The organism is Natrinema sp. SYSU A 869 (genome assembly GCF_019879105.1).
In the GTDB taxonomy this organism is placed as follows: domain Archaea; phylum Halobacteriota; class Halobacteria; order Halobacteriales; family Natrialbaceae; genus Natrinema.
In genome coordinates this window covers 730,560-844,116 of record NZ_CP082249.1, presented here as the reverse complement: position 1 = coordinate 844,116, position 113,557 = coordinate 730,560, and the positions used below count along the sequence as shown (strand labels likewise).

General features: G+C 62.9%; 97 protein-coding genes, 1 tRNA gene and 15 pseudogenes (2 of these 113 only partly in view). 57 read left to right on the top strand and 56 right to left on the bottom strand.

Annotated features, from left to right (window positions below; all coding sequences use genetic code 11):
* Window positions 1-58, bottom strand: partial view of an FKBP-type peptidyl-prolyl cis-trans isomerase gene (locus K6I40_RS12365; protein WP_222919306.1) — the start only. 902 nt of this gene lie to the left of the window's left edge; the window shows 58 of its 960 coding nt (coding positions 1-58); it begins with the start codon at window positions 56-58; the stop codon falls past the left edge of the window.
* 88 nt (window positions 59-146) lie between these two features.
* Here K6I40_RS12365 and cyaB point away from each other — a divergent pair, with 88 nt between their 5' ends.
* The 5 genes from cyaB (at window position 147) to K6I40_RS12340 (ending at window position 5,553) form a co-directional block, all read left to right on the top strand.
* The gene (gene cyaB, locus K6I40_RS12360; protein WP_222919304.1) at window positions 147-689 is read left to right on the top strand and encodes a class IV adenylate cyclase; all 543 of its coding nucleotides are present in this window, start codon (window positions 147-149) and stop codon (window positions 687-689) included.
* A gap of 95 nt (window positions 690-784) precedes the next feature.
* Window positions 785-1,990 carry a methionine adenosyltransferase gene (locus K6I40_RS12355; RefSeq protein ID WP_222919302.1) on the top strand — a complete coding sequence of 402 codons (1,206 nt, stop codon included), beginning with the start codon at window positions 785-787 and terminating at the stop codon, window positions 1,988-1,990.
* A gap of 136 nt (window positions 1,991-2,126) precedes the next feature.
* Entirely contained in the window at window positions 2,127-3,386 is a 1,260-nt protein-coding gene (locus K6I40_RS12350) for an MFS transporter (protein ID WP_222919300.1), read from the top strand.
* 72 nt (window positions 3,387-3,458) lie between these two features.
* Entirely contained in the window at window positions 3,459-4,637 is a 1,179-nt protein-coding gene (locus tag K6I40_RS12345) for a tRNA sulfurtransferase (protein ID WP_222919298.1), read from the top strand.
* A gap of 283 nt (window positions 4,638-4,920) precedes the next feature.
* Window positions 4,921-5,553: a DUF5804 family protein gene (locus K6I40_RS12340; protein WP_222919296.1), complete on the top strand. Its 633-nt coding sequence runs from the start codon at window positions 4,921-4,923 to the stop codon at window positions 5,551-5,553.
* A gap of 234 nt (window positions 5,554-5,787) precedes the next feature.
* On the opposite strand, the gene K6I40_RS12335 is transcribed toward K6I40_RS12340, so the two are convergent.
* Window positions 5,788-6,321, bottom strand: coding sequence for a hypothetical protein (locus K6I40_RS12335; protein WP_255681997.1), 534 nt, complete (start codon window positions 6,319-6,321; stop codon window positions 5,788-5,790).
* Between the two features lie 134 nt (window positions 6,322-6,455).
* Window positions 6,456-7,439 (bottom strand): PLP-dependent cysteine synthase family protein, encoded by a 984-nt coding sequence (locus tag K6I40_RS12330; RefSeq protein WP_222919294.1) that lies wholly within the window; start codon window positions 7,437-7,439, stop codon window positions 6,456-6,458.
* Between the two features lie 344 nt (window positions 7,440-7,783).
* On the opposite strand from K6I40_RS12330, the gene K6I40_RS12325 reads away from it, so the two are divergent.
* Window positions 7,784-8,158: a thioredoxin family protein gene (locus tag K6I40_RS12325; protein ID WP_222919292.1), complete on the top strand. Its 375-nt coding sequence runs from the start codon at window positions 7,784-7,786 to the stop codon at window positions 8,156-8,158.
* 99 nt (window positions 8,159-8,257) lie between these two features.
* On the opposite strand, the gene K6I40_RS12320 is transcribed toward K6I40_RS12325, so the two are convergent.
* From K6I40_RS12320 to K6I40_RS12290, 7 genes are all read right to left on the bottom strand, one after another.
* Complete coding sequence (locus K6I40_RS12320) at window positions 8,258-10,456, bottom strand: thioredoxin domain-containing protein (protein ID WP_222919290.1); 2,199 nt, start codon at window positions 10,454-10,456, stop codon at window positions 8,258-8,260.
* Window positions 10,457-10,531: 75 nt separating this feature from the next.
* Window positions 10,532-10,864, bottom strand: a complete 333-nt coding sequence (locus K6I40_RS12315) for a hypothetical protein (protein ID WP_222919288.1) — start codon at window positions 10,862-10,864, stop codon at window positions 10,532-10,534.
* Window positions 10,865-11,164: 300 nt separating this feature from the next.
* Window positions 11,165-11,488, bottom strand: coding sequence for a hypothetical protein (locus tag K6I40_RS12310; protein ID WP_222919287.1), 324 nt, complete (start codon window positions 11,486-11,488; stop codon window positions 11,165-11,167).
* A 2-nt stretch (window positions 11,489-11,490) separates the two neighbouring features.
* Entirely contained in the window at window positions 11,491-12,042 is a 552-nt protein-coding gene (locus K6I40_RS12305) for a twin-arginine translocation signal domain-containing protein (RefSeq protein WP_255681994.1), read from the bottom strand.
* Window positions 12,043-13,179: 1,137 nt separating this feature from the next.
* The gene (locus K6I40_RS12300) at window positions 13,180-13,749 is read right to left on the bottom strand and encodes a dihydrofolate reductase (protein WP_222919285.1); all 570 of its coding nucleotides are present in this window, start codon (window positions 13,747-13,749) and stop codon (window positions 13,180-13,182) included.
* Complete coding sequence (gene thyA / locus K6I40_RS12295; protein WP_222919283.1) at window positions 13,746-14,762, bottom strand: thymidylate synthase; 1,017 nt, start codon at window positions 14,760-14,762, stop codon at window positions 13,746-13,748. The genes K6I40_RS12300 and thyA overlap by 4 nt, the downstream gene beginning before the upstream one ends.
* A 77-nt stretch (window positions 14,763-14,839) precedes the next feature.
* A complete protein-coding gene (locus tag K6I40_RS12290) occupies window positions 14,840-15,673 on the bottom strand; it encodes a hypothetical protein (protein ID WP_222919281.1) in 834 nt (277 codons plus the stop codon).
* 188 nt (window positions 15,674-15,861) lie between these two features.
* Here K6I40_RS12290 and purD point away from each other — a divergent pair, with 188 nt between their 5' ends.
* Entirely contained in the window at window positions 15,862-17,154 is a 1,293-nt protein-coding gene (purD, locus tag K6I40_RS12285) for a phosphoribosylamine--glycine ligase (protein WP_222919279.1), read from the top strand.
* 314 nt (window positions 17,155-17,468) lie between these two features.
* Entirely contained in the window at window positions 17,469-19,733 is a 2,265-nt protein-coding gene (locus K6I40_RS12280; RefSeq protein WP_222919277.1) for a cation:proton antiporter, read from the top strand.
* Window positions 19,734-19,839: 106 nt separating this feature from the next.
* Here K6I40_RS12280 and K6I40_RS12275 read toward each other — a convergent pair whose 3' ends face one another.
* The 5 genes from K6I40_RS12275 to K6I40_RS12255 all read right to left on the bottom strand — a co-directional run bounded on the left by K6I40_RS12275 (window position 19,840) and on the right by K6I40_RS12255 (window position 24,572).
* On the bottom strand, window positions 19,840-21,195 hold the full coding sequence (locus K6I40_RS12275; RefSeq protein WP_222919275.1) for an aminotransferase class III-fold pyridoxal phosphate-dependent enzyme: 1,356 nt from the start codon (window positions 21,193-21,195) through the stop codon (window positions 19,840-19,842).
* 39 nt (window positions 21,196-21,234) lie between these two features.
* Window positions 21,235-22,533: an MgtC/SapB family protein gene (locus tag K6I40_RS12270; protein ID WP_222919273.1), complete on the bottom strand. Its 1,299-nt coding sequence runs from the start codon at window positions 22,531-22,533 to the stop codon at window positions 21,235-21,237.
* Between the two features lie 119 nt (window positions 22,534-22,652).
* Window positions 22,653-22,928, bottom strand: a complete 276-nt coding sequence (locus K6I40_RS12265) for a PadR family transcriptional regulator (RefSeq protein WP_006429947.1) — start codon at window positions 22,926-22,928, stop codon at window positions 22,653-22,655.
* A 460-nt stretch (window positions 22,929-23,388) separates the two neighbouring features.
* Window positions 23,389-23,535, bottom strand: coding sequence for a hypothetical protein (locus K6I40_RS12260; protein ID WP_007142875.1), 147 nt, complete (start codon window positions 23,533-23,535; stop codon window positions 23,389-23,391).
* 389 nt (window positions 23,536-23,924) lie between these two features.
* Window positions 23,925-24,572: a hypothetical protein gene (locus K6I40_RS12255; RefSeq protein ID WP_222919271.1), complete on the bottom strand. Its 648-nt coding sequence runs from the start codon at window positions 24,570-24,572 to the stop codon at window positions 23,925-23,927.
* Window positions 24,573-24,791: 219 nt separating this feature from the next.
* Between K6I40_RS12255 and K6I40_RS12250 the strand changes: the two genes are divergently transcribed.
* The gene (locus K6I40_RS12250) at window positions 24,792-25,562 is read left to right on the top strand and encodes an endonuclease Q family protein (RefSeq protein ID WP_222919269.1); all 771 of its coding nucleotides are present in this window, start codon (window positions 24,792-24,794) and stop codon (window positions 25,560-25,562) included.
* Window positions 25,563-25,647: 85 nt separating this feature from the next.
* Here the strand turns inward: K6I40_RS12250 and K6I40_RS12245 are convergent, their stop codons facing one another.
* The 4 genes from K6I40_RS12245 to glyA all read right to left on the bottom strand — a co-directional run bounded on the left by K6I40_RS12245 (window position 25,648) and on the right by glyA (window position 30,289).
* On the bottom strand, window positions 25,648-26,541 hold the full coding sequence (locus tag K6I40_RS12245) for a bifunctional methylenetetrahydrofolate dehydrogenase/methenyltetrahydrofolate cyclohydrolase (protein ID WP_222919267.1): 894 nt from the start codon (window positions 26,539-26,541) through the stop codon (window positions 25,648-25,650).
* A gap of 98 nt (window positions 26,542-26,639) precedes the next feature.
* Window positions 26,640-27,452, bottom strand: a complete 813-nt coding sequence (locus K6I40_RS12240; RefSeq protein ID WP_222919265.1) for an alpha/beta hydrolase — start codon at window positions 27,450-27,452, stop codon at window positions 26,640-26,642.
* 238 nt (window positions 27,453-27,690) lie between these two features.
* Complete coding sequence (locus tag K6I40_RS12235) at window positions 27,691-28,647, bottom strand: hypothetical protein (RefSeq protein ID WP_222919263.1); 957 nt, start codon at window positions 28,645-28,647, stop codon at window positions 27,691-27,693.
* A gap of 394 nt (window positions 28,648-29,041) precedes the next feature.
* The gene (glyA, locus tag K6I40_RS12230; protein WP_222919261.1) at window positions 29,042-30,289 is read right to left on the bottom strand and encodes a serine hydroxymethyltransferase; all 1,248 of its coding nucleotides are present in this window, start codon (window positions 30,287-30,289) and stop codon (window positions 29,042-29,044) included.
* Between the two features lie 273 nt (window positions 30,290-30,562).
* On the opposite strand from glyA, the gene K6I40_RS12225 reads away from it, so the two are divergent.
* From K6I40_RS12225 to K6I40_RS12195, 7 genes and pseudogenes are all read left to right on the top strand, one after another.
* On the top strand, window positions 30,563-32,743 hold the full coding sequence (locus K6I40_RS12225; protein WP_222919259.1) for a hypothetical protein: 2,181 nt from the start codon (window positions 30,563-30,565) through the stop codon (window positions 32,741-32,743).
* A 407-nt stretch (window positions 32,744-33,150) separates the two neighbouring features.
* Entirely contained in the window at window positions 33,151-33,969 is an 819-nt protein-coding gene (locus K6I40_RS12220; protein ID WP_222919257.1) for a DUF5821 family protein, read from the top strand.
* A 738-nt stretch (window positions 33,970-34,707) separates the two neighbouring features.
* Entirely contained in the window at window positions 34,708-35,412 is a 705-nt protein-coding gene (locus K6I40_RS12215; protein WP_222919255.1) for an RNase P subunit p30 family protein, read from the top strand.
* Window positions 35,396-36,024: pseudogene (locus K6I40_RS12210) on the top strand (class I SAM-dependent methyltransferase). Before K6I40_RS12215 ends, K6I40_RS12210 begins: the two are co-directional and overlap by 17 nt.
* Window positions 36,021-36,505, top strand: a pseudogene (locus K6I40_RS12205) (Rpp14/Pop5 family protein). Before K6I40_RS12210 ends, K6I40_RS12205 begins: the two co-directional pseudogenes overlap by 4 nt.
* A 4-nt stretch (window positions 36,506-36,509) precedes the next feature.
* A complete protein-coding gene (gene psmA, locus K6I40_RS12200; protein ID WP_222919254.1) occupies window positions 36,510-37,280 on the top strand; it encodes an archaeal proteasome endopeptidase complex subunit alpha in 771 nt (256 codons plus the stop codon).
* A 213-nt stretch (window positions 37,281-37,493) separates the two neighbouring features.
* Window positions 37,494-38,219, top strand: coding sequence for a ribosome assembly factor SBDS (locus tag K6I40_RS12195; protein ID WP_222919252.1), 726 nt, complete (start codon window positions 37,494-37,496; stop codon window positions 38,217-38,219).
* A gap of 35 nt (window positions 38,220-38,254) precedes the next feature.
* On the opposite strand, the gene K6I40_RS12190 is transcribed toward K6I40_RS12195, so the two are convergent.
* On the bottom strand, window positions 38,255-38,572 hold the full coding sequence (locus tag K6I40_RS12190) for an FUN14 domain-containing protein (protein ID WP_222919250.1): 318 nt from the start codon (window positions 38,570-38,572) through the stop codon (window positions 38,255-38,257).
* A gap of 389 nt (window positions 38,573-38,961) precedes the next feature.
* Between K6I40_RS12190 and hflX the strand changes: the two genes are divergently transcribed.
* The 5 genes from hflX to K6I40_RS12165 all read left to right on the top strand — a co-directional run bounded on the left by hflX (window position 38,962) and on the right by K6I40_RS12165 (window position 43,720).
* The gene (gene hflX / locus K6I40_RS12185) at window positions 38,962-40,266 is read left to right on the top strand and encodes a GTPase HflX (protein ID WP_222919248.1); all 1,305 of its coding nucleotides are present in this window, start codon (window positions 38,962-38,964) and stop codon (window positions 40,264-40,266) included.
* 123 nt (window positions 40,267-40,389) lie between these two features.
* Entirely contained in the window at window positions 40,390-41,547 is a 1,158-nt protein-coding gene (locus K6I40_RS12180) for a thiolase family protein (protein WP_222919243.1), read from the top strand.
* On the top strand, window positions 41,544-41,903 hold the full coding sequence (locus tag K6I40_RS12175) for a nucleic acid-binding protein (protein ID WP_222919241.1): 360 nt from the start codon (window positions 41,544-41,546) through the stop codon (window positions 41,901-41,903). Before K6I40_RS12180 ends, K6I40_RS12175 begins: the two co-directional genes overlap by 4 nt.
* Window positions 41,904-42,158: 255 nt before the next feature.
* Window positions 42,159-43,319: a thiolase family protein gene (locus K6I40_RS12170; RefSeq protein WP_222919240.1), complete on the top strand. Its 1,161-nt coding sequence runs from the start codon at window positions 42,159-42,161 to the stop codon at window positions 43,317-43,319.
* Window positions 43,316-43,720 carry a nucleic acid-binding protein gene (locus K6I40_RS12165; protein WP_222919238.1) on the top strand — a complete coding sequence of 135 codons (405 nt, stop codon included), beginning with the start codon at window positions 43,316-43,318 and terminating at the stop codon, window positions 43,718-43,720. The genes K6I40_RS12170 and K6I40_RS12165 overlap by 4 nt, the downstream gene beginning before the upstream one ends.
* 36 nt (window positions 43,721-43,756) lie before the next feature.
* Here K6I40_RS12165 and K6I40_RS12160 read toward each other — a convergent pair whose 3' ends face one another.
* Window positions 43,757-44,533: a hypothetical protein gene (locus K6I40_RS12160; RefSeq protein ID WP_222919237.1), complete on the bottom strand. Its 777-nt coding sequence runs from the start codon at window positions 44,531-44,533 to the stop codon at window positions 43,757-43,759.
* Between the two features lie 137 nt (window positions 44,534-44,670).
* Between K6I40_RS12160 and K6I40_RS12155 the strand changes: the two genes are divergently transcribed.
* The 3 genes from K6I40_RS12155 (at window position 44,671) to K6I40_RS12145 (ending at window position 46,638) form a co-directional block, all read left to right on the top strand.
* Window positions 44,671-45,330 carry a hypothetical protein gene (locus tag K6I40_RS12155; protein ID WP_222919236.1) on the top strand — a complete coding sequence of 220 codons (660 nt, stop codon included), beginning with the start codon at window positions 44,671-44,673 and terminating at the stop codon, window positions 45,328-45,330.
* Between the two features lie 77 nt (window positions 45,331-45,407).
* Window positions 45,408-46,160, top strand: a complete 753-nt coding sequence (locus tag K6I40_RS12150; RefSeq protein ID WP_222919235.1) for a ribonuclease H-like domain-containing protein — start codon at window positions 45,408-45,410, stop codon at window positions 46,158-46,160.
* An 82-nt stretch (window positions 46,161-46,242) separates the two neighbouring features.
* The gene (locus tag K6I40_RS12145) at window positions 46,243-46,638 is read left to right on the top strand and encodes a thioesterase family protein (RefSeq protein WP_222919234.1); all 396 of its coding nucleotides are present in this window, start codon (window positions 46,243-46,245) and stop codon (window positions 46,636-46,638) included.
* Between the two features lie 20 nt (window positions 46,639-46,658).
* On the opposite strand, the pseudogene K6I40_RS12140 reads toward K6I40_RS12145, so the two are convergent.
* Window positions 46,659-46,951: pseudogene (locus tag K6I40_RS12140) on the bottom strand (HalOD1 output domain-containing protein).
* 249 nt (window positions 46,952-47,200) lie between these two features.
* Between K6I40_RS12140 and K6I40_RS12135 the strand changes: the two are divergent.
* Together K6I40_RS12135 and K6I40_RS12130 are read left to right on the top strand one after the other, a co-directional pair.
* Window positions 47,201-47,785: pseudogene (locus K6I40_RS12135) on the top strand (hypothetical protein).
* A 343-nt stretch (window positions 47,786-48,128) separates the two neighbouring features.
* Window positions 48,129-50,482, top strand: a pseudogene (locus K6I40_RS12130) (catalase).
* Between the two features lie 46 nt (window positions 50,483-50,528).
* Here the strand turns inward: K6I40_RS12130 and K6I40_RS12125 are convergent.
* Window positions 50,529-51,790, bottom strand: a pseudogene (locus K6I40_RS12125) (cation:proton antiporter).
* A gap of 95 nt (window positions 51,791-51,885) precedes the next feature.
* On the opposite strand from K6I40_RS12125, the gene K6I40_RS12120 reads away from it, so the two are divergent.
* The 3 genes and pseudogenes from K6I40_RS12120 (at window position 51,886) to K6I40_RS28405 (ending at window position 53,159) form a co-directional block, all read left to right on the top strand.
* The gene (locus K6I40_RS12120; RefSeq protein ID WP_222919233.1) at window positions 51,886-52,488 is read left to right on the top strand and encodes a hypothetical protein; all 603 of its coding nucleotides are present in this window, start codon (window positions 51,886-51,888) and stop codon (window positions 52,486-52,488) included.
* Window positions 52,489-52,657: 169 nt separating this feature from the next.
* Window positions 52,658-52,928 (top strand): annotated as a pseudogene (locus K6I40_RS12115) (CGCGG family rSAM-modified RiPP protein); the annotation flags it as partial.
* 99 nt (window positions 52,929-53,027) lie between these two features.
* On the top strand, window positions 53,028-53,159 hold the full coding sequence (locus K6I40_RS28405; RefSeq protein WP_255681992.1) for a hypothetical protein: 132 nt from the start codon (window positions 53,028-53,030) through the stop codon (window positions 53,157-53,159).
* 67 nt (window positions 53,160-53,226) lie between these two features.
* Here the strand turns inward: K6I40_RS28405 and K6I40_RS12110 are convergent.
* Window positions 53,227-53,558 (bottom strand): annotated as a pseudogene (locus K6I40_RS12110) (SPASM domain-containing protein); the annotation flags it as partial.
* Window positions 53,559-53,952: 394 nt separating this feature from the next.
* Window positions 53,953-55,797: an acetyl-CoA carboxylase biotin carboxylase subunit gene (locus K6I40_RS12105; RefSeq protein WP_222919232.1), complete on the bottom strand. Its 1,845-nt coding sequence runs from the start codon at window positions 55,795-55,797 to the stop codon at window positions 53,953-53,955.
* Between the two features lie 235 nt (window positions 55,798-56,032).
* Here K6I40_RS12105 and K6I40_RS12100 point away from each other — a divergent pair, with 235 nt between their 5' ends.
* A complete protein-coding gene (locus tag K6I40_RS12100; protein WP_222919231.1) occupies window positions 56,033-57,205 on the top strand; it encodes an SPFH domain-containing protein in 1,173 nt (390 codons plus the stop codon).
* 628 nt (window positions 57,206-57,833) lie between these two features.
* Here the strand turns inward: K6I40_RS12100 and K6I40_RS12095 are convergent.
* Window positions 57,834-58,196: a hypothetical protein gene (locus K6I40_RS12095; protein ID WP_305082493.1), complete on the bottom strand. Its 363-nt coding sequence runs from the start codon at window positions 58,194-58,196 to the stop codon at window positions 57,834-57,836.
* Window position 58,197: 1 nt separating this feature from the next.
* Window positions 58,198-59,740 (bottom strand): annotated as a pseudogene (locus tag K6I40_RS12090) (acyl-CoA carboxylase subunit beta).
* 278 nt (window positions 59,741-60,018) lie between these two features.
* Between K6I40_RS12090 and K6I40_RS12085 the strand changes: the two are divergent.
* Window positions 60,019-61,367, top strand: a pseudogene (locus K6I40_RS12085) (sodium-dependent transporter).
* Between the two features lie 27 nt (window positions 61,368-61,394).
* On the opposite strand, the gene K6I40_RS12080 reads toward K6I40_RS12085, so the two are convergent.
* Together K6I40_RS12080 and K6I40_RS12075 are read right to left on the bottom strand one after the other, a co-directional pair.
* Complete coding sequence (locus K6I40_RS12080) at window positions 61,395-62,129, bottom strand: SDR family oxidoreductase (protein ID WP_222919230.1); 735 nt, start codon at window positions 62,127-62,129, stop codon at window positions 61,395-61,397.
* Window positions 62,130-62,205: 76 nt separating this feature from the next.
* Window positions 62,206-62,651: pseudogene (locus K6I40_RS12075) on the bottom strand (response regulator).
* A gap of 174 nt (window positions 62,652-62,825) precedes the next feature.
* Between K6I40_RS12075 and K6I40_RS12070 the strand changes: the two are divergent.
* Window positions 62,826-63,491: a glycerophosphodiester phosphodiesterase gene (locus K6I40_RS12070; RefSeq protein WP_222919229.1), complete on the top strand. Its 666-nt coding sequence runs from the start codon at window positions 62,826-62,828 to the stop codon at window positions 63,489-63,491.
* A 333-nt stretch (window positions 63,492-63,824) separates the two neighbouring features.
* Here K6I40_RS12070 and K6I40_RS12065 read toward each other — a convergent pair.
* From K6I40_RS12065 to K6I40_RS12035, 7 genes and pseudogenes are all read right to left on the bottom strand, one after another.
* Window positions 63,825-64,104: pseudogene (locus K6I40_RS12065) on the bottom strand (YjbQ family protein).
* Between the two features lie 51 nt (window positions 64,105-64,155).
* A pseudogene (locus K6I40_RS12060) lies at window positions 64,156-65,188 on the bottom strand (HEAT repeat domain-containing protein).
* Window positions 65,189-65,288: 100 nt separating this feature from the next.
* Window positions 65,289-67,319, bottom strand: a complete 2,031-nt coding sequence (locus K6I40_RS12055; RefSeq protein ID WP_222919228.1) for a SpoVR family protein — start codon at window positions 67,317-67,319, stop codon at window positions 65,289-65,291.
* A gap of 47 nt (window positions 67,320-67,366) precedes the next feature.
* On the bottom strand, window positions 67,367-68,692 hold the full coding sequence (locus K6I40_RS12050) for a YeaH/YhbH family protein (RefSeq protein ID WP_222919227.1): 1,326 nt from the start codon (window positions 68,690-68,692) through the stop codon (window positions 67,367-67,369).
* Window positions 68,683-70,968 (bottom strand): kinase anchor protein, encoded by a 2,286-nt coding sequence (locus tag K6I40_RS12045; RefSeq protein WP_222919226.1) that lies wholly within the window; start codon window positions 70,966-70,968, stop codon window positions 68,683-68,685. Before K6I40_RS12045 ends, K6I40_RS12050 begins: the two co-directional genes overlap by 10 nt.
* Window positions 70,969-70,994: 26 nt before the next feature.
* Window positions 70,995-73,067: a serine protein kinase PrkA gene (locus tag K6I40_RS12040; RefSeq protein ID WP_222919225.1), complete on the bottom strand. Its 2,073-nt coding sequence runs from the start codon at window positions 73,065-73,067 to the stop codon at window positions 70,995-70,997.
* Window positions 73,064-73,294: a hypothetical protein gene (locus K6I40_RS12035; RefSeq protein WP_222920492.1), complete on the bottom strand. Its 231-nt coding sequence runs from the start codon at window positions 73,292-73,294 to the stop codon at window positions 73,064-73,066. Before K6I40_RS12035 ends, K6I40_RS12040 begins: the two co-directional genes overlap by 4 nt.
* Before the next feature lie 388 nt (window positions 73,295-73,682).
* Here K6I40_RS12035 and K6I40_RS12030 point away from each other — a divergent pair, with 388 nt between their 5' ends.
* Window positions 73,683-74,114 (top strand): DUF5820 family protein, encoded by a 432-nt coding sequence (locus tag K6I40_RS12030; RefSeq protein ID WP_222919224.1) that lies wholly within the window; start codon window positions 73,683-73,685, stop codon window positions 74,112-74,114.
* Window positions 74,115-74,222: 108 nt separating this feature from the next.
* Window positions 74,223-74,669: a UPF0179 family protein gene (locus tag K6I40_RS12025; protein WP_222919223.1), complete on the top strand. Its 447-nt coding sequence runs from the start codon at window positions 74,223-74,225 to the stop codon at window positions 74,667-74,669.
* A gap of 68 nt (window positions 74,670-74,737) precedes the next feature.
* On the opposite strand, the gene K6I40_RS12020 is transcribed toward K6I40_RS12025, so the two are convergent.
* Window positions 74,738-76,024, bottom strand: coding sequence for an MFS transporter (locus tag K6I40_RS12020; protein ID WP_222919222.1), 1,287 nt, complete (start codon window positions 76,022-76,024; stop codon window positions 74,738-74,740).
* A gap of 62 nt (window positions 76,025-76,086) precedes the next feature.
* Here K6I40_RS12020 and K6I40_RS12015 point away from each other — a divergent pair, with 62 nt between their 5' ends.
* Entirely contained in the window at window positions 76,087-77,529 is a 1,443-nt protein-coding gene (locus K6I40_RS12015) for a TIGR00366 family protein (protein ID WP_222919221.1), read from the top strand.
* A 142-nt stretch (window positions 77,530-77,671) separates the two neighbouring features.
* The gene (locus K6I40_RS12010; RefSeq protein WP_222913026.1) at window positions 77,672-78,502 is read left to right on the top strand and encodes an IS5 family transposase; all 831 of its coding nucleotides are present in this window, start codon (window positions 77,672-77,674) and stop codon (window positions 78,500-78,502) included.
* A gap of 70 nt (window positions 78,503-78,572) precedes the next feature.
* On the opposite strand, the gene K6I40_RS12005 is transcribed toward K6I40_RS12010, so the two are convergent.
* Entirely contained in the window at window positions 78,573-78,926 is a 354-nt protein-coding gene (locus tag K6I40_RS12005) for a helix-turn-helix domain-containing protein (RefSeq protein WP_222919220.1), read from the bottom strand.
* Window positions 78,927-79,061: 135 nt separating this feature from the next.
* Between K6I40_RS12005 and K6I40_RS12000 the strand changes: the two genes are divergently transcribed.
* From K6I40_RS12000 to K6I40_RS11990, 3 genes are all read left to right on the top strand, one after another.
* Entirely contained in the window at window positions 79,062-79,691 is a 630-nt protein-coding gene (locus K6I40_RS12000) for a flavin reductase family protein (RefSeq protein WP_222919219.1), read from the top strand.
* A 603-nt stretch (window positions 79,692-80,294) separates the two neighbouring features.
* Window positions 80,295-80,870 (top strand): plastocyanin/azurin family copper-binding protein, encoded by a 576-nt coding sequence (locus K6I40_RS11995; protein ID WP_222919218.1) that lies wholly within the window; start codon window positions 80,295-80,297, stop codon window positions 80,868-80,870.
* 84 nt (window positions 80,871-80,954) lie between these two features.
* A complete protein-coding gene (locus K6I40_RS11990) occupies window positions 80,955-81,374 on the top strand; it encodes a plastocyanin/azurin family copper-binding protein (RefSeq protein ID WP_222919217.1) in 420 nt (139 codons plus the stop codon).
* 32 nt (window positions 81,375-81,406) lie between these two features.
* On the opposite strand, the gene K6I40_RS11985 is transcribed toward K6I40_RS11990, so the two are convergent.
* The gene (locus tag K6I40_RS11985; protein WP_222919216.1) at window positions 81,407-81,829 is read right to left on the bottom strand and encodes an SRPBCC family protein; all 423 of its coding nucleotides are present in this window, start codon (window positions 81,827-81,829) and stop codon (window positions 81,407-81,409) included.
* Between the two features lie 90 nt (window positions 81,830-81,919).
* Here K6I40_RS11985 and K6I40_RS11980 point away from each other — a divergent pair.
* The 5 genes and pseudogenes from K6I40_RS11980 to K6I40_RS11960 form a co-directional block, all read left to right on the top strand.
* Window positions 81,920-82,198: pseudogene (locus K6I40_RS11980) on the top strand (hypothetical protein); the annotation flags it as partial.
* Window positions 82,199-82,294: 96 nt separating this feature from the next.
* The gene (locus tag K6I40_RS11975) at window positions 82,295-84,166 is read left to right on the top strand and encodes a formate/nitrite transporter family protein (protein ID WP_222919215.1); all 1,872 of its coding nucleotides are present in this window, start codon (window positions 82,295-82,297) and stop codon (window positions 84,164-84,166) included.
* Window positions 84,167-84,371: 205 nt separating this feature from the next.
* Entirely contained in the window at window positions 84,372-85,346 is a 975-nt protein-coding gene (locus K6I40_RS11970) for an aldo/keto reductase (RefSeq protein WP_222919214.1), read from the top strand.
* A gap of 35 nt (window positions 85,347-85,381) precedes the next feature.
* A complete protein-coding gene (locus K6I40_RS11965; RefSeq protein WP_222919213.1) occupies window positions 85,382-85,753 on the top strand; it encodes a hypothetical protein in 372 nt (123 codons plus the stop codon).
* Entirely contained in the window at window positions 85,740-87,470 is a 1,731-nt protein-coding gene (locus tag K6I40_RS11960; RefSeq protein WP_222919212.1) for a hypothetical protein, read from the top strand. The genes K6I40_RS11965 and K6I40_RS11960 overlap by 14 nt, the downstream gene beginning before the upstream one ends.
* 100 nt (window positions 87,471-87,570) lie before the next feature.
* On the opposite strand, the gene K6I40_RS11955 is transcribed toward K6I40_RS11960, so the two are convergent.
* On the bottom strand, window positions 87,571-87,795 hold the full coding sequence (locus K6I40_RS11955) for a DUF2892 domain-containing protein (protein WP_222919211.1): 225 nt from the start codon (window positions 87,793-87,795) through the stop codon (window positions 87,571-87,573).
* A gap of 137 nt (window positions 87,796-87,932) precedes the next feature.
* Between K6I40_RS11955 and K6I40_RS11950 the strand changes: the two genes are divergently transcribed.
* Window positions 87,933-88,589: a helix-turn-helix domain-containing protein gene (locus K6I40_RS11950; RefSeq protein ID WP_222919209.1), complete on the top strand. Its 657-nt coding sequence runs from the start codon at window positions 87,933-87,935 to the stop codon at window positions 88,587-88,589.
* A gap of 31 nt (window positions 88,590-88,620) precedes the next feature.
* On the opposite strand, the gene K6I40_RS11945 is transcribed toward K6I40_RS11950, so the two are convergent.
* The gene (locus K6I40_RS11945; RefSeq protein ID WP_222919207.1) at window positions 88,621-89,169 is read right to left on the bottom strand and encodes a hypothetical protein; all 549 of its coding nucleotides are present in this window, start codon (window positions 89,167-89,169) and stop codon (window positions 88,621-88,623) included.
* A 140-nt stretch (window positions 89,170-89,309) separates the two neighbouring features.
* Here K6I40_RS11945 and K6I40_RS11940 point away from each other — a divergent pair, with 140 nt between their 5' ends.
* Entirely contained in the window at window positions 89,310-89,723 is a 414-nt protein-coding gene (locus tag K6I40_RS11940) for a MarR family winged helix-turn-helix transcriptional regulator (RefSeq protein WP_222919206.1), read from the top strand.
* Window positions 89,724-89,789: 66 nt separating this feature from the next.
* Here K6I40_RS11940 and tenA read toward each other — a convergent pair whose 3' ends face one another.
* The 3 genes from tenA to K6I40_RS11925 form a co-directional block, all read right to left on the bottom strand.
* A complete protein-coding gene (gene tenA / locus K6I40_RS11935; protein ID WP_222919205.1) occupies window positions 89,790-90,467 on the bottom strand; it encodes a thiaminase II in 678 nt (225 codons plus the stop codon).
* Window positions 90,468-90,585: 118 nt separating this feature from the next.
* Window positions 90,586-91,125 (bottom strand): CBS domain-containing protein, encoded by a 540-nt coding sequence (locus tag K6I40_RS11930; protein WP_222919204.1) that lies wholly within the window; start codon window positions 91,123-91,125, stop codon window positions 90,586-90,588.
* Between the two features lie 194 nt (window positions 91,126-91,319).
* A complete protein-coding gene (locus tag K6I40_RS11925) occupies window positions 91,320-91,676 on the bottom strand; it encodes a DUF555 domain-containing protein (RefSeq protein ID WP_222919201.1) in 357 nt (118 codons plus the stop codon).
* Window positions 91,677-91,982: 306 nt separating this feature from the next.
* Between K6I40_RS11925 and K6I40_RS11920 the strand changes: the two genes are divergently transcribed.
* The 3 genes from K6I40_RS11920 to K6I40_RS11910 all read left to right on the top strand — a co-directional run bounded on the left by K6I40_RS11920 (window position 91,983) and on the right by K6I40_RS11910 (window position 93,913).
* Window positions 91,983-92,153 carry a hypothetical protein gene (locus K6I40_RS11920; protein ID WP_222919200.1) on the top strand — a complete coding sequence of 57 codons (171 nt, stop codon included), beginning with the start codon at window positions 91,983-91,985 and terminating at the stop codon, window positions 92,151-92,153.
* A 170-nt stretch (window positions 92,154-92,323) separates the two neighbouring features.
* Window positions 92,324-93,055 (top strand): archaeal proteasome endopeptidase complex subunit beta, encoded by a 732-nt coding sequence (psmB, locus tag K6I40_RS11915; protein ID WP_222919199.1) that lies wholly within the window; start codon window positions 92,324-92,326, stop codon window positions 93,053-93,055.
* A 120-nt stretch (window positions 93,056-93,175) separates the two neighbouring features.
* Window positions 93,176-93,913 (top strand): DUF4013 domain-containing protein, encoded by a 738-nt coding sequence (locus K6I40_RS11910; RefSeq protein WP_222919198.1) that lies wholly within the window; start codon window positions 93,176-93,178, stop codon window positions 93,911-93,913.
* An 84-nt stretch (window positions 93,914-93,997) separates the two neighbouring features.
* Here K6I40_RS11910 and ugpC read toward each other — a convergent pair whose 3' ends face one another.
* From ugpC to K6I40_RS11885, 5 genes are all read right to left on the bottom strand, one after another.
* Window positions 93,998-95,137, bottom strand: coding sequence for a sn-glycerol-3-phosphate ABC transporter ATP-binding protein UgpC (gene ugpC, locus K6I40_RS11905; RefSeq protein WP_222919197.1), 1,140 nt, complete (start codon window positions 95,135-95,137; stop codon window positions 93,998-94,000).
* 65 nt (window positions 95,138-95,202) lie between these two features.
* Window positions 95,203-96,072, bottom strand: coding sequence for a carbohydrate ABC transporter permease (locus tag K6I40_RS11900; protein WP_222919196.1), 870 nt, complete (start codon window positions 96,070-96,072; stop codon window positions 95,203-95,205).
* Window positions 96,073-96,136: 64 nt separating this feature from the next.
* A complete protein-coding gene (locus K6I40_RS11895; RefSeq protein WP_222919195.1) occupies window positions 96,137-97,117 on the bottom strand; it encodes a sugar ABC transporter permease in 981 nt (326 codons plus the stop codon).
* Window positions 97,118-97,140: 23 nt separating this feature from the next.
* Window positions 97,141-98,469 (bottom strand): ABC transporter substrate-binding protein, encoded by a 1,329-nt coding sequence (locus K6I40_RS11890; protein ID WP_255681991.1) that lies wholly within the window; start codon window positions 98,467-98,469, stop codon window positions 97,141-97,143.
* Window positions 98,470-98,775: 306 nt separating this feature from the next.
* A complete protein-coding gene (locus K6I40_RS11885) occupies window positions 98,776-99,885 on the bottom strand; it encodes a Gfo/Idh/MocA family oxidoreductase (RefSeq protein WP_222919194.1) in 1,110 nt (369 codons plus the stop codon).
* A gap of 354 nt (window positions 99,886-100,239) precedes the next feature.
* Between K6I40_RS11885 and K6I40_RS11880 the strand changes: the two are divergent.
* A pseudogene (locus K6I40_RS11880) lies at window positions 100,240-100,934 on the top strand (ThuA domain-containing protein).
* Window positions 100,935-100,947: 13 nt separating this feature from the next.
* Here K6I40_RS11880 and K6I40_RS11875 read toward each other — a convergent pair.
* The 3 genes from K6I40_RS11875 to K6I40_RS11865 form a co-directional block, all read right to left on the bottom strand.
* The gene (locus K6I40_RS11875) at window positions 100,948-102,240 is read right to left on the bottom strand and encodes a TIGR00341 family protein (RefSeq protein ID WP_222919193.1); all 1,293 of its coding nucleotides are present in this window, start codon (window positions 102,238-102,240) and stop codon (window positions 100,948-100,950) included.
* A gap of 132 nt (window positions 102,241-102,372) precedes the next feature.
* A complete protein-coding gene (locus K6I40_RS11870; protein WP_222919192.1) occupies window positions 102,373-103,224 on the bottom strand; it encodes a translation initiation factor eIF-2B in 852 nt (283 codons plus the stop codon).
* Window positions 103,225-103,305: 81 nt separating this feature from the next.
* Complete coding sequence (locus K6I40_RS11865) at window positions 103,306-103,629, bottom strand: DUF5783 family protein (RefSeq protein ID WP_222919191.1); 324 nt, start codon at window positions 103,627-103,629, stop codon at window positions 103,306-103,308.
* A 236-nt stretch (window positions 103,630-103,865) separates the two neighbouring features.
* On the opposite strand from K6I40_RS11865, the gene K6I40_RS11860 reads away from it, so the two are divergent.
* Entirely contained in the window at window positions 103,866-104,186 is a 321-nt protein-coding gene (locus K6I40_RS11860) for a hypothetical protein (protein ID WP_222920353.1), read from the top strand.
* 80 nt (window positions 104,187-104,266) lie between these two features.
* On the opposite strand, the gene K6I40_RS11855 is transcribed toward K6I40_RS11860, so the two are convergent.
* Window positions 104,267-105,316: a phosphatase PAP2 family protein gene (locus K6I40_RS11855; protein ID WP_222919190.1), complete on the bottom strand. Its 1,050-nt coding sequence runs from the start codon at window positions 105,314-105,316 to the stop codon at window positions 104,267-104,269.
* A gap of 184 nt (window positions 105,317-105,500) precedes the next feature.
* Here K6I40_RS11855 and K6I40_RS11850 point away from each other — a divergent pair, with 184 nt between their 5' ends.
* The 4 genes from K6I40_RS11850 (at window position 105,501) to K6I40_RS11835 (ending at window position 108,895) form a co-directional block, all read left to right on the top strand.
* On the top strand, window positions 105,501-106,577 hold the full coding sequence (locus K6I40_RS11850; protein ID WP_222919189.1) for an Mrp/NBP35 family ATP-binding protein: 1,077 nt from the start codon (window positions 105,501-105,503) through the stop codon (window positions 106,575-106,577).
* Complete coding sequence (locus tag K6I40_RS11845; protein WP_222919188.1) at window positions 106,574-106,858, top strand: hypothetical protein; 285 nt, start codon at window positions 106,574-106,576, stop codon at window positions 106,856-106,858. Before K6I40_RS11850 ends, K6I40_RS11845 begins: the two co-directional genes overlap by 4 nt.
* 225 nt (window positions 106,859-107,083) lie before the next feature.
* Window positions 107,084-108,091: a helix-hairpin-helix domain-containing protein gene (locus K6I40_RS11840; RefSeq protein ID WP_222919187.1), complete on the top strand. Its 1,008-nt coding sequence runs from the start codon at window positions 107,084-107,086 to the stop codon at window positions 108,089-108,091.
* A 201-nt stretch (window positions 108,092-108,292) separates the two neighbouring features.
* Window positions 108,293-108,895, top strand: coding sequence for a uracil-DNA glycosylase (locus K6I40_RS11835; RefSeq protein ID WP_222920352.1), 603 nt, complete (start codon window positions 108,293-108,295; stop codon window positions 108,893-108,895).
* Between the two features lie 24 nt (window positions 108,896-108,919).
* Here the strand turns inward: K6I40_RS11835 and K6I40_RS11830 are convergent, their stop codons facing one another.
* Entirely contained in the window at window positions 108,920-109,138 is a 219-nt protein-coding gene (locus K6I40_RS11830) for a hypothetical protein (protein WP_222919186.1), read from the bottom strand.
* A 111-nt stretch (window positions 109,139-109,249) separates the two neighbouring features.
* On the opposite strand from K6I40_RS11830, the gene K6I40_RS11825 reads away from it, so the two are divergent.
* Window positions 109,250-109,990 carry a hypothetical protein gene (locus tag K6I40_RS11825; protein ID WP_222919185.1) on the top strand — a complete coding sequence of 247 codons (741 nt, stop codon included), beginning with the start codon at window positions 109,250-109,252 and terminating at the stop codon, window positions 109,988-109,990.
* Between the two features lie 41 nt (window positions 109,991-110,031).
* A tRNA-Ser gene (locus K6I40_RS11820) sits at window positions 110,032-110,115 on the top strand.
* Window positions 110,116-110,682: 567 nt separating this feature from the next.
* Here the strand turns inward: K6I40_RS11820 and K6I40_RS11815 are convergent.
* Together K6I40_RS11815 and citE are read right to left on the bottom strand one after the other, a co-directional pair.
* Complete coding sequence (locus K6I40_RS11815; protein WP_222919184.1) at window positions 110,683-112,125, bottom strand: SLC13 family permease; 1,443 nt, start codon at window positions 112,123-112,125, stop codon at window positions 110,683-110,685.
* Window positions 112,126-112,519: 394 nt separating this feature from the next.
* Window positions 112,520-113,557, bottom strand: partial view of an L-malyl-CoA/beta-methylmalyl-CoA lyase gene (gene citE / locus K6I40_RS11810; RefSeq protein ID WP_222919183.1) — the 3' portion only. Its footprint extends 6 nt past the window's final position; the window shows 1,038 of its 1,044 coding nt (coding positions 7-1,044); its start codon lies beyond the right edge, outside the window; the stop codon is at window positions 112,520-112,522.

Sequence of the window (113,557 nt, the reverse complement as noted above, 5' to 3'; positions counted from 1 at the left end):
CTTCTTCGTCGACGTCATCGGCCTGCTCCTCGAGCTCGGCCTCTTGATCCTCAGTCATACGTTGTACGTCCCGCCGTCGACATTTAAGTACGACGTTTTCGAGCGAGAGCGACCGATACTTACGACCGCCGTCCGTTCCCCCGGGCATGTACGAGGTCGAAGTGAAGGTCCCTGCCGATCTCGCGGCCGTCCGCGAACGCCTCAAAGCCCTCGAGGCGCGGCCCCAAGGAGCCGTCGTGCAGGTCGACACCTACTACGACGCCCCCCACCGCGAGTTCGCCGAGACCGACGAGGCGTTGCGGATCCGCTCGGAGCGCCCCGAAAGCGGATCCGAGGAAACCCGCGTCACCTACAAGGGGCCGCTCGTCGACGACGAGTCCAAGACCCGCGAGGAGGTCGAGACTGCCGTCGCGGATCACGAGAAGACGGATGCGATCCTGACGAACCTCGGCTTCGAGGCCGCCGCGACGGTCCGCAAGGAACGCGAGCGGTTCACGCTTGAGGGGTACACCATCACCCTCGATTCGGTCGACGACGTCGGCGAGTACGTCGAAGTCGAGACTGACATCGCGGACGAGTCGGATCTCGAGGCGGCTCGAGAGGGGGCCTACGACGTGCTTGAGCGACTGAATCTCGATCCGAACGATCAGCTCAGGACCTCGTATCTCGGCTTGCTACTCGAGTCCTGATCGCCCGGCCTCGGCTGATTGCATAACCCACGGGCATTTTCTGACCCGTGTCTGTTTCCGCAAGTTATACGAACTCGCTCCGACAAGTTCCGCCAATGAGCGAGCGGAACATCCGGATCGAGTCTATCGACCGGCAAGCGGTCGAGGATCAGGAAGTCGAAATCGTCGAACGAAAGGGAATCGGACATCCCGACTCCATCTGTGACGGGATCGCCGAGAGCGTCGCCGGGGCGCTCGCACGCGAGTACTTGGACCGCGTCGGCGAGGTACTGCACTTCAACACCGACGAGACGCAACTCGTCGCCGGCGAGGCGGCACCCGCATTCGGCGGCGGCGAAGTCGTTGACCCCATCTATCTGCTGATCGTCGGCCGCGCGACCAAACACTACGAGGGCCAGACCATCCCCGCCGAGACCATCGCACTGCGGGCCGCCCGCGAATACCTCGAGGAAAACATCCCGCAGCTAACCGTCGGCGAGGATATCGTCGTCGACGTCAAGCTTGGCGAGGGCAGCGGCGACCTCCAGGAGGTCTTCGGCGAGGACGAAGTCAGCGTTCCGATGGCTAACGACACGAGCTTCGGCGTCGGCCACGCGCCGCTGACTGAGACCGAACAGATCGTTCTCGAGGCCGAGCGACGACTGAACGGGGAGTACGCGGCCGAGAATCCGGCACTCGGTCCGGACGTGAAGATCATGGGCAAGCGCGAGGGTGACGAGATCGACGTCACCGTCGCGGCAGCGATGGTCGATGAGTACATTCCGAATCTGGACGGCTACATCGAGGCTGTCGAGTCCGTCCGGGAGTTCGTCGACGGTGTCGCGCGCGAGCATACCGACCGCGCAGTTAGCGTCCACGTCAATACGGCCGACGACTACGAGGAGGGTTCGATCTACCTCACGGTGACGGGGACCTCCGCCGAGCAGGGCGACGACGGCTCCGTCGGCCGCGGGAACCGCGCGAACGGGCTCATCACGCCCAATCGCTCGATGTCGATGGAAGCGACGAGCGGCAAGAACCCGGTCAACCACATCGGAAAGATCTACAACCTGCTCTCGACGGAGATCGCCGAAGAAGTCGTCAGTGAGGTCAACGGCATCCGCGACCTGCGCGTGCGCCTCCTTTCCCAGATCGGCCGGCCGATCGATCAGCCCCACGTCGCCGACGTGCAGGTCGTCACCGACGACAGCATCGCGGTCTCGGATGTCGCCGACGACGTCGAAGTGATCGTCAACCGGGAGCTCGCGGACGTGACCGAAATCACGCGTAGTGTGATCGAGGGCGAACTCTCGACGTTCTGAGCGGCCACCGAATTTTCTCGCGCCAGATGAGCTGCCCGTAGCGACGAGCCGAAACCGGCATCCGCGTCTGCCGTCGGAATAGTCAAGGACCGGCCCAGTGTACGGCGTTACGAATCGAAACACGTAGTGACTTCCCATGTCCGACTCGAGCGAGCAATCGAACTCACGTGCCGTTGTCTACGCCGTTGTCGCGAGTACCTTCTTCGTCGGCTTCGGCGGCGGGGTCGTCTTCCCAATCCTGCCGAACCTCGGCGAGGTACTGGGGATTTCGGCGTTCATGGTCGGCGTCATCCTCTCGGCGAACCGCTGGACGCGACTGGTGGCGAACGGGCCGGCGGGCGTGCTCGTCGACCGAATCGGCACCCGAAAACCGTTCGTCGTCGGGCTAGCGATCGAGGGCCTCGCGACATTCGGCTACGTAATCGCAATCAGGGCCGCGATGCCGGAGGTCTGGTTCATTCTCGCGCGGATCACGTGGGGGATCGGCAGCGCGCTCGTGTTCGCGACGGCGTACACGATCACCGCCGACGTCAGCGAGGCCAGCTCGCGGGGGACGAGCATGGGCATCGTCCGCGCCGGGATCACGTTCGGCTTCCCCGCCGGCATGGTACTGGGCGGGATCGTCAGCGAAGTGTATAGCAACGCGACGGCGTTCGTTCTCGCGGCCTCCTTCGCCGGCCTCGCGAGCATCATCGCTTTCTTCATCGTTCCCGAGACCCACGTCGACACCCCCGGTTCGTCGATCAAACCGTGGGACCTCGAGACGACCCTGCCTGCGCTTACCGTCGGCCTGGTCAACTTCGGGCTTTACTTCGCCTATATTGGCGTCCTCTTCTCGACACTCGTCCTCTACCTCGAGGTCGAGTCACTGACGCTCTCGCTCGAGGTCGCGGGCTACGGCATCGACTACGGCGAACAGGGGACGTCCGGGCTGTTGATGGCAGTGTCGGCTCTCTCGGGAGCGGTCTTTACTATCTCGGGCGGCAAGATCAGCGATTCCGTCGGCGCTCGCATGCCCGTCCTAATCGGATTTCTGGTGATCAGCTGTACCGGATTCGTCGTGCTCACGGTCGCCCCCTCGTTCGGGGCCGTCGTCTTCGCCTGTGCGCTGATCGGCGCGGGACAGGGCGGCGTCGGCGGCCCGCTGACGGCCCTCCTTGCGGACCTCACGCCCGAGGATCGGATGGGCAGGGCGATGGGGACCAACAACATCTTCGGTGACGTCGGCGGCGGTCTCGGTCCGCTGCTATCGTTGCCCTTCGCCAACGCGGTCGGCTACGACGTGCTGTACGCACTCAGCGCGATCATTCCGCTGATAGCCGGGGCCGTTCTCGTTGCCGGCATCTACTCCTACACCGGGAGGCTGAGTCCGACGGTCGAGGAATCGGTCGTCTGAGGCGCTTTCGAATCGCTCGGCCTGATCCTGACCTCGTAACCCCCTTATAGCCACAACCGTCTATCACAGCCCATGCACCCTCCGGGAGCCGACACCGTCCTCGTCCGTCACGGGGACCTCAACACAAAGAGCAACACGGTCAAGCGGTACATGGAGGGCCTCCTCGCGGAGAATATAGAGGCCCTCCTCGCGGACCGGTCGATTCCCGGCGAGGTCGAGCGCCGGTGGAACCGGCCGCTGATTCACACGAGCGAAGACGCCGTCGAGGCCGCGACTGACACCGCGACGGATACCTTCGGCGTCGTCTCCGCGAGTCCCGCTCTGACCGTCAGCACGGAGAAAGCGCGCATTCTCGAGGCCGTCACGGAAACGGCCCGCAAGCACTACGACGGCGGGACCTTCGCGGTCGACGCTCGCCGGTCGGACAAGAGTCTGCCCTACGACAGCGAGGACCTGGCTCGCGAGGCCGGCACGGCGATCTGGGAGGCCGTCGAAGACGAGTTCGAGCCCGAAGTCGATCTCGACGATCCGGATCTCACGTTCGGCGTCGAGGTGCGCGAGGACGTCGCGTTCGTCTACCTCGAGCAGGTCGACGGGCCGGGCGGGCTTCCGCTCGGCTCTCAGGAGCCGGTTATCGCGCTGGTCAGCGGCGGAATCGACTCGCCGGTCGCGACCTACGAGATGATGAAACGCGGCAGCCCGGTCGTGCCGGCCTACGTCGACCTCGGCGACTACGGCGGGATCGACCACGAGGCCCGCGCGATGGAGACGGTGCGGCTGCTCTCCGAATACGCGCCGAACTTCGACATGCAGGTCTACCGGATTCCGGGCGGTGAGGCCGTCGATCTCCTCGTCCGGGAAATGGAACAGGGCCGTATGCTCTCCCTGCGGCGGTTCTTCTACCGCGCCGCCGAAATCTTGGCCGAACGCGTCGATGCGAACGGCATCGTCACCGGCGAGGCTGCCGGTCAGAAGTCCAGCCAGACGATCCGAAACCTCGGCGTCACCAGCCGCGCCACGCAACTGCCGATCCACCGCCCGCTGTTGACCCGGGACAAACAGTACATCGTCGCCCAGGCCCGCGAAATCGGCACCTTCACCGACTCGACGATGGACGCCGGCTGCAACCGCGTCACCCCCGATCAAGTCGAGACCAACGCCCGACTGAAACCGCTGCTGAAAGCGGAGCCCGACGACCTGCTCGAGCGGGCCGAAGAGGCGGCAAAGCGGGCGGAACTCGTCGAGCCCTAACAACTTCGACTCACCATCTTCCCGTTTGCTCGTAGCTGACGCAGCTAGCCACCGCCGGGTGGGACTGAAAGGGGTTGATCCGTTCGCCGAAGACGGGCGATGCAAGCACTGGAGAGGTGAACGTAGTGATCCTCGAAGCGCGCAGCGAGCCCCTCGAGTTGAACGGATCAGGGGCTTTCAACGCTGTCGTCGCAGAGGAATTCGCGTTTTGAGTGTGGAAGCTCTCACGGAACTCGTCTAGAAGCCGAAACCGACATTACACCGTCGCTCCCACCACAATATAGTGACCCGCGTCTGTCTTATCGGCGAGGCCGGGACCAACCTCCAGTACGAGCTACTCTCCCGCGAAACGGCTCGCGAAGCGCTAGCGACCTACGACTTGGAGCGGCCCTTCGAGAACTCACTCGCCGTCCGGACGGTCAGCGTCGGCGCTGCCGTCTCGCTGCTGAACGACCTGAACTGGTATCTCACCCGGTTCGTCGACGAGGTGCTAGTCCAGGAGCCGAGCATCAGTGACGAGGAGTGGCTCTCGCGGCCGCTGGCCAAACAGCTCCGAAACGGCGACCTCGAGCCCGACGCCACCGCCGAATTCTGCAAGATCTACGGCCTCGAGCGAGTGGATTCGGATCCCGAATCGGCTCCTGACAACCCCGCCGGGGCCGCCGACTCGAGACCGGACGCTGACGGCGACTCGAAGACGCCTCCCGGCTCCGGGAGCGAGGGAGAGACCGAGAGCGAAACGGATACAGAGACGGGCGACTCGAGCGGGGCCGAGCGGCCAGGCGTCGCCGAGCCGACGTATCGACTCGTCGAACCGTTGTACGTTCGCCGGGTCGACGGTGACTTGCCTGAATACGATCTCCGAGACGTCGAAGAGACCCTCGTCGTCCGGCTGACCGAAGCCGAATACTCGTAAGTCGACTCTCGATGCCGATATCGACGGTCGTCCCGACGATTTTCTCAGCGAACTGACGAACCTACTCGTCGTCAGTCTCCTCGTCCTGCTGGCTACTCGACTGCTCGGCGCTCGCACTGCCGGACTCGCTCTCGCTCGCCATCGCCATCGAGTATTTGTCTCCGTTTCGGTCCACAATGCTCGCCGAGATGTCCGTCAGGGGCTCTCCATCAAACGTCGCCCGAACGAGACGTCCTACCGTCGCTTCTTGGGTGGCACAGAACTCGCCATCGTCGCTCGTCTCGCGTACCGCCCCTCGAGAACGAGCCGGTCGTCCTCGGCGGCGATCGATTCGAGCGCCATCTCGTGACAGGGATTGGGAGCGCCGGCCTCGAGTCGAACGAGGGTCGATGTCTCGAAATCGGTCTCGTCGACGAGGTCGGCGACCGTCTCGGGTAGCGATTCGTGGTCGTCGAGCCACCGCTCCGCGCGGTCGCGATCGAACAGCCTCGCCACGTCGGGTGATGTCGATCGCGTCGAGTACTGATACGTCCGGGATTCGGAGTCAGCCAACCCGTTAGACTGATCGTCGCCGTCATCACCGTCGTCGTCGGTCTCGCCGTCGCCGCCATCGTCACCGCTCGACGGGGTTCCGGGATTGCCGCTATCATCATCGTTCTCGGTATCGTTCGATGGCGTGGTATCACCGCCGTCGGCGATACAACCGGCGGAGAGCGCGACCGCAGAAGCAGTTCCAGAAAGCAGGGCGCGTCTCGAGGTGCGTATCATCGTACCCGAACGTACGCAAGGGTGACTAAAGGTGGTTCGGCTAGCTGAAAGAGTCCTTTTTGTTACGCCGATCGCGTTTCGATCGGTCAGCCGGCGGCAAGAGCGCCGCCAATGGACCGAGCGGAACGAGTGCGTCAGTCGAAGAGGCCGGTCGAGAGGTACCGTTCGCCGCTGTCCCAGAAGACAGTGACGATAAGCGGGCAGTCGTCGACTGCCTGCCCGCCATCGGTTTCGGGCGAGGCCGGCTGTTGTCCCTCGTCGAACGCCGTCGGCACCTCCGGACACTCAAGGTCCGGCTCGGCGATTTCGCGTGCGACGCGCTGGGAGACGAGGCTCGTCGCGCCGCTGGATTGACCGACGAGGACGCCTTCCTCGCGAGCGAGCCGACGGCACTCTTCCTCGGCGTCCTCGAGCTTCACGGTTTCCACGCGGTCGAGCAGGTCGAGGTCGAGGTTGTCGCTGACGAAGCCGGGCCCCATTCCCTGAAAGTCATCTTTGCCGGCTTCGCCGGTCGAGAGGACGGCGTTTGTGGCCGGTTCGACGGCGACGATCTCGACATCGGGGAACTCCTCACGGAGTCGGCGACCGATTCCCGAGATGGTGCCACCGGTGCCGACGCCGGCGACGAGGGCATCGACCTCGCGGTCGCCGACCTGCTCGATGATCTCCTCGCCGGTCGTCTGATAGTGTGCGTCGGGGTTCGCGGGGTTCTGGAACTGGCCAAGCTGGATCGCGCCCTGCTCCTCGAGTTCCTCGGCTCGAGCGCGAGCGTCGGCCATTTCGCCGTCGACGAGTTCGAGGTCGGCCCCGTAGGCGGCCATGATCTGCTGGCGTTCCTTGGACTTGTCCGACGGCATGACGATCGTCAGGTCGTAGTCACGGGCGGCCGCGACGAGCGCGAGGCCGATACCAGTGTTGCCGCTGGTGGGTTCGACGAGCCAGTCACCGGGCTCGATCAGCCCGTCGCGTTCGGCGGCCCGAATCATCTCGCGGGCCGGCCGGTCCTTGGCCGAGCCGCCGGGGTTGAACGATTCGATCTTGGCCGCGACCGTTGCGCCCTCCGGCGAGTCGACCTGGACCAGCGGCGAGCCGATCGTGTCCAGGATGCTCCCTTTCATTGGCCTGCAATAGGTATTCGAGACGTAAACCCGTGCTGGACTCAGGCAGGACGTGCCGGCTAGTGGGTAACCGGGAGAGAGACGACAATAGCGGACAGCAGACCGCAAACACGTAGAAGTCCCTGAGTTGGTCGACTCGAGGGACTCGTTGCGCGCCTCCCTCCGCTCGCGATGTGTACTCCGGTCAGTGCTTCCGTCGTCCGTCTTCGTCGACCGAGTCAGCCCCTTTCAGTCCCACCCAGCGGTGGTTGGCTGATCAGTTACGAGAAACGGCAGACGACTCTCGAGCGAACCCCCGTTCCGGAAACATCGCGGTTAAGCCCACCGACCGACAAGTCGTGCGTATGAGTCTCGAGACCATGCAGCCGAACCCGACGTGGGACGCGGCGTCCTACGAGGAGTCGGTCGAGGCGCTCGAAGCGCACACTGACGAACTAGTGTACAAGATCTGGGCCGGCGACTGGTGTAAGGACTGTCGCGCTCTCCTGCCCGACTTCGGCGCAGCGCTCGAGGCAGCCGAGGTCCCAGACGAGCGTATCGAGGAAGTCAACGTCGATCAGGACAAGGAAGGGCCGGGCGTCGAGGAGTACGGCATCGAGTACATCCCGACGATCGTGGTGGAGAACGACGCGGGTGAGGAGATCACCCGGTTCGTCGAGGAAGAGGACGTGCCGCCGGCGGTCTGGCTCGCTGAAGAGATCGAGACGAAACTGGCGTAACCCCTCGATTTGCGGCCTCGACGCGTGGTATCTATTGCGTCTCCGAATTGCTATAGTGAACTGTCCTGTCCGGAACCGAACAACGGCTGAGCGAGGGCGCTAAAACGGACTCTCTGACTCGTCCAGCGTCGTCTCAGTCATATCGAGGGCATCGGCGTTATCTCCCAACCACTCGAGTGCCTCGTCCACGTCGTGGGTCGGCGGTGAACACGTCCGATCGCGACAGACGTACAGCGTCGGTTCCTCGTCGCGCGCTTCGCGTCCCGCCCAGATTGCGGGTGCGTCCTCGAGTCCGAGCGTCTCGAGCCACTCTTCGAGTCCCTCCTCGGTCGGCGGTCGCAGCGCGAAGAGCCGATCGGGGAGATACCGCGAGGTGAACCGGTCGCGCCACTGGGTCGGCAGGTCGTCGGCTGCGATGGTCACCTCGAGCGCGCCGGTCGCGAGCCGGTCGGCGGTAAGACAGAGCGTCGCGTGCTCGAGCGCGCTCGCCTCGAGCGTGTTGGCGTGGGTCTCGAGGACGGTCGCGGCGATTCCCTCGAAGTCCTCGTCGGCGAATGCGTCGAGCGCGAGCAGGGTCTCGACCGCCACGCCGGTCGCGGAGGGCGTCGACTGGTCGCCTAGTTCCTGCGGTCGGGTTACCAGCGATTCGCCGCTCTCGGGCGTGAAGTAGAGCGTGCCGCGCTCGGCATCCCAGAATTCGATCTCGATGACGCGGGCCAGCTCGAGCGCGAACGCGAGGTGGTCGACCTCGCCGGTAGCCTGGTAGCAGTCGAGTGCGCCCCGCGCGAGGAAGGCGTAGTCCTCGAGATAGCCGTCGACCTTGACGTTCCCATCTTTGTAGCGCCGTGAGAGCCGTTTGTCGTCTTCGTCCCAGAGCCGGTCGCGGACGAACTCGAGGGCATCGACGGCGGTCTCGGCGTAGTCGTTCTCGCCGAGCGTCAGCGCCGCCTCGGCGTAGGTCGAGATCATCAGCCCGTTCCAGCCGGCGAGGACCTTCTCGTCCCGATTCGGTCGCGGTCGCTCCTCGCGGGCCTCGAACAGCCGCTTTCGGGCCGAATCGAGTCGTTTCAGGATCTCGTGCTCCGCGAGATCGAACTGGCTGGCGAGTTCCGACACCTTGGCCACCCGATTCGGCTGGTTCCGCCCCTCGAAGTTACCCGACTCCGTGATGTCGTAGCGCGCACAGAAGAGGGCGGCGTCGGTCTCGTCCTCGAGGACGTCGTGTACTTCCTCGGGCGTCCAGACGTAGAACGCCCCCTCCTCGCGCTCGCCGGTCGCGGGGGACTCGCTCTGGGCGTCGAGGGTGCTGAAGAAGCCGCCCTCGTCGTGGGTCAGTTCCCGATCGACGAACGTCAGCGTGTCCGCGACGATCTCGGCGTAGCGGTCCTCGCCGGTCAGCTGGTAGCCCGTGAGGAACGCCCGCGGGATTTCGGCGTTATCATAGAGCATCTTCTCGAAGTGGGGGACCGTCCAGTCCCGGTCGACGCAGTAGCGGTGGAAGCCGCCGCCAACGTGGTCGTAGAGCCCGCCCGCGGCCATCGCGTCCAGCGTCTCCGCGAAGACCTCGCGGTACTCCTCCTGACCGGTTCGATCGTACGCCCGGGCGAGGACGCGCAGTCGCGACGGCTGGGGGAACTTCGGTCCGCTCGAGCCGAAGCCGCCGTGCTGGCGGTCGGCGCTCCGGAGCACTGCGTCGGCGGCCGTCTCCAGTACGTCGCTCGAGGGCGGCTCCGCGGCAGCGCCGGCCTCGACTCCCGCCCCATCCGGCGTCTCCTCGAGTTGATCCGTCGCGGCGTCGGTCCACTGCTCGGCCCGATTCTCCATCTCGGCGCGGTCCTCCTCGCTCTCCCAGGAGTCGCTGATGCGTTCACAGAGATCGCGAAAGCCGGGCTGGCCGCGCTGGCCCTCTTTCGGGAAGTACGTCCCAATGAAGAAGGGCTTGCCCTCGGGGGTGAGCCACGCCGACAGCGGCCAGCCGCCCTGCCCGGAAACGAGCTGGCAGACGGTCATGTAGATGCTGTCGACGTCCGGGCGCTCCTCGCGGTCGACCTTGATCGGGACGAAGTTCTCGTTCAGAACGTTGGCAACCTCCTCGTCGGCGAAGCTCTCGTCCGCCATCACGTGACACCAGTGACACGCCGAGTAGCCGATCGAGAGGAAGATCGGCACGTCGCGTTCTTTCGCGGCCTCGAGAGCCTGGTCGTCCCAGGGCTGCCAGTTGACGGGGTTGTCCGCGTGCTGGCGCAGATAGGGGCTCTCCTCCTCGTCGAGCCGATTGCGCGCGGTCGAGGAATCCATGTCGGAACCTACGTCTGCGGTCGGTAAAAGACACGGGCTCCCGGAACGCGACTCGGCCGATCGATCGCCGCCGTGTTACTCGTCGTCGGTCGTTTCGGACGACGAACCGGCCGAGCCGATGCGAATGGCCGTCGTCCGCAAGAGGGACAGCTGTGTACTGAACACCTGCGCGCCGGCTTCGAACGCGTAGCACACACCGCTCTCCAGCGATTCGCGTGTAAATACGATCATCGTCGTCCAGACCTGCGTCCCACTGGGTTCGGAGCGGACGACGTAGCCGGTGTACTCGTCGGGCTCAGTCAGAACCGGAACGGTTTCACCGTTCGGAAGCGCGAGGAGTTCGACGACGATCGGCGCTGGTAACCGATCGACGACGCGGGCAGTCATCCCCGGACGATACTCGTTCATCGGCACTAGTACCAACTGTTCCGACCCGTCTCCGTCGTCCGACGGACACCCCTCGAACGAATCTCGACCTGCTGTGTCGGTATTATCAGATTCATCACCAGCCGTAACAGTTACTGGAACGTCCGGCTCGCTCGAGCCGCTCCGCTCTCGGTTTGAGTTCATGTATCGGTGTGCGCTTTCGCTGACGGTCGCCACTCCGCTCGCCCCCGCTCGTTCTCGAGTCGCCGCCGGTGTGGCGTTCGGGCCATCGTCAACCGTGGAAAAGTCATCGAAACCCGTGGATAAAAATTGAGGTCGGCCCTAGTCTAACGTGGTTTCGATGAGGTTCAGTTGAGAGCTGAACATCTGTGCCTCTTCGCCGAGCGTCGCGCTATCACCAGTTTCAAGGGTTTCGTCGCGGGTGAACAGGAAGACCGTTGGTCCCCGCGGCCCGTCGTCGACCTGGTATCGGATGATGTACCCGTTGTATTCGTCCGGCTGAGAGATCTCAGGGACGGTCTCCAGATCGGCGGTGACGAGGGCTCTCACCGTCGTGTCCGCCTCAAGCTCTGAGACGACGTCGAAACTCTCGTTGGCTTCGAAGTGGTACGTGTACAGGATGACATCTCCTCCGTCTTGAACCATAGTTATTCACCTCCGTTCTCGGTTACGTTGCCGCCTTCGGTCACGGTCACGTTGGTTTCGGACACTCCGTCTTCTTCGTCGTCTTCAACAATATCTTCTTCGTCGTCTTCAACAATATCACCATTACCGCCATTACCGCTAACTGTCGTGCTCATGAGGTTCAGTTCTTCGGCCAGCACCGACGCCTCTTCGCCGATCGAACCGCTGTCATCAGTGCTCAGCCGCCCACCGCGCACGAACAGGAACGTCGTGTATCCCGAATCCTGTCCGATATCGTATCGGATGATGTGCCCGTTCCACTCGTCGGGCTGGGAGATCGTCTGCAAGGTTTCCCCTTCCGCCTGTAACAGATCGACTGTCGTGCTCGTCGGGAGCTCGGCGATCACGTCGAAGTCCACCCCTGGAAGGAGGGCCGACGCGAAGACCGCTGCTTCTTCAGCCTGTGCACTGACCGTGCCTGTCCCGAGCGTTCCAAGCGCTACTGCGCCCGTCGCGAGCGCGCTTTTCGCCATGAACGACCGTCTCGAGTCGCCTGTCGTATCTTGTTCGCTCATTTGTCTCTCTCACCCCAAACGGGGTGGACAGACATTTGCCGAGTTATCGAATAAACGCCATCGACTGTTTCTTTCCGTATCAATTAATTTAATCAGTCTGGGAGTATCCTCGAGTGGTAGCCTTCTGAAGAGGTTCATCACACCTGTTTCGCTGGTTTGGAGGAGAGAGGAGTACTGACAGTTTCGTCCTCGAAAAACCGGATTCGCGGTGGCCTATCACGGCCCCTGTAGTATCAGAAACAGGTGCAGTATAGTTCTCCAGAAGGAGGGCCGAATTATGTCGTTTGTACTGTGGAAGAATGGCTGCGGCAACCAACCTTCGTATATCGGCGGAATCCGGGCCTCTATTCCGTCGGAATCGGAGTAGAAGACGAATACGAACATCGAACTGATTCGTAAAAGTCGTAAAAGACCTGTAGTCGTGAACGATCGGCCGGCGCGATCTGGTCCGACTTCGCCGCACCTATCGATCGACGAATAGGTATGGGTAACACGTCGTGACCGATCTCTATAATTGCCACATTCCGGGCGAACGGACCGAACGTGATAGCGCTGGAGAGAACCACGACCGGAACGCGCATTTCTGCGACAGTCAAGCAGTATGAGAGACGAAAATCGAACTCGTGTGGTGGCAATCGTTCCCCGGGCGACGCCAACCGACGGAATTCGGCCACGTTTTCCTGTGAACGTCGTGTTTCGTATCAACGTCCCTTCAGGCGGGCGATTCTAGCGAATCCGACAGTTGCCGATTCCGATCCCGGAACTCGACGCGGTGTCTGCTGGCCGAGGAAAGTCGATCTTTGAAACGGTAATCGACGGCATATCGAGCGGCGCCCGGAACAAACAGTGTGATACGTTGCGAACGGTAGCGAACTCTATCGTTTATCGCTGTCAATCACCCCTCCCCCTCTCTGGTAATCGATGGCAATGCGGGGCTGCCTCTCGATCGAGGAATCCGTCGTCGACAGATCGCCTTGCCAGCGGTGGCCGGAGCCACTGGCGGCGTCGAATCGACCTCCATTCAGGTACTGAACGACCCGCAGCTATCGGCACCGAACCGGACTGCGGTTCGAACGGCCGACTGGGCGCACCGAGAGGCGGAACGGTCCGCGACGAGTAGCGGAGCGCGAATCCGCGCTACTCGACCGTCGATCCCGCGCTGACATACTCGACGAACGCAAAGCCGTCGCGGTCGTCCCGCTCGAGTTCGCGCCACTCCTCGCGATCCCAGTCGGGGAAGGTGGTATCGCCGTCGGGTTCCTCGTGGACTTCGGTGACGATCAACCGATCGAGTGCTGGCAGGAACTGCTCGTAGACGGTCGCCCCACCCGCGACGAAGATCCGATCGGCGTCACCGTGGCGCTCCTGTGCGGCCGTTGACGCCTTCTCGAGTGCGGTCTCGAGGTCGTGTGCGACCACGGCGCCGTCGGGCGTCTCGAGGTCCCGGTTCGTCAGTACGACCGTCGTTCGCCCGGGCAGCGGTTCGCCGAGGGTCTCGAGGATTCCCTCGTAGGTCACCCGGCCCATGATGACCGGGTGATCCATTGTCGTCTCCTTGAAGTGCTGGAGATCCGCGGGGATGTGCCAGGGCATGTCGCCGTCCTTCCCGATGACGCCGTTGTCGGCGACCGCGACGATACCGACGAGTTCGCGGTCAGCCTCGAGCGCGGGCGTCGCGTCCCCCGGCGCGTTCCGATCCTCGCTCATTCGGCCACCGAAAACTCGAGGCCCTCGTGGGACTCATAGTCCCGGAGTTCGACGTCCTCGTACGATAGCTCGTCGATCGAGACGTCCGCAACCTCGAGCGACGGCCGCTCGAGGGGCTCTCGAGACAGTTGCTCGAGCAGGCCGGGGATGTGATCGAGGCGCTCGTCGCCGTTGGCCTCGGCCGGCGCTTCGGACTCGAGCCACGCCTTGATATCCAGATAGTCCGCGCGCTCGTCAGCGTTGGCCAGTCGGGACTGGAGTGCCTCGAGGTTGTCGGCGTACCAGTCACCGCGGTCACCGCGGCCGCAGTAGACGTGGGTGTCGACGACGGTGTGGGCGAACGTGCCCGGTTCGAAGCCGGTCTGCTGGGCGATGACCTTCGTCAGGAGCGCGTAGGCCGCGATATTGAACGGGATGCCGAGCGCGGTGTCGCCAGACCGCTGCGTGAGGTGGCAGTTCAGCCGGTCGCCCTGCACGTTGAAGACGAACGAGTAGTGGCAGGGCGGCAGCGTCGAGACGGCCGCGTTGGCGGGATGCCACGCGTTGACCACCAGTCGCCGGGAGTTCGGTGAATCCGAGAGGGTGTCGATCACGTACTGCAACTGATCGAACGTCCGCCGGCCGTCAGCTTCCTCAGTGACCCACTGGTGGCTCTCGTCGGGCCAGGACTCGCCCTCGAGTCGCGCGTCCCCATCCGGAACTGGGAACCGACGCCAGAAGCGGCCATACGCCGTGTCCAGTTTCCCGTCGTCGTCGGCCCAGGCGTCCCAGATCTTGGTTTCCTCGCGGAGATCGCGGATGTGTTCCTCGCCGGAGAGATACCAGCAAACTTCGTGGAGCATCGAGTTCCAGCGGTAGCCGTCCATATCCTTGGTCGTGAGCAGCGGATACCCCTCCTGTAGATCCACCTCGTAGTGCTCGCTGAACGACGAAATGGTGTCGACGCCGGTCCGATTGGGTTTGTGAGTCCCCGTCGAGAGGACCGTGTCGACGAGCTCGAGGTACTGTTGCATTATCGCGTCATTCGAAGTCCCCAACTAAAACATTACCACTCAGCCGTCGAACTGCTAAGCGAGTCGACTGGTAGCCGTTATTCTGCATCCGAACCGACGCCGCTACAGACGGTTGCCGACTCCCGTCCCTTGGGAGCGGTCGGTTCGCCTTCCAGACGGTACGTGAAGCCGTAGGAAGCGTTCAGGCCAGAGCCGTGAACGAGCGCGGTCGTCCCGGTTCGTTCGTCGCCGAGACAGCCCTCCGCGTCCGCGCCGTCCCGATACGCGAACGGTGCGTATAGTGTCTCGAACGGTCTCGTCTCCTCGGGGGGCACGACGAGATCCGTTCTCGAGGGTGAGAGTGGGCGATTGGCGCCGACCCCGACGATGCCAGGTCCGAGGTCGAACGACGAGCGGTCGAACGAGTCGTGCTGCGGGTCGATCGTGGGATTCGGAACGTGACCGTAGATCGCGACGAACCTGGCGAGAATGGGTGCAGGAGTCTGATTCTCGATATCGAACCGAGCGCGGCCGTCTGCAAGTGGTTCGACGCTTCTCACGGCGCCGTGGACTGGTTCCCAGACCGACTGTCGGGCCCACCCATTTGCCGTCTCGGCTTTGACGCGAAGTGCCGGCCGGTGAGTGAGGTACGTTTCTAGCCGATCCGGGAAAACCACGGAAAACCGAACCGTGTTTCCGGGTCGCTCGATCGTCTCGTACTCGACATCTGTGTCAGAGTTGAACAGGACAGCCTGCTTGACGTCGACATCGTCACGGAACCGAACGGCGAGTTCGGTCTCTTCGTACCAGTAGTCCTCGAACACGTCGGACGTTTCCGGACTATCACCGGCAAACGGGAGCGATTCAATACAGCCGGCCAAGGCAAGTACGCCACCGGTTGCGAGAGTCTGGAGGAGCGGGCGGCGGTTCATGTCCTGCAGTATTCCTCTCGTGACAAATACATTCCTCATTCGTTCGACACTGTTGCACGTCACTTCGACGAACGGAGAGCAATGGTTGAGTGTTCGTCTCCGTCCAGTTCGCGTCATACCCACGTAGATGCATATTTCCGCTCGAGGAAAGAGCAACGCTTACAGGTTCGTGCGTTCCGCTTTCGACCATGCGAGAGAACGTGCTGCTGATCGGGGGCGGCGGCCGCGAGCACGCCATCGCCCGCGCGCTCGAGGACAGTGAGGCCGACCTGTACGCTTGTGCTGGCAACCGAAACCCCGGTATCGCCCGCATCGCGGCCGGGTTCGAGACGCTCGAGACGACGAACCCCAAGGCCGTCGTCGAGTACGCCGAAGAGATCGACGCGACGATCGCCGTCATTGGTCCGGAAGCGCCCCTCGAGGCCGGCGTCGCGGACGAACTCGAGGCCACGGGCATCTACGCCTTCGGCCCGAAGGAAGAAGACGCTCGTATCGAGACGGACAAGGCATTTCAGCGCCGCTTCATGCAGGAGAACGACGTTCCGGGCTGTCCGGATTTCGAGACGTTCGACGACATGGACGCGGCCTGCGATTTCATCGACGACTACGACGGCGACCTCGCGATCAAGCCTGCCGGGCTGACCGGCGGCAAAGGCGTCAAGGTCATCGGCGATCAGGTAACGGCGGAAGAGGGCAAGGAATACATTCGTGACTCCGACTACGACCGGATCGTCCTCGAGGAACGACTGATCGGCGAGGAGTTCACCGTCCAAGCGTTCGTCGCCAACGGCGAGTTCCGAACCGCACCCGCAGTCCAGGACCACAAGCGCGCCTACGAGGGCGACGAGGGACCGAACACGGGGGGCATGGGCAGCTACTCCGACGCAACGGACGAACTGCCATTCATGACCGAGTCAGACTACGAGGAGGCCGTCTCGATTATCGAAGCCACCGTTGACGCCCTCGACGACTATCGGGGCATCCTCTACGGCCAGTTCATGCTGACCACTACCGGCCCTCGCGTCGTCGAATTCAACGCCCGCTTCGGTGACCCCGAGGCGATGAACTCCCTCCCTGTCCTCGAGACCGACTTCCTCGAGATCCTGATCGCTGCGCGCGACGGCGAAGCCCTGCCCGAACTCAGCTTCGCCGACCAGGCGACGGTCTGCAAGTACGCCGTACCGGACGGCTACCCGACAGAGCCCGAGGCCGGGGCGAAGGTACAGGTCGACGAGGAAAGTGCTGGGGACGCCTTACTGTACTACGCCAGTGTGGACGAGCGCGACGACGGCATCTACACGACTACCTCGCGGTCGTTTGCGCTGGTCGGTGTCGCCGACTCAATCAGTGAGGCCGAGGAAATCGCCGAGGAGGCGCTCGGGGTCGCCGGCGAGGAGGGACTGCGCGTGCGCCACGACATCGGTAAATCCGCTCTCATCCAGCGCCGAATCGACCACATGAACGAGCTTCGCGGCGAGTAACGGCATCAACGAGCCTCGCGGCGAACAAATCAAGACGCACAGGCGCTCATGCATCACGCTGTTTCCCGGTGATTTCCAGGTATCTCGGAGACGTCTCTCCGTTCCGGTTGCACCTCGCACAGCCCGACGAATCTCTCTATTGTCGCCGCTCCGCCCCGTCGTCACGCGATCGGTGCGTCGGACGTCCGGTGTGTTGACTGTCCAGCGGCGATAAATTTCACATCTCCGTCAAGCACCGTGGAACGAAGTCCCTGGGAGTCTCACGGTTCGACGGAGACGACCATCCGAGGGTACACCCATTTGAGTGTCTTCCGATGGCAATTATCGAACCGCTTGGGCACCACGAACTGTTTCTCGTCATCGTCCAGCTCACGCTGTTGCTCTTCGTCGCACGGGCAGTCGGCGAGGCGTTCAGTCGGATCGGCCAGCCGACGGTCGTCGGCGAATTGCTCGCAGGTGTTCTACTCGGTCCCTCGGTGCTCGGCCTCATCGCACCAGGTGTCTACGAGTCGCTGTTCGCGGTCTCGGAAAACCAGTTCCACCTGCTCGAGATCGTCTCGTGGCTCGGCCTCATCATGTTGTTGATCGTCACCGGTCTCGAGACGGACGTCGATCTCATCGTCAGCAAGGGGCGAACGGCGGCCATCCTTTCGCTCGGCGGGATCATCGTGCCCTTTACGACCGGATTTGCGCTGGGATGGGTGCTCCCCGTCATGTTCATCGCTTCGCCCGACCAGCGGCTCGTATTCAGCCTCTTCATCGGGACGGCCATGAGCATCTCCGCGATCCCCGTCATCGCGAAAGTACTCATTGAACTCGATGTCATCCGTCGCGACATCGGGCAACTGATCCTCGCTGCGGGGATGATCGACGACACGATCGGGTGGATCCTGTTGGCCACCGTCGCCGGACTCGCTCGAACCGGCATCGTCGATATCGGATCGGTCGCGACGACTATTTTCTCGGTGATCGTCTTTCTCGGACTCTCGTTTACCATCGGTCGTCGGTTCGTCGCGGCACTCGTTCGCTGGGTCGGGAACGTCCTCGGCAGTGACGTTGCGCTGGTCTCGACGGTGATGGTGCTCGCGCTCGCAGCGGGCGCGCTCACCCAGTACATGGGGCTCGAGGCGATACTTGGTGCGTTCGTCGTCGGGGTTCTGGTCGGTCAGGTCAAGCGCTTCACCTACGATCTTCGGCACATCCTCGAAGTGATCACGCTCGGCGTCTTCGCGCCGCTGTTCTTCGCGATCGCCGGGCTCCGAATGGACGTCGCTGCCCTGTTCGACGTGACGGTGTTCACCGTAGGACTCGTCGTCTTCGGGATAGCATGTTTCGGGAAGTTCGCCGGGATCATGGGCGCGTCCCGGCTGGCCGGCCTCTCGAGGTGGGAGGGAATCACAATCGGCGGTGGCATGAACGCTCGCGGAGCGATGGAAATCATCGTCGCGACTATCGGACTCGGTGCCGGCATCTTGACGACGGATATGTACAGCATCATCGTCGCGATTGCCATCGCGACCTCGTTGATCGCACCGGCGATCATGCGGTGGTCGATCCCCAAGATCGAGATCGGCGAGGAAGAGCGCGAGCGCATCGATCGCGAGGAGTTCCTTCGGGAGAGCTTTGTTAACAATCTTACTAGAATCCTGTTGCCGACCCGCGGCGGTGTGGACAGCCAGTACGCTGCCCGCCTCCTCGATCCGCTCGTTCGCAATCGCGAGATCGACCTGGACGTAATGTACGTGAGCGACGCTCCCGACGACCCGAACGGAAGGCACAACGGGCTCCTCGAGAGACCCCGAAACAGCCGCTTCGCACTGGGACGAGCGGAGCGCGGATCCGGGGAGGCTCCCGCCGTCACGTCGGCCGAGGCTGACCGCCTTTTCGAACCGATCGAACGCCGATTACGCGAACGGGATCAGCCGTCGAGAACGTTCGTTCGCGAGACTCGAGAGACCATCTCCGAGACGATTCTCAACGAGTTGAACGCAGGCTACGATCTCGCCGTCTTCGCCGAGTCGGTCGCCAATGACCATTCCAACGACTCCCTGTTTAGCGTGACGGTCGACCGTCTCATCCAGGAGGCAACCTGCCCGAAGATGGTCGTCAGCACACCGTTCGATCCGGATTCGTCGACCGACCGGATCGATGACCCCATCGACCGAATCCTCCTCCCGACGGTCGGGACAATGTCCAATCGCCACGCCGCCGAGATAGCGTTCACCATCGCCGCAGCGGAAAACGCGCTCGTCGAGATCGTTCACGTCGTTGACGAGCCCCAATTTAACGATCGGTTCGCCACCCGCCCGGACCTCTCGGAGCAGGTTCGGATCGGCGAACAGATCGTTGATCGGGAGGCGAAATTCGGCAGGCAACTCGGCGCAACGGTGCTGACGAGGGTGATGCTCTCGGAGACTCCCGAAACAGAGATCGTCGACCTCGCCGACCGGACCGACGCCGACGTGATCGTTCTGGCGTCGAACATACGCCCGATCTCTCGGCGAGCGTTTCTCGGCCATCGCGTCGAGTACGTCGTTCGGAACGCTCCGTGTCCGGTCGCGGTGCTCAGTTCGCTCTAAGTGCGCCACGACATATCCGAGACAGAACACTGCTGTGGCCCGATCGTGAACTGTTCGTCTCGCGTACTGATCGATTCCGAGGCGATTCGTCCGCGACGTTCAACCCTTACGAACGTACCTCCGCAACCCGCTCGATCGATTCGAAGAGCAAGCGCGCCCCTAGCTCGATCTCCCGTTCGGTGACATCGAGCGGTGGCAGCAATCGCAGCGTCTTGTAACCACAGCCGAGTGTCAACAGGCCCTGTCGGAACGCGTGTTCGAGGACCGCGTCGCGACGGTCGTTCGTATCGAACTCCACGGCGAGCATGAGCCCGCGGCCACGGACGTCGATCATGCCGGGCGCGTCGCCATCCGTGATGGCGTCCTCGAGGATCGTCCGGAACTGATCGCCTCGCTCGCGGACGTTCGCGAGCAGGTTCTCCTCGTGGATGGTGTCGATCGTGAGGACGCCCTGCATCGCAGCAACGAGGTCGCCCGCGCCCCACGTCGAGGAGAGGCGGCCCGTTTCTTGGGGGAACACGTCCGAGCGCGAGATCGTCGCGCCGACGCGGAGCCCCTTCCCGCTCGTGATGACGTCCGGCGTGAGATCCAGGTGGTCGACGGCCCACAGTTCGCCGGTCCGACCCAGTCCGGACTGGATCTCGTCCGCGATGATCCTGAGACCGTACCGATCGCGAAGCGCCTCGAGGTCGCGAGCGAACTCGGGGTGAGGGACCCGATAGCCGCCCTCGCCCTGAATCGGCTCGAGGATGAGATAGGCGACTTCCGACGGATCGATGACGCCGCGCTCGGGGTGGAGCGCGTCGGCGACGACGTTGCCGCCGGGACCGTCGGTTCGCCAGCGGGTTTCGTATTCCTCGTCGGTCGCGGGATAGGGAACGCTGACGACGCCCGGAATCTCGGGGAAGCCGCTCCGGTGGACGGTCTTCGAGCGGTTGAGCGAGAGCGCGCCCAGCGTGCGGCCGTGGAACGCACCGTCGAACGTGAACGCGCGGTGGCCGCCTGCAGCGTAGCAGATCTTAATCGCGTTCTCGACGGCCTCCGCACCGGAGTTCGAGAGGAAGACCCGATCCATATCGTAGTGGTCGGTCATCGCGATCAGCCGGTCCATCAGCTGTGTCGGACCGGGAAAGTCAGGATCGTCCGGCCGGCCACCACCGCTGACGTAGAAGTCTTGACCCGCGATCTTCAGGGGATCGACGAGGTCGAATGCCTCGAGTTTTTCGCGGATCGCTGGGTTGTTGTACCCCAGCGGCGCGGCCGCGACGTGACTCGTAAAGTCCAGCAGGACGTTGCTGTCGACGTCGGTACAGAAGGGCCCGACAGCCTCGGCGGTCGTATCCCAGACGAACTCATAGACGTACGTACTTGGAGCGGCGAACTCGTGGTGATAGTCGACCCACTCGCTGGCCCGTTCGCCTGGAATCGCGTCTACCTGCGGTTCGACCGTTGCGCGGTCCATACACTCTCTTCGCTCGCCAGTGGGTAAAGTACTGGAGGTCTAGAGGACGAGAAATACCGATGCGAGCGCACCACCCAGCAGCAAAATCGTGCTGTAGGCCGCGACCCGGTTTCGGAAGCCGTCGTCCGTCGACGTGGCCGCCAGCAGGGCCTTGACCACGATGCTCGAGACCGTCGCAAGCAAGATGGCGATCGTCGCTTCCGCCGGTCCCAGTTGGCCGCCGCGGTAGAGGACGACCGCCGAGGTGGTCGCACCGGCGCTCGAGACGAAGCCGCTCGCGACCGCCGTCGCGTAGAAGCCAAGCGTCCCGAACCACGTCTCGGCCAGCGAACCGAACACGAGCACAACGAGGAAGACGGCCCCGAACGCGAGGGCGTTTTTCAGCGAGAACGGGCTCTTGAGATTTATCGGCCCGGATTCGCTCCAGTCGGCGGTGAGCGCGGCGACGGCGAAGGCCAGCAGGATGACGGCACCCAGCGGGACGATCGCCTCGATGAGGATATCGGTGTCGCCGCCCGCCGTGAATCCGACCGCGATCGCTAGATTGCGAGCAGCCATGGCTGCGTTCGCAAGCAAGATCGCGGCGACGGCGTAAGAGGACGCCTCAGGCCGCTGATTGACGTGATCGAGCATCGTCCCGACGACGGCCGTCGAGGAAGCAAGGCCGCCGAAGAAGCCGGTGATCGCGATACCGCGACCGCCGTAGGTCGAGACGATCGCGTAGTTGGCGATACCGATTCCCGCGACTGCGACGACCATTAGCCAGATCACCTTCGGCTCAAGCGGGATCGTGATTCCCGCGATTTCGGGCTCGTATGTGGCCGGAAGCACCGGATAGATAACGAACGCGAGGATAGCGAACTCCGTTGTCGAGCGCATTTCCTCGCGAGAGAGGCCCCAGGCAAACTCGTGGAGCTCTCGCTTTAACACCAGCAGCAGCGATGAGAGGACGGCGACGGTAACACCTTCGAGGATGAATCCGGCGGCCACCAGGACACCGATGCCGTAGGCGACGAGCATCGAAACTGAGGTCGTCAGCGACAGTCCCGTCTCCTCGGGATCGTCCTCCATGAGTCCCTGGACCGCGAGCAAAACTCCTTGGACGATTACTAGGAACCCGCCGAGCGGGAGCAGACTCTCGCCGACCCCTCCCTCGCGCACGAGCACAGTAAAGACCGCACCGAGCAGACTGATCAGCGAGAAGGTCCGAATGCCGGCCGACTTCTGGGACCACTCGCGCTCGAGTCCGAGAAACATCCCTAGCGCGCCCGCGAGAGCCATCCGGACGACCGTCTCCTCGAGGGGCGCATCGGCGACCTGCAGCGCGACCTCGTTCACTGCTGATCGTTCGCCACGATCACATATAAGCGACGCGCCGAGGGCGGACAGAGCAACGAGAGTTGTAATTCATGACGGCTTCGGCGATATCGATGGAAGCGAACGACTTCCGGATCGTGTTACAGGTCGACGTACTGGGTCTCCCACTCGCGGCGTGCCTCAAGTTCGCGGCGGCCACGACGGGTGAGCGTGTAGAAGTTCGTTCGACGGTCTCGACGGCCCTTTTCGACGAGACCCTTGTCGACGAGCGTGTCGAGGTTGGGATAGAGTCGGCCGTGGTGGATCTCTTTTTCGTAGTACTGTTCGAGTTCCTCCTTGATCGCCAGTCCGTGGGGCTCGTCCTCGCCAGCGATGACGTAGAGCAGGTCACGCTGGAATCCTGTCAGGTCGTACATTGGGAAAGTACCAACTGTACTTACTGTCGAATTTTAATAAGGCTATCGGGTTGTTTCGATCGAAAGGGGGCTATTACCAGTGAGGACTCGCGTTTTCAGCGCGATCGAACCATAACACCCGTGACGAATCGGATGCAGAACCACACATAACGTGCAGTTCATGTTTACAGTTCAGGAGTTACGTTTCGGTACAATTATATTGAATGGACATTTTCTTGGATAGCATTATTTATCGATAATAACCGTCGGCACCGCTACTGGGTAAGTATAAGATCGAAACAGGAAAGCAGATCGCGTGACGGAAAAATGTCACGCGATCGCTTGCCGCCCTGAATTGGTCCCCGCTGACGCTTCGGCCCTCCAAGCGAAGCGTCACGTGAAAAGTTCCGCCGGATGTACTTAAATGTAACGACACAGAGCAGGGTGGCCGACGGTACCACCCCGGTGCACGCGGTCGCACTCAGATGTGCTCTTCCTCGAGCACCCAACCGATCGCGCGTTTATAGTACGTAAACATCTCCTCGACGCCGTCGTGGCGCATCTCGTCGCTCTCGAGGTGCTCTTTGAGGAACTCGTACTGCTCGCGGATTTCTTCTTCGTCACGCATACCCGTGACTATCGACCGAAAGGGGAAAAAAGCCGCTACGCCGAGCGGATGCAGTGCCATTCCTTCGGTCCGGGAATCTCACTCGACCGGACAGCGGCCTGCTGACCGATCACACGTGCGCGAACGAGAGTGACTCGATAACGAGAGTTGACTGCCGCTGTCGACCAGCTCCGCACTATCTGTCAAGCGTCGTTGTTTCAGATCAGAAGGGAGGGGTTTCCGCCGTGAAACGATCTCGAGCGGTCGTTTCCATCGTGAACAGCAACTGCTCGATACGCGATGTCCGTCCGCTCGCCGTTCGCGTCAAAAAAGGTCGCGCGCTTTGATTCTCGAGGCCGATACGATCGAAATCGATGGGACACGGCCCTGACTGGGCCCGGTGGAACCGATTACGAACTGTTCTCGTCTTCGCTCTCGTTGGTCTCGTTTCCGCTTTCCGTCTCGTTACCGCCGGTTCCGCCCTCGCCGAACGTCAGCGTGACGTCCTCGTCGCCGCCATCGATTTCGACGTCGTCTTCGGTTTGTTCGCCCTCGGATTCGGCGCTGACAGTGTATTCTCCGTCCTCGAGTTCCTCGAACTCGACCTCGCCGTCCTGATCGGTCTCGTCTTCCATGGGGAAGCTCTGACCGCCGATATCGGACGTGGTCTCGTTATCGGACTCGTTGCCCGATTCGTTGTCGGACTCATTGTCCGTCTCGTTTTCCGTCATGTTGCCCATCCCATCGTCGTCGACCGTCGTCTCCTCGGACGCGTTCTCGGACTCGTTGTCCGTTCCATCGTCGGTCATACCACCCATGCCCGCTTCCTCGAGGGTGACGGTCGCGCCTTCGACCGGTCCCTCATCGTCTTCGACCGTAACGGTCAGCGTGTACGTCTCGCTCCCTCCGTCTTCGGTCTCGTTTTCGTCACCGGTTGTATTGTTCTCGTCTTCCGTCTCGTTACCGCCGGGGCCGCTGTCGGCACAGCCGGCGAGCGCGAGTGCACTTGCTGTTCCTGCCGCGGTCACGAACGTCCGCCGGTTCAGTCTCCGGGACATATATTCGGGTTGGACGTTCCAGCTGGTTTCGATGTCGCCTGCACCTGCCGCCCGTTAATCACCTATTGAACGACGTCCCGTAACCGGTGACCATCATCGCCTTCACACCGTCAACGGGCCCGAATTATCACGAGAAGCGATACTCAGCGGGGATCGAAAGTACCCGATGATGATTTCAACCGGCGGTTCGAACCGAACGGTGGTCAACACCACCTGACCGTGGCGGGTCGATGGGACTTTTGGTGTCCCGACCGTAGCTTCGTCCATGAAATCCGGGGTGAGCGCGAGTGCAAGGAGTGTGGGACCCGCTGGTCGTACTACGAGACCGGCAGCGTCGGCTGTCCGGCCTGTGGAAGCCTGCGAAGCGTTGGCGTCGACGAACGCACCGAACACACGGACCTGCAGGTCGCGTTCGATCTCACCCCCGTTCGGAACGCGATTGATGAGGCCGGTCCAGACGAACTCGCCGAACGGGCCGGCGACCGCTGTCGCGAGTACGTTCGCCGGCGCGGGTTCGTCAACGCCGGCACCCTCCGGGAACTCGACGACACCTATCTCGCTGCAATCGAACTGCTCCACGTCGCCGACATCGTCACCCGTGAGATCCGACTCGAGGACCGCGAAGAGCTGTACTTTCTCTCGCTGCTCCGCGATGCCGATCAGGGCGAGCGGCCGCCCGCCGACGAAGTCCCGCGCTCGCTTCGGGCAGCCCGCGGGCTCGCGTACGCGAATGCAGTCCGCGAGTATCGACGCGACGTTCGGACCTGGACCGACAACCGCGACCTGACCGCGAGCGAACGGAGCGCCCTCGAGACGCTCGGCGAGCACGTCAAACGGATCCGAATGCTCGACGGCGACGTCGAGCCGGGGACCGCCGAACGGCTCGTCGAGGCGACCCGCAATCTGGCCAACGGTCTGCGCGGCGATGAGGTCGCGTTCTCGCAGGCCCAAGAGCGACTGGACGCTCTCGAGTTCGATTCGATCGACTGACGGGCAAGACGATGAGTGACCGAAGCGGGAGTCAGCGAACGCGACGATAAGCGGGAGAAGCGAAATTAAGCCCCGAGTCAGCGACTCAGGGGAGGTCGACGTTGATGTCCTCCTGCAGGCTCGCGGCCTTGACCGTGTTGTAGAGGAGCATTGCGCGGGTCATCGGACCGACGCCGCCGGGGACGGGTGTAATCGCGCTCGCTTTCTCCTTTGCGCTCTCGAACTCAACGTCGCCGACGAGTTCGTACCCCTTGTCGTTGTCAGCGTCGACCCGGTTGACGCCGACATCGATGACGACCGTTCCGTCCTCGAGCATCGAGCCGTCGATAAGTTCGGGGACGCCGACCGCTGCGACGACGATGTCCGCGCTGCGAGTCTTTGCAGCGAGGTCGTCGGTTCGAGAGTGACAGACCGTTACCGTCGCGTTGCCGTCATCGGCCTTCTGGATCAGTAGGTTCGCGAGTGGCTTGCCGACGATGTCCGAGCGGCCGACGATCGTCACATCCTTGCCCTCGGTCTCGATGTCGGCGGACTCGAGGAGCTTCTGGACGCCGTGGGGGGTACAGGGACGGAAGCGAGCGTCGCCGGCGACGAGTCGGCCGACGTTCTCCGGGTGGAAGCCGTCGACGTCCTTGATCGGGTCGACGCGGCGGATCACGTCGCGGTAGTCGACGTGGTCGGGAACCGGTGCCTGCACGATGTAGCCGTGAACGTCGTCGGTGTCGTTGAGATCGGCGATCTCATCGTACAGCGTCTCGGGCGAGGCGTCGCCGTCGACGTCGACATGGTAACTCTCGATGCCGACCTCCTCACAGTCGCGCTGTTTCATGTTGACGTAGGTCTGGCTCGCGGGGTCGTCGCCCATGAGCACGGTCGCCAGTCCCGGCCGCGAACCCGCGTCGGCGAGTGTCTCGATCGCGTCCGTCAGGTCGTCTCGAATCTCGCTCGCGACGGCGTTCCCATCGATGATCTCAGTCATTACCTGAGTGGGCGGCCGCGAGGCTCATTAATCCCCGGATTCGTGCGCAGAACAGCGTCATATTCGTCCCAAATAGACACGTACGTGAATAGAATCACTCAGAACCGCTCGTCGAGGAATGATCGGATCGCGTCGTTAGCCGGCTCCGGCCGCTCGAGGTTCGAGGTGTGACCCGCCGCTGGTATGAGCTCTATCTCGGCGTCAGACAGTTCCTCGAGCATCGGCTCGGCCCGCGACGGCGGGAGCGATGGGTCTTCCTCGCCGTGGACGATCAGCACCGGGACGTCGATCTCCGAGAGGCGGTCGGTGACGTCCGGGCGGCCGAGCCACGAGTTGAGTTCGTGGTAGACTGCTTTCCCGGGATAGGTCTCCCAGCGATTGATCCACGTCTCGACGAGTTCGGGGGTCTCCTCGCGGGTCGTCTCGCCAAACAGCTCGGCCGCTGACCCCTCGGCGATCTCTCGTGGCATCGGCTCGAGCACGTCCTCGTAGGGCTCGACGAGGTCGCTGAACGCCGCCCGTTCCTCCTCGGGATGGGGTGCGGCCATTGAGTCGATCAGGACGAGGCCGTCGACGCGCTCCGGATACGCGAGCGCGAAGCGAAGCGCCATGAACCCGCCCAGCGACATGCCGGCGATGACAGCGCTGTCCTCGCTGATCCCGTCGAGTACCGCCGCACAGTCGTCGGCCAGATCCCACAGGTCGTAACCTGGCGCGTACCGGTCCGTTCGCGCCCGCAGGTCGTAGGCGATGGCCCGGTACTCATCGTGCAGGGCCTCGAGTTGCGGCGCGAACATCGTCCGATCCATCAGTGTCCCGTGGGCGAAGACGACGGGCTGTCCCTCGCCGACGTCGGTCGTCAGCGCGTCGGTCCGCGATCGATACATCTCCGTTGCAGAGTCATCCATCATGTGAACTAATTCACGTGAATTGGCCGGAAAAAGATATGGTATGCGGAACCACACGACACGCTCAGTCTGTTTCGGACCGGCCAGAACCGACGAGTATGCCGGCGGAATCACGGGTCGGCCCGCTGAGGAAGAAGGCGAGCGAGAATCCACCGACCGAACTCATCGTGGGACGGGTAAAGCGACTCGCTCAGACGCCCTCTCCGATCGACTTGGCACGAGAGCACAAGTCGTGTGCCGGTCAGTTCGTGCCGCTTCGATCGGCGGTCCCCGATTCCGAAACCTCCCACTCGGCGGTGTCGCGTGCGTCGGTCACGAGCAAGGCGTACTCGTCTTCGAGGCCCTGATAGTCGGTCGTCCCGGCCGCATCGATCAACGCTCGAGCCTGTCGCTCGTGGACCGTCCGAGCGACCGCCAGCACGTCCGGACCGACGTCTACGTCCTCGGCCTCGAGGTCGGGTCCGATCCGGTCCGTCCAGACGCCATCCTCGAGCAGGCAGACAGCCCGGTTATCGGCCGAGAGCGGCGGGACACCGGCGACGTGGTCGCCCATCCCGGCGAGACCGAGACGTTCGATCGCCTCGAGGATTCCGATCACGTCGGTTTCGGAGACATCGTGCTCGGTCTCAGCAAGGGTTGATTCGAGCACATCGGGATCGATCGGCGCGCTCATCGTCTCGGGACGGGGTGTCGGATCCCCGCGGCCCTCGTGTTCGATGACCCCCTCTGCGACGGGGTCGCTGTCGTCTGCGACGCCCGGCAACGGGTCGGCACGAAAGGCTCCTCCATCGTCGAACCGGACCGGAACGAGTCCGATCGTCTCGCCGGTCGTAATGGCGTCGAACAGCAATGGATCGTCTGCGTCGTAGGTCTCGAGGTCGAGGCCCAGCCCCTCGGGCGGCTCGGCCCGTACCAGTGGGTCGGGGACGGGCGCGACGATCTCGCCGTTTTCCTCCCTAAGTTGGCGCGGATAGGGCGCATCGGCGGTAGCCGCCTCGTCGATCCCGCTGTACACGAGCATTGGCTGATCCTCGTACTCGTCGACGTCCCAGTCGATGTGCTCGCCGCTCGTGGCACCCATGCGATCGGCCACAGGCGTTACCTCGACTGCTAACGCCGAGGCCGCCGTCTCGTCGGTCTCCCGAAGCGCGAGCAACCTGTCGTCGTCCAGGATGGTTCCGGTCGGACGTGTGGACATTGGCGGCGGTACGGCGAGCCGGCGGAAAAGCCGCGTGCCGGCGAGTGACAGGCGACGTTGCACGTGGTCAAAGAGCGAATCGAGAACTGAGTTGAAGCGTACGTTCTTCTCATCTGCGCTCTATGAGACACCCATGGCTTCGAGTTCGACGACATGCGATTCGGTGAGCTCTCTCTCGCCGGTCGTCGGTTTCAGTCTCACCGTGGCACTGACGCTGGTCGCGGCGATCGCTGTCGGTTTACTTGCAGTCGTGTTAGTCGGCTAGGAAGTACCCCGTGATACTCGAGGACGTGACGCGATTGAACGTTCCACACGGCCGCCAATCGCGACCGATACAAACGAACGGGTTGGTGATCGGATCCGATAGAATGCGTCGGGCCGACCGCCCACTTTCCTACTCGTACAGCGGGTTCTCGTCGCACAGCGTCGCGACTTCTTCGCGAACCGCCTCGATGACGGCTTCGTCCTCCGGAGCGTCGACGACACGGGAAATCAGGTCGCCGACGGTCCGGCAGTCGTCCTCGTCGAAGCCGCGGGTGGTCAGCGCCGGCGTCCCAGCACGAATACCGCTCGGGTTGAACGGCGAGCGCGTCTCGCCGGGCACCGTGTTTCCGTTGAGGACGATGCCGGCGTCCTCTAAGGCCTCCTCGGCGTCGCCGCCGGAGGTGTCGGGGTGGCTCTCGCGGAGGTCGACGAGCACGAGGTGGTTGTCAGTACCCTCGGAGACCAGCGAGAAGCCGTTCTCAGAGAGCGACTCACCCAGTGCCTTTGCGTTCGCGACCGTCTGTTCGGCGTAGTCCTCGAACGCGGGCTCGAGGGCTTCCTTGAAGCCGACGGCCTTGCCGGCGATGTTGTGCATAAGGGGGCCGCCCTGCCCGCCGGGGAAGACGGCGGCGTCGATGTCGTCGGCGTACTCCTCGTCGCACATGACGATGCCGCCGCGACCGGCGCGGATCGTCTTGTGGGTCGACCCGGTGACGAAGTCCGCGATGCCGACCGGCGATGGGTGAGCGTCCGCCGCGACGAGCCCGGTGATGTGGGCGATGTCCGCGAGGTGGAGCGCGTCGACGTTATCGGCAGCGTCCTGAATGCGCTCCCACTCGATCTCGCGCGGGTACGCGGAGTACCCCGAGACGATGATGTCCGGGTCGAACTCGGCGGCGTGGTCGGCGAGGTCGTCGTAGTCGATGTAGCCCGTTTCGGGGTCGACCTCGTACTGTTCGACCTCGTAGAGCTGGCCCGTGAAGTTCGCCGGGTGGCCGTGGCTGAGGTGGCCGCCGTGGTTCAGATCCAGTGATAGGATCTTGTCGCCGGGCTCGAGCATCGCGAAGTAGACCGACTGGTTCGCCTGGGTGCCCGAGTGGGGCTGGACGTTGACGTGCTCGGCACCGAACAGCTCCGTCGCGCGGTCGATCGCGAGCTGTTCGACCTCATCGGCGTACTCGCAGCCGCCGTAGTAGCGCTCGCCGGGGTAGCCCTCGGCGTACTTGTTCGTCAGCGCACTGCCCTGTGCGTCGATGACGGCCTCGCTGGCGTGGTTCTCGCTGGCGATCATCTGTAACGTCTCTCGCTGGCGGTCTACCTCGCCCTCGAGCGCGTCGGCGACGGCGGGATCGACGTCCCGAACCTGATCGTGGTTCATATCCGAACTGCAGTCTGGCGGCTGCATAAGTGTACCCTTCCCCGGCAAGTGAGGCCACTAGACTTGCTTGAACGATCAGTGACCGCACGCTCACCGTCTGGCGCTCACCGCGAACGCAACGGCCTGTTCGATAGCGAACGGTTCGTCACTACCTGTATTCTATCCACTATTACTGGTCAATATCGCATCCGAGTAGAGTGTTCCATGATGCCATTTGCCACATCCTCACAGCCCGATACAACTAACTTGTCGCAGTGACATTCTGCCAACCGAATGATCGAGTGGGCGGTAGACGGCGACACCCTCCACGTCACCGACGCGGACAACGCCGAGTTAGCGGTCAACGGTGACGAACTCGACGTCAACAGTTCCGACGCCGACGTTTCGCGCCCGGTTGACGAGACGGTCGCCCTGACGACGGACGAGCTCCGATTCCCCCACGCGGTCGTCTACGCGTTCTCCCTCGGACTCGAGGAGCAGTACGAACTTGACCCCAGCGGAGAGCCGCTCACGCTATCGCCCGGCGAGTACATCGTCGACATCGATACGGAGATCAAGGCCTACCTCCGGTTCGCCGGTGTGGCGACGATCGAAAAGACCGACGACTACGAGGAGATCATCGTTTCTTTTCCGGAGCGAACGCGCGTCATCCTCGGGGTCCGCTGTCGCCACGAGTTCCCCGCCGGCACGATCACTGTGCCGGACTCCCCGTCGGCAATCGCCGAAGCCATTACTCACATGGCCGCCTCGCACAAGACCGACCGCTCGGACCGGTCGTACCCCACCCTCCGCGGCCACCCGTCGCTGATCGAACGCGGCGACGAACTCGAGATTTCCGACTGTATTCGGTCCGATACTCCCGATCACGGGATCGAACTGATCGTCCCGCCGGAGTTCGAATCGCTGTTCGTGACCGCGCCGCTGGCGTACTACCTGCAGGCAACCGTCCGTACGACGGACGAGGCACTCGGAAACCGACCCGGGGCGGCCCTCGAGCGACCGCGGCTCCGGCTCCGCGATCACGCCATCGAGGAGGAACTCTCGCCGATGCCAAACTTAGAGCGCGACGTCGAGCAACTGCTTCGGAAGACGTTCTTCCTCGATTGCCTCGTCCGGAACGCCGGTCCCCACGGAACGACCCTCTCGGAGCACAGCCTGCTCGCGGCGCTCGGTCTCGACGCTGACGTGCTGTATCACGCGTCGCCACAGGACCGACTGGCGACCTACCTCGACGTCCCCTACGCAGCAATCAAACACCGCCTCCCGGAGTGGCACCTCTCGACGTACGTCACTCCGACCTACGACAGCGTCGAAACGCTCCCCTTCTTGCTCGACCGGCTGAGCATGATTTACACGCCCCGAACCTCCGAGCTCGAGGGCCAGGAGTTAGTCGAACGCTCGCTCGAGGACTTCTATCGGGGCGACGGTTCCGGACCCGCTGAACTAGCCTCCGGAATCGAAGCCGGACACGGGGCCGGAGTCGGCGGCGACCCCGGACCCAGTCGGGCCACTACCGGTCAGGTCGCCTCGGTCGACATCGTCAAACCCGACCTCCGGAGCGGCCGCACCCACGGCTGGCTCGCGGACGGTGTCCCGATCGACGTCTTCAAATCGACGCCCACGGCCTACCACAACCGGCTGGACTTCCTCGAGCGGACGAGCGACTCGACCTCGATCTGTGTCGTCCTCAACGATCCGGAGATGGCCGGCGAGCACGACGACGTCGCCGAGATCTATCGTCAGCGCTCCGAGGAACTCACGATGGATCTCACCGTCGCGGAGTCGCTCGAGACGGCCGACCTCGCCCGCGTCTTGGAGGACGACCACGATTTCGTCCACTACATCGGCCACTGCGAAACCGGCGGACTGTGCTGTCCCGACGGGACGCTCGCGACCTCAAGCCTCGATCGCTGTAACGCACAGACGTTTTTCCTGAACGCCTGTGGCTCCTTCTACGAGGGCATGAACCTAATCGAAAAGGGGAGCGTCGCCGGTGCCGTCACGTTCACCAAGGTGTTGAACGACCACGCCGTCAAGGTCGGATCGACGTTCGCCAAACTACTGGTTCACGGCTTCAGCATCGAACGCGCGATGGCGCTCGCTCGCAGACGGATCATGATGGGCAAAGACTACGCCGTCGTCGGCGACGGCACCCACTCACTTACCCAGGGCGAAAACCGCAATCCGACGACCGCGCGACTCGAGGAACTCGAGACAGGCGAGAGCGACCAGCAGTACCTATTGACGCTCGATTGCTATTCGACGCGGGTGACCGGGTCATACTACTTCCCGCACACCGAGACTAATGAGTACGCCCACCTCTGTGGGAACGAGTCGAGTTTTACGCTGGCGGAGCCGGAACTGGCGACCATGCTCGAAGAGACGGAAGCGTCGGTAATCTATGACGGCGACATCTACTGGTCGAAAGAATTGAGTAAGCGGTTCGATCAGTGACCGACTACGGTCCACCGTACGTACTGACTCGCTTCGCCCGCGCCGTGAACCGTCGCGACGCTCGGTCGGTTTCTATCCCGTTTGCTGCGCTCTCGACCAACTCCTGTACGGCCCGCCACAGTCGGTTGCGTCGAACACCCATACGATATCGTAATAACACGTTTCCGGTATATAGTTATCGTTGGCACGCAGACAGATCCCCGCTCGCCACTGGGTATCTGGGTCACCCTCCTCCCGAAGAGGGGTGGGGTTTTCGTCTCGGGCCCGCTAGAAGTGATATCCATTTTTCATCGGCGAACTAACGAATCATCGGACAAAATTACCGGTACAGACCCTAGGGGAGAAGTTCTGGTGTGCAAACGGCCACCAAAATTAAGTACGGTGCTCTCGATTACTTCTGTATAGGCATGACCTCGAATTTACTTAACCACCAGATTGACGATATCCTCGAATCCGTGCTCGAGGACACGAGCGGTGATATCTACATGGTCAACCCATCGCGGGACGCCATCGAAGAGTTCGTTTCCGTTGCGACAGCGTTCGACGGCGAGCTGCCGTCGGTCCACATGCTCGCCGACGAACGAACCCTGAAAGACGTCATGGACGACTTCATCGTCGCCTCGAACGCTGCCGACCTCATCAGCGAGGGCGCACTGTCGCTCCGAACGCTCGAGGAGGCACCCGAGAACTCGCTGCTGGCCAGCGAGGACCGCGTTGTTGCGCTGGTCCACGCCGGCGACCGCGTCGGCGGGCTCACCACGGACGACGAGAGCTTCGTCGAAGACACCTACGACACCTACGCGGGTCGCTGGGAGGACGCCACCGACTTCAACCTCCGGACCCCGCCGATCACGGATGTCCGCGAAACGCTGTCCGACGAGATCAGTCCCGAGGCCGAGGCCGACTTCACCGCCATCCTCAACTCCCTCGAGACCGCTCGCGGCGACGGCGACGGCCTCGACGAGGTCACCATCTCCTTGCTCGTGGCAGCCAAGAACGAAGCGCTGCTCTACGACATCAGCAAGTGGGGCGAGGACGTCGGGATCGCCTCGAAGGCGACGTTCTCCCGAACGAAGACCAAACTCGAGGACATGGGTCTGATCGACACCGAGAAGGTCCCGATCGACGTCGGTCGGCCGCGCCTACGTCTTAAGATCGGCGACGACCGCCTCAGCGAGGCCGACAACGGCCAGCTTGCAACGGTGGCTCAGTCCATACTCAACTGAACCGAAATTTCACTCTGTCGTTCGAAAGACGCGAAGCGTCTTTCGTGACTGAGCGGAACGAAGTTCCGCGAGGTCAGCGAAACCGTCGGTTTCGCTTGATCACGAGACGGCTTCGCCGTCTCGAACGACGGTCTATCGCGGTCGCAAACCACCACGACCGCGATGTCCCTCGGTAAAATCTTCAAAAGAGCGCGAAGCGCTCTTTTGGACTGGGCGATTCCGGAGGAATCGCTTGCAGTCGGGCGGCGCTGCCGCCCGACGACCTCGCGGGATCTTCGATCCCGCTCAGTTTCGATCAAAAGTACCGGAAGACGCTTTGCGTCTTCCGAACTCTCGTTCACTTCGTTCACGAGAACACTCCTCCTTCCCCGTCAGCCGTGCCAAACGCGGCTTCTGGGCCAGTCGTCGGCCCGCTCGCTCACCCTTCGGGTCCGCTCGCGGTCGGAATCTGGTAACCGCCTGCCCTCTCCCGTTGAGCGGAAACTTCGTTTCCGCGAGGCTGTCGGCGTGGCCCGAAAATCTCCGATTTTCGGCATCACGAACGATCTTCGATCGTTCGAACGACTTCGCGCCGACTGCTCGAGGGACTGCTGGTCCCTCGCTGCTCGGAAGAGTTTGCTCTTCCATTGGATCGCGCAGCCCTCACTGTCGTTCGAGCCGCGCTCCCGGCCACGACAGCTGCGTTTGTTCGATCTGCATGACGCAAACCCCAAGTCGTCGCCGTGAGACGATTCGCATATGTACGAGGCCGTCCACGCCCATCCCGACGGACAGAGCACGGTCGCCAGATTCGCGAAGACGGCGGCCGACTACGGCTACGAGGGCGTGGTCGTGCGCAATCACGGCGACGCTCGAGCCGACTACGATCCCAAAGAGATTCGCGAGGAGTACGGGATCGATGTCGTCGAGGGTGTCGAGATTCGAGCCGACGACCCACAGCAGGCGAGCGGGTCGGTAGGGAATTACCGGACGTCGGAGACGATCGTCGGCATCCACGGCGGCACGAACGGTCTGAACCGATTCGCCGTCGAACAGCCGAAGGTCGACGTGCTCGCCCATCCGATGACCGGGGGCGGTGACGTGAACCACGTTTTAGCGAAAGCTGCCGTCGAGAACGGCGTTCGGATCGAGTTCAACCTCTCCGAAGTCCTGCGAGAGAGCGGCGGCCACCGCGTCCGGGTCGTGCAGTCGCTGCGAAAGCTCCGGGAGATCGTCGACCACTACGACGCCCCCTTCGTCGTCAGCGCGGATCCGCGTTCGCACCTCGAGATGCGGGCACCCCGCGAACTGAAAGCCCTCGGCGAGCAGATCGGCTTTGCGCCCGAAGTTATCGAGGACGGCCTCGCGGAGTGGGGCCGACTGGCCGAGCATAATCGCCACGTCCACTCCGAGTCGTTCATTGAGCCGGGGGTCGAACGAGGCAGATATGAAGAAGAGTCTTGAGGAGCACGCCGCACGGTTCGACGAAAAGGCCGGCGAATACGACGAGTCGAAGTCCGAAGAGTATCACGCCTGTGCGAACCTCGTTGTCGAGCACGCCGCTCCCGCGGCCGACGATGTTGTCCTCGATCTGGCGACCGGCACGGGTGCGATCGCGCTCGCGCTCGCCCCCGATGCGAAGCAGGTCGTCGGCCGCGACATCAGCGAGGAGATGATGGCCCAAGCCGAGGAAAAGGCCGATGACGAAGGCCTCGAGAACCTCGCGTTCGACCTCGGAACCTTTCGGGAACCGAACTACGACGGCCCGGTCGACATGATTACCTCGAACTTCGCCCTGCACCACCTCTCGGATGAGGAAAGCGTGAGGCGATCGCAGTCATTGCCGACCTTGAGCCGCGCAAATTCGTCCTCGGGGACGTGATGTTCTTCGGTGAGCCGGATTCGGACGCGCCCTTTTATTCGCCCGAGGTCGACGATCCGGCGACCGTCGGCGTGCTCGCGGACGCCTTCACCGATGCCGGCTTCTCGCTGACGGCCGTCGAGCGCGTCCACGATCAGGTGGGCGTGCTGGTCGCCGAACGGAGCCCGACGGACGTCGACGCGGCCGAGGAATGAAACACCTTCCCAAACACCTCCGACCGCGGTGGCGGTATCTCGCCGTCGAACTCGAGACGTGGCCCGACGAGCGGATCGACCGACGGTCGTTCCAGCGGGAGCTGTGGTACGCGGGCCAGAATCTGCTGGGCGATCCGGGCAGCGCCGACGCCGATCTGGCGGTTGTCAGGTTCGAGTTCGCCGACGGAACGGGTGAAGCGGTCGTTAAAGTTCGACGAGGCGAGACCGACCCCGCCCGGGCGGCACTGGCCTGTATCGACGAAATCGACGGTGCTCCCGTCGGTGTTCGGGTCCGCGGTATCAGTGGTACGATCCGTGCCGCTGAAGAAACTATTTAGGACGCGGCGGGCAAGATTCTGGAGAGAGAAACGTCGTGTTCGGGAACGAAGAGCGAGTCGCTGTCCTGCGGGACGGCGTTGGGGACGTGCGACTCGATGAAGCGTTCGTGGGCGCGACAGACCTCGATTACCATTTAGTGTGATACTATGCAGGGACAACAACAACAGCAGGCGTACGACCGTGGCATCACGATTTTCTCGCCCGACGGCCGACTCTATCAGGTCGAGTACGCTCGTGAGGCGGTCAAACGAGGCACGGCGAGTATCGGTGTCCGAACGAACGACGGCGTCGTCCTTGCGGTCGACAAACGAGTTCCCTCCCCGCTGCTTGAGGACTCGAGCGTCGAGAAGATTCACAAGGCTGACGACCACGTCGGCATCGCCAGCGCAGGCCACGTGGCCGACGCCCGCCAGCTGATCGACTTCGCGCGCCGCCAGACGCAGGTCAACCAGCTGCGCTACGGCGAGCCTATCGGCGTCGAGACGCTGACCAAGGAAGTCACCGACCACATCCAGCAGTACACCCAGGTCGGCGGTGCCCGACCGTTCGGCGTCGCGCTGATCGTCGGCGGCATCGACAACGGCGAGCCGCGCCTGTTCGAGACTGACCCCTCGGGGACGCCCTACGAGTGGAAGGCTCTGGCCGTCGGCTCCGACCGCGGCGAACTCCAGACGTACCTCGAGGAGAACTACGACGACGAGGCCGACCTTGACGGCGGCATTCAGCTCGCACTCGACGCGCTCGCGTCAGTCAACGACGGTTCCCTGCTCCCCAGCGAAGTGGGGCTGGCGACCATCGACGTCGAAACCGAGTCCTTCGAACAGTTCGACCAGGATCGAATTGCAGACCACCTCGAGGAGAACGACCTCCTCGATACGGGCGAGGACGAGGACGCAGACGACGAACCTGCCGAGTAATCGAGACGCCAATTGCGGTTTCCGACGCCGTTTTCTGCAGTCACTGCTCGAGGAGCGTCCCGCTCGAGATTTGTAACCGACGAAGGGTTCGATCAGGGTTCGATTGCATCGAGACGGCGACCGCGCTGACCCGACACGGCCTGGTACGTTTTGACCGCGATTACTGGATCAGTTCGGGAAACACTCTTTTCATTGGCGGGGGAACCGTCAGGTATGATTTCGCTTGACGAGGCAGTGACGGCGCGACTCGAGTCACACGGGGCGCGCTTCGAAGTGTTAGTCGATCCGGACGCGGCGCTCGAAATCAAACGCGACGAGTTTGAGGGAGATCTCGAAGACGTGATCGCCGCAGAGGACGTCTTCGAGGACGCCTCCCGCGGCGACCGGCCGGCTGAGGCCGACCTCGAGAAGGTCTTCGATACCACGGAGTCACTCGAGATCATCCCCGAGGTCATCAAGCAAGGGGAGATCCAGATCACGGCCGATCAGCGCCGTGAGATGCAAGAACAGAAGCGCAAGCAGTTGATCGACACGATCACGCGCAACGCGGTCAACCCGCAGATGGACAACGCGCCCCATCCGCCCGAACGGATCGAGAACGCCTTAGAGGAGGCCGGCTTTACCATCGATCCGATGGAGCCGGTTCAGGAGCAGGTCGACGACGCTCTCGACGCACTGCGTCCGATCATCCCGATCCGGTTCGAGGAGGTTACTGTCGCCGTGCAGGTGCCAGCCGACCACGCGGGTAGCGCACAGGCGAAGATCCGTCAGTTCGGCGATCTCGAGAGCGAGGAGTGGCAGGGTGACGGCTCGTGGATCGGCGTGTTGACGTTCCCGGCCGGACTGCAAAACGAGTTCTACGACACCGTCAACGAACATACCAGCGGCCAAGCCGAGACGGAGATCGTCAAGGACAAGGACGATCTGCGAACGCGATAGGGACGGCGCGAGCCGAATTCGCGTTCGACGCCGCGTTATCCGCGCCGAAAGCCGACCAGAAAGCCGCCGGTAAAGCCCGCACCGATCGAGAGCGTCGAGATCATGGACTGAACCCAGTGAATGTCCGCCGCGTCTCCCGCACGCTCCTGTGTTTTCAGAATGCCGGCCGAGAGCCGGCTCCAGTCGACGATGATAATTCCTTGAGATTCGAGGTAGCGAAAGGCCATTAGCTGGACGCCGACGATGATCGCGAGGAGTTTCGCGATCTTCTTCGCGGCGAATCCGATGACGCCGCCGATGACCGCGCCACCCCCGAACTCGAGACCGAGCGCCGTCGGATCGAGATCTAGCATTATGCACCTCAATTCGAGTCGGTTCCTATGACTGTTATGGTCGGCTCCGTTCGGTTGGCCGGTGCGACCGGATCGATAGCCGATTGCCTGCCACCGCGACGACCGAGCAGCCGTTAATGGACTCCGCGATCTCGAGAGCTGATCAACGAGCGAATCGGATGCTTGCAGCGGGCACGGGATTCAAGACGGTTCGCCGCGTACGGACGGGTATGACTCACGTGCGTCCAACGGAGGTGTGCGACCGGCATCGTTAGCGTCTCCGGGTCCACGCGGCAGTGCCCGCACCGTCGACGCGGCCGGCGCGTGCGAGCGACGGATCGCAGGAGCGTCGAGCCACGGCGCTCGAGTGAGCACGACCGACCACGCCCGGCAGACACACAGCCACCCGTATGAATACGATCATCGTCAAACGCGTCGATTCCGGCACGGCCGACACGAGCGAGATTCGCGACTTGGCCCGCGCGGCGGGGTATACCGTCGTCGGCGAGGTCACGCAGTCCCGACGGGCTGATCCGGCCCTCCAGATCGGTGAAGGGAAAGCCGAGGAGTTGGCCGAACTGGCCGCCGAGACTGACGCGACGACCGTCATCTTCGACAATCGGCTCGGCCCCTATCAGACGTACAACCTCGGGCAGCTCCTACCGGAGGGCGTCGAGGTCATCGACCGGTTCACGCTGATACTCGAGATCTTCGGCCAGCGCGCCCAGACACGGAAGGCACAGCTCCAAGTCGAACTGGCCGAACTCCGATACGAACTGCCCCGTGCCGAGGCGAAGACGAGCCTCGCCAAGCGCGATGAACACCCCGGCTTCATGGGCCTCGGTGAGTACGACGAGAGCCGCGAACGGGACATTAAGGCCCAGATCAGCCGGATCAAGGACGAACTCGAGCGGATCGAGCAGACCGAACAGCAACGCCGAGAGCGCCGTCGCGATTCCGGGTTCGATCTGGTCGCGCTCGCGGGCTACACCAACGCGGGCAAGTCGACCCTGCTGCGCCAGCTCGCGACCGATCTCGAGGTCGAGGAAAACGAGGAGCTCCATCCCGATCTGGACCCGACGGCCGAATCCCAGGACAAGCTGTTCACGACGCTGGGGACGACAACTCGCCGCGCGGCGATCGACCGCCGGGACGTGCTGGTGACCGACACCGTCGGATTTATCAGCGATCTGCCCCACTGGCTGGTCGAGTCGTTCAAGTCGACACTGGACTCGGTCTACCGGGCGGACCTAGTCTTGCTCGTCGTCGACGTCAGCGAGCCGATCGACGAGATCCACGAGAAGCTGGTCACCTCCCACGATACCCTCTACGAGCGCAACGAGGCCCCGATCGTGACCGTGCTGAACAAGATCGATCAGGTGAGCGACGAGGAACTCGCGGAAAAGCGCGAGGCGCTCTCATCGCTTGCGCCGAACCCGGCCACCGTCAGCGCCAAGGAGGGGCTCAACGTCGAGAGCCTGCTCGAGCGGATCGACCGCGAACTGCCCGATTGGCAAGAAGAGCGCCTCATATTGCCGATGACCGACGACACGATGAGCGTCGTCTCGTGGATCCACGACAACGCGAACGTCGACGACGTCACCTACGGTGACGAGGACGTCATCGTCTCCTTCGAGGCCCGACCTGCGGTAATCTCGCAGGCGCGATCGCGTGCGAGCGAGTTGCGGACGACGGCGGCGGAATCGGCGTCGTAACGATATCAGTCGCCGATTCGCGCTCTTCGAGACACAACACAGCGGTACTATCCGTCTCTCTCGGTGAGCGTGACCGCTATCACGACCCTCACTTATAAATCAATACCTCGAGTCTGAGACGTTATGGAACGTGTTGCAATCATCGGAGCTTCCATGACCCAATTCGGGCAACGGGAGGGGGAGTGGATCCAGGATCTGCTCGCAGAGGCCGGCATCGAGTGTCTCGAGGACGCGGGTGTCGAGGCCGACGCGGTCGAGCACCTGTACGTCTCGAACATGGCCAGCGGCGAGTTCGAGGGGCAGACGGGCGTCCCAAACGCCTTGGCCCACGATCTCGACGCGATGCCGGCGTACACGCAGCGCGTCGATCAGACGAGTTCCAGTGGCGGTGCGGGGATCTTCGCCGCTTGGCAGTCGGTCGCCAGCGGGGCCAGCGATATGACGCTGCTCGTCGGTGGCGAGAAGATGACGCACAAGACGACCGGGGAGGCCACCGACGTCATCGCGTCGCTGACCCACCCAGTCGAGTACAAGACGGGCGTCACCCTACCGTCGTTCGCCGGCCTCACCGCGCGTCACTATCTCGAGCGGTTCGACGCGCCCCGCGAGAGTCTCGGGAAGGTCGCCGTCAAGAACCACAAGAACGGTGTCGACAATCCTCACGCCCAGTTCCAAAAGGAGGTCGACCTCGAGACAGTCCTCGAGTCGCCGATCGTGGCCGACCCGTTGCGGCTGTACGACTTCTGTCCGATCACGGACGGTTCGGCCGCACTCATGCTCTGTCCGGAGTCAGTCGCTGAAGAATATGCCGACGACTACGTCGTCATCTCGGGGATCGATGGGGCCACCGACACTCACGTCGTCCACGAGCGCGAGGACCCGACCGTGATGGGCGGTGTCGTCGAGAGCGGGAAGGGGGCCTACGAGATGAGCGGACTCGGGCCCGAGGATATCGACGTGGCCGAACTCCACGACATGTTCACGATCCTCGAGTTCCTGCAGATGGAGGGGCTGGGCTTCGCCGAGCAGGGCGAAGCCTGGAAACTCGTCGAGGACGGCGACACGGAGCGCGACGGCGAGTTACCGATCAATACCTCGGGCGGACTCAAGTCGAAGGGACACCCGCTGGGCGCCAGCGGCGTGGCCCAGGGCGTCGAGATCTACGAACAACTCGTCGGCGAGGCCGGCCCACGACAGGTCGATGCGGACGTGGGGCTGTGCTGTAACGTCGGCGGCTTCGGCAACTGCGTGATTACGACCATCATGGAGGCTGCACAATGACTATGGAAGCGACGCGCTACGACGACGGCTCGATCACCTACCCCGGTCATCCGCGCGGTCCGGGCGGTTCGGAGCCGGTTGAGACGATCGATCTCAGCGAGTACACGGCAGACGTCGTGACCTGGACGACCAGTACCGCGACGCCGCCGGGCGTTCGCGAGCCCAATCATCTCGCAATCATCGAATTCGATGTCGATGGCGAGTCGGTCCGTGCGATCGGCCAGTTGACCACCGGCGATGTCGAGACGGGCGACGAGGTTCGGCCGGTCTCCGTCGACGAACTCCGCGAACCCGGTGCGGGCATTAGAGAACCGGAGAGTCAGGCGTGGGATGGCTACCGGTTCGAGCCGGTGTAAGCCGTCGACGATGGGCTGAGTTCGGGTTCCTCGAGTCCGAGGATACAGGGCCGCTAACCGGTGGGGAAACCGGTTTCAAGCCATCGCCGACTGCCGTGCGCTCTCCTCTGATTGTCGCCGAAAGCCGTTCGTGCCAATTACCGAGATACACAGTGAGGAGAGCTGTCGTTCGGTGTGCCAAATTCATTGAGTGGGTTTCGACCGTAGTTTTAACCCACCATTCGTGGTCAGCAACCGGCAGAGGACTCACCATACATGGAACGTGTTGCGATCATCGGCGCTTCGATGACTCAGTTCGGGCAACGGGAGGGAGAGTGGATTCAGGACCTCCTCGCGGAGGCCGGAACCGAGTGTCTCGAGGACGCGGATGTCGACGCGAGCGAGGTTGAGCACCTGTACGTCTCGAACATGACAAGCGGCGAGTTCGAAGGACAGACGGGCGTAATGAACGCGCTGGTACACGATATCGGGGCTATCCCGGCGTACACCCAGCGCGTCGACCAGACGAGTGCAAGCGGCGGTGCGGGAATCTACGCTGCCTGGCAGTCGATCAAAAGCGGGGCCAGCGACATGACGCTGCTCGTCGGCGGCGAGAAAATGACCCACCGATCGACACCCGAGACGACCGACATCATCGCCTCGGTGACACACCCGGTCGAGTACAAAGCCGGCGTCACGCTCCCGTCATTCGCCGGCCTCACCGCGCGCCACTACCTCGAGCGCTTCGATGCACCGCGCGAGAGCCTCGGGAAGGTCGCGGTCAAGAATCACAAGAACGGCGTCGACAACCCGCATGCGCAGTTCCAGCGGGAAGTCGACCTCGATACGATCCTCGAGTCGCCGATCGTCGCGGACCCGCTGCGGCTGTATGACTTCTGTCCGATCACGGATGGGTCGGCGGCACTCATGCTCTGTCCGGAATCCGTCGCACAGGAGTATACCGACGACTACGCCGTCGTCACGGGCGTCGACGGCGCGACGGACACGCAGGTCGTCCACGAACGCGAGGACCCGACCGTGATGGACGGTGTCGTCGAGAGCGGGAAGGGGGCCTACGAGATGAGCGGACTCGGGCCCGAGGACATCGATGTGGCTGAACTCCACGACATGTTCACGATCCTTGAGTTTCTGCAGATGGAGGGACTGGGCTTCGCCGAGCAGGGCGAGGCCTGGAAACTCGTCGAGGAGGGGTATACCGAGCGAGATACCGGCGAGTTGCCGACCAACACCTCAGGCGGGCTCAAATCGAAGGGACATCCGCTCGGTGCGAGCGGCGTGGCACAGGGCGTCGAGATCTACGAACAACTCGTGGGCGAAGCCGGCCCGCGACAGGTCGATGCGGATGCGGGCCTGTGCTGTAACGTCGGCGGCTTCGGTAACTGCGTGATCACGACCATCATGGAGGCCGCACGATGACCATGGAAGCGACGCGCTACGACGACGGCTCGATTAGCTACCCCGGTCACCCGCGCGGGCCGGGTGGATCGGAACCGGTCGAGACAATCGATCTCAGCAAGTACACCGCCGAAATCGTGACCTGGACGACCAGTACCGCGACGCCGCCCGGCGTCCGCGAACCGAACCACCTCGCGATCGTCGAGTTTGACGTGAGCGAGGCCCAGAGGGCCTTGGAGGGGCAGACGGAGTCCGACGGTGAAAGGGAACCAGTCCGCGCGATCGGCCAGCTGACCACTGGTGACGTCGAAACCGGTGACGAAGTTCGGCCGGTCTCCGTCGACGAACTCCGTGAACCCGGTGCAGGCATCAGAGAGCCCGAGAGTCAAGAGTGGGACGGCTACCGGCTCGAGCCGGTCTGAGCCGTTTCGACGGGACGACGCGCCCGTCAAGCGGGTTCAGGTTTCGTCGCTACCGTGTTCCGTGCCATCAGCCCCAGCACCGTCATCGGAGTCGTCCCCGTCCGATCTGTCGGCGTCGCCCTCACTCGAATCGCCGCCATCGTCGTCCTCGTCGTCGACGTACTGGTCTCGCAGCGTCTCGAGTTCGGCGTCGACGTCGACGGCGGAGTCGCGGTTGCCCTCATCGTCAGCGCGATCCGTCTCCGTCTCGGCGTCAGTCACTGGACCGTCCTCGATATCGATTGTCACACCGCTTTCGGACGCCGTTCGATCGGGTTCGGAGTCGGTCGTCTCGATTCGTGACTCCCGTTGGGCGGCGTCCCGAAGGCGACTGTCGACGTCGTCGCGGAGTTCTCGAGCCTCCGCGAGGAGGTCGCGGGCCTCCTCGTCAGCGGGGAGTCCGCCCTCAGAGGCGGCTCGCTGGAGTTCCGAGAGCACGCTATCGAGTTGGGAGAGCGTCGTGCGTCGGAGTTCGTTCGCCCGCTCGCTCGTCGCCTCGGTGGCCGCCTCCGTTCGGTCCCGAGCCTCTTGCCCGGTTCGAACGACTTTCAGGCTCCGCTGGAACGCTTCGAGCGTGCGGACGCTGGTCTCGAGGACGGTCAGGACGGCGGGAAGGGCGACCTCATCAGTGAATCGCAGAAGTTCGCGCGGCGTCGGCGGGCGCAGCGGTGGCCGGCGGCGCGAGCGCGGGCCCTCGAGTTCGTCTCGGAGCGCGTCGATCGTCCGCGTGAGTTCGCGAACCGCGTCGGCGAGTTCGTCGTCGGGGTCGACCATATGCCACCTACGGGGGCCGGTGTAAAAAACCGGCCGATCAGTGTGGTCAATCGGATGGAAATCACCAGCCGCGGACGCTTTTCGGTGTCAAAATCAGCCACAATTTTATCTCGATACCGTTTGACTGATCGAATGGAATGGAAGATGAGCGAGGGGGAGCCGTGCCAGACCGTGCGACGTTCGCGCGGACGCTCGGAGCGCTCAAGCGGGAGGGAAGCAACATCTTACTGGTCGGTGCGGCGGCGAGTACACACGAGACGGTCTGCCAGCAATTGCTCGGTGCAGCACAACGGGACTCTCGGTACCGACTGTTCGTCACGAACGCAGATGACCACGTTACGTGCCAACGAATAACGAACGGCGAGACTGATCGAATCCATACGATCGATTATTCGAAATCGGCACTCGAGACGGGTCCGGAATCGGCCGGCGAAAGCGGCCAGCCGTCGCTGGGAACGCTCGGAATAGAAATCATCGAGACGATCGACGAATTCGACGACGTCGCCGACGGGTTCGATCCGTCGGAGCTTCGCGTCTGCGTCGATTCGCTCGTGCCGTTGCTCCGAGAGTACGACACGGAAACGGTGTTCCGACTGCTACATATGACGACCTCGCGGGTCGATCAGGCACAAGGCATGGGCCACTATCACTTGCCGTTCGCGCCGGACCACGACGCCGTCAATCTCCTCGAGCCGATGTTCGATGCGGTCGTTACGGTTCGCTCTCGAGACGGGATCGACGAACAGCAGTGGTACCTCCGCAAGGAGGATGCGACCACTGACTGGCTCGAGTTGTAATCAGAACCGGCCGAGAACTGGACGCCACTCTACGACTGATCCAAGCGTTTTTACCTACCCCGTGCCCTGCAACTGGTGTGCGAATCGAGAACAGTTTCATCCCCGTCCGCGGCGTCGGGGAGACGACCGAACGACGACTCTGGGAGAACGGCGTTACCCACTGGGACGAGTTCGACGGCAGCGTCGTCGGCTCGACCCTGACCGATCGGATCGAGACGTTCATTGACGAGGGGCGGACTCACTTAGAACGCGGTGACGTCTCCGTCTTCGCGGAGGCGCTGCCGGCGTCGAGTCGCTGGCGGTGTTACGAGAACGTCAGCGACGAAACGTGCTTTCTGGACATCGAAACGACCGGACTCGACGCGTCGTGTAACGACGTGACGACCGTCAGCCTCCATCGGGGCGGCGAGACGAAGACCTTCGTCAAGGACCGCGATCTCACGACCGACCGCCTCGAGCGGGAACTCGACGACTCGGCGCTGCTGGTCACGTTCAACGGCCAGCGCTTCGACGTGCCCTTCCTCGAGACGTGTTTCGACGTCGACATCGACGTACCTCACGTCGACCTCATGTATCCCTGCAAGAAGCTAGGACTGGACGGCGGGCTGAAAGCGATCGAGAAGGATCTCGGGATCGACCGAGACATGCCTGACATCAGCGGCCGCGACGCTGTCCGACTTTGGCACGAGTACGAAGGCGGCGACGAGCGCTCCCTCGAGACGCTCGTCGAGTACAACCGGGCTGACACCCGCAACATGGAGCCACTGATTGAGATCGTCGCAGATCGCCTCCACGAGACTGTCTTTGAGGCGGCGATGGCCGGCGACTGACCGGGCCCGGCTGTTCCGTTGCGTAACGCGGCGACAGGAGACGAGTAATCAGCTATACGGCGGCAACAACTGTACACGACGTATGGCCGATTACAGCTACGAGACCACCGTCGACGTCCGACTCCGGGATATCGATTTCATGGGGCACGTCAACAATGCGACCTACGCCACGTACCTCGAGCAGGCCCGCGAGGCCTACTTTCGAGACGTGCTCGACGTCTCGTTGACCGAGACGAATACCGTTCTCGTGAGCCTCGAACTCGAGTACGCGAGCCCGATCGAGGCCGACGATGCCGTCACCGTTGCGCTCCGCGTCCCGGAACTCGGCGACTCGAGCCTGCCGATGGAGTACGAAATCCGCGCGAACGGTGAGCGAGCGGCGATGGCACGCACCGTTCAGGTTCTCGCCGATCCGGACTCTGACGGCTCACAACCGCTTCCGTCCGAGTGGCGGAGACGGATCGAGCGACGGAAGTAGCCGGTCACCGGCGACCAATCTCACTCGAGCGACCGCTCGGGATCGGATACCTCGACATCGCCGTCGCTCATGACGGTGACCTGATACCCACAGAAGGGAAATTCGATGCGGCCAGTCGGTCGCGTATGACCGTTCTCTCGAGTCGCAAAGAGCGCATCGAGGGCTTCGGGATTGATAACATCGTAGAGCGCCTCATATTCGGGGGCTCGAGGTCTACGGGATCGATGTCTTCCTGCTCGGCGACGGCGGCAATAACGTTGAAACTGAGAGATTGCCCGGCTGTCGCGTCCGACCGATCGACTGAGAGTAGCATTGGGCGGACTCTTTCTTCGATCAGGTATAAATCCTCTGGCCCCAAGCCGAGGTTGGACACCAGATCCGGGCATAAATCAGCATATCTGAACATCGTTGTTCTAATTTGCCATTAGATAGTTACTAATTTTATTTCATTCATACTTTCTAAAATTCTTCAGGAAGTGATAGTCACCGGACAATCACTGATTATCGACTGATCCGCCGTGGAATTCACGAAAACTGCGGAGCGTTCTGCGAACGGCGTCACATGTTCGGGAAGAGCTACTGGACGACCCGGGCCGTAGCCGAAATTACAATGAATCCCTTTTCGAGCGGGCGATCAACGGATGGGGCCGACGGCGAGGGCAGCTTCGACGACCCGGGGACATTCGTCTCCGACCACGTCCCGGAGCCGGGGGACTTCCTCGAGGGCCATGACGTCCTCGAGGGCGAGGACCACGTTGCCTTCCACGACATCACTCGCGAACTGTTCGAGGAGCGGGGCGTCTACGACGCTACCTTCGGCTACAACCTGGCGCGGCTCAACCTCGACAGACGACATCCCGAAGCGGGCTACCGGTACACAGTCGACACTGACGACCCGACCGCTCAGTCCGAGCGGAGTTCAGCCCCACGACGAAGTTCTGTCCGCAGGCTGATGGCTCGTCAAGGGCTCGTTCCGCGCCTGGAACGGCCCCAGTCCGAGTCGCTCAACGAGACGTTGGAGCCCCTCGAATTGCAGTACCGCGAGTTAGGCGACGTACCAACCGATTTAGACGGACAGGGGTCGAGTACTGGTCTGACTGACCGAGGACAGGGGGAGGACGATTCGGCGGTCCGGTCACCCTTCTAACCGGCGATAGCGAGGGGCCGGGCCGCATCCGGCCCTTGCGATGGACGGGGCGACGCTTACGTCGCTTATTCTGGTCGATGACGTACGCCGGTTTCGTGCTATCGTCGATGGATATCGAGACGAGACGGACGTCGCAACGCGAAACTGACGGTGAGTAGCGCCGTGTGAGCGATCCGCTGGAGTCGTGCTCCCTCTCCTCGTCGATCGCTGAAGGGCGCTACCGGTGGCGAAAAGCGATGTGTCCTGTCAGCTCGAGGACTCCAGCGACGGACCGGCAGATCACGCAGTCGCGGCGCGGGTCATCGGACCCGCAGTCAGCGATCGACTAACCGGAGTTCGAACTATGGCAGACGACGAATCAAACCCCGACGGACGAGACGACGAACGGCCGGACACGACCGATGGCGGATCGGAGCGATCCGGTGATAGAGATGATGAATCGAAACGCGATGAGACGATGACCGACGACTCGGAGCACCGGGAGATGACGAACGGCGGCTCCGACGGCGAAGCGCAATCGGAATCCGAATCGAGTCGGACCGGCAGCAGCGACGATCACGACGGCGCTGTCGACGAGAACAGCAAACAGGAGCAACTCGACGACGTCCGCGAAAACCCGGACGGGCAGGAGCTGACGACCGATCACGGCGTCGCGATCAGTGACACCGACAACTCGCTAAAAGCGACCGAGCGTGGTCCGACCCTGATGGAGGACTTCCACTTCCGGGAGAAGATGACCCAGTTCGATCACGAGTCGATCCCGGAACGGGTCGTCCACGCTCGGGGACGGGCGCACACGGTTACTTCCAACCCTACGAAGATCCCGACCTCGAGGAGTACGACGATATCTCGGAGCTGACGAAAGCGAAGGTGCTGACCGATTCCGACCAGAAGATGCCGGTCTTCACCCGGTTCTCGACGGTCGTCGGCTCGAGGGGATCGGCCGACACGGTCCGAGACGTTCGCGGGTTCGCGACCAAGTTCTACACCGAGGAGGGGAACTGGGACCTCGTCGGGAACAACATCCCTGTCTTCTTCATTCAGGACGCGATGGAGTTCCCCGACTTGGTTCACGCGATCAAGCCGGAGCCCGACGACGGGACGCCCCAGGCCTCATCGGCCCACGACACGTTCTGGGACTTCGCCTCCCTGAAGCCCGAGATCACGCACATGGTCATGTGGCTTCTCTCGGATCGCGCGTTACCCCGCGCCTATCGGATGATGCAGGGCTTCGGCGTCCACACCTTCCGCCTGGTCAACGAGGCAGGCGATTCGAAGTTCGTCAAGTTCCACTGGACGCCGACGCTCGACACGAGTCAGCTGGTGTGGGACGAGACCCAGAAGATCGCCGGGAAGAACCCCGACTTCAATCGGACGGGCCTCTACGACGTCATCGAGGCGGGGTACGAGCCTGAGTGGGAGCTGGGCGTCCAGATCTTCGACAAGGAGGACGCCGCCGAGTTCGACTTCGACGTGCTCGATCCGACGAAGATCGTCCCCGAGACGGAGGTCCCAGTTCAGCCGATCGGGAAGATGGTACTCAACGAGACGCCGGACAACTTCTTCGCGGAGGTCGAGCAGGTCGCGTTCCACCCCGGCAACGTCGTTCCCGGCATCGACTTCTCGAACGACCCGCTGTTGCAGGGACGGCTGTTCTCCTACCAGGACACCCAGCTCAACCGTTTCGGCAGCGCCAACTGGGACGAGATCCCGATCAATCGGCCGGTCGCCGAGCGCCACAACAACCAGCGGGCCGGCTTCATGCGCCAGGAGATCAACGAGGGCAAGGCCTCGTACAAACCGAACTCGATTGGCGGTGACGACCCACAGGAGGTCTCTGAAGCGGAAGGCGGCTACGAGCACTTCGCGGAAAAGATCGACGGGAAGAAGATCCGGAACCGCAGCGAAAGCTTCCAGACTCACTTCGATCAGGCGCGGCTGTTCTGGAACAGCATGACCGAACCCGAGAAAGGGAACATCGTCGACGCTGCTCGCTTCGAACTCGGGAAGGTCGACCGGATGGAGATCCGCGAGCGGATTGTCTACGACCTCTTCAACAACGTCGACCACGAGTTCGCCAAACGGGTTGCGGAGGGCATCGACGTCGACCCGCCGGAGGAGCCCGGCGACGAGATGCCGACCCACGACGCCGAGGACCCGCGACTGAGTATGAACGAACGCCGCGACGCCGACTCCATCGAGACCCGCAAGATCGCCGTTCTCGTCGACGACGGCTACGACGGCGAGGCCCTCGAGGCCATCACAGACACGCTCCGGGATGAGGGCGCTCGTGTGAATATCGTCTCGAAGACACTCGGCGACAAGGAATCCGAGAGCGGCGACTCGGTCGCGGCCGACGAGAGTCACGCGACCGCCGAGTCGGTGCTGTTCGACGCCGTCTTCGTCCCCGGGGGCGAGGACAGCGCCGACGCGCTCCTCGAGCAGGGCGACGCCAAGCACTTCGTCGCGGAGACGTTCAAACACAAGAAACCAATCGCCGCCCTCGACGAGGGGACCGAACTACTCGAGACGGTCGAACTACCGGACGTGGAGATTGCCGACGACGGCGAAACGGTCTCATCGGACGGCGTGGTGACGGGGCAGGGCGACGACCTCGAGGAGTTCGCCGAGGCGTTCGTCGACGCGATCGCCGAGCACCGTCACTGGGAGCGGAGTCCGAAGGAAGTGCCCGCCTAAGCGGGACAGCCGTTTCTTCGAGCGCGTGAGAGCGGCCGAATCGGCGCTACTCCGCTCGCGCCTCGAGCCAGCGGACCGCGGGGGTGGCGGTGATCCCGTGGACGACGATGGAGATGAGGACGACGGCCCCGACGACGGCCCACAGGACGTCGGCATCGGGGAACGCGGCCTCGTTCAACCCGTGTGCGAGGTAGTAAAACGAGCCGATCCCTCGCACACCGAAGAACGCGATCGTCGCCCGCTCGGCAGGATCGCGGTCGAACCCGAGGAACCCGATCAACCCGGCAAGCGGGCGGACGAGGAACACGATTGCGACCGCCGCGACGATCGCCTCGAGCGTGAGCGGCTCGAGAAGGCCGCCGACGATTGCGCCGCCGAAGAAGAGCATAATGAGTGCCATCATCACCTGCTCGGCGAACTCGCTGACCTCGTGGAGCGATCGGTTGTAGTCGTGGGATCGCTCGTAGTGGCGAACCATCAGCGCGGCGACGAAGACCGCGATGAAGCCGTAGCCGCCTGCGAGCTCGGTCGCGCCGTAGACCAGTAGCGTGCCGGCGATCGCCTCGAGCCCCTGGACCGACTCCGCAACGGGAGTGTCGGGTTCCGTCGCGAAGACGAGGCGAGCGGTCAGATAGCCGAGGACGACGCCAACGATCACGCCGACGACGATTCGGTAGCCGACGTCGACGAGGAGCCACTCGCCGAGCCAGTTACCGGGTGCGATCCCGACGAGGGCGATCGCGATCGCCAGATTCGTAAACGGGAACGCGAGCCCGTCGTTCAGTCCCGCCTCGGAGGTGAGCGCGAATCGAACCTCGTCTTCCTTTCCGGCCGCCTCCTCGAGGGCTTCCTCTTCGCTTCCCATGCCCGGCCCGCCGACCTGGACTTCCGACGCCAGTACGGGGTCGGTCGGGGCGATACAGGCCCCCAACAGGACCGCGGTCGGAATCACGAGACCGAGCCACCGGCCCAGCAGCGCCGCGCCGGCGATCGACAGCGGCATCGTGATCGCGAGCAACCGCCAAGTCGACGCCCACGCGCGCAGCCCGGGGACGCGGTCGATCTTCAACCCGACGCCCATCAGGGCGACGATGACACCCAGTTCCGCGAGGTGCTCCGTCGTCGTCCCCTGCTCGAGGGGTCCGGCGCGGGGAGCCCGATCGGCAGTCCGAAGACGAGCATGCCGAAGGCGACGAAGAAGATCGGCAGCGAGATCGCGCGGTCGGAGACGAACCGCGGGAGGACGGCGACGCCGAACAGTCCGATACCGATCACGACCAAGCCGACGTTGTACAGCTCGAGGACCATCTGGGCGGTGCTCCCTACGAGAAACCGGTCCTTGATCCCCATGCCGGCGTTTGCAGAACGAACCCATTTGCGGCGAGGTGACGTTGGCCACGGATATGAATCGGAACGCGCCGGGGAGCGGGAGCGAGCGGCCGACGCGACGGCGGTTCCTGCAGGCAGGGGCGGTCGCCGCGACGATCGGACTCGCCGGCTGTATCGAGGAAATGGGAACGGAGTTCCCCCAGAACACGGAGTGGCCGGTCTCGTCATACGTCCCCGACCTCCCCGTTGAGGAGCGAAGCGCGATCTTCGAGGAGCGGGTTCCGGAACTCGCGGCTGCCGATGTCACCGACCCCGAGGGGCTCGTGTCGACGCTCGAGGAGTATGATATGGCCGTCGAGTCGGTCGAACGCAAACGGGATGTGCTGACCCTCGAATACGTCAACACCGATCGATACGATGAGGGAAACGTTCACGACGTCGCCCTGATCGCGGGCGGCTACGCATCGCTGATCGACACGGGCTACGATGCCGTCGCACTGGGTGCGACGATTCTCGACGACGCGCCCGCGTCGTACGGGTCAGCGACAGTCGAGACGGTACACACGGAGGACTACAACGCAGGCGCGCTGACGGCCGCCGAGTACGGCGAACTGGTCGTCTCGACGATCGAATCACAGCGGTACGAACCGGGGGTCGACGTTTCGCCAGAGGAATAGACTCGAACCGTTCTCTCCGACGATCGTTTCGTCTCGGTTACCGATCGGGCGACGCGTCCACATCAGGTTCTCTACCCCTGCTGCAGGGGAGTCCTCGCCCGACTCGAGCGCGCATCGGAGACCGCTCGACCGTCGTGTTCGCCAGTAACCGGGCGACGACGACCGCGAACGCGGCGAGTCCGACGCGACGTGGTCGGCGAACCTCGAGGGCCTCGAATACGCCGCGGATCGGGCTCTGATCGTGGAGCAGTCGAAAGAGGCGATCGAAGAGACGGCCGCCGGCTACCACGTTAACCTCGTCACCCACGGCGAGCACGGCCACCCCGAGACGTATCTCTGGGACGAGATCGAGGCGGGCGTTCGATGATATTCGGCTCAAGTACGCCGATCAGTGCGGCTGTGGCGGGCACGTGACTCGCATCCATGTGGGCGACGACTGAGCCCGGCGACCGCACGCACCGAGCGAATCGGGGGACAGCGCTCGATTCCTTGCACTCGTCAGGCTGAGGGCTATTTGTTCCCGGTCGGTAGCACTGACGATGAGTTCCCGAACGCAGACGTTCGACGAGCCGGTCACCTGCCGCGTGTGTGGGACGGAGAACGAACACAGCTACACCTACTGCCGTCACTGTCTCGGACAGCTTCCCGCGAGACCCGACTCCCGTCGCTGAGCGAATCGCTCCGGTCGAAAACCGACGCTGATCGAGTCATCCGCTCGAGACCGCCGGAGATCCTTGGTCAGTTCACAGCACCGCCGGCGACCGGTCTCCCGGTTTCTCGCCGCGCACCTCGTCGTCGCTGAGGTAACACCGCGGGTCCGGAGCGAACAGGTCGCCCGTCGTGGCGAGCGCCCGCAGCCGTGAGGCACCGCGACAGATCGACCGATACTGGCAGTCCGCGCACTTGCCGCTCAGGTGCTCCTCGCGGTTCCGGAGCGCCGCGAGCAGCGGGTTCGACTCGTCGTCCCAGATCTCGCCAAAGGGGCGGTCGCGGACGTTGCCGAGACTGTACCCCTGCCAGAACTGCGTCGGATGGACGTTGGCCTGATAATCCACGTCGGCGATCCGCTCTGTCCGTTCATTCCCGAGGGGTACGACGGACCGCTCCCCTGGGGCGGCACCGACGACGAGACGCGCAGCGTCTCGACCGGTGACTGAGAGACGGGCAGGTGGCGCTTGTGGCTGCAAATCGAGAGAAGTGAGTCAGTGTGACGGATGGCTCGGTGAAGCCGCCGGATCGGCACACCGATCGTCTCGACCAGCTGTGACCGAGTGCACGCGACACTCGAGTCAGGGATGGATGGTGGACCGGCGGGAAGCATGCCAGACGCCGACATCCCGTCGATCACCGCAGGGTCTCGGATCGGTGACGCGTGCATCTATTCGATGCGCGAGCACCTCCTTCGAAACTCCGGCGAACACGTTCGCGGACGGCCGTGTCCGCTCCTAACCGTGCGACCCGGAGTTACTCGAGGACGACTAACGTGTTGCCCATATCGACGCTCTCGCCTTCCTCGACGGCGATCTGCGTGACGGTGCCGCCCCGCGAGGCGACGATGTCGTTTTCCATCTTCATCGCTTCGAGGACGACCAGCACGTCGCCGGCCGCGACCTCATCGCCCTCCTCGACCTCGATGTCGAGGATCGTCCCCTGCATCTCGGCGTCGACGGTCTCTCCGTCGCCCTCGAGTTCGGCACCACCGTCGCTACTCGAGCCGCCCGCTGGCTCCGGCCGGCTTGCCTGACCGCTGCCGGCTTCGACATCCCCGGTCGGGATGGCTGGTGCGCCGCGTTCCTCGAGTTCGACCTCGAAGCGCTTGCCGTTGACTTCGACGGTGAACTCGCGCTCGACGGCCTCGTCCTCGTCGTCGCTCGCGCCGCCGTCGCCGGTGTCGCCGCCCCACTGTTCCTGGGCCTCCTCGATACGGCTCTCGTCTAACTCTTCGTCGAGATACTTCGTCGTGTGCGTGCTCTGGACGAACTCCTCGTCGGTGAGCATCAGCCGGTGGAACGGGATGATCGTCGGGATGCCCGCGATCTCGTACTCCCGGAGGGCCCGCAGCGAGCGCTCGATACACTCGTCGCGGTCCTCGCCCCAGACGATCAGCTTCGCGATCATCGAGTCGTAGTCAGTGACGAGGTCGTCTCCCTGACGCAGGGCGTCGTCGAGTCGGACGCCGATCCCGCCCGGCGGGTCGTACGTTTCTAGCTGTCCGCCGGTCGCGGGCGCAAAGTCGTTTGCGGCGTTCTCGGCGTTGATGCGGAATTCCATCGCGTGACCGTCGATATCGACATCGTCCTGTTCGAAGTCGACTTCCTCGCCGGCGGCCACTTTGATCTGGCGCTTGACGATGTCGTAGCCCGTGATCTCCTCGGTGACGGTGTGCTCGACCTGAATGCGGGTGTTGACCTCGAGGAAGAAGAAGTTCGCGTCGGGGCCGAGCAGTTCGCCCGCCTCGCGGTCCTCCTCCTCGACGAGGAACTCGACGGTCCCGGCGTTGGTGTACTCCGCGGCGGCGACGCCGCGACGAGCAGCCTCGCCGATCTTCTCGCGAAGTTCGTCCGTCAGGGCCGCGGAGGGTCCCTCCTCGATAACTTTCTGGTGGCGGCGCTGGAGCGAGCAGTCGCGCTCGCCCAGATGGCGAACGTTGCCGTGTTCGTCGGCCAGAATCTGGACCTCGATGTGACGGGGCTGTTCGAGGTAGCGCTCGAGGTAGACCGAGTCGTTATCGAAGTAGGCCTCGCCCTCGCGTTTGGCGCTCTCGAGTTGGTCTTCGACCTCGCTCTCGTCCCAGACGACCTTCATCCCGCGGCCGCCGCCGCCACCCTCCGCCTTGATCGCGATCGGGTAGCCGTGCGTCTCGCCGAATTCTTTGACCTCCTCGGGCTCGGTGACCGGGTCAGTGGTCCCGGGGACGATCGGCACGTCGGCCTCGCTCATGATCTTCCGAGCCTTGGTCTTCTCACCGAGGGACTCCATCGCGTCACTGGACGGGCCGATCCAGGTGATGCCCTCGACGTCCTCGACCTTGCCCGCGAACTCGGCGTTCTCCGCGAGGAAGCCGTAGCCGGGATGGATGGCGTCAGCGTCGGCCTTCCGTGCGGCCTCGATGACGCCCTCGTGATCGAGATAGGAGTCGGCCGCACGCGCCGGCCCCACGTTGTACGCTTCGTCGGCGTAGCGGACGTGTCCCGAGTCCTTGTCTGCCTCGGAGTAGACTGCAACGGTTCCGATGTTCAACTCCTCACACGCTCGCATGACGCGAACGGCGATCTCCCCGCGGTTCGCCACGAGAACCTTCCTGAACATTCCTGTGGGAACCGTCGTGAGGGCCCTACCTTACTTTTTCGCAACCGGTTCGACAACATGACAGGTATCGTCAGTTGACGAACCCGGGTACCGTCGATTACTATCGGCGTCAGTTGCTCCCCGACTCGAGGACAAAACGCGACGAGCGAGAGCGAAACGACCGCGAGTCGAAAGAGGCCGCGTCCCATGCTAGTTATGGGCAAGCGTTATCCGATCTGAGTCCCTGATACACACGATGTACGAGTTCGTACTCAGCCCGCTGCAGACGCAATCGGTGCTCGAGGACCCGCTCTTGCTCGTCGGCCTGATCGGACTCTTCCTCGTCGTGGTCACGGTCTGGCAGATGGTCGAGATCGTCGACGCCTACGACAGGGCCGCGCTGACCGTCTTCGGCGAGTATCGGAAACTGCTAGAGCCGGGTCTCAACATCGTCCCGCCGTTCGTCTCGCGGATCTATACGTTCGACATGCGAACGCAGACGCTGGACGTTCCCCAGCAGGAAGCGATCACTCGCGACAACTCGCCGGTGACCGCCGACGCAGTCGTCTACATTCGGGTCATGAACGCCAAGCGCGCGTTTCTCGAGGTCGACGACTATCAGCGCGCGGTCTCGAACCTGGCCCAGACGACGCTGCGCGCCGTGATCGGCGACATGGAACTCGACGATACGCTCAGCCGCCGTGAGATGATCAACGAGCGGATCCGACAGGAACTCGACGAACCAACCGACGAGTGGGGTATTCGCGTGGAGTCCGTCGAGGTCCGCGAGGTGACTCCCTCGGCGGGCGTCAAGGGCGCGATGGAGGAACAGACCTCCGCCGAGCGCCGTCGTCGCGCGATGATCCTTGAGGCGCAGGGTGAACGCCGCAGCGCCGTCGAGAAAGCGGAGGGTGACAAGCAGTCGAACATCATCCGCGCCCAAGGGGAGAAACAGAGCCAGATCCTCGAGTCCCAGGGTGACTCGATTTCGACCGTGCTGCGCGCGCGCTCCGCCGAATCGATGGGCGAGCGCGCGGTCATCGACAAGGGGATGGAGACGCTCGCCGATATCGGTCAGGGCGAGTCGACGACGTTCGTCATGCCCCAGGAACTCACCTCGCTGGTCGGCCGCTACGGCAAGCACCTCTCGGGCAGCGACGTCGAGGGGAACGGGACCGACCTCGAGAGCCTCGAGTTCGACGAGGAGACCCGCGAACTGATCGGCCTCGACGACATCGCGGACATCATCGGCGAGATCGACGAACAGGCGGAGATGGACGTCGAGGCGATGGAACAGGAAGCGCAGGCGATCAAGGAAGGCCAGGATATGGGAACGGATATCGGGGCGGAGCCCGACGAGCCGATCACCACGTCGGAGACCGAAGACGAAGCCGAACCGGAACCCGAACTGGGATCCGATTCGGAGTAGCGCCGCCGTACCATTGGTGTGTTCTGGAGGATTGGGTAGGGCGAAGCGTCCTGCTATCGTGGCAACAGGGAATCGCCACGCCCTCCCCAGCCGATTTCTGCTCACGGGCGCTGCGGGACGGTTTCACCGTCCCGACAGTCGCGGCGCAACGCGCCGCGCACTGCCCGTCTGCTCACGGGCTGACGGCCCGTTCGCATGGTATGCGAGACCTTTGGTCTCGCACTATTCGCATGGTTCGCGGGACCGACGGTCCCGCGCTAACGCTCGGTCATACTTCCCTCACTCATCCCTCGCACAATGTCATCGGCCGCCCTCACTAGCGATCGGTCGGCCTGCTCACGGCTCGCTTCGCTCTCCGTTCGCTTCCGAGGCGCTCCCTTAGGTCGCGCCTCGCAGACAGCGCGCGCCACCGCACGTCGGTTGGCCGGTCCGGAGTAAAACGTTGCGACCCAGTAGTGAGCCCGTATCTTATGGCAAAACGCATCTGAAGAAGAATATTTCAACAGAGCCCCTCGTTTCTCTCGCTTGAGTCCACGGATCTCTCAGCTCGAGTGCTCGCCCGCTCGTGATCACTCGGACGCCGTCGTCACGGAGGGGCCCGATCCGAAAACTAGGGGATCGAGCGCGTTCAGAACTGTTTCGTTCGCCCCGCGGCCGACCACGCATCGGTCGGGGCCTCGCGCGGAACGCGAGCGGTCCGGTGTTGCTGTGCGCGAACGCGTCCGGCGAAGGCCCAGCGCTTGCCGTCCCACGTCTCTTCGCCCTTGGCAGCCGCTGCGGCGGCCGCCCGCGCCTGATCGTGGAGATGGGCACCGATGGCGGCCGCGATGGCCGCGGCCTCCTCGTCGTCCGCGTCGTCGGGCAGGTCGAGGTCGACGTCTCCGGGAACGGCAGCCTCGATCCCGGCCGATTCGCCGTCGGTCCTAGCAGCCTCGTCCACCGCTGTCGGCGTGGTCGCGCCGTCGGCGGTGGTCTGTTGCTGTGAGGTCATGCTACAGCGGGATGTTGCCGTGTTTCTTGTCCGGGTTCTGTTCGCGCTTGGTCTCGAGCATCTCGAGGTCGCGGATCAGCCGCGGCCGCGTTTCGGTCGGCACGATGACATCGTCGAGGAAGCCCTTGTCCGTCGCGGTGTAGGGGTTGGCGAACTCCTCGCGGTACTCATCGATGAGTTCATCCCGGAGCTCATCGGGGTTTCGGCCTCTGCAAGCTCCTCGCGGTAGAGGATGTTGACCGCACCCTGTGGACCCATGACGGCGATCTCGGCGGTCGGCCAAGCGTAGTTGACGTCCGCGCCGAGGTTCTTCGAGGCCATGACGCAGTAGGCACCGCCGTAGGCCTTGCGCGTGATGACTGTGAGGAGGGAACGGTCGCCTCGGCGTAGGCGTAGAGCAGTTTCGCGCCGTGGCGGATGATCCCGCGGTGTTCCTGGTCGGTCCCGGGCATGTAGCCGGGGACGTCGACGAAGGTGGTGATCGGGATGTTAAAGGAGTCACAGAAGCGGACGAACCGCGAGGCCTTCATCGAGGCGTCGACGGTCAGCGTTCCGGCGTTGACGCGGGGCTGGTTGGCGACGAGGCCGACCGAGCGCCCGTCGAGGCGGCCGAAGCCGACGACGATATTCTGGGCGAAGTTGTCCGCGACCTCGAAAAAGGAACCCTCGTCGACAACCGAATCGATGACGTCGGTCATGTCGTAGGGCTTCTGCGGGCTCGGCGGGACGATACTCTTGAGTTCCTCGTCACGGCGGTCGGGGTCGTCCCACGGTTCGACGCGAGGCGGATCCTCGACGTTGTTCTGGGGCAAATAGGAAAGGAGCCGCTGGATGTCGTCTAGGGCCTGCTCTTCGCTCTCGCAGGCGAACTGGGCGACGCCGGTTTTATCGGCGTGAGTCATCGCGCCGCCGAGTTCCTCGTGGGTGACGTCCTCACCGGTGACGGTCTTGGTAACGCCGGGGCCGGTGATGTACATGTGGCTCGTGTCTTTCACCATGAAAATGAAGTCGGTGATCGACGGGGAGTAGACCGCACCGCCGGCACACGGGCCCATGATTCCCGATATCTGGGGGACGACGCCGCTTGCTTCCTGGTTTCGCCGGAAGATTTCGGTGAAGCCGGCGAGGCTCTTCACCCCCTCCTGAATCCGAGCGCCGGCGGAGTCGTTGAGTCCGATGACGGGCGCGCCGACCTCCATCGCCATGTCCATGACCTTGCAGACCTTCTCGGCGAAGACTTCGCCGAGTGAGCCGCCGAAGACGGTGAAGTCGTGGGCGAAGACGAAGACCTTCCGCCCGTTGACCTCGCCGTAGCCCGTGACGACGCCGTCGCCAGGAATCTTCTTCTCCTCCATGCCGAACTGGCTCGTCTGGTGGGTCCGAAGCTGGTCGAACTCCGTGAAGGTGCCGTCGTCGAGGAAGTAATCGATCCGCTCGCGGGCGGTCATCTTCCCCTTGTCGTGTTGCTTCTCGATTCGGGCCTCGCCGCCGCCCTGACGCGCTTCTTCGCGACGTTCCTCGAGTTCGTCGATACGGTCTTCCATCGTCATGCTCGGTACACCCCTCGCTGTATCATACGACCTTCTGTGATGACCAACAGGAAAAGGATTCCGTAATACCATCACGATTTATCACTGTCCGAAAGAACCAAAGACTCGAGATCGGTCACTGCAACCGTTTTTCCGAAAGTAATACATTTTTACAATATATTGCCATCTCGACATCGACTCAAAACGGCGGTTTCAAACGGTATCCAGCCCCCAGACGTCCTCTAGAGAAATCACGAAAAGTTATATGTGGCCGCTCTATCAATCCAATCGATATGGCTCAGCGCGAAACATGGGCAACAAGAACAGGCTTCATTCTTGCCGCAGTCGGCAGTGCGGTGGGGTTAGGTAACGTCTGGCGATTTCCGTATCAAGTGGGCGAATACGGTGGGGCGGCGTTCCTCGTCGTCTACCTCACGTTAATTGCACTCATCGGGTTTCCAGTCATACTGGTCGAGTTCACCGTCGGCCGATACACGGAACGGAACCCCGTCGGTGCACTCAAACAGATCGGTACGGGGTCCTGGAAGCGGATCGGAGGGGTGTTCGTTGTCGCAGGATTCGTCATCCTATCGTACTACAGCGTCGTCGCTGGCTGGGTCTTGCAGTACACCGTCTATGGACTACAGGGGGCTATGCCGCGGACGGTGCAGCGCAGTTCGGGGCGACGACGGGCGGGATGATGCCTGTACTCACGCACGCGATCTTCATGGCATCCGTCATCGCTGTCGTCGGGTTCGGTATCCGTCGGGGGATCGAGTTCTCGGTTAAACTGATGGTCCCCGCAATTATCGCTCTCCTGATCGGTCTAGCGGTCTACGCCGGAACGCTTCCGAATGCTGGGGAAGCCTACGCGTACTACCTGTCACCGGATCTGGGTACCATCACTGCGAATTGGACCGAAATCTTACCTGCGGCCGCCGCACAGGCGTTCTTCACGCTCTCTCTCGGGATGGGTGTGATGATTACGTACGCATCCTACCTCAGTGAGGATCGTAACCTCGCCAAGGACGCCGTCATCATCGTCGGTCTGGACACAGCAATCGCGTTTACCGTCGGCCTCGTTGCGTTCCCGGTCCTCTTCTCCGGTGAACTCACTGTCGCCGACATCGTGGAAATCGGTGACGGTCCGGGCTTCATCTTCATCGCGCTCTCGCAAGCGTTTAGCAACATTCCATTCGGTAGTGTTCTCGGGGCAATCTTCTTCGGCACCGTTACCATCGCGGCGCTCTCGAGCGCGATCAGCATCATGGAGGTCGTCGTTTCATACCTGATCGACGAACACGGCATCGACCGCGTTCCGGCGACCCTCGCCATCGGGACCGCGATCTTCCTCTTCGGCGTTCCCGTCGCGTACGACGGAAGTCTGGCGTGGCTTACGGTCTACGACGAACTCGCCAACAACATCCTGCTCATTCTCGGGGCACTGTTGCTATCCATCTACATCGGCTGGGTCGGGACCGACACCGGCCTCGAGGAACTCGGCAAAGGGATTCGAAACCTCGGTTCGTGGGGAACCTACTGGATCTGGGCCCTTCGGATCCCCGTCATCGTCACGCTTGTCGTGATCCTCGGACTGAACGCGGTCGGTGCGTACGAGGCCCTCAGCGGTATCCTCGGCTGACTGACGGGGTTCGTTATTTTTTGCCGATCAAGCCTCGCCGTACACCGGCACGGCAGCACCGCTCGTCACCGCGGCCCCGTCGCTACAGAGGAAGGCCATCACGTCCGCAATCTCGAGCGGATCGACCCACTCGTCATGATCAGCGTCGGGCATCATCTCCCGGTTCATCGGCGTATCGATCACGCTCGGCATGACGCAGTTCGCACGGACGGTCCCGCGATTTTCCTCGGCCAGCGTCTCCGTCAGCAGCCGGATACCGGCCTTCGTGATCCGGTAGGGGCCGTCGCCCTCGCCGCCCTCGAGCGAGGACCGCGCGCTAATGCTGACGATCGATCCGTCCGTCTCCTGTAGGTGGGGTAGGGCGTGTTTTGACGCGAGAAAGGCCGTCTTCAGGTTCACGTCGACGAGCATCTCGAACTCCTCGAGGTCGGTGTCCTCGATGTGGTCGCCACCGCGCCATGTTCCGGCGATGTTCAGCAAGTGGTCGATCCGGCCGTGGTCCTCGACGACGGACTCCATCAGGGCCGCGACGTCGTCCTCGTCGGTCAGATCGGCCTCGTAGAACGCGAGGTCGGGTTCGTCGGCGGGGTCGGCCTCGAGCTGACTATCCTCGTCGTCCGGTGCGATCACGTCGACGGCACAGACCGTCGCACCCGCCTCGCGGAACCGGTCGACAGCGGCGCTACCGAGCGCGCCGCTGGCACCGGTGATTACTGCGACGGTTCCGTCGAAGTCGACATCGAACTCAGTCGTGACTGCCATACCGTACGGTGTGTGGGCTGTTCGCATCAAAGGAGGGGCTTGTTGACAACCGTCGCGAGTCGGACGCCAGAGGACGCTACGACTCTCGCGTCGGCAGCGCGGCTCGTCTGAACCAGAAGTCGGCGACTGCATCGACCATCTCGGCGTACTCCTCGGGATCGGTTGGTTTCGTGAGATAGGCGTTGGCCGCGAGCTCGTAACTCGCATGAACGTCCTCGACCGTCGCCGGTCGCGTTAACACGAGCACGGGAAGCCGTGCGAGCGCTGGCTCATCCGTGATCGCCTCGAGTAGCTCGAGACCGCTCATCCGCGGCAGGTCTAGGTCCAGCAAAACGAGATCTGGGATCGATGGCGGTTCATCGCCGCGGTCGGTCAGCAGTGTCAGTGCTTGTCGCCGTCGGCGGCGACGCGAACCGACGTTTCGACGTCTACCTCGTCGAATGCCTCGCGGATGAGCCGAACGTCCTCGGTCTCGTCCTCGATGAGCAACACGTCGATCGAATCACTCCTGGGGCCGCTCATGGCCTGATCACGACTGACGAGTGAGTGGTTAGGTCATCCAATCCAGTAATCGTCCTCATCTAGTCAGGGTATTGGTTTAACAGTGCTTGCTAAGTGATTTGGAAGTCCCCTCGGAGCGTCGGTACCTGCGACCGAACGAGTCACTGAAATCCGCGGCTCCCGATAGGCCGGTGAATGCGACTCATCGCACATCGCGGCTTCGCTGCGACCGCTCCCGAGAACACGATCGGTGCCGTCCAGGCCGCCGCCGAACACGCCGATGCCGTCGAGTTCGACGTACGACGCTGTGGATCGGGCGAACTCGTCGTCGTCCACGACGAGACGATCGACCGCGTCACCGACGGCACCGGCACCGTCGCGGACGCCACCCTCACGCAGCTCACCGACCACTCGGTGCTCGAGTCCGACGAGCGGATTCCGACCCTCACGGACATGCTCGCGGCCCTGCCGCCGTCCGTCGAGGTCAATCTCGAACTCAAGGAGTCCGGCATTGCCGCGGATGTCCTCGCGGTTCTTGAGGACGCCGCCGTCGACAACCGCGTCGTCACGACGTCCTTTTTGGTCTCCGAACTGCGGGCGATCCGCGAGCGCGATCCGGATCAGCCAATCGGGTTGCTGGCGAGTCGCCACCTCGAGACGCCGATCACGACGGCGGTCGAACTCGACTGTGACGTCCTCGGTGCGAATCGCTGGCGCTGTCTAGCGACCGGAATTGTTCCACGGGCGAAGACGGTGGGCCTCGAGGTCCACGCATGGACGGTCGAGCGGCGATCGATGGCGACCCTGCTCGGTCGTCGCGGTGTTGACTGCGTCTCGGCGGATCAGCCGATCGCCGTGTGACTGCGAGGCCTGAACGGCGACGACCAGCGACGTGCAGGGCGGGCATCCCACCGGTGGTCGGCCTGTCACTCCCTCGCCGGAGCGATCTCGGCGAATCCGTCCGCGGAGCGGCCTCCACAGGTCAAATCGCAGTCGTCGGCGGCGCGGGTTCGACAACACATCGTACAATTCGTCTCGGAGGTGACTCATACTCGAGTAGAGAGATGACATTTTCCCCGTCATACTTTCGATCTAACGGTGGTCAGACTATTGTTTTTATTATCCAGGTGAATCGCAGTCCGTCCGATTCTCACGGCTCTTGGTCGACCGACCCATCGCCAATCGAGCGTGGACCTACTCGCCGACGGTCGTCACGGTCACGGTCCGGATTCGCGGCCCGTCACACTCGACGAGCAACACCGACTGCCACGTCCCCAGTGCCAACTCCCTAGTCTCGATCGGAATCGTCACGTCCGGCCCGATCAGCGCCGCTCGCAGGTGGGAGTCCGGCCATCGTATGGTGAACGAAGGCGGTACAGGTCCCCGACTCGAGGTCGTCCGGAACGGCTGCAGCGATGCGATCGGTCACGTCGACGGTCGTCAACCGGGACTCGGTTTCGATGAGAAACGCCATAGTCGGCGAAACGGCCGCGAGAACAGACTGTGTTCCGGTCTGTATCGAGAACTACTGTCCCGCCGAAAGGTGTCTCACAGCCCACGAAGCACGGTTTCGGACGTTCGGTGCTGGATCCTCGCTCGCGAGCTCCCGCAGTTGCGGTGTGGCCGCGTCGACGTGCCCGTGACAGAGCGCGATGCAGGCGTTCACCCGGACGTGCGGATGTCGTCCGCGAGTAGTTCGAGCAACTGCCCGCGAACCGGGTCGACCGCGTCGTCGATCCCGGCTGCGATACGGGCGACCGTGACCGCGGCGATAGCCCGAGTATCCGGGTCGGAGGACGAAAGCGCCGTCCTGAACACGGCACAGACGGGTTCGACCGCCGCGGAATCGCGGTGAGCCACGTCGCCGAGACAGCCGATCGCATCGTGTCGCAGGGATCGATCGTCGTGATCGACGATCGCGGCAGCGTGTGTGACAAACTCGAGGGACGGAAGCGCCCCGTCGGATCGCGCTAGTCGGCCGAGCGCTCGGAGCACCGGCGGCCCGTTTCGACCGGATTCGCTGCCAGCGCGTCGGTGAGGATCGGCACTACCGGTTCGATCGCCGTCGGCTCCGCCGTCGAGACGCGGGCGATCACCTGGAGCCCGCGGCGGTCGTACCCACGTCGCCGCTCCAGTACGTCGCCGATCGCCTCAACGTGCTCGACCACGACGTCCGGCCGCTCGGCCGCGACGGCGGCGAGACATCGGAGGAGATCGCGCGTCATCGGCTGGTCAGCATGCTCGCGGGCAACGGTCACGATCACGTCAGTCGATGGCGCGACGTCTGTGGGTGCGTCGATCGCCAGATCGGCGAGACAGGCGGCAATTTCGTCATGAAAATCTATACCGGGCCGCTCGAGCAGCGTCCGTAACTTCGGCACCGTCGGCGCACAGACCGCTCCCTGCCCCTGGTCGTCGATCGCGGTCCGAATTCGGCGGACAGCGTCGCGTTGCTCGGCCGGATTCTGATCGTCGAGTCGTCTAAGGATTGACGGCAAATCGACCCCGGTGGCCCCCCGACCCCGGGATTCGATGGCCTCGCCCCCGTCCCCATCCATCGTGTCCCCTGCATTGGGGAACGACGACGTAAGGGTTCTGGCCAACGGCACTCGAGCCGGCGCTCATGAGAGTCGGACGGGGAACCCGAACTGAGCGGCCTTACGCGAGCCACTCGTCGGGTTTCGTGTCGTAATCGACGTCGTCGGCCGCGAGGTGTTCGACCTCCTCCCAGGGCACGTCCTCGGTCGTCACCGTCTCGCCGTTGTACCGGATCAGCTTGCCCTGTTCTTCGGGTTCGGGCTCGCGATTGCGACGCTTCGCCACCTCGATGTCGTGTTCGTCGACCTCCTTGACGATCGTCAGCAGGTTCACCGGCCGGCCCCACAGCTCGAAGATCCGCTTGAGCGTCTCCGTGGCCTGCCCCATATCGAGCATGACGCCGTTGTACTGGTGGCCGAGCAGCAGTTCGTTCGCGTTGTTGTAGTTGCCGTCGTAGACCGCGATGGTCGGTTTCCCGAAGTTGGTGAACTGCAGGAGGAGCTTCTTCTTGACGTCCTCGGCCGCGTCGCTAGCGACGTGGAACTGCCCTGTCGCCTGCGAGTGCTCGTAGGTGAAGTAGTTGTTCTCCGTGATGAACTCCTGTGTCAGGAACTCGTCCAGGAAGGTCACGTCGTTGTGGCTCTCTCGGACATCGAACATCCGGTCCCAGCCGGCCGTGAAGTCGACATCCTCGAGCGCTTCCTCGACCGACGAGTAGCGGGCGTCGTCGAACAGGTAGCGGCCGATCCGCTCGAGTTCGTTCTGGCTGACCCTGGCGAGGAAGCCACGGTGTTGGCGCTTGACTAGCGAGTAGTGTCGCCGCGCCAGTCCCGCTTCGGTCAGCACCTTCCAAGGGTACGTCTCGACGTCGATCTCGCCCTCGCGGGCCCGCTCGAGCGCCTCGTGGTCGATCCACTCGTCGGGGACCTCCTCGAGCGCGTCGAGCGTCTCGGGCGTGATGGTCTCGATTGCTTCCGGCGGCTCGAGCCGCTCGAGCACCTCGTCGAAGTCGACGACGTCAACGAGATTTCGCCAGGAGATCCCCTCGACGCGCAGCAGGGCCTCGAGGACCTCCTGCCGGTTGGTCGTGTTCTCGACGTACTCCCAGAGTTCCATGCCGAGGCTGTAGGGGTTGAGCCCGCCGGAGGCCAGCACCTTGGCCATGTGGTCGGCGTAGTTGAGGAACTCGTCGTCGCCAGCGAAGGCCTCGTCGGTCATCATCGCCGATTCCCAGTAGGCGGCCCACCCCTCGTTCATCACCTTCGTCATCTTCTGGGCGGCGAAGTAGTACGCCTCCGCGCGCATCATGTCGAGGATGTCGCGTTGCCACGCTTCCATCTCGACACCCCGACCGGCCTCGTCGTCGTACTGTTTGCCGTGCTCGCGGACGAACGCCAGCAGGTCCTTCTGTGGCTCCTCGGGGAAGGTCGCGCCGCCCTCTTCGCCCTCGAGTTTTTCGACCCACTCCTCGTTGAAGACCTCGCCTTTGATCTCGTCTGAGAGCTCGAGTTCGTCTAACTTCTCGGCGAGGTCCCCGTCGATTTCCTCGATCGCGGGCCCGTCGACGTCAAGCCGGCGGCTGAACACCTGATGCTGGTCGATATTGTCCTCGAGGCTCAGGCAGTGGTCGATCCACTTCTCGACCTCGGCGCGGTCGATGTCAGGATCGGACATGTACTCGCCGATCGCTCGAGCGTGGCGCTCAAGCATGGCTGCGGCGTTGACTTGATCCTCGTCCGCGCGCCCGCTGGTGAACATGCCGAACCAGTCGTTGTTCGCGAAGAAGTCCGAGTGGGCCTCGACGTGGGTGATGACCGCCTTCTGGTCGGCCACCGTGTTCGACTCCTGGAGGAACGCGTGGGCAGGGTTGTCGTTATTGACGATCTCGAAGGCCTTCCCGCCGCCATACTGGCCCTGTTTTTGCTGTTTATCGTACTGCATCCCCCACCGCCAGTGTGGGTACCGGCTCTGGAACCCGCCGTAGGCGATGAGCTCGTTCATCTCGTCGTAGTCAATGATCCAGTACTTCACTGGGTAGGGATCGAGGCCAAGCTTCTTGGCGAGGTTCCGGGCCTCGTCGACCGGTTCCTCGAGCTCGCTGGCGATCGCCTGTTTGCGGAATCGATCCGCGTTGGAATTTGACTTACTCATGAAAACCACCGGGTTTCGTGAGTTCGAAGCGAACGGCGTTTGCTTCGTTACTCATCTTGCTCACCTTCCGTACTGAGGATATCGTAGATCGCGTCGGTCACGTCCGATTCGTCGTTGACGTACGCCACTGCGACATCCTCGGCGTCAGTGCCGAAGTGGCGCTCGAGCTCCTCGGCGTGGGTGGCGTTGATCGCGTTCCCGCTGGGCTGGGTCTCCACGTAGGCGTGGAGATTCGCCGGGATCTGCTCCATCATCGGAATTACTCGCTCCTCAGTGTCGTTGCTCGAGTTCTCCGAGTCGCCCGCGGCGAAGATGTACCGGTTCCAGTCGGTCCAGGGGTATTCCTCTACCAGTTCGTTGGCGAGTTCGTACGCGCTCGAGATCTTGGTGCCACCGCCGCTGCGGATGCCGAAGAACTCGTCGCGCTCGACCTCCCAAGCGTCGGCGTCGTGGGCGATGTAGACGAACTCGGCGTTGTCGTACTTGCCCTGCAGATACCAGTCCAGCGGCGTGAACGTCCGCTCGACGAGTTCCCGCTTCTTCTCGCGCATCGAGCCGGAGACGTCGCGGATGTTGACGACCACGACGTTCTTCTCTTTCTCCTCGATGATTTCGGGGTGACGGTAGCGTTCGTCCTCGCGGCGGAAGGGGACGTGTTGGACCCCCTCGCGGCGGATCTTCTGCTGGACGCTCTCGCGCTCGACCTCGTTCTCGACCTCCTCGATCGAGTCCCATTTGCCGCGTTCCGCGTCCGGAATATCGTCGTAGGCCTCCTGAATCCAGGCCATCGACACCGGGAGGTTCTCACTGCGGGCCCACTCGAAGACGTCGCGGGGCTCGATCCCCTCGACCTTGCAGAGTTCGCGGAGGAACTCCTCGTCGAAGTCCATCGCGAGCTTCCGCTTGAGCCCCTCCTTGAACATCCGCTCGAAGTCGAGCGTGCTGTTGGGCCCGGTCCGGGTGAGATCAGTGAACGGGCCTTCCTTCTCCTCGACAACCTTCTTGCCCTTCGGGTCGAGGTCGAGCCCGAGTTCCTCGTCGAGTTCCTCGGCGAACTCCTCGGGGTCCATCTCGTAGTACTCGTGGTCACCGCCCTCCTCGCCGGGGTCGCCATCCTCGCCGTCGTCGCCCGGCTGTGGCTGGGGCTGGCCGACCGGCTGGCCAGGGTCAGGCGTGCCGTCCTCGCCCTGCCCGACGCCGCCCTGGTCGCGCTGGTCGTACTCGAACTCCGGCAGCGAGATGATCTTGACCGGGATCTTGATCTCGCCTGGCCGGCTCTGTCCGAGGTCGCCGTACTGGATGAAGTCGGCCAGATCCTCACGGCGCTCTTCGCCCACCTCTCGGAATCGCTCGAGGTCGTCTCTCAGTCCCATCTGTAGCTCACCTGTCCCATGACGTGTCTGCTGGTCAGTTCGGCCGACGCCGCCGAATAGCCGAAGAGGTCGACCATCGTGTCGATCGTGCTTTCCTTGACTTCGGCCGTCTCGGTCCCGCTTGGCGGGTCGCTCCACTGTCGCGGATCGAAGTCCTCGAAGGTCCGCTCGACGTCGTCCCAGTCGTGGCTCTCGAGGACGGTCTTAATCACCGGGATCGCCGTCAGATCGACGTCTTCGACCGAGAAGTCCTCGTCGCGGTGTTCCCACGCGTGACGGTTCAGCGATGTGATGACCTTCTCGCGTCGGAAGTTCCGGACGCTCTCACGGGGTTGATTGCCGTCATACTCCGCCTCAGAGAACCGGCCCAGGTGCTCGATCTCGAACAGCTTCATCGTCAGTGGATCGGGCTCGACGCGCTCGCCGCGGTCGTTGTACAGCGGTTCGTCGGTCTCCCAAGCGTAGACGTGTTCGACGTATTCGGCGACGGTCTCCTCGTCGACGCGTTTGTCGTGCATGATTGCCTCGATGACGTCGCTCTCCTGTTGGTCGTAGATGTAGTTCTTCACGGGAACGACGCGGTTCTCGAACTCCGAGCGCTCGCCGGTCGAGAAGACCGGCGCGTCGATCAGCCCCTCGACCATGGCGTTTAACACGTCGCGGGGCATGACGATGTCCTCGACCGACAGTTCGGGGTGATGGCGGTCCCGATCGGTTTGGAGCAACTCCGCGAGCGTGTCTCGCGTGTACGTGACCGGAATCCCGTGATCGCCGTCGTTGCCGTCGTCGTCGAAGTCGAACTCGTCCTTTTCGCGGCGGCTGTCGCCTTCCTGCAGGTAGCCCTGATCGTAGATCAGCGCCTTATCGACGAGATCAAGACCGTTCGGAAGGTTCTCCTCGTCTAACCGCGTGACGACTGCGTACAGCGCGGCCGCCTCGATCGCGTGGGGCGCGAACTCTTGGACCCGCGTCTCGCCGTCGCGGTCCTTGACCGTCACCCGCACCGGCGCGCGGATCCGGTCTGCGAGTTCGTCGTAGCTCTCGGCTTCCCAGACCTCCATCTCGTTGGTTAACTCGCGGCGAATGAGTTCCGTCTCGAGGCTCAGGTTCGTCAGATAGCCGAATCGGTGTTTGTCCAACCGGCGCTTGAGCGCCTTCAGTGGGTCCATCCCGTTGCGATCGGCGTGCTGGTTGAGCTGGGCCTCGAGATCGGGGTTGGAGATAATCAGTAGCTGGGAGTCGACGTCCATCCCGATCCCCTTGTCCAGTTTCACCGACTGCTCGTCGGGGACGTTTAACAGCTTCTGGAGCAGGTCAGCGTGCTGGGCCGCGTCCTCGACGATCGTGAGGACACCGTTGCCCTGTGAGAGCACGCCGTCGTAGCTGAACGCCTGCGGGTTCTTCCGACCCCGCGAGTCGAGTTCCTGGAGCATGCCGTGCATCCACGAGCCGACGAGTCGCTCCTTGGGCGGGCCGTCGTCTTCGGAGTGGAGGACGCCGACACCCTGTCCCATGTCGACGACGTAATTTTTCACGCGGAGGTGACTCTCGTCCGTGATCGCCGAGAACAGTTCTTCCTTGCCTTCCCGGCGGTAGCGTTCCTCAAGGAAGTCATAGGCCTCCCGGGAGAACGGATCGAGCTGTGCGTCGACCTGAATCGGGACGTGGTCGTCGAGTTCTTCGTTGAGTTGCTCGAGTATGTCCTCGCGGACGTTTTCGGGGAACACCGACAGTGGGTGGGCCTGCACGGGGCTCTCGTACCAGTTCTGGTCGGCGGCGGCGCTGACGTCGTCGCCGTAACTCAGTCCGCGATCGCTGCCCTCGGCGGTCGAGATGTTCCACTCGACCGTATACCGACGGCCGTCGGGCGTCTTCGAGTACTCGCGCAGTCCATTGACCAGACAGCGCTTGAGTTCGGACTTGCCGGTCGCGGTCGGCCCTTCGAACCAGATGATCTTTTCGTCTTTCGCCCGGCCCGCGGCGATCGACCGCAGGTCGTCGACGAACCCATTGAGTACCTCGGTGTTGCCGAGGATCGCGTGTTCGCCGTCGTTGTGCGGATCGTCGAAGAAGCGGTAGCGCTCCTTCTCCTCGCCCTCCTCGACGACCGTTCGCGTGCCCGCGGCCTCGATCGCCTCGAGCAGATACTTCGAGGCGTGGGAGGCGATCGACGGGTTCTCGAAGATTCGATCGACGTACGCCGCGAGGCTCATCGGCTCTTCGTAGGTCTCCTCGAGTGCGCGATCGGCCTCGGTGACGTAGTCGCGTCCGGTCATGTTAATCGACCTCGTGTCCGGTCATGTTAGTCGTCCATCTCTGCCTTGGCGACCTCCGCACCGGCAAACTCGAGCACCTCCTTTGCGCCGCCTTCGGAGTAGCCCTGTTCGATCAGCGCGTCGATCCACGCGGAGCGCTCGTCGTCGTCGAACTCGTTGGCGCTGACCAGCGCGGAGAAGTTGATGTTGTGCTTCTTGTCCTCCCAGAGCTTGCGCTCGAGTGCGCGGCGCAGGCGCTCGTTGTCCTGCGGGTTGAACGCTTCACCTTCACGTGCACGGCGGGAGACCCAGTTCGAGACCTCCTGCCGGAAGTCCTCCTTACGGTCCTCGGGAATGTCGAGTTTCTCCTCGACGGAGCGCAGGAACGTCTCGTCGGGCTCTTGCTCGCGGCCCGTGAGTTCGTCTTCGATGGTGTCGTCGTCGATGTAGGCCATCACGTGGTCCATGTACTTCTCGCCCTGGCGCTGAATCTCGTCGATGTCGTAGGCCAGCGCGTGACGGACGTCCTCGATGGCTCGCTCCTTGTACTCCTCGCGGACCGTCTCGAGGTAGCGGTAATACTTCTCGAAGTTGTCCTCCGGAATCGAACCGTGGTGCTCTAAGTTCTCCTCGAAGAAGTTAAACACCGTCAGCGGCGAGAGGAAGCCGCGCTGGCGGTGTTTGGAGTCCATGATGGCCTCGGCGATCTCGTCGCCAATGAAGCGGGGAGAGATCCCGACCATGCCCTCGCCGATCTCGGCCTTCTGTTCGGCCTCCTCGCGGAGCTTCTTGGTGTCGATGTCGTCTCCCTCGTCGATCTCGCCGTTGTAGGCCTTGGCCTTTGGGAGGAGCCCCACGGTCTCGGTGTCGGGTTCTTCGATGCGTGTGAGGACACCGAAGAGTCCCGCCATCTCGAGAGTGTGTGGCTCGACGTTAATATCGGGGACGTCGGCGTTTTGCAGCATCTTCTCGTAGATGCTAGCCTCGTCCTCGTAGCTGAGGACGTAGGGAAAGTCGATCCGCTTGGTGCGGTCGTTGAAGGCCTCCATCTTCTCGTCGCCCTTCTTGTCCTTGTACTCGGGCATGTTCGTCCGGCCGACGATCACCTGGTCGATATCAATCCGTGGGTTGTTCTTTGGCTTGATCGTCTGCTCCTGGGTCGCGTGGAGGAAGTCGTAGAGGAACTCCCGCTGGAGTTTGAGGAGCTCCTCGCCGGAGAAGATACCACGGTTCGCGTTACAGAAGGCACCCGAGTAGTCGAATGCACGGGGGTCGCTCTCGCCGTAGATGGCGATTTTCGAGTAGTTGACGTCACCGGTGAGTTCGGTCTCGTCCTGGTTCTTCTTGTCCTTCGGTTCGAACGTCTCGAGGCCCTGGCGCTTGTTCTCGTCGGCAACGAACCGGGCGATCTCGATGTGGTTCTCGAGGACCTGCTGGAGGTCGTCGTCGTAGTAGGCCAGCAGCTTGTCCATGTAGAACTCGCTTTCGGGGTCCAGCGCCTGCTCGTTCTGGATGGTGTAGGGTGCGTCGAGGTTCTCGTTGAGATCATCGATGACTCGCTGTCGCTGCTCTAGGGGCAGGAGTACGAGCGGGTCCTGGTTCATCGGGGACCGGACGGTGTCGTCGGCCGGGTCCTGGTCCTGAATGACGTCACAGAGGTTGGTCCAGCGGAAGGTGTACATCCGGCCGTCGTCGCGCAGCGTGTAGTCCTCGAAGTACTTGCGGACCTGCTTGTCAAAGTGGGACTTCCCGGACCCGACCGGGCCGAGCAGGAGCTTGATTCGCCGCTCGGGTCCGAGCCGGCGGGCACCCGACTTGACCTTGTTGACGAACTCGTGAATCGACTGGTGGATCACCTTCCCGTAGAAGGTGTTCTCGCCCTCACCCAGCGGATCCTCGCTCGCGAGCTGGTACTCGACCATCCCTTCGGCCTCGTCGTAGGTGGTGCCGTAGTAGTCGAACATGTCCGCGACGCGCTGGTGGGCGTTGCGGGCCACCTTCGGGTCCTTGTAGACCTCCTCTAAGTACCAGTCGAAGGACTTGGTTTCCCGCAGGTCTGCGGGCATCGATTCCTTGTAATCCGTACTGAGCTGCTCGAGTGTTTCGATGTCACCGGTCATGGTATCATTGCCAGTTGCGGGGTTCCCCCGTTTGCAGTGCAGTCGTCCGCGGTCACGCGGACTGTCTGAGTGGACGTCGTTCGACCAGCCGTGGCGTCTCGTGGCCGAACCGTCGGAATCCGTCGCTTCGCGTCACCCGACGTGAGCGCGTCGTACTCATCGGGCTCCTCGAGCAGGTTCTCGGGGAGCGTGACCCGTTCGTGGGCGGCGTCGATCTGCCGTGTCATGTGTCATCTATCACCACTTAACGTTGCGCGATGCCTCGTCAGGGCTCGGACAACGCTGCGCCGGGGACGAGCGCGGAGTGGATTGGTCCGGCGAACGGATACCGATAGTATTTAATGAGTGAGTAATCCAGCTACTTAGCCTTAGCCCCAAAAGGTATTTGTCAGGAGTTTATTTCAGGAGAATATTGCCAGCATACTGTGTTGGTGGTCGGTATCACACCCCACATTCGGGGCTCTTCGGCATAAGTTGTCGGCCTGCAGCGTCCACGTTGGCTCGCGCGCGCTGATTCGATGACACGGTGACGCCGCCGAATCAGTTGGACCGAGCAGCCGACGGGTCGGCCGCGGTGACGACGAGGATTTACGGAGCGGGGTCCTATCGCTGGTCATGTCGAACACGGACGCGGACGGCGAGGTGGACCGCTCGCGGCTGCCGGACGCATGGACCGTCTGGAGTCAGGGAGAGAAGGGGCGTCTCGTCCTCGCGTACCGACCGGACGTGTTCAACGCCGAGGACTTCCCCGCCCCCTGTCTGCCAACACTGTATCTCACCCACGGCAAGCGAACCCGCCGTCCCGGCGTCAACCCCGCCGACACGGCCGATTCCGCGGACTGGTTCGTCACCCTCTACCTCGAGCCAGACGTCTCGCTGAACGAGACGCTTCGATTCTCGTCTCGAGGCGAGGCCCTCGAGCGGACCGTCGAACTCGCCCGGCAGTTCGATAGCGGCGAGATCGACTATCGGGACCTGTACCAGGTCCCCCGGGAGACGTACTTCGAGCGGCTCGACGAGCTCACCGGCAGCGATACCGACGACTGAGCCGGTTCGACTGCATCTCCTGCCGGCCTCACACTCGGTTTCGCGGCCCGGTTTGCGTTCGCCCGACGGGACGTGACGCTTAACCGCCAGTGGCAACTACTACATCCTATGTCGACCGTTACGCTCATCGGCTCCCGGCTTGCCGAACCGGGGACCGAATTCGTCTATGAGGGCGAAGCCGACGCCTGTACCGGCTGTCCCTATCGCAGTCAGTGTCTCAATCTCCAGCCCGGCACGAAGTACCGCATCACGTCTATCCGGGAGAACGCCCAGACCCTCGAGTGTGCCATGCACGACAGCGGGGTCCGCGCCGTCGAAGTCGAACCTGCCACGACGCGCGCGAACATCACGTCGAAGGGAGCCTTCGCCGGCAGCAAGACGAGCCTCCCCGGCTCCTGTCCGTACGTCGAGTGTCCCAGCCACGAGTACTGCGAACCCGACGGCGTCGAGTTCGATGAGGAGTACCGCATCCAGGAGATCATGGGCGACCCGCCACACGAGGTCTGCCACCTCGATCGCTCGCTCGAGTTGGTCGAACTCGAGATCGATGACTGAGTTCGCTTCTTCCGGCTGCTCCCAGCTTCGCTGAGCGATGCCGTCGATCCGATCGTCTCGAGCGATCGTTACGTCTCAGTACCAGCGGCTGCTACAAATCCCGCACCGAGGAGACCGGCGATCCCCGCACCGACGAAGGCCGGCGTGTACGTGCCCGCGAGGTCGTAAGTGAGGCCAGCAGCCCACGGAGCGAGCAGCCCCGAGACGGCAAAGGAAACCGAGACGAGCCCGAAGATCGCGTTCGGGTTCGCTGTCCCGAACAGATCGACCGTTAGCGGCGAGAGCAGGGCTCCGTTGCCCCCGTAGGCAATCCCGAAGATGACGGCGAAGCCGTACAGACCCGCCGCAGAGTCGACGAGCGGGAGACAGAGTGTCGACGCACCCATGACGGCCGAACACGTGACGAACGTTCGAACGCGGCCGAATCGATCGGCGAGTCCGCCGATCCCGATCCGGGCAATTGCCGTCGTCGCACCAATCGCGGCGAGCGCAAACGCGCCGGTTCCCCCGCCGAGACCCACATCGCCGGCGTAGGGGACGATGTGAACGAGGACGGCATACAGCGTCGCGTAGACGAGTATCCAGCCCGAAAACACCAGCAAGAACGCTCTCGAGGTCGCGACCGCGGCCAGTTCTCGTCGATAGGTCTTCCATTCCGTCGGCTCGCGGTCCGGCATCCCATCCGGAAACTCGTTGCCCGTCTGGGCCCCACTCGAGACCGGATCCGCTGCGAACAGCGGCGTCACGGTCGCGACGGCGACCGTTGCAGCAAGGACGAGTGCGAGCAAGGCGAGACGCCACTCGAGGACTCCGATAAGCGCGCTCGCGGCGGGCGACATCGCGACCATCCCGATACCGAGACCAGCGGTCGCGATGCCGGTCGCGAGGCCGCGACGACGCTGGAACCATCGCGGGACCGTGGCGTAGGAGACGACGTAGATCGCACCGAGACCGACCGCCGTGAGGACCCCGTAGGCGACCAGGAGTCCGACGTACGAATCCGTCTGGCTCGTCCAGAGACCGCCGACCACGAGCGTCGTCGCGCCAACGGCCAGCAGTCGCTGGACGCCGAATCGGTCTGCGAGGACGCCCAGGGCCGCCGCGGCGAGGTAGATGACGACCGTCTGCAGGGAGAAGACCAGAGAGACGGCCGAGCGGGAAATCCCAAGGTCCCGCTGAATCGGCTCGAGGAAGACGCCGAACGCATAGGAGAGGCCGAAAACGACGAACGCACCGATGAATCCGCCGGCGACGACGTACCAGCCGCGGTAGACGCGGCTGTCGCGGGCCGAGTCCGGTCCGTCGATCGTCCCGGCCGCGTCGCGGGCGCGATCCGAACCACTGTCGGGACGCATTCGGTCGTACTCGTCGGTCACAGTACATAACGTTTAACACAGCATTTGTTATCGCATCACGTATGGGGGAAGCAGACGGAGCGGCGGCGACCGGTAACGTTATCGAACGGCTGGGGAATCGAATCGCGACCGTCGTCGAGCGGTGGATGCCGAGCCCGTTCCTCTTCGCAATTATCCTGTCCTATGTCGTGTTCCTTGTCGGGATGATCGTCGAGGGACAGGGACCGACGGAGATGGTCCAACACTGGTACGACGGGTTCTGGGCGTTTCTCACCTTCGCGATGCAGATGGTATTGATCATCATGACTGGATTCGTGATCGCCTATCACCCGCGGGTCAACGACGGACTCCAGCGGCTAGCGGCGATCCCGAACTCCAGCAAACAGGCTGTCGTCCTGGTCGGCGTCGTCTCGATGGCGCTGGCCTGGGTCCACTGGGGGCTGAGCCTCGTCGTCGGCGCGATTTTCGCCCGTGAGATGGGCAAGGCTGCTTACCGGGAGGGGATCACGGTTCACTACCCGCTGCTCTGTGTGGCGGGCTATATGGGCCTGGGGCTCACCTGGCACTGGGGCCTCTCCGGCTCGGCACCCCTCCTACTCGCGACATCGGGCAACGAGTTCATCGAACTCGGCGTCATCGACAACCCCGTCAGCACCGCTGCGACGGTCTTCAGCGGCTACGCGCTCACGCTCACCGCGCTATCGATTCTCTTCGCCGCGGTCGTCCTGTACCTGTTAACGCCCTCGGCGGAGCGCTCGAGGGAGATCACCGAGTACGTTCCCGAAGACGATCTGTTCGAGTCGGCGGCCGACGGCGGCGTCGACGACACTGCGTCGGACGAGATGATCACAGCGGACCGACGGAGCGACGACCGCGTTCCCGCCGAGCGGATCGACAACAGCCGGCTGCTGGGCGGCGTCATCGCGCTGACCGGCGTCGCGGTGATCATCTGGGAGTTCGCGACCAGAGGGCTAGACGCACTGGATCTGAACGTCCTAAACTTCGGGTTCCTGTTCGCCGGCCTCGCGATCTATACCCGCCCGGCACTCTACCGCGACCGGTTCGGCGACGCCGCGGACGCCGCCGCCGGGATTATCCTCCTGTTCCCGTTCTTCGCGGGGATTCAGGGCATGATGAGCGGCTCCGGACTGGCGGAAACGATGGCGGAGGGACTGCTTGCGATCTCGACCCCCGAGACGTTTCCGGTGGTCGCGTGGCTCACGGCCGCAATCGTCAATCTCTTCGTTCCCTCCGGTGGCGGCGAGTGGATCGTCCTCGGGCCGCCCGTCCTCGAGGCCGCACAGGAGGTCGGAGTGCCGGTCGGCCAGGCGACAATTGCCTACGCAGTCGGGGACGCACACACCAACCTGCTGAATCCGTTCTGGGCGCTGCCGCTGCTCGCGATCACGGAGATCCGGGCACGAGAGATGTTCGGCTACGCCGTCACGATGTTGCTCGCGCTGATCCCGTTCCTGGCGGTCGTCCTGTTCCTGTTGCCGTACTGATCGGCGCGGGACGCCGTCTCGGCGGTTTGAGAGCGGTCGCTGGGTAGGTGAAGTTGAGAGAAGAGGGCTGTGTTGAATCGCTAGATGGCGGCGGGATAGGTCGCTAAATCAAAGGTGATGAAGCGGGAGGCTGCGAGTGTCTATGACGCAAATCTCCCGCTTCATTGGGGAAGTTGTTCCGGTCGCTCAAAGCGTTACTGGTGATGGAGACGAATCCGCCGCCCCGGAAGGAGGCGGCGGATTCGCCGACTATGCACTTGTTTCCCTCCATTGTCTGCGGATTTACCTCGATACGTCCTACCGGATGACGATTGACTTGCTCAAGGAAATGCCACAAATAACCGGGGAGATCGGCCTCAGAGCGGCCGATCTCCCCTCGCCATCCACGTTATGTAAGGTATTCGACCGGATCAGTATGCGCGTCTGTCGAGTGTTGCTGCGCCAGTCGGCGCAGCTACACGATCCATCTGAACACGCTGCTATCGACGCGACATTCTACGAACGAGATCGAGCGAGCCGTCACTACTGCCAACGAACGAATTACCGCGTTCAAACGCTCAAAGTCACAAAACTCGTCGATACAGCAACGCAAGCCGTTCTTGATCTCCACTGTTCGACGACGTTAGAAGGAAGCGACGCAGACCTCGCCGAGCAGATCGCCCGCCGGAACGCGGGCGATCTGCGGTCACTTGCTGCTGACAAAGGCTATGACAAGCAACAACTCCGAGAACGACTGCGTGAACTCGACATTCGCCCACTGATCAAACACCGGATCTTCGCTCCGTACGATCACGCACATAACGCCCGTATTGACGAAGATCGGTACGCTCAGCGGTCAATGACCGAAACTGTCAACTCAGCCGTTAAGCGCTCGCTCGGCTACGCCGTGCGAGCGCGTACCTGGTATCGAGAGTTCCGTGAAATCGCCTTAATGTGTGTCGTCTATAACATCAAGCAGGCCGTCAAACAGTGAAATCCACCGCCTTACAGCGATTCAACACAGCCGAGAAGAGTAATAGAACCGTATCGTGCCGCTAGAGCCGTTACTCGGCCTCGAGTGCACTGTCCTCGAGCCAGGAGCCGGCCCAGCACTCGATCTCGCCGAAGACGGGTTCGAGGGACTCGCCCTTGTCGGTGAGGCTGTAGTAGGTCGCGACGGGGGCGTCCTCCTCGATGCGGCGTTCGACGAAGCCCATCTCGCCGAGATCGTCGAGCACGCGCGAGAGGGTTCGCGCGTTCGCGTCGGTCGAGCGCTTGAGTTCGTTGAACCGCTGTTCGCCGTCCAGTAGTTCGTGGAGTACCGCCAGCCGCCACTGGGAGCCGATCTGCTCGAGGGAGGCGATGACGGGACAGGCGTCGTCGTGTTGCTCGCGGGATTTCGTCTGGGGCGATGACATCGGTGCTATCTACGTCAATCTACGTCGCGAACTGGTTTAGTAGTTCGGATCCGAACCGGGTAACATCGTGTTAGTCGATTGCGGACGTATACTCGAGACGGCACTGGCTGTGGATCGACCGCCGGAGGGTCCCTGATGACGGATAACGGTTCCGAGAACGGCGAGCGAGCCGAAGGCCTCGAGATCGACGTCGATGACCACGACAGCTCGCTGTATCGGGTACTCTCGAGCGCGGTCGTTCCGCGGCCGATCGCGTGGGTGAGCACGCGTAGCGAGGAGGGGGTCGACAACCTCGCGCCGTACAGTTTCTTCACCGTCGCGTCGGTCGAGCCGCCGATCCTGCTGTTCGCACCCGTCGACGATACGGACGGGCTCAAAGACACGCCACGGAACGCCCGCGACACCGGCGAGTTCGTCATCAATCTCGTCACCGAGGAGTTCGCCGAAGCGATGAACGAGACCAGCGCCACGCTGCCTGTTGACGAGAGTGAGTTCGATCACGCCGGCCTCGAGCGGGCTGACTCGACCGCGGTCGACCCGCCACGCGTCGCGGGCGCGGCGGTCGCCTTCGAGTGCACCCTCCACGACCTCGTCGACGTCGGCGGCTCGACGCTCGTGCTCGGTGAGGTTCGCCACGTCCACCTCGCGGACTCGGTGACGACCGACGGGACAATCGACGTGGCGGAGATCGACGCTGTCGGCCGGCTCACAGGGAGTTTCTACGCGCGTACGGAAGATCGATTTTCGCTCGAGCGGCCGCCGTAGATCGGGTCTCGATCGAACGAAATGAGCCGCCTAGTGTACAAGTACTGGCAGTACCCTGAGTGAACCGCCACGGGCGCGGTGGCCCGTGGATTAATCGGATATTCGATTCCAAGACGAGCAGTAGAGAGACGGAAACTCGAGCCCGCTTCCGGACCGGCCGACCGCCGAGACTCGAGGCCGAGCCCCGAGCTATAGTAGCCACTGAAAGTCATTGCACATCTGATCGCAGACTGCGTTGCGATCAGTATGTAAATCGTTTCAGTGGCTACTATAGTCGTCGCCCTCGAGATCGAGCAGGTCCGGTGGGACCGAACACCGCAGGGGCCAACGGAGCCAGTGTGGGTCCGGTGGCGACGGCGAACGCGACCGGCTCGCCGCAGATCGAAGTCGGGTAGTCCGGCCGACGATGCGTCGTCATCGCCGCTCGCGTCGCGATCAGTCCTCACTCTCCAGACGGCGAGGGTCAAACTGGGCACTGTGAGTACCAGTAAGACGTGTTCAAAATTTGCGATTCGGAGATGACCAAGTTGATAATTGGATTTAGAATATGCCGGTGTGCAAGATCAGTAATCTATGAGTGACAAATAGGTTTCACGGCGTCGGATGCTGCAACTGGCTGGCGGAACGACGGCGGTCGGTCTCGCCGGGTGTTCCGGTTCCGATTCACACGACGACCACAGCCACGACGACGGTGGTCACGGCGACGATAGCCACGGGGATCACGAACATAGTGAAGATATCGGTGAACCGGTCGAGTCCGCAGACGTGTCGATGGTTTCGATGGACGACGGCGATCACTTCGACCCACACGTCGTCCGGATCGAACGGGGCGGCAGCGTCAGCTGGACCAACGAGAGCGGGAGTCACTCCGCGACTGCCTACCATTCGGCGAACGGGAAGCCACAACTCGCACCCGAGGAGGCAACAGCGTGGGACAGCGGCGTCATTTCGGAACAGGGGGCCGCGTTCGATCACACGTTCGAAACCGAGGGTGTCTACCACTATTTCTGCACCCCTCACGAGACCGGCGGGATGATCGGCAGTGTTATCGTCGGCCACCCTGATCCCGACCAACAACCCGCGCTGAACGACCCGCCGTCCGAGAAGTCCGAGGCGGTCCGCGAAAAGCTCGCCACGCTGAACGAGAAGATTCGGACCGCGCTCGAGGACGATTCCTGATTCCGACCGTACCGAGGATCGGAACAGTCAGACGAGGGGACATCTCCGAATAGCTATTGGCCGTACTCCCGTCAGTTACGACGTATGGACCGTCGAACGTTTATCGCAACCACGGGATGCATGTCGGCGCTGGCGGTGGCGGGGTGTACGGGTGGCAGCAGTCCGTCGGTTGAAGAGACGACCGACGTGACGATGGTCGATACCCAGTTTGACCCGCGGAACGTCCGCGCCGACACGGGGGCGACAATCACTTGGACCAACGAGGACGAGACCGGTCACACGGTCACCGCAGCCTCGGAGAACTGGGAGAAAGACAGCGAGGTCGCCGCCGGTGGCGAGACGACCCACACGTTCGAGGAAAGCGGGGTGTACGACGTGTATTGCACGGTCCACGGCGACGCGGACCTCTCGGGGATGAGCATGAAGGTGGGCATCGGTGATGCCACCATCGAGAACCCACTCGGCGGCGGTGACGGTGACTCCGGCGGAGGCGGCTACTACTGAGAGGGATTCGCTTTCCCGGGTTGGAGACATGCTTAGTGAACGGGTGCATCCTCCGTTGCGAGCAGCGCCTCGAGATTCTCCAGCGCCCGCAGGCAGACGGGGACGTATCCCGTCCCGTGAGGCGGGAGTTCGAAGGCGATCCGGCACCGATCGGAACCAAGATCGTCGACGCGATGAGCGGCGGCAGGAATCCCCGTCACGCGCCAGGTCCACCGCCGTGTCGTACACGCGGTGATCCGAAACGGCAGCCAGGCACCGGGGATTCGGATCCGGCCGGTCGTGTCCGTCCGAATTCGGCGGTCCGTCGCCTCGACGCCGTTGACGAGCGGCGACCACTCGGGCCACTGAGTCGTGTCGACGAGGACGTCCCAGGCGTCGGCCGCGGGGACGGACAGGACGTGCGAGACCTCAAGGCGACGGCCGTCCGGCGTTCGCGCGGTCCGGACTCGAGTCATACGTCGTTCTATGCGGTCCGCGGCCATGGGGTTTGGACGGGGCGCCGAACGGTAGATTATCCTAATATTCACGAGTTGTTAGACTTTACTTCCGCGCTCTCACTGCTCGTCGTCACCGTCGGCGTCGCGGTCGCGCTGTGGGCTCCCGATCGGCGGCAGGCCCAGTTGCTCTACTCCATGGCGACCGTCGGCGCATTGGTCGTCGCGACGGTGCTGCCGGAGCATCCCGCGAACACCGTCGCGAAGTTCGCGATCGGCAATCCGACGGCGACGACGTGGGGACTGCTCGCCGGCTACTGTTTGTTCGCGATAGCTGCGTTTCTCGCCCTCAAGCGCGGTATCGGTCGCCTCGAGCCGGACTCGCTGTAGGGCTCGAGTGGCGTGACCGTTCGTTGGAGATCGTTTTGAAGCAACACCAATGCTAGATCCTAAACGCTTAGTCCCTCTAGGAGTGCGTATCTGCTAATGAGTAATCCCGATCCACCCGATCAGGAGCGGACGGACCGCGATCCGCCCGATCAGGAGCAGCGGGCCCGCGAGCCGCCCGACCAGGAGCAGGTCCGAGAAGCGGTCGAACGATCCAGGAGCGGCGCACCGGCCGTCGGTGCGGTCGTTCGCGACCGCTTCTCGGCCGACGAGGTCTTCCAGCGGATCGTCGCCGCGGCCGACGAGGAGGTCACCTCGGGCAGCCGCGAACTGTTCTTCAGCGGTATCGCCGCCGGGTTTGCAATCACGATCACGGTCCTCCTATACGCCTCGCTGCACGACTCGACCGGCGGCCATCCGATACTGAGCGCGCTGCTCTATCCGCTCGGATTCATCTACATCATCATCGGCGGCTACCAGCTCTACACCGAGAACACGCTGCCGCCGGTCGCACTCTCCCTTGAGCGAATCGCGAGTATTCCAGCCCTCCTGCGCCACTGGACGATCGTGCTCGCCGGCAACTTCACTGGCAGCGCGATCGGTGCGGCGGCGCTCGCGTGGGGCGGTGTCTTCTCCCCCGGAGCGGCCGATGCGGCGGTATACCTCGGGACCCACGGCATGGAGACGCCGTGGTTCGACCTGTTCTTCAAGGCGGCCTTTGCCGGCCTGATCGTCGCCGGCGTCGTCTGGGTCGAGTACGCCGCCCGCGAGACGATCGCCAGGATCGTCATCGTCTATATGGCGTTCCTCGCGATCCCGATCGGGAACCTGTTCCACGTGGTCACCTCGTTCACCGAGATGGCCTACATCGTCTTCCGCGGCGAAGTCGCCCTCATCCCTGGCCTGACCCAGTTCGTTCTCCCCGTCCTCCTCGGGAACACCATCGGCGGCATCTTACTGGTGACCGTTGTCAACTACTTCCAGACGAGCGAACGCCGCCTCGAGTCGGCCCGGTTCGAGGGGAACGAACGCCAGCTCTCGATACGGGAGTGGCTGTTCGGCGGATACGCCGGCCGATCGTACGTCCCCCTGATCGATACCGCTGAGCCGTCAACGACTGACAACGGTGAGACCTACCGCGTGCTCGTCCCGATCGCAAATCCCCGCACCGAGTCGCGGATCGTGGATCTGGCCTGTACGCTGGCGAATAACCACGAGAACGCGGTCGTCCACGCTGTCCATATCGTCCAGGTACCCGACCGGCGGGCGATGCGATACGGCTCCGGGCGCAACCAACGAATCATCTCCGAATCCGAGAACCAGATGGAAGGGGTCCGCGAGACGGTGTCGGCGTACGATATCGGCTGTGAAACCTCGACGGTCGTCTCCCACCGCTCGTTCGAGGATGTCTTCGACACCGCAAAGCGCGAGCGAGCGGACCTCGTCGTTCTCGGCTGGGGCGACGACCGACCGTGGGGCGCGGGGCGAACCGAAGCGGGGATCAGTCAACTAACCGACAATCTCCCGTGCGATTTCCTCGTCCTCAAGGATCGCGACCTGGACACCTCACAGATCCTCATTCCGACCGCCGGCGGGCCGGACTCAGATCTGAGCGCCGAAGTCGCCCGAACGCTCGAGCAGGCGGACGGGTCGTCCATTTCCCTTCTACATGTCGTCGACGACGCCGATGAGCGCGCGGACGGCCGGGCGTTCCTCGCGGACTGGGCTGCCGAACACGACCTCGAGAACGCAGCCCTCACGATCGACGACTCCGGCGATATCGAGGGAGCGATCTGTCGCGAAGCGGCCGACCATTCGCTCGTAATCATCGGTGCGACGGAGGCGGGACTGCTCTCGCGACTCGTCAGTGATACGCTCCACATGGACGTCGTCAACGAGGTCGATAGCTCCGTCCTCCTCGCCGAGCGACCGGGCGACCGGAACATCCTCCAGCGACTGTTCGGTCGCTAGTCAGTCGCAATTTCTCACTTTCCGTCATCGGATATCGAGCACAAAAACACTTTGTCGTCGTTGCGTTCCGTGTTGCAGTCGTTGTGTTCCTTCGCCATAGGCGGTCGGTCGTCGATTATCATTCCACTCAAAATGATCGTTGGTAGGTGGGTGTCATCGATTACCGCACCACGTACTGTTTTTCCCCGTTCTGCGTACGGCTGGTATGGAGTACACGACACTCGGTTCGACCGGCATGCAAGTCAGCCGCATCTGTCTGGGCTGTATGAGCTTTGGCTCAAGCGACTGGCGCGAGTGGGTTTTAGAGGACGAGGCGAGCAAGGAGATCATCGACCGCGCGCTTGACCTCGGCATCAACTTCTTCGATACCGCCAACATGTACTCACGGGGCGAGTCCGAGCGGATTCTGGGCGAAGCCCTCGAAGGCCACCGCGAGGAGTCAGTCGTTGCCACGAAGGGCTTCTTCCGGATGCGCGACGACGATCCGAACTCGGGCGGACTCTCTCGCAAAGCGATCGAACAAGAACTCGCCGCGAGCCGCGACCGACTCGGGATGGACACCATCGACCTCTACCAGCCCCACCGCTGGGACCACAACACGCCCGTCGAGACGACGCTGCGGGCGCTCGACGACGCCGTCCGGCGGGGCCACGTCCGCTACATCGGTGCCTCCTCGATGTGGGCCCACCAGTTCGCCGAGTCGCTGCAGACGAGCGACCGGCTCGGCCTCGAGCGGTTCCAGACGATGCAGAACCACTACAACCTCGTCTATCGCGAGGAGGAACGGGAGATGCTGCCGCTGTGTGACAAGGAAGACGTCGGTGTGATTCCGTGGTCACCCATGGCTCGTGGCTATCTCACACGGCCACACGAGGAGATTGACGCCACGACCCGTGGCGAGACCGAGGAGTACATGTACGAACACCCCTACCGCGACGGCGGCGGTCAGGCGATCAACGAGCGCGTCGCCGATCTGGCCGACGACAAGGGCGCGACAATGGCCCAGATCGCCCTCTCGTGGCTGCTCCACAAGGACTGGGTCGACGCACCGATCGTCGGCACGACCAGCGTCGAACACCTAGAGCAGGCCGTCGAAGCCCTCGAGATCGAGCTCTCGGATTCCGATATGGAGGCCCTCGAGGAACCGTACGAGCCGGTTCCGGTGTCGGGCCACGAGTGACACTATTTTGCCATTTCCCTCGGAAACGAATGGGCATGAGTCATCGGAGTTATATTGCCGCTGAACTCGCGGAGACGGTCGATCCTGACCCAGTTGCGGACGTTCTATCAGGCGAAGACACCCGGCTAAGCGGAGGCGACCGTTACGACGACGTGCTGACGTTCAGCGGGATGGAGGGGCCGGTTTCGGCTCTCGACCGCTTGCTTAACAGTATCAGTGACGACCTCGAGCGGGCGGCTCTCGTGATCAACCACGATGGAGGACGGGGCGAGATGATTGGTAGATACTACGAAAACGGGGCGAACGGCTTCAGAGAAGTCGAGGAACTGAGAACCGATTTCCGGTGGGAGCCGGGAGTGTACTTCGACTACTTCGCCGCAAAGTACGGAATTCATGCCGCCGTCTGAAGACGAACGGTCTCTGGAGACGCTCGCTGCCCGGGTCGCCGAGACGCCACCGGAGGAACGCCACGGTCCGGCCATGGAACTCGCCAAGCGGCGAGTCGAAACCGTGCTTCCGTCCGAGTCGGCGGAACTCACGGACGCCGCTATCGACCGGCTTCTTCCCCACCTCGAGGACCCCGATCCGGCCGTTCGGAGCGCAGTAATACTCGTGTTGCGAAACGCGATGTACTTTCAGCTACAGGAGGTTGACATGGCCGTTTCCGAGCACCCGCCAGCACTGCTTGCAGACCGACTGCTCGACCGGATCGACGACGAACACTGGTCCGTCAGACAGGCGGTGCTCCTGCCAACGTATCTGCAACCGATACTCACGTCGATGTTTGGTACCGACACTGACGTCGATGTGAACACTGACGCGATGTCGACGTCCGCTGCCTGGCTGGCGGACCGCCTGTTCCAGCGGCTCGCCGATCCAGTACCGGTGATTCGGAAACGAACCAGCGCACTCTTCTTCGAACTCGACGACGAGTCGACGGTCGTACTGGCCCACCCGGAACCGGACCGAGCAGTGACGATGCTGGTTGAAACGCTTACCGATCCGGCTGATACCGTTTTCAATAGAGGTGATGCCTGCGAACCGAAATATGCGGCAATAGACACGCTCATTGCACTGGTGGAGCATCATCCCGAGTTGGTTACACCCCATCTCGAGGCGATTCTCGACCACCTCACTGTCGACAATGGGCATCTCCGATTTCGGATCGTCGAGTTGAGTGTCAGCCTTCTCGAGCAGGGGGCGATTGAGTACGAGGCGATAGCCGACGACGTCATTGACGCGCTGGAGCGAGGGTGCTATCCGCTGCGGACCGAGGAGACGATGCAATTGCTCGTCTCGGTCGCACTCAGACGCCCGGAAACGGTCGCGGACGTTGCGTCGACGCTACGGGTCGAGCTCGCGGAGAACGATACCAGGAGGTTGTACGCTCAGCACGCCGCTGCGGCGGACGCGCTCGGTAGGCTCGTCCGTGAGAGCGATCAGACGTTCGGGTCGGTCGAAGAGACGGTGGCCGAACGAACTGTCGACAGATCACTCTTCGAAGCAGCTATCGACCCGCTACTAATACTCGCCGAGGACCACCCGGAGTTCGTCGCCGAGAAACTCACGGACGGCTATGAGGCGTTGCGAGAGGAGGATATGTATGATGGCCGGTTCGACAAGGAATTACTCGTCTCGGTCGCCGACTGCAACCCGACGGCGGCTGAGCTCGTACTCGCCGACCTCGTTGACGGGGCGAACGTGCACAACGTCCAGCGGTTACTGGCGAACGTTTCGGAGGCGCATCCGACGCTGGTCGCCGAAATCGTTCCGGAACTGCTCGACGCCGTGGACACGACCCCGCCGATTCCACGAAATGTGTGCCGGATTCTCACTGCAACCGTCGAGACTGGACCGAGAGTTCCCGACGAAACCGTCGCGGCCGTAACGGAAAGCGTCGGCCCTATCGGGGACACGCCAGCGTACGACGGCAATCGACGATACTGGGCGGTTCGGGCACTAATCGAGCTCTACGAGCGAAATCACGATGCCGTTCCCGAACGCGTCGAGCCGTTCGTCGAGGCGTATCGGGACGGCGAACTCGACGATGTCGTCGATCCGCTCGACCTGCCGGCCGCGAGGAAAGCGGGATGGGACTCCGTCGCCGATGAGTCCGAGCGGTAACTGTACCCAAACCTGTCGATAGGCTCTTCGAAGATCCCTACGAGCCGGTTCCGTGTCCGGACACAGCGGAGGCGTTCTCTCGAACGCCACCGCCGTCACGTTACTCTCGCGAACAGGACGCACCCTCGGTCGTCCCGATACCGAGCAAGTAGTTCCCGCCGCAGAACCGCGTCGTCGCGTTGAACAGCAAGCCGGCCGCCGCGATCGCCGTTGCGACGGCGGTACCGCGTCGATCGGCGACGAGTGCCGCGACGGTAACCGCGAACAACCAGATACCCAGGACGCCCCTCACGATTCGATCCAGTCCGCCAACGTTTCGCTTCATACTCGATCGAAGGGGCTGCACCCAGTAATCGATATGGCCGAAAATCTCGGCCGGTTTTATAAGCAGCCGGTGTTCCCCATTCGAATACAACAGGCAGCAGAGCAACCATTTTTACCCCCATCTCGACACGTAAATCTATGAAACGTGTTTGCATAACACTGCGTCCGCAAGGGAGCTACGCACCGCCGATATACGACCGCCTCGCGGGCGGAGCGAGCTATCTCGAGCGAGCACTGATCGTCAATTGGAACGTCGCGACCCCGCCGACGGCGTTCCTGTTCCAGCTTGAAGGCGAGTACCGCCGTTTCGAACGCGTACTCGCCGAAAACGAGATGGTCACTGATTACGAGGTGCTCCCGATCACCGATCGGGAGTGTTACTGTTTCTTCGAGGGCGAGGTCTCGCGGGCCGCGCGCTCGCTGTTCGAGATCTTCACTAACGGGAGCCTTATGACGGTACCCCCGATCGAGTGCAACGCGGACGGGACGAACACGTTCACCGTCATCGGGACGGCGACCGACATCCAGGCCGCGGTCGACGGCGTTCCCGACGCAGTCGGCGTCACCGTCGAGCGGGTCGGTGGGAAACGGGTCGCTGCCGACAGCGTCGTCGGTCGGCTCCCCGCCCGCCAACGCGAAGCGATCGAAACAGCACTCGAGCTCGGCTATTACGACGTCCCGCGCGATGCGACGAGCGAGGACGTCGCCCGCGAGCTGGGGTGTGCGACCGCGACCGCAGCGGAGCACCTCCAGAAGGCTGAGTCAACGGTGATGGCATCCTTGTTTGAGACGTAAACGGACGTTCAGCGCCGGTCTACGACCGAAATCACGGGATCTTCTCCGCGGCGTCGACGAGATCCGCCTCGGTGTCCCACCGGTACAGTCGGCCCTCTTCCTCGAGCAGGTCGAAGACGCCGTCTTGCATCCAGCCGAACGGTCGGTCCTCGTCCTCATACTCCCGTTTCAGGATGTAGCTCTTCGAGAAGTGCTCCGTTGTGCCCGCGAGCAGTCCCTGTTCGACCAGGAAGCCGCTTGGCTCCTTTTCGGCGACGCCGACGATGTGGGTGACCAAATCCGCGAGCAGGCAGAACTTTTGGATTCCGTTGTCCCACTCGCCGCGAACGTCAACCATCCGGAAGGCGTAGGCGTCCGAGCGACGGTTGAGCCGATCGACGACGAGATTCAGCCGCCGGACTGGCTCGCGGTCGTAGTTCCCGAGGACGAAGTACGACCGCTCGCTCTCATAGACCGGCTGAAGTTCGCTCAGCGCGTGGAGGATCTCCTCGTTGGCCGCGAGCGAGAGCTCCTCGGCCTCGAGTCGCTCCGTCGCGCTCGTGAGGACCGCCTCCGGGATCGGGGGATCGTCATCCGTCATACCCGGTGATTCTCGCGAATTACGGATAGTAGTTGCCGTGTGATTTCCGTTTCCGATAGTTGATACGGTCGCCAGTGATTTATGCCAGGGTAATTTACTCCAGGGTAAACTACTTGGCCCCCCACCCCGTAGCCAGCCGTATGAGCACTGACGTGGGGACTCCCGGGGGGGCGACCGCCCGCGAACTCGTCCGCTTCGTGACGCAGGAAACGCGGTTCGCACTGATTTCCAATATCCTCCAACACCCCGAGGGGCTACCGTCGATGTACGAACTCGAGCGGCTCAACCCCAGCGTGAGCGACGCGACGGTCTACAAACACATCCAGAAGCTGATCGACGCCGGAATCGTCGAGGCAGTCGCACTGCCGGCGGATGAGCGCCAGCAGGGCTATCCCTGGAAGTTCTACCGATTGACCGACGAAGGACGCGAGTTTCTCGAGAGTCACAACCTGCTCGCGGCCGAAGAAACCCTCCAGCGGATCTACGAGACTATTTCCGATAAACCCGAGAAGATGATCAAGTACGAAAACGCGCCGCGTCCCGACGTGGAGTGACGCGTCCCCACTCCGGTTCGCGGTATCCCGCGCAGGCGGTCAGGTCGGAGATCGACCGGGAGCCGCCTACTCTGTCGACGCCGAGATTCCCCACTCCTCCTGTCGGTAGGCCATTTCCCAGAACCGGTACTCGAGGCGAGCGCTCGTGAGGAAGGCCTCCTCCATCGCCGCGTACTGCTCGGGATGGCGTTCTCCGCACCGATCAACGAACGTCTGCATCCAATCGACGACCTCGCGGAACTCGTCGCTCGTGTACTTCTCGATGAAGGGCGTGTATCGGTGGTCCGCTGTGGGTGCCAGTTCAGCCATGTGGTCGGCAATATCGAGATAGCCCTGTCCGCAGGGGTAGATCGCGGCCGCGATCTCCGGGAGCGTCCCCTCGTAGGCGGTCCGCAACAGGAAGTTGGTGTAGGCGACGCAGGTCGGCACTTTGTCGACCGACTCGAGGTCCTGCCGAGAGAGCCCATAATCGGCGGCGAACGCGCGGTGGAGGTCCATCTCTACGTCGAGAGTGGTGTGGGCGATGCCGAACAGCCGGGTCATTGTTTCCTCGTCCCCGGCCTTCGACCCCGCAATCGCGAACACGCGCGCGTAGTCGAGCAGGTATCGATAATCCTGACGCACCCAGGTCAGGAAGGCGTCTTCGTCGAGCGTTCCGTCCGCAAGTTCCGTTACGAAGGGGTGGCTCTTCTGTGCGTTCCAGATGTCCGTACCCGCCTTGAGGAGCCGATCGCTGGTTGCCATGGGTGACCGAATGTACGGACCCAACGCTAATATTACTGATTGATACAATCCAATGATCGAGGCGCGAGCGGTGCCGTCTCAAGCAGGACCGGAACCGAATCGGAACGCCCCCGCCGCTTCAGGAGAGTCGCGCGGCGATGTCGGCCTCGGTGATGATCCCGACGGTTTCGCCGGCTTCGGTGATCATCACGGCCTTGTAGTGCTCGAGCAGGTTACTGATTTCATCCAGGGTTGCGTCCTTCGAGACAGTCGGGAAGCTCTCGCTCATGTGCTCCTCGATAGGCTCATCCCGGTCCTCGGAATCGAGGTGGACGAGGTCGCTCTGACTGATCGAGCCGACCGGAATGCCATCCTGAATGACCGCCAACTGCGAGTAGGCCTCCTCCTCCATCTGCTGGGCAGCCTCGCTGACGGGGTCATCGGGCGCGACGCTGACGACGGCCTCGTTCATCAGATCCGCCGCGCGAATGACGTCGCTCTCGGCCTTTTCCAAGGCGTTGACAATCCGTCGGAGCGTTGACAGGCGCGGGTCCACGTCGCCGCCTTCGATCCGTGCGATCAGCGGCTGAGAGACGTCGGCCGTGTCCGCCAGTTCGCTCTGGGTAAGCCCGAGTTCGGTACGGCGCTGTCGGAGATCCGCGGGCGTCGGGAGTTCCATACGAGCCAATAACTGCGGGTTATAGAAAGTACTTTGGGTTGGTTTCGGTCCGACTGACAGATCGGGAACTAATCGGCTCATCTCGTCCGCTGCTCAAGGATGTCGTCACTCGAGAACTACCGCTCGAGTTATTCCAGTGGTCCGGACGAAACGGAGAACGAAGTCGACAGTGCGGCGGTCTGTCTCGGTCGTCGCTATTCGTCGTCCGCGTCGGTCTCGACCATGTCGACGACCGACAGCGGCACGTCGCGCAGTGCCCCACCGATTTCGCTCTTCGCGATTCGCGAGGCGTGTTCCTCGCTGTCGGCGTTGAAGACCTCCATCTCGAGTGCGAGGCCGACAAGCGCTGTGTCGGCCGCGATAAAGGCCGAGTCGAACGGTTCGCCACAGGCCGGACAGCCCGTCGCGCCGACCTCGACCTCGACGTAGTCCATATCTTCGCTGTTGAGTCGCTTCCCGGCTTCGCTGACGGCGACGCCGATCGCGTCGTCGATCGCATCGACGTCACGAACGAGCCATGCTGCTTCCATCGCGACGAGATAATTTCCCATATGGTCTGGTCGGTCCGGGGGGTTTCCTGCTTTGCGGTTCGTCCGTGTCGTCACTCGCTCGCACCGCACCACCGATGTAGCAGTGCGCACGCGAATCGGATGATTCTCATAACGTATGAGAAATCCCCTGATCAATTGCCACCGACATACCCGTACATCAACTTGAGTGCACCTCGAGTTGTCCCTGCAGCAAGCGCAGTTTAATCGCAAGCAGGCGTCGACCCGATAGAGCAGTAACGATCATTATAAATACCAGTTTTCAAGAAAGCTTATATACACCCTCCGTCTGGGCATCGATGAACGCTGATGATATCCCGCGCGTACCACGCGACCCTATTCGCACTGTACCAACTGTGCATTATGATCGGCATCGTCGCGATGCCGATTGCAATCGCCGCCCGCCAGGCCGGACTCACCCTGCCGGTCCACCGCGTCCTCGAGAACGTCGAGGAGGCCTACGAAGCCGCACAGCACTGATCGACTGACCGACGCTGACTGGTTTTCCTGCCCACCGATCACCGAGCCGCAGGACACGGAATCGCGGCCCGATTCGCCGCTCGAGCCGCCCGTTCTCGCAGCCGATGGAAGCGGAAACCACAGTGGTGACCGCCGGTGTTTTATACCGTCCCGGCCGTAGAGTTCGATCAATGCGTACGCCCACCCACGACTCCGACTTCTCTCGGACGGTCGACCAGTTGGCCGACGATCCGAACCCCTACGAGCCGGAGGTCGGATCGATGCCCCAGAACGACCTGACGCAGGCCGATCTGGACAACGTCAATAAGACCGGGACGACGACGATTGGCATCTCCACCGCCGACGGCGTCGTCATCGCGACGGACATGCGCGCCAGCCTCGGCGGGCGGTTCGTCTCGAACAAAAACGTTCAGAAGGTCGAACAGATCCACCCGACCGCCGCACTCACGCTCGTCGGCAGCGTCGGCGGTGCCCAGTCGTTCATCTCGACGCTTCGCGCCGAGGTCAACCTCTACGAGGCTCGACGCGGGGAACAGATGAGCATCGACGCGCTGGCGACGCTCGCGGGGAACTTCGCCCGCGGCGGTCCGTTCTTCGCCATCCACCCGATCCTGGGCGGCGTCGACGACGAAGGCAGTCACGTCTACAGTATCGACCCCGCCGGCGGCGTCATGGAAGACGACTACACCGTCACCGGCAGCGGGATGCAACTCGCCTACGGTCACTTAGAGCAGGCCTACGAACCGGACATGTCCACCGAGGAAGCGAAGACCGTCGCCGCCCGCGGCATCAAGTCCGCGGTCGAGCGCGACACCGGCTCCGGGAACGGCGTCTTCCTCGCGGAAATCACCGACGAGGGCGTCGACATCCACGGCCACCACGACTTCGACGACGTCCTGTAATCCGGTCAATCGCTGTTTTCGGCCCCGGGCGATACGATGACGGTGAGCCAGCAGTTGGGTCACCGACCGCAGTCTTTCGAATCGCAGTCACTTATTAGACGGGGACCATACGTGCCGATAATGGGAGTACTGCTAGAGGAGGGACTGCGATATCCGTTCCGGGGCGAGCGGTCGTTGGATCTGTTCGCTATCGGCGGACTCCTCGGTATCTCGGTATCGATCGCGTTCCAGATGACCGTGGCCGCCACGTCGACGCTCTTCGCGCCACTGTTTGTCGCTCCGGCGGTGATGGCAGTGATCGTACTACTGGGATACCTGCTCCGGGTGTTCGATTCGACTCTTACGGGCGACGACGTGCCACCGGGATTCCGACCGCTCCGCGGGCTGTGTCGCGATGGCCTCGAGCTACTGGTACTCTCGGCGGCCTATATCTCGGTTTCAGCGGCTATCGTTCTCGTAACGCTCGTCGGGCTGACTCGAGCACCGATCGACCCGACGTCGGCCGGGTTCATGGGAACGCTGTTGTTTTTCGGCGCTTCGACGGCGACTCTCGTGCTCGCCCTCGCGTTCGGCTACGTCTATCCCGCAGGGATCGGCCGTCTCGCCAACGGTCGCCGCCTCCGCAAGGCGATCGACCCCCGCGGACAGCGCCCGGTGCTCACACACGTCGGCTACTTCACCGCTTGGGTGTTCGCCCTATTGCTCGTCGTCCCGGGCTGGGCGTTCCTGCTTACTGCACTCTCGAGCGCGACGGCGTTCGGCGTCGTCGCGGCCTTCGTTACGTTTTACGCACACGTCGTTGCGGCACGCCTCATAGCACGCGGCTATCAAACGGCGACGGCCGATCTCGATCGGTAACGATCGGTGCGACTCGAGGAGACGCTACTCCTACCGCGGTCGCAAGAAAACGAGTCGAGCCCGGACCGAACGAATCGCTCGAGGCTATATCTGCGGTTCGGGCAGTGTTCTGGTATTCAGCGTTCTGTTCCTGAGTGCTTGGCCGGTGTGTCGATCGAAGACGTGAATCGAGTCTTCGGGGACGTGAGCGATGACGGACTGGCCTTCCTCGACGTGTTGCATGCCGTCGATCGTCGCGACGAACGACTCCGTGCCCCCGTCGTCGAACGTGAGATAGACGTTGTTCTCGTTCCCCATGGGTTCGACGACGTCGACGAACATCTCGTAGCTGTGGGCGTCGTCGGCCGCCGACCGGACCTCGATGTCTTCGGGGCGAACTCCGAGGACGAGCTCGTCGTGACCATCGAGGCGGCTCTCGACGTCCGGTGAGAGCTCGTAGGCGAAGTCGTCGTGAACCAGTTGGTCGCCATCGCGGTTCACGTCGAAGAAGTTCATCGACGGCTCGCCGATGAATCCGGCGACGAAGCGGTTCGCCGGCTCGTGGTAACACTCGAGTGGCGTCCCGACTTGCTGAAGCTGGCCGTCGTTGAGGATGGCGATCTTGTCGGCCATCGTCATCGCTTCAGTCTGATCGTGGGTGACGTAGATCGTCGTTACGTCGAGATCCTCTTGCAATCGCTGGAGTTCCGTCCGCATCTGCGATCGGAGTTTGGCGTCGAGGTTCGACAGGGGCTCGTCGAGCAGGAACACCTCCGGGTCGCGGACGATCGCGCGACCGAGTGCGACCCGCTGTTGCTGGCCGCCCGAGAGTTCGCCGGGCTTCCGGTCCAGTAGCTCGTCAATTCCCAGCATTTCGGCGGCAGTTTCCACTGTATCAGTGATTTCGCTGTCGGGCATCGGGGTCGACTCCTGGAGCCCGAACGACATGTTCTCGCGGACCGTCATGTGTGGATACAGCGCATACGACTGGAACACCATCGCGATGTCCCGGTCTTTCGGCTGTCGATCGTTGATAACGGAGTCGCCGAGCTGGATGGCACCGTCGGAGACGGTTTCCAGGCCCGCGACCATCCGGAGCGTTGTCGATTTCCCGCAGCCGGAGGGGCCGACGAGGACCAGAAACTCCCCGTCGTCGATTTCGAGCGATACGTCGTTGACGGCAACGATCTCGTTGCCGCTGTCTGCGAATACTTTGCTTACGTTGTCGAGCTGTAGATCAGCCATTGTGTCTCGGTGTGTTGTCGTGTTCAGCCGTCGATTCTCGGTGTCTCATTTCATTACTACCCATCTCACATCGTCTGTCCCTTGGCGAACTGTTCTCCGAAGAAGACGTACACCAGTATCGTTGGCAACGCGGCGATGAACGCACCCGCCATCTGAACGTTGTACTGCGAGGTCATCGATCCCGACAGCGCGTTCAACTGGAGTGTCACGACGAAGTTCGATTGCGAGGTCAGCAGGACTAACGCGAACAGGAAGTCGTTCCAGATCTGCGTGAACTGGTAGATCAGCGTCACGGCGAACATCGGGATCGACAGCGGCAACACAATCTTTCGGTAAATTCCCGCGACGCTCGCCCCGTCGAGGCGAGCCGCCTCGATGAGTTCGTCATCCAGCGTCTGGTAGTACGATCGAAACAGGATCGTACAGATCGGGATCCCGTAGGCGATGTGGGTGATGATCAGTTCGACCAGTTCGCCGCGCTCGTGAAGTTGCGAGAGCCCGACGATCGACCAGAACTGTCGCAGCGGGACGAGAACGGCCTGATACGGAATGAAGACCGCTGCGAGAAACAGGGCGAGCAGGAAGGCCTGTCCCCGCCAGTTGACCTTCGTCAGGCCGTAGGCCGCGAGACTGCCGAACGTCGCCGACAGCAGCGCGCCGGGGATCGTCAGCGCGAAGCTGTTGACCATCGCGGGTGCCAGCTCGCCGGCCGCGGTCATCCAGGGATCCAATGTTACTCCCCCGAGTGGTGGGATGAGCGGCGACGTGTCTCGGAAGGCCCCGACTGTCTTGAACGACGTCGTCAGCCCGCTGTACAGCGGAGAAAGGTATGCAGTGACGAGCGCGAGCAGGCTCACGTACAAGGCGACCCGGCTGAGGTCGATATCGTCCACGGTAGCTGCGAGACCGCTCGGTTCGTCGGTGCTGGTCGTCATCGGTCCGTCCTCCGTGCGGTTCGTCTCGCGGTTCGGTTCGTGTGTTCGTGGTCGCGTGTCGGCATTAGAGTGCACCTCGTTTGTACTGCGTGTACGCGTACGGTCCGATGATCGACAGCGCCAGCAGGAACAAGACGACGGCGATCGCCGCGCCGTACGCCCACTGCGTCTTGGCGAACGCCTCGCGGTACATCGTCACCGCGAGGATGTCGACCGACCGACCAGGGTTGGTCCCGAACATCACGTAAATGAAGTCGAACGCCTTGAGGGCGAACACCATCAGGACGACGACCGCGCCGATGGTTGACGAGCGGAGCTGCGGGATAATCACGCGCCGGTACAGTGTCAGGGTGGAGGCACCGTCGATCCGGGCCGCCTCGTAGTGATCGTCGGGAATCGAGCGCAAGCCCGCGAGATAGACGATCATACAGTAGCCACTGAACTGCCAGACGAGCGCGAAGATGACCGCGGCGAGTTTGAACCGCGGATCCCCGAGCCAATCCTGTGCCAACGCGTCTAGCCCGACGGCTTGCAGCGTCGTGTTGACCAGGCCAGCGTCCTCGCCCGACCGATACATCCACGACCAGAAGATCGCGGTGACGACGAACGAGAGCGCCATTGGGAGCAGATAGATCGTCCGGAACGCGTTCTCGAACCGGATCTTGCGGTCGACGAGCACGGCGAGCCCCAGCCCGACAACTAACGAAACGCCGGTAAACGAAACGAGGAGGACGACCGTATTAATGAACGACTTTCGGAAGTTCTGGTCCGCCGGCAGTTGGCGGTACATCTCCAGCGTGAAGTTCGCGTACTCTGGTTGGCCCAGTCCAGACCAGCCGGTAAACGAGATCACGACGTTCCAGCCGATCGCCCCGTAGACGAACAGCAACACCATCAACGTCGGTGGCAGCCAGAACGGCATCGACTGTACGAAGTCGCTATCGAGTATCGTGCGACTTTCGGCCGTCCCCTCGGTGGCTGACCGGTCACTCTCGGCCCTGGTCAGCGGGTTAAGTCGTCGAAACGAATTGCGTAATGAATCCATGTGTCTGATGGAGGCGACGTACCTTACTCGAAGCTGCTAACGAGGTCGCCGTACGTTTCGTCGACATCCCAGTTGTCGATGAAGTTGGCGAACGCGCCCTCGATCTCCGTCTGGACCGACGGTGACACCGCCAGGCCGTGGGCAATCGATGGCGGCTGGTCGTCCGACTCCTGAAAGTCCGCCATCTGGTCCTGCAAGAACGGCGTGAACGCCTCGTCAGAGACGTCAGTTCGCGGCGGAATCGACCCCTTGGGGGGGTTGAACCGCTCCTGAGCGTCAGTGGTACCACAGTATCGCAGGAATCGAACCGTCGCGTTCGGCGACGGGCTGTGTTTCGGGAAGACGAACGAGTCCATGACCAGTGCGTACATCCCTGCGGTGCCGGGATACGCGGCGAGATCCCAGTCTTCGCCGTACTCGATGTTCTCATCGGCCTCGTACTCCCCGGCGGCCCAGTCGCCCTGGTGGAAGAAGGCGGCTTCGCCTCGGTTGATGTATGCGCTGGCTTCGTCCCAAGCGTCCAGAGAACTCGCGTCGTCGTTGAAGTAGTCGGTGTAGTCGATGACGATCTGGAGGGAGTCACGGATTGCGTCCTCGTTCTCCTCGACGTTGCCGTCGATGAACGACCGGTAGACATCCACACCGTGTTCGCCGAGCAGGACCTGTGCCCACAACTGGAGCGTCGACCACGCCGATTGGGTCTGTTGGGCCATGCCCACGTAGCCCGCGTCGTCGGCGGCCGCCATCGCGTCGAGCAGGTCGCTCGGACTCTCGATAGAGTCCGGGTCGACACCGATGTCCTCGATGACGTTGACGTTGTAGAACAGATTGTTCAATCGATGAATGTTGATCGGGACGGCGACGAAATCCCCACTCGGTTGTGCGGCCTCGATCGGGCCGTCGAGATACGCCTCTCGCATATCGTCGTTCCACACGTGGCCCTCGATGTCATAGAGCAGATCGTCATCGGTGTAGAGGGTCAACGACTGACCGGGCCAGACCTGGAACGTACTCGGCGGGTCCTGGTCGACGACTCGGTTACGAACGTCCGTCTCCAGTGCACTGCCGGCACCACCGGGCGACGGCGACGGATTGACCTCGATATCGGAATACTCCTCGCTGAATCCCTCGATGAGGGCGTTGAAGGCCTTCTCTTCGCCACCCGCGGTCCACCAGTGGCCGATCTCGAGCGGTTCGAACTCGTCCGGCTCCTCTTCGAGAAGGTCATCGAGACTTTCCGCATCGCCTCCCCCACCGAGACAGCCGGCGACTGCAGCCACACCGATTGCGCCCGTCGCCTGCAACACTGCGCGGCGCGATTTCCCGTTCTTATCAATATTTCTTCGGTTCATAGTTAAGGCTCCTAGTCGAACGATTGTGATATATAGTGTATTAAAATCTTTGATGGACGTTCGCATAGCAACCGCGAGGTCTGACTGCCCCACCATGCAGTAAACGCCGTATCGAGGGATCTTTGCGGTTTCACGGGTCGATTCTCGCCCGAAACTCGAGTCGATTGGATCGAGTGAGCGCTCAAATCGGTCGTCCCTCGAGAGAGGTAGCGCAAAACAGAAGGTCCGCTTGGACGAACGGCGTTCTCGTTTCGAGAACTCGTCTGAGAGTCGATCGGTGAGACGACGGCCTGCTACGGAGCCATGCTACGGGAGTCTCGTCGTCGCCTCGAGCTGGGGCTCTGCGAGTTGGGTCGCGCGACCAGACTCGCTCGAGCGGTAGATCGCGTCGATCACGCGCTGGACGGTCAGGGCCTCCTCGACCGTGTTCGTCTCCGGGTCGCCAGCCGTCGCGATCGCCTCGAGGAACTGTTCGTCCTGTTCCCCATAGCCGGTCACGGACGAGTCACCGGTCATGTCGATGTCGGCGTAGTGGTCACAGCCGGCGGTTCCGGCCTCGAGAATCTGCAGATCGGTGTCGCCGATATCGAATTGGGCACCGGACTGCGTGCCGCGCACGCGGAAGTCCATGCTCTCCTCGCGGTTGGTCGCCCACGCGGCCTCGAGCGAGATCGTCTGGCCGTCAGCAGTGCGGATGAAGGCGCTGACAGAGTCATCGACCTCATAGGTTTCGGCCTCAGCGTCCCAGTTGTCGCCGAAGCCCTCAGGGTCGGCGTAGTCCTCGCTGGTGCCGAACGTCGTCCGGGTGACGCCGCTTACTTCGACGATTTCGGGGAAGTCGAGCGCATACAGTGCGAGATCGAGCGCGTGAACGCCGATATCCAACAGGGCACCGCCGCCTGCGAGTTCGGGATCGGTGAACCACGAGCCGGGACCGGGGACCCCGCGTCGGCGGACGTAGTTGGTCTCGATATGGGTCAAGTCGCCAAAACGACCGCGCGCGTGTTGTTCGTCGAACATGGCCATCGACGCAGCGTGACGGTTATGAAAGCCGACCATACAGATTCCCTCGGAACGAGTTGCCGCCTCGGCGACCCGTTCTGCACTCTCGAGAGTGTGTGCGAGGGGCTTTTCGACGAGGACATCCAGGCCCGCCTCGAGCGCTGCGACGGCGATCGGTTCGTGAAATCGGTTGGGCGTCGTCACGATGACGGCGTCGACCGTGTCGTCTTCGACGAGTTCCTCGTGGGTCTCGTAGGTCTGTGCGCCGAACTCGTCGGCGAACTGATCGCGTTTCTTGGGGACGAGGTCCACGCCGGCGACGATGTCGGCACCCTGTGCTCGCACGCTCTTCGCGTGGAGATTACCCATCCCGCCGAGGCCGACAATTCCGACCCCGATACCGTCGCCAATCATGTCCAAATACTCGATTTCGTTACAGTAGCAATGGCAGTAAACTGAGAAACAAGCCATTTCGCTGTCGTTCGCGTCCGGTTCCGTTCCATAGAAAGAGGCAGTCGGCGATCAAAATAAGGGTTGTGACCGATTAATCTGTTCGATCAATCTGTATTTCACGTATTACAGTACTGTTACCACGGCGTGGTTCGAGTATATCGATAAAATCTAGTATTCGACTGACGCAGGTTCCTCACCGAATTGCTCGAGCGATACCGCTGACCGAAGGCCAGTGACTGATCGGTCGGACCGATCGCAATGAATCAGCCCGTTCCGGCCGACAGTATAAGACGACGGAGGGAGGAGGAATCCGCTATGGTCGACGTCACGATCTGGAACGAGTTCCGCCACGAACGCGAGGACGATGCGGTCGCGGCCGTCTACCCGGACGGCATCCACGAGACCCTCGCTGACGCGCTCAACGATGACCACGCGGTCCGGACCGCGACGCTCGAGGAGCCGGAGCACGGACTCACTGAGGACGTCCTCGCGTCGACGGACGTCCTGCTGTGGTGGGCCACGAGGCCCACGACGAGGTGCGAGACGAGGTCGTCGACCGAGTTCGCGAGCACGTCCTCGAGGGAATGGGACTGATTCCGCTTCACTCGAGTCACTATGCGAAGATATTCAAGCGGCTCATGGGGACGTCCTGTAGCCTCCAGTATCGTGAAGACGGCGAGACCGAACGACTCTGGGTCGTCGATCCCGGCCACCCGATCGCCGATGGGCTTGACGAATCCATCGAACTCCCCGAGACGGAGATGTACGGCGAGCCGTTCGACGTGCCCGAACCCGATCGCCAGGTGTTCGTCAGTTGGTTCGAGGGCGGTGAGGTGTTCCGCAGTGGCTGCTGTTACCGGCGTGGAAAGGGTCGAATCTTCTACTTCCGACCAGGCCACGAAACGTATCCGATCTACGAGAACGAGGCGATTCGGCGGGTACTTCGCAACGCGGTCGACTGGGCCGCGCCGACCAAGGGCTCGCCGCGGACGTTCGGAAAGCGGGAGTAACGGCTCGCCAGATTCAACCGCTCCGGAGGGTCGTCGCCAGTTCGACGATCACCTCGAGATCGATGCCGGCCGCCGACTCGAGGCGTTCGCGCACGTCGTCGGCGAAGTCGTCCGGGAGCCCCTCACCGGGTGGTCGGTCGACGTGAACGGTGACTATCGGCTGTCCACCGGTGTAGACGTCGATGAGTTCGTAGTCGATCGCGGTCTCCCGGAACTGCAGTTCGGAGCCGGCCGCGAGTTCCGCCTCGCTCATCGTCTCGAGTTCGGTTGTGACGTCGTGTTCGACCGCGGCAGTGCGGTACGTGCCGTAGGTGACGCCGCCGAGAACGACTGAAAGGACGATAATCGCGACGAGGAGCACCGCGACGCGCGAGCGGAGCCGACCGTAAACGCGTTCGACGGTCTCCGTTCGTTCCGGCCGATAGCCGGACAGCCATAACAGGAGCAACGCGGTGAGATTGATCGAGAGCATATTAACGAGGACGAGCGTGCCCGCGGTGAGAACGACCGTCGGATCTCCCCAGGCGATCCCGAGGCCGGCGGTGGCTGCGGGCGGAACGAGCGCGACGGCGATCGCGACGCCGACGAGCACCGATCCGACGTTGCGAGTGAGGCTGATGACCGCAGCGACGCCGGAGCCCAGCGCGAGAAACAGGGCGAGAAAGTTAGGCGTGATCCGCTCGCGAATCTGCGGGACCGTCGTGATCTCGAACCCCGGTGGGAGTAACACGGTCCCCCTGAGCGCCCAGCCCATCACCGCTGCCGTCAGGACGGCGGCCGCGAGTCCGATTACCTGTAACGTGACACCGCGCGTTGCGAGCGACTCGTCATCGACGATCACCCCCACGCTGGCCGCCAGCGCCGGTCCCATCAGTGGGGCGACGACCATTGCACCGATGATCGTTGCCGCCGAGTCGAGCAACAACCCGGCCGTCGCGATCGCCGTACTCACGATCAGCAGGCCGAAATAGGTCGACGCTGCCGGTGCGAGATCGGCCGCTCGAGCCCGGAGTTCCTCGCGGGAGATTCTGGTTCCCGAAAACCGGCCGGTCAACTCGTCGGTTCGCTTCGAGACGATCGTTTCCGCGGCCGTGACGACCGTGTACGATCGCTCGTCGAGACCTGCAGCTCGAAGGTTTGCCAACAGTGGTTCGACGGCCGGCGGCGGGACAGGAATCGAAACGAGTGCCTCGAACTCGCCGCGGTCCGTGTCCCGAGAGACGGTGTAGTCGACGCCGGCTTCCTCTGCTGTCTCGATGACGAGGTCTAGTTCATCTCGGGGAACGAACACCTGTACGAGACGCATACGACCGATACGGCAGCGACGTGGATAGGCCGTTGCCACCCGTGCCCGACTGTCTCAAATTCGCGACCGTTCGGACGGAGTCCGATTACCACCTCGAGCGATATCGTCGGGGGTCGGGGACCGATCGATCAGTCAGAACGGTTTCCGTCCCTCGTCCGTGATGACGCTCTCGAGCAACTCGACCGGCGTCGCGTCGTAGACGGGATTCTTGACGCCGAACCCGTCGGCGGGCTCGGGCAATACCTCGCTGCCTGGCCGGTACTCGTTCTCGAAGACGAACCCCTCGGTGATGATCTTCGAGGCCGACCCGAGGACGGTGACCGGCACGTCTCGCTGAGCGGCCGTTGCCGCGATCGGAAAGGTGCCGACGCGGTTGTACAGCGTCTCGTCGACGATACAGTCCATACCGACGACGACCCGATCGCACTCCTCGAGGGAGATTCCGTGTGCGCTATCGGTGATCAGCGTCGTGTCGACGCCCTCGAGTTCAGCGAGGGTTCGAGCGGTCTTGCGCCCGATATACCGCGGCCGCGCTTCGGTGACGTAGACATCGAACGTCTTGCCGGCCTCGGTTGCCTGCTCGAGCGCTTGGATCACCGTCGAAGAGTAGTCGTGGGTCAGCAGCGTCGCGCCGTCTTCGAGGATTTCCGCGGCGTTTTCGGCCGCCAGCCGCTTGCCGGACTCGATCCGCGAGACGACCTCGTCGATCTTCTCGCTGGTGAGCCGTCGCGCCGCCTCGACGCTGTCGGGATCGGCGTCGGTCACGTCGTCGACGACCTCCCGAACGGCGTTCTGCAGCGAGGCGTGGGACGGGTTCGCCCGCCGCAGGACGGAGCCGTTGCGCTCGAGGGCGCGTGTGTACTCCTCGACGGTCGCGAACTCCCGCTCGACCAGTTCCTCGAGGGCCTGGGTCGCGTGGACCGCGACCACCGAGGAACTATGTGTCTGCATCTCACGGATTTCCTCGGCCGTCTCGTCGATCATACTCTGATGGTTTTCGGTCAGCGCAAAAGGTGTTCCGGGTGCTCTCAGCCATCCCACCGCGTAGCCGTCACCGGATCGCTCTCATGCGTTCTCGTCGAATTCGAAAAGCCGCCGTAACTCGGCCTCGATTCGGTCGACGAACACCTCGAGGACGGGTTCGAACTGCTCGTGGTTGGCTACTGCCCCCACTCGTTCCCGCGGATTTTCGGGGAGTTCGACGCGAAACTCGCCGTCGCCTTCATAAAACGGTTCGCTCTCGCTCAAGACCTGTCGGTCGATGGCCCGGAGCACTTCCGAATCGTACTGGCCGTGTAACTGCTGGTAGGCCGCGGAGTACGCCTCCTCGAGTTCCTCGAAGTAATAGACGTACTTCTCCTCGAATTTCTCGGGGTCGAATTCGGTCATGGTCGTTCGTCGAGTGGCCATCGAGTAAACGGTTCGGGACCGGTGCGAATCGACGGAGCCGACGGGTTCCCTGCATCTCGCCTACTCTCGTTTCGCGTGCAAGACGGATCGTAGTGCTATCACTGTTTCTTTGGTGTGTATCGCAGTAGTAGAAATAGAATATGGGTCGGCCGGGTATCATGGCCGAAGCCAGATCGACCGTAATTGTCACCTCCGTCCCGGCCCTAACCCCGCCGATGACCGTCACCGTCCGGTACACCTGTCCACACTGTGGAGCCGTCGTGAGTGTCGAGCGCCAACCGGACCTCGCCGACCGGTCCGTGACCAAAGTTCCCCAGCCGGGGTGGGAGTATGCTGACCCGGACGAGGAGTTCGAGGCGGCCGACGGGATCGAGTTTCTCTGTGGCGAAGACGGGACCGTCACCGACCTCGAGGGGGAGTCCATCGACGGCTGTGGCCGTCCCTTCTATCTGAACTTCGTGCGCTACAAGCAGGGGGTGGAACTCGAGCCCGATCCGCCGACGTACGGTGGGCCGCGGTTCGACTTCAAGGAATGAGGACCGGCCGACCACACCGTCTGCAGTGGTGTTTCAGACGGGATATTCTCGAGGGAGTCCGGAATATGACTCGAGGGAAATTATCCGAGGCGCACGCGAATCCATCGGTGAACTCGCACACTGTACCGACGGCTGAGCGCTATCGCACGTCGCCACGGATCTGGGGAGAGCAGGTACTGAAGCCCATGGATCGCCATCGTCGCCCAGAAGACGAGTGCCGTCCGGAAGCGGGTAGCACGCTCGGAGTGTCTCAAGACCGGGGCGGTGATGAACAGCGCGAGGACGAGTCCGAAGGCCCCGCCGCGCGCGGGAAGCGAAAGCAGCCGAAACTCGTCCAACGCAATAATCAACGGGGCAACCGCTCCGGCTGCGAGCGCACCCCTCCAGACGAGCGGTCGAACCGCGTTCGACGGCCGTTTGATCGCGAAGAGACGCTGGCCGAGAACGACGAGTTGCCAGCCTCCGAACGTCCCGAGGGCCGCGCCGAGTAACGAGACGTCACCGGCATCGACGGTACCAACGACGAGGTTGATCGCACTGATGATGATTGCGAGTCCGAACGCGATCGTTCCGTGATCGGACGGAAAGCGAGTCAGCAGCCGCTCTACACCGAACAGAAATGCCGCCCCGATGGCGACCCCAGCGGTCACGTCGACGAGGTAATGGACGCCGAGTGCGACGCGCGAAAAACACACTGCAGCGATGACGAGTCCCGCGCTGACAAATCGACGGCGACGGGTGCTAATCGAGAGACGATGTGCCAGGCTACCGTAAACGATCGTCGTCATCAACGCATGGCCGCTTGGGAACCCGTAGCCGCTGGCCATCGCAGTGGATTCATAGAGGGGTTGAATCACCCACGGCAGCGTCTCGATCGGTACTAACGGTTGCCCGGGACGTGGTAACGCAAATACGTGTTTGAGTGCGCTAACGAGCGCGAGTCCAGCGAAGGTACAACCCATTATTACGGCGGCATCCTCGCGTTTTGTCGTATACACCCAGTAAATGATGCCGACCAGCAGACTGAGGAACCAGACATCGCCTAACTGCGTCGCAAGCGCGACGAGGACCGCAGCCCACTCCGGAACCATGTCTTGGACCGGGCCGAATTCACCAATCCCGCGGGACATATCACGTCGTATCAGACGAGTCATAATAAATGGGTTTCATTTGACAACGGACGAGACAGCGTGAATCAAGCGCTAGTGGTCAACCCGTGTCGTACGTATCGGGCACAGTAGCAGGGACGATTGTGGAAGACACGACACCGTATGCGAACACAACCCTTTTCGACGCCCGGAAGTAGCTAGTAACATGGACGAAGCCGCCGTTCGCGACCGCCTCCGGACGGTCGAAGATCCGGAACTCGGCGACGATATCGTTTCGCTCGGACTCGTCAACGACATCACCGTTGACGGCGACCAAGTCGAGATCGATCTCGCCTTGGGTGCCCCCTACTCGCCGAGCGAGAGCAACATCGCTGCCGAGGTCCGCGAGGTACTCACCGATGAGGGCCTCGAGGCGGATCTGACCGCGAGCGTGCCCGATCGCGACGATCTCACCAGCGAGGAACAGGTCCTCCCGAACGTCAAGAATGTTATCGCCGTCGCCTCCGGGAAGGGTGGCGTCGGCAAGTCGACCGTCGCGGTCAACCTCGCCGCTGGCCTCTCGCAACTCGGGGCCCGGGTCGGCCTGTTCGACGCCGACGTCTACGGACCGAACGTCCCGCGGATGGTCGACGCCGACGAGCCGCCGATGGCCACCGAGGACGAGACGCTCGTTCCGCCCGAGAAGTACGGCGTGAAGCTCATGAGCATGGCCTTCCTCACCGGCGAGGACGACCCCGTCATCTGGCGCGGTCCGATGGTCCACAAGGTCATCACCCAGTTGACTGAGGACGTCGAGTGGGGGCATCTGGACTACCTCGTCGTTGACCTCCCGCCGGGCACCGGCGACACCCAGCTGACGATGCTCCAGACCATGCCCGTCACCGGCGCGGTCATCGTCACGACACCCCAGGACGTCGCGCTGGACGACGCTCGCAAGGGCCTCGAGATGTTCGCCAAACACGACACCGTCGTGCTGGGCATCGCCGAGAACATGTCAACCTTTGCCTGCCCCGACTGCGGCGGTGAACACGACATCTTCGGCTCCGGTGGCGGCGAAGACTTTGCCGAGGAACACGAACTCCCGTTCCTCGGCTCGATCCCGCTCGATCCGGCCGTCCGCGAGGGCGGCGACGGCGGCAAGCCGACGGTCCTCAAAGATAATGATGGCACCAGCGACGCCCTGCGAACGATCACCGAGAACGTCGCCAACAATACCGGGATCGTCCACCGGCAGGGAATCTCCCAGAGCCGACGCAGCGAGGCCGCTTCTCCCGATCGATGAGTACCGGCGGTAACGGCGGAAACGGGGAGGAGAACGGGACCGAAGCGGACGATGGCACTGAACCTGCTACCGGATTCGATCCGGACCCCGAACGCGTCGAACGCCTCCGCGAGATCGCTGACGACGTCCGCGGAGACACCAGCGAGAGCAAACAGCTCGCGAACATCCTGTATCGGACCAGCGACCTCTACGACGAGGACGAAGACACCTCGCCCGAGGAAATCGTCCGCAACGTGAAGTTCATTCTCGAGGTCACCGAGCGCGGCGGCCTCGATCGCTGAACCGGCATCGGTATCCCCGGTTCCGGCACTCGTCGGTCCAATCGAACGTCCCCGTCTGTGTTCACGGTCCTCGAGTTGCCTCTCTGATCTGCGACACCGCCGAACCGTAGAGTGGTATCAGAGACCATCTAAAACCATTTAGGGTCAGGATATATCCCACTAGTCACTGTTCGTCTGATTGGCGGCGACGGGACTCAACGACGCTCGTCACTGCTCTCAGAAACCATGACTGACGCGACGACCCCCATCGAAGCGACGTTCGAGTTGCAACGCCAGTCGATCACGCAGAGCCGAAAACTGTTCGAGCAAGGCCTCGAGCTCCAGGAGAACGCCACCGAGACGTTCCTTCGGAACGGATTCGCGGCCCAGCGAAGCGCTCAGCGGCAGGGAACCGAACTCGTCCGCGAGTTCCTCGACGCACAATTCGATGCGTTCGAGTCGGCACTCGACGAGGACGAGTATGATATTCGGTCGACGGTCGACGAACAGTTCGAGGACGGGGCGGCACAAACCCAACACATGCTAAACGAACAGTTCGAACAGTCGACGGATCTGTTTCAGCAGCTCCTTCATGCTCAGTTCGATGCTCTCGAGTCGGCGCTTGACGGGAACGGATTCGACGTCCGGTCGACCGTCGACGAGCAATTTGGGGAGTTCGAACAAACCCAGAGCGAAGCCTGGAACGAGTTCGAAGCGGAGTTTATCGATGCGGTCGACGAGCTAACCGATCAGCAACGACAGCTGCTCGTGGACTCGACCGAATCGATGCTCGAAGCACAGCGAGAGACCGAACAGCAGACCGTCGAAGGCGTCCGCCGCGCCGAAGACGCGGCTGAAACCGTCCAACAGCAAACTGAAGACATGGCAAAAACGGCCCAGAAACGGACCGAATCCGCTGTCCGGACGTCCCAGAGACAGACTGAAGCGGTCGCCGAAACGACCCAGCGAGGCGCACAAGACCTGGTTGGTGAGGCCGCCGAAGCGACCGAAGATATCGCCGACGAAACGACGAGTGCGATCGAAACGGCGACCGAACAGGAAGTCGACGCGGTACAGCAGAACCTCCAGACCCTCGAGGGCGTCGGCCAGACGTATGCCGATCGACTCGCCGATGCGGGCATCGAGACCGTTGCCGATCTCGCCGATGCACACGCGGATATCGTCGCCGAGGTGGCGGAAATCTCGGACGACCGAGCGAGCGACTGGATCGAGGCTGCCCAGTCCAAGAAGTGAACACACCGCCGGTAGATCGGCCCTGAAACGGCGATACTGCGCTTTTTGCCGGACGTTCCTTGCCAGCATTACCGCCGTCTCGAGGCGGACAGGTGTCGACCGACGTTCGAGCGGAGCCGGCTCGGGCGCGTCGCTTTTGCGTCTGCCCCTCGAGATGCGAGTGTGGACGCGAATCAACGGTCTCGAGCGAACCCCTACGGTATGGACGAGGAGTGTCGGAACTGTCCGGCGCTCTGTGAGACACGCACGCAGGTCGTCCACGGCTACGGCGATGTCGGTGCGGACTTCCTGTTCGTCGGCGAGCGACCGACGGCGCGGGCGGACGAGACCGGCGTCCCCTTTGCCGGCGCGGGCGGCAGCGACGGCGACGGCGGGCTGCGACGGATGCTCGAGCGCCTCGGCCTCTGTGACGTGACCTCGCCGGCCGGGGAGCCCGCCCTCGAGAACGTCTACCTGACGAATCTCACGCGCTGTCGCGACCCCGACCGGCGGCCGTCCGACGAGGAGATTGGCAACTGCGAGCCCTATCTCAGCGCCGAGATCCGGATGATCAACCCCGAAATTCTCGTCCCCATCGGCGAGCGCGCGCTGACCGAACTCGGCGTCGAGTACACGACGACGCCGGTCGATGACCTCGTGCTCCCCGACGACCATGCGACGCGGATTCGGGGCCGCGGGTTCGAACTCGTTCCCATGATCGACCCGCGGGAGCAGACGGACGACCAGACGCAGGCGTGGCTCGAGGCGTTTGCGGAACTGATGGCGTCGGACTATCGGCAGACGAAGGGACGGCAGGAGCGGTAAGGACTCGGCGCTGACCGCAAGCGGTTACCAGTACGGGTTCTCGCGCCAGCGTTTCGAGCCGACGCCCGAGGCGATTAACGCCCCGACGGCGAGGACCGCGACGGCGAGCACGCCGATCGTCGGGGCGAAGAAGTCTCCCGGGGAGTTGACCAGATACCCAGTGCTGAATCCGTACACGCCGAGGACCGCCAGCGCGGCGATCACGAGCATCGCAAGCAGTCCGGCGATTGACCGTTGGTCCATACTGAACCGGAGACGTTACACCGTTATAATTCATCTTCATTCTGCATCGACGTTCGGCCGCTCGACCCCCGGAAGCGCCGCGTTCAAGGACCGCGCGCTCGGAGCATAGGTATGATCGTCGTCGTTCCGGTCGATCCGCCGCGAGACGGGCTCGTCCTCTCGTCGCTCGCCGACGGATCACCGCTGACCGAAGCCGAGGCCGTGTCGCTCTACGAGGCCGCCGTCGCCGACGTCTGCTGGGCCGTCGCCTCGAGTGGTGGCGACCTCCTGCTCAACTACCGCGACGCGGAGACGCTCCCCGACGCGTACGCGGACGGCGACCCCGAAGCCGAGGTTCGGGCGCTCGCCCTCGACGCACTCGGCGACGAGACGGACGTTCGCTTCGAACGGCAGGTCGGCTCGAGCCGCGCCGCTCGCGTGGGCAACACCGTCACGCACCTGCTCGAGCGAGAGGATGCCCAGAGCGTGGGGGTGCTCGAGCCGACGGTTCCGCTGGTCGATCGAACGCAAATCGACGGGGCGGCGATGTCGCTCCGGCGTCACGAGGTCGTGCTGGGTCCGTCTACTGAGGGGAGCACCTATTTCGCGGGCTTTGCGGAGCCGATCGATTTCACGGACGCGTACGCGATGCCAGAACTCTCGACGCTCGCCAGCCGAGCGGCGGATGCCGGCCTCAGCGTCGGCTTCGCGCCCATGCTTCCCACCGTGGCGACGCCGGCCGGGCTACGAGCGACTGTCGCCGGGCTCGAGGCCCGGCAGGCGGCCGAACGGCCGGGAGCCGAGGCGACGGCTGTACTCGTAGATGAGTTGGGGATTACTGTCGGAACCGATGGTGCACTCGAGCGCGAATAGACCGACAACCCTTTTTGAACGTGCGGAGAACGTACAGGTGAGGTGGGGTGGCAGAGCGGCCCAACGCGCCTGCCTTGAGAGCAGGTGGCTGTCAAGCCTCATGGGTTCAAATCCCATCCCCACCGCTTCTGTGACGAACGGACGTGAGGAGCGAAGCGGAAACGGTGGGATTTGAACTACGGAACGAGGGAGCACCGCGACCAACGTTCAGGTGGTTCAGATCCCATCCCCACCGTTGCTATTGCGAACAGTTCCATGAGCGACAGCGAGGCCATCCGTACTACTTCTCACGGTTTTTGATAACATTCGAATAGCAACGGGAAGAACAGATCAGACAAGATCTGATACCGTGATCGAAATCGCTAGCCTGCTATCGTGGCAACAAGGAATCGCCACGCCCTCCCCAACCGATTTCTGCTCACGGCGGCTCTGCCGCCGTTCGCATGGTTCGCGGAACCTCCGGTTCCGCGCTAACGTTCGCTCGCTATGCTCGCTCACTCATCCACCGGAAGACGCGGTGCGTCTTCCGAGCCATTCGCTCGTGCTACTCGCGAAGACCTCACACACTGTTGTCGGCCGGCTTCGCTTTCGCTCAGCCGGCCAACAGCGCGCGCCATCGCGGTGGTCGATCAGTCCGGACGGCTTGGGAAGCTGAGACGAGACACTGAGCACTAAATAGTGAAAAGAGAGCGTTAAAGCGGAAGAACCGCTCCGAGTTGCTCGATCGGGTAGGGGAAGAGCGTCGAGAAGATTAGGGTCGTTAGCAGCCCCGAGATGGAGATGATCGTCGTCAAGACAGTCCACGTCTGGAGTGTCTCGGCCTGCGTTAGGCCGCCGATCTCCTTTACCAGCCAGAAGCCGGAGTCGTTGTACCACGAGAAGATGTTGGCACCCGCACCGATCACCATCACGAGGTAGGCGGGGTGGACGCCGAGTTGGCTAGTGAGCGGGGCCATGATACCGGCGGCCGTCAGCATCGCGGCCGTCGCCGATCCCTGCGCGATGCGAACGATCGCGGCGATGAGCCAGGCGGTGACCAGCAGGCCGATACCGACGCCCTCGAGGGCTCCTGCGAGATAGTCACCGATCCCCGAGGCCGCAAGGAGAGCACCGAAGGCACCACCGGCGGCGGTGATGGCAGCGATGTTCCCACCGCTTTTCAGCGCCTCCGTAAGCTCGTCGGCCCACTCGCTACGGGAGAGGTCGTTGTGTCGCCTGAAGGAGTACGCCGCGGCGAGGGCGGCGACCGTAAGTGCGACGTTCTTGTCCCCGAGGAAGGCGGTGATCGGTCGAATCGCTTCGAGCGACGGCAAGACGTCCCCGAATCCCTCGACGATGGTCAGCGACGCGATGAGGACGACAGCCAGAATAATCGGTGCCGAGGCCTCGAGCATGCCCGGCAGGGTGCTCGTCGGTTTGTCGGCGACATCCTCGAGTTCTTCGGTCGTCGTCGACATGGTGTCACGAAGCGGGATATCGAGCCTGGCGTTGATCCATCGGCCATAGACGAGGCCAGCGAGGATCGCCGCTGGGATCGCAGTAGCGATTCCGATGGCGATCGTCATTCCCAGATCCGTGTCGATCTCCGCTGCGACGGCAAGCGGTCCCGGCGTTGGGGGGACGAAGACGTGCGTGGTCGCTGCACCGGCCCCGACGACGACGAGGAACAGGGTATAATCTCGACCCACACGGGCTCGCATCGAACGCGCGAGGGGTGCCATGAGGTAGAAGACGCTGTCGAAGAAGACGGGGACGGCGAGGAAGGTACTGCTCCCCAGCAGAGAGATGTCCGAGTTGGACTCTCCGAGAACGTTCTGGAAGCCCCGAACGATCCGCTGGGCCGCCCCGCTTTCGAGCATCGATTTGCCGATGACTGCGGCCATCAGGATCGGAATACCGATCCCGGCCATGTTGTCACCGAACGCGGCCGCGACTCGAGACCCGGCGTCCGCTGCTCCGAAGTCGGGGACGAAGACCGTGTTGACGACGCCGACGGTGAACGCAGCCATGATCAGCCCGACAAACGCCGGAAGATCGAGCCACACCAGCAACGCGATGACTGCAATAAGGCCAATGATAAACGTGATTAATGGACTATGCGAGAACTCCACCGCCTGTAGCGGCACATACGCCATGTGAGTCGTACTCAACCATCTCCCATTATTAGTATTTACGATCATAGTAAATTATTGTTGGTCGTTTGTCAATGGTGGATGACAATCAGTAGTCAGAATGAGTATGAGGCGAGAACGCGCTCTTGTCGGAGTATGACGCCCAAGACGCCCGTCTCGAACCGTCGTGCCGGACTCGAGTTCCACCGATCATCCAGGTCGATACGAACTTTCGACCGGCGAAGATATAGCCCCTGATATATCAATATATTTTATATAAGAACATCCAGCACTATCTGTGAACGTTGGACGGCCTGGCCTTCCGCTCGATGAGTGAAAAAGTCGAACGCCGTCCGGCGATTCACCAGGGCCGAAACCGAAATCAGTCAGTCAACCGAACCGGTACGGCCTCGAGCCTTCAGCGATATGATAGCTCGAGGTCGCGTGCTCGAGAGAGCAGGGCCGCGTCGTAGTAGTCCTCGGTCTGTGCGGGTCGGATGTCGTCGATCGCGCGGACCTGTTGGACCGTGTTTCGGAAGTTCTTGAAGGTGGCCTCGTCGACCATCTGGCCGTCGATAGTGACTGCGCCGGTGCCCTTGCGTTTGGCCTCGTTGAAGCGCTCGATCTTGTGGACGTCGCGCTCGAGTTCCTCGGGAGTGGGCATGTGGACGGTGTTGGCCTGGACGGTCTGTTTGGGGTACAGCGACCAGGAGCCGTCGAGTCCCAGTTGAGCTTCGTGTTCGACCTGATCAGCGTACTCGTCGGCGTTGTAGTAGGTCAGACCGGCGCGTTCCTTGAACAGGTCGTCGAAGGGACCGCCGATCGAGAGCAGGCCGCCCGCGCTGGCTTCGTTTGAGAGGGCCTCGAGCAGGCCGTCCCAGCGGGGCATGCCGTCGCCGAGGTCGCGGCCGCCGAGTTCGGCAGCGTAGTCGACGGGCCCGAAGACGAGCGCGGTGAGTCGGGAGTCCTCACCGAACTTGGAGATTTCGCGGAGATCCGAGCGAGCGCGACCGGTCTCGATGATGATCGAGAGGCCGATCGAGCCGTCGTCGTAGCCGTGTTCGGCTTCTGCTTCGGCGACGACCTCGGCGGCGCGCTGGACGTCCGCGAGGCGACCGACCTTGGGGACGACGACGCCATCGATCTCGTCGCCGAGTTCGCCGACGAGGCGGTCGATCTGATTGCGGCCCTTCTCGCAATATTCCTCGTCCTCATAGCTCCACTCGACGCGGGGCCAGATTTCGCCGGGGAAATCGTACTGGGGAACCTTCTCGATAGTGTTCTCGAGGCCCTCGGCTTTCATGTCCGGTGCCGTCCCGTCTTCCATGTCGGGGACGAGCCAGTCGGGGGCCTGGAACCCCTCCGCCTCGAGCGCGGAGGTGAGATACTTCGCCGAGTCGTCTTTCGGGACGGCGGCCGGTGCAGTCTGGAACGTACGGCAGAGTCGAATGTCGTC

What these genes read in the sequence shown, in the direction of transcription:
- K6I40_RS11845 (WP_222919188.1), top strand. Translation starts at nt 106,574, where the DNA reads ATGAGTACCGGCGGTAACGGCGGAAACGGGGAGGAGAACGGGACCGAA.
- K6I40_RS11840 (WP_222919187.1), top strand. Translation starts at nt 107,084, where the DNA reads ATGACTGACGCGACGACCCCCATCGAAGCGACGTTCGAGTTGCAACGC.
- K6I40_RS12070 (WP_222919229.1), top strand. Translation starts at nt 62,826, where the DNA reads ATGCGACTCATCGCACATCGCGGCTTCGCTGCGACCGCTCCCGAGAAC.
- K6I40_RS11860 (WP_222920353.1), top strand. Translation starts at nt 103,866, where the DNA reads ATGACCGTCACCGTCCGGTACACCTGTCCACACTGTGGAGCCGTCGTG.
- cyaB (WP_222919304.1), top strand. Translation starts at nt 147, where the DNA reads ATGTACGAGGTCGAAGTGAAGGTCCCTGCCGATCTCGCGGCCGTCCGC.
- K6I40_RS11900 (WP_222919196.1), bottom strand. Translation starts at nt 96,072, where the DNA reads ATGACGACCAGCACCGACGAACCGAGCGGTCTCGCAGCTACCGTGGAC.
- K6I40_RS11965 (WP_222919213.1), top strand. Translation starts at nt 85,382, where the DNA reads ATGAGTCATCGGAGTTATATTGCCGCTGAACTCGCGGAGACGGTCGAT.
- K6I40_RS12255 (WP_222919271.1), bottom strand. Translation starts at nt 24,572, where the DNA reads ATGTCCCGGAGACTGAACCGGCGGACGTTCGTGACCGCGGCAGGAACA.
- K6I40_RS11970 (WP_222919214.1), top strand. Translation starts at nt 84,372, where the DNA reads ATGGAGTACACGACACTCGGTTCGACCGGCATGCAAGTCAGCCGCATC.
- K6I40_RS12300 (WP_222919285.1), bottom strand. Translation starts at nt 13,749, where the DNA reads ATGAGCGAGGATCGGAACGCGCCGGGGGACGCGACGCCCGCGCTCGAG.
- K6I40_RS12165 (WP_222919238.1), top strand. Translation starts at nt 43,316, where the DNA reads ATGACCATGGAAGCGACGCGCTACGACGACGGCTCGATTAGCTACCCC.
- psmB (WP_222919199.1), top strand. Translation starts at nt 92,324, where the DNA reads ATGCGTACGCCCACCCACGACTCCGACTTCTCTCGGACGGTCGACCAG.
- K6I40_RS11855 (WP_222919190.1), bottom strand. Translation starts at nt 105,316, where the DNA reads ATGTCCCGCGGGATTGGTGAATTCGGCCCGGTCCAAGACATGGTTCCG.
- K6I40_RS11950 (WP_222919209.1), top strand. Translation starts at nt 87,933, where the DNA reads ATGAAACGTGTTTGCATAACACTGCGTCCGCAAGGGAGCTACGCACCG.
- K6I40_RS12055 (WP_222919228.1), bottom strand. Translation starts at nt 67,319, where the DNA reads ATGAGTAAGTCAAATTCCAACGCGGATCGATTCCGCAAACAGGCGATC.
- K6I40_RS12290 (WP_222919281.1), bottom strand. Translation starts at nt 15,673, where the DNA reads ATGAACCGCCGCCCGCTCCTCCAGACTCTCGCAACCGGTGGCGTACTT.
- K6I40_RS12225 (WP_222919259.1), top strand. Translation starts at nt 30,563, where the DNA reads ATGATCGAGTGGGCGGTAGACGGCGACACCCTCCACGTCACCGACGCG.
- K6I40_RS11850 (WP_222919189.1), top strand. Translation starts at nt 105,501, where the DNA reads ATGGACGAAGCCGCCGTTCGCGACCGCCTCCGGACGGTCGAAGATCCG.
- K6I40_RS12000 (WP_222919219.1), top strand. Translation starts at nt 79,062, where the DNA reads ATGACGGATAACGGTTCCGAGAACGGCGAGCGAGCCGAAGGCCTCGAG.
- K6I40_RS12275 (WP_222919275.1), bottom strand. Translation starts at nt 21,195, where the DNA reads ATGGACCGCGCAACGGTCGAACCGCAGGTAGACGCGATTCCAGGCGAA.
- K6I40_RS12095 (WP_305082493.1), bottom strand. Translation starts at nt 58,196, where the DNA reads ATGACCTCACAGCAACAGACCACCGCCGACGGCGCGACCACGCCGACA.
- psmA (WP_222919254.1), top strand. Translation starts at nt 36,510, where the DNA reads ATGCAGGGACAACAACAACAGCAGGCGTACGACCGTGGCATCACGATT.
- K6I40_RS11885 (WP_222919194.1), bottom strand. Translation starts at nt 99,885, where the DNA reads ATGATTGGCGACGGTATCGGGGTCGGAATTGTCGGCCTCGGCGGGATG.
- K6I40_RS12145 (WP_222919234.1), top strand. Translation starts at nt 46,243, where the DNA reads ATGGCCGATTACAGCTACGAGACCACCGTCGACGTCCGACTCCGGGAT.
- K6I40_RS12215 (WP_222919255.1), top strand. Translation starts at nt 34,708, where the DNA reads ATGTACGAGGCCGTCCACGCCCATCCCGACGGACAGAGCACGGTCGCC.
- K6I40_RS11995 (WP_222919218.1), top strand. Translation starts at nt 80,295, where the DNA reads ATGCTGCAACTGGCTGGCGGAACGACGGCGGTCGGTCTCGCCGGGTGT.
- K6I40_RS11865 (WP_222919191.1), bottom strand. Translation starts at nt 103,629, where the DNA reads ATGACCGAATTCGACCCCGAGAAATTCGAGGAGAAGTACGTCTATTAC.
- K6I40_RS12355 (WP_222919302.1), top strand. Translation starts at nt 785, where the DNA reads ATGAGCGAGCGGAACATCCGGATCGAGTCTATCGACCGGCAAGCGGTC.
- ugpC (WP_222919197.1), bottom strand. Translation starts at nt 95,137, where the DNA reads ATGGCTGATCTACAGCTCGACAACGTAAGCAAAGTATTCGCAGACAGC.
- K6I40_RS11975 (WP_222919215.1), top strand. Translation starts at nt 82,295, where the DNA reads ATGAGTAATCCCGATCCACCCGATCAGGAGCGGACGGACCGCGATCCG.
- K6I40_RS11870 (WP_222919192.1), bottom strand. Translation starts at nt 103,224, where the DNA reads ATGATCGACGAGACGGCCGAGGAAATCCGTGAGATGCAGACACATAGT.
- K6I40_RS12180 (WP_222919243.1), top strand. Translation starts at nt 40,390, where the DNA reads ATGGAACGTGTTGCAATCATCGGAGCTTCCATGACCCAATTCGGGCAA.
- K6I40_RS12175 (WP_222919241.1), top strand. Translation starts at nt 41,544, where the DNA reads ATGACTATGGAAGCGACGCGCTACGACGACGGCTCGATCACCTACCCC.
- glyA (WP_222919261.1), bottom strand. Translation starts at nt 30,289, where the DNA reads ATGAACCACGATCAGGTTCGGGACGTCGATCCCGCCGTCGCCGACGCG.
- K6I40_RS11990 (WP_222919217.1), top strand. Translation starts at nt 80,955, where the DNA reads ATGGACCGTCGAACGTTTATCGCAACCACGGGATGCATGTCGGCGCTG.
- K6I40_RS12330 (WP_222919294.1), bottom strand. Translation starts at nt 7,439, where the DNA reads ATGAAAGGGAGCATCCTGGACACGATCGGCTCGCCGCTGGTCCAGGTC.
- K6I40_RS12235 (WP_222919263.1), bottom strand. Translation starts at nt 28,647, where the DNA reads ATGTCCACACGTCCGACCGGAACCATCCTGGACGACGACAGGTTGCTC.
- K6I40_RS12310 (WP_222919287.1), bottom strand. Translation starts at nt 11,488, where the DNA reads ATGGTTCAAGACGGAGGAGATGTCATCCTGTACACGTACCACTTCGAA.
- K6I40_RS12045 (WP_222919226.1), bottom strand. Translation starts at nt 70,968, where the DNA reads ATGACCGGACGCGACTACGTCACCGAGGCCGATCGCGCACTCGAGGAG.
- K6I40_RS11985 (WP_222919216.1), bottom strand. Translation starts at nt 81,829, where the DNA reads ATGACTCGAGTCCGGACCGCGCGAACGCCGGACGGCCGTCGCCTTGAG.
- K6I40_RS11930 (WP_222919204.1), bottom strand. Translation starts at nt 91,125, where the DNA reads ATGGAACTCCCGACGCCCGCGGATCTCCGACAGCGCCGTACCGAACTC.
- K6I40_RS12325 (WP_222919292.1), top strand. Translation starts at nt 7,784, where the DNA reads ATGAGTCTCGAGACCATGCAGCCGAACCCGACGTGGGACGCGGCGTCC.
- K6I40_RS11890 (WP_255681991.1), bottom strand. Translation starts at nt 98,469, where the DNA reads ATGAACCGAAGAAATATTGATAAGAACGGGAAATCGCGCCGCGCAGTG.
- K6I40_RS12265 (WP_006429947.1), bottom strand. Translation starts at nt 22,928, where the DNA reads ATGTACGACCTGACAGGATTCCAGCGTGACCTGCTCTACGTCATCGCT.
- K6I40_RS12315 (WP_222919288.1), bottom strand. Translation starts at nt 10,864, where the DNA reads ATGAACGAGTATCGTCCGGGGATGACTGCCCGCGTCGTCGATCGGTTA.
- K6I40_RS11960 (WP_222919212.1), top strand. Translation starts at nt 85,740, where the DNA reads ATGCCGCCGTCTGAAGACGAACGGTCTCTGGAGACGCTCGCTGCCCGG.
- K6I40_RS12170 (WP_222919240.1), top strand. Translation starts at nt 42,159, where the DNA reads ATGGAACGTGTTGCGATCATCGGCGCTTCGATGACTCAGTTCGGGCAA.
- K6I40_RS12240 (WP_222919265.1), bottom strand. Translation starts at nt 27,452, where the DNA reads ATGATGGATGACTCTGCAACGGAGATGTATCGATCGCGGACCGACGCG.
- K6I40_RS12030 (WP_222919224.1), top strand. Translation starts at nt 73,683, where the DNA reads ATGTCGAACACGGACGCGGACGGCGAGGTGGACCGCTCGCGGCTGCCG.
- K6I40_RS12160 (WP_222919237.1), bottom strand. Translation starts at nt 44,533, where the DNA reads ATGGTCGACCCCGACGACGAACTCGCCGACGCGGTTCGCGAACTCACG.
- K6I40_RS12040 (WP_222919225.1), bottom strand. Translation starts at nt 73,067, where the DNA reads ATGACCGGTGACATCGAAACACTCGAGCAGCTCAGTACGGATTACAAG.
- K6I40_RS28405 (WP_255681992.1), top strand. Translation starts at nt 53,028, where the DNA reads ATGAGTTCCCGAACGCAGACGTTCGACGAGCCGGTCACCTGCCGCGTG.
- K6I40_RS12120 (WP_222919233.1), top strand. Translation starts at nt 51,886, where the DNA reads ATGAATCGGAACGCGCCGGGGAGCGGGAGCGAGCGGCCGACGCGACGG.
- K6I40_RS11920 (WP_222919200.1), top strand. Translation starts at nt 91,983, where the DNA reads ATGATATCCCGCGCGTACCACGCGACCCTATTCGCACTGTACCAACTG.
- K6I40_RS12280 (WP_222919277.1), top strand. Translation starts at nt 17,469, where the DNA reads ATGGCAATTATCGAACCGCTTGGGCACCACGAACTGTTTCTCGTCATC.
- hflX (WP_222919248.1), top strand. Translation starts at nt 38,962, where the DNA reads ATGAATACGATCATCGTCAAACGCGTCGATTCCGGCACGGCCGACACG.
- K6I40_RS12320 (WP_222919290.1), bottom strand. Translation starts at nt 10,456, where the DNA reads ATGGATTCCTCGACCGCGCGCAATCGGCTCGACGAGGAGGAGAGCCCC.
- purD (WP_222919279.1), top strand. Translation starts at nt 15,862, where the DNA reads ATGCGAGAGAACGTGCTGCTGATCGGGGGCGGCGGCCGCGAGCACGCC.
- K6I40_RS12335 (WP_255681997.1), bottom strand. Translation starts at nt 6,321, where the DNA reads ATGATACGCACCTCGAGACGCGCCCTGCTTTCTGGAACTGCTTCTGCG.
- K6I40_RS12010 (WP_222913026.1), top strand. Translation starts at nt 77,672, where the DNA reads ATGACGCAAATCTCCCGCTTCATTGGGGAAGTTGTTCCGGTCGCTCAA.
- K6I40_RS12195 (WP_222919252.1), top strand. Translation starts at nt 37,494, where the DNA reads ATGATTTCGCTTGACGAGGCAGTGACGGCGCGACTCGAGTCACACGGG.
- thyA (WP_222919283.1), bottom strand. Translation starts at nt 14,762, where the DNA reads ATGCAACAGTACCTCGAGCTCGTCGACACGGTCCTCTCGACGGGGACT.
- K6I40_RS11945 (WP_222919207.1), bottom strand. Translation starts at nt 89,169, where the DNA reads ATGACGGATGACGATCCCCCGATCCCGGAGGCGGTCCTCACGAGCGCG.
- K6I40_RS12105 (WP_222919232.1), bottom strand. Translation starts at nt 55,797, where the DNA reads ATGTTCAGGAAGGTTCTCGTGGCGAACCGCGGGGAGATCGCCGTTCGC.
- K6I40_RS11910 (WP_222919198.1), top strand. Translation starts at nt 93,176, where the DNA reads ATGGGAGTACTGCTAGAGGAGGGACTGCGATATCCGTTCCGGGGCGAG.
- K6I40_RS11835 (WP_222920352.1), top strand. Translation starts at nt 108,293, where the DNA reads ATGGACGAGGAGTGTCGGAACTGTCCGGCGCTCTGTGAGACACGCACG.
- K6I40_RS12305 (WP_255681994.1), bottom strand. Translation starts at nt 12,042, where the DNA reads ATGAGCGAACAAGATACGACAGGCGACTCGAGACGGTCGTTCATGGCG.
- K6I40_RS12260 (WP_007142875.1), bottom strand. Translation starts at nt 23,535, where the DNA reads ATGCGTGACGAAGAAGAAATCCGCGAGCAGTACGAGTTCCTCAAAGAG.
- K6I40_RS12080 (WP_222919230.1), bottom strand. Translation starts at nt 62,129, where the DNA reads ATGGCAGTCACGACTGAGTTCGATGTCGACTTCGACGGAACCGTCGCA.
- K6I40_RS11940 (WP_222919206.1), top strand. Translation starts at nt 89,310, where the DNA reads ATGAGCACTGACGTGGGGACTCCCGGGGGGGCGACCGCCCGCGAACTC.
- K6I40_RS12220 (WP_222919257.1), top strand. Translation starts at nt 33,151, where the DNA reads ATGACCTCGAATTTACTTAACCACCAGATTGACGATATCCTCGAATCC.
- K6I40_RS11875 (WP_222919193.1), bottom strand. Translation starts at nt 102,240, where the DNA reads ATGCGTCTCGTACAGGTGTTCGTTCCCCGAGATGAACTAGACCTCGTC.
- K6I40_RS12350 (WP_222919300.1), top strand. Translation starts at nt 2,127, where the DNA reads ATGTCCGACTCGAGCGAGCAATCGAACTCACGTGCCGTTGTCTACGCC.
- K6I40_RS12020 (WP_222919222.1), bottom strand. Translation starts at nt 76,024, where the DNA reads ATGCGTCCCGACAGTGGTTCGGATCGCGCCCGCGACGCGGCCGGGACG.
- K6I40_RS12005 (WP_222919220.1), bottom strand. Translation starts at nt 78,926, where the DNA reads ATGTCATCGCCCCAGACGAAATCCCGCGAGCAACACGACGACGCCTGT.
- tenA (WP_222919205.1), bottom strand. Translation starts at nt 90,467, where the DNA reads ATGGCAACCAGCGATCGGCTCCTCAAGGCGGGTACGGACATCTGGAAC.
- K6I40_RS12190 (WP_222919250.1), bottom strand. Translation starts at nt 38,572, where the DNA reads ATGCTAGATCTCGATCCGACGGCGCTCGGTCTCGAGTTCGGGGGTGGC.
- K6I40_RS12345 (WP_222919298.1), top strand. Translation starts at nt 3,459, where the DNA reads ATGCACCCTCCGGGAGCCGACACCGTCCTCGTCCGTCACGGGGACCTC.
- K6I40_RS12015 (WP_222919221.1), top strand. Translation starts at nt 76,087, where the DNA reads ATGGGGGAAGCAGACGGAGCGGCGGCGACCGGTAACGTTATCGAACGG.
- K6I40_RS11925 (WP_222919201.1), bottom strand. Translation starts at nt 91,676, where the DNA reads ATGGGAAATTATCTCGTCGCGATGGAAGCAGCATGGCTCGTTCGTGAC.
- K6I40_RS12245 (WP_222919267.1), bottom strand. Translation starts at nt 26,541, where the DNA reads ATGACTGAGATCATCGATGGGAACGCCGTCGCGAGCGAGATTCGAGAC.
- K6I40_RS11955 (WP_222919211.1), bottom strand. Translation starts at nt 87,795, where the DNA reads ATGAAGCGAAACGTTGGCGGACTGGATCGAATCGTGAGGGGCGTCCTG.
- K6I40_RS11830 (WP_222919186.1), bottom strand. Translation starts at nt 109,138, where the DNA reads ATGGACCAACGGTCAATCGCCGGACTGCTTGCGATGCTCGTGATCGCC.
- K6I40_RS12050 (WP_222919227.1), bottom strand. Translation starts at nt 68,692, where the DNA reads ATGGGACTGAGAGACGACCTCGAGCGATTCCGAGAGGTGGGCGAAGAG.
- K6I40_RS12025 (WP_222919223.1), top strand. Translation starts at nt 74,223, where the DNA reads ATGTCGACCGTTACGCTCATCGGCTCCCGGCTTGCCGAACCGGGGACC.
- K6I40_RS12100 (WP_222919231.1), top strand. Translation starts at nt 56,033, where the DNA reads ATGTACGAGTTCGTACTCAGCCCGCTGCAGACGCAATCGGTGCTCGAG.
- K6I40_RS11825 (WP_222919185.1), top strand. Translation starts at nt 109,250, where the DNA reads ATGATCGTCGTCGTTCCGGTCGATCCGCCGCGAGACGGGCTCGTCCTC.
- K6I40_RS12035 (WP_222920492.1), bottom strand. Translation starts at nt 73,294, where the DNA reads ATGACACGGCAGATCGACGCCGCCCACGAACGGGTCACGCTCCCCGAG.
- K6I40_RS11815 (WP_222919184.1), bottom strand. Translation starts at nt 112,125, where the DNA reads ATGGCGTATGTGCCGCTACAGGCGGTGGAGTTCTCGCATAGTCCATTA.
- K6I40_RS12155 (WP_222919236.1), top strand. Translation starts at nt 44,671, where the DNA reads ATGGAAGATGAGCGAGGGGGAGCCGTGCCAGACCGTGCGACGTTCGCG.
- K6I40_RS11895 (WP_222919195.1), bottom strand. Translation starts at nt 97,117, where the DNA reads ATGGATTCATTACGCAATTCGTTTCGACGACTTAACCCGCTGACCAGG.